This window comes from Bradyrhizobium sp. WSM3983 (assembly GCF_000473045.1).
In the GTDB taxonomy this organism is placed as follows: Bacteria; Pseudomonadota; Alphaproteobacteria; order Rhizobiales; family Xanthobacteraceae; genus Bradyrhizobium.
This window is the reverse complement of record NZ_AXAY01000006.1, coordinates 1-108,392: the sequence shown is the minus strand read 5'-3', so window position 1 is coordinate 108,392 and position 108,392 is coordinate 1. Positions and strand designations below refer to the sequence as shown.

The window sequence follows — 108,392 nt, the reverse complement described above, 5'->3', positions numbered from 1 at the left end:
CTTGCGGCAGCACGACGGGGTGTAGCTGATACCACTAGCGCAAGTCGTCCGGAGGCATTGATGCCAGTTGCATTGCGCCACGGCGGCTTGCGCTACTACTTCTTCTCAAACGAGGGGCGGCCGCCTGAGCCGCCCCATATTCATGTCAAGGGTGGTGGTAGCGACGCCAAGGTCTGGCTGGAACCAACCATATCAATAGCAGACAGTTATGGCTTCAATCCGCGGGAACTTTCGAATATCCTGCGCGTGGTCGAAGACAACCGCGATCTTCTCCTGAAGGCTTGGCATGACCATTTCGGCAATTAGCTCGTAGGATGGGTAGAGCTCTTGCGAAACCCATCATTCCACGACGGTTATTGATGGGTTTCGCTGCGCTCTACCCATCCTACGAACTTTCGAATATCCTGCACGTGGTCGAAGACACCCGCGATCTGCTCCTGAAGGCTTGGCATGACCATTTCGGCAACTAGCGTTCGATTTGACGAACACACGATGTGGGTCGAGTTGTCGGACGGCCGGACCCTCGGTGTCCCCCTCGCCTGGTTTCCGCGGCTGCTGCACGCAACGTCCGCCGAACGCGAACAGGTCGAACTGAGCCGGGTCGGGTTGCATTGGGAAGCGCTTGACGAAGATATCTCCATCGCTGGCCTTCTCGCCGGACGCGGCGACATCACGAGATCCACAGAACACGCTGCCTAGCCGATCTACCTGGGCACGGTCACTCGGAAGCAGGAAGCCAACAACGAGGTCTCGCCGACGGAGAAGCTCTAGGTATCGCGGTGACACCGTCACCGTGATACCTAGCTCGACGAGCGCGCTCGGTCGTGTCTCGCCGAATGAGGGCGGACACCATGCCCCTGTTCAGCCGATCCAGCGTTCTACGTGGTGCTGAATCCTCCAGTCCTCGAGCACCTGAATTTGAGTATCGGACTTCAGTACCCGGACTTTGTGCTCGAGCCGGTGGCTGGCCTTGTGCTTGCGCCGGTGGTTTGACCTGGAGCGTAATTGGACGCGCCGGCGTGGGTCTTCTTCGAGGCTTTCGCGTGGTGCATCGCGTGGTGCATCTTATGTCCGGGAGCGTAGCTGGAAGCGCCCGGCTCGCCTTTCTTGGAACCCGTTTGCTGCATCTCCTGACCCGGCGCCTTGCTCGATACGCCCTGAGCCAGCACGGCCGGTGCCGTGGCCATGGCAACAGCAGCAGAGAGCGCGATGATCGTCATTTTCATGATGTCCTCCTCCGACAAGCCCCGTCAATGCAACGAAATGATGCCGATGTCCGTTCCTCCGAACGAACGTTCATGAGCGTGGGATTCCCAGCCGGGAGCGCCGCAGGGAGGAGGACGGTTGGCCTGTGGAATGAGGCGTAGAGTAACCTGTCCGCCGCAGGCGCCAAGGTGGACCTGTCTCGCCGAAGTTCAGCAAGCGAAGGCGGAAACGAGATCCATCAATCGCTGCGGCGAGAGTGATGGGTTTCGCAAGGCTCAACCCATCCTGCGGCGTTTGGAAGGAGAGGAACCAATCGACCTCCATTGCTTTGGGATGTGCTGCCCTCCATTGCGGGTGGCAGTGGCAGGTTGAGAGGTGAAAATGTTCCTGATGGGACTTGGCGCGCTGCTCATCTTCGGCGGACTCCTCTATATGGTGCGCGCCACGATTTGGCGGGGCCCCCTTAGCGGTCGGGATTCTTCTCGACCCGTTCGCGGCACGCTTGAACCGCCTCGCCGAGGCCTGGGATTCCTTGGGATCGCATCGAACTGGCCAGGAATTGTCCTGATGGCCGCCGGTGCGGTGCTGATGGCGTCAGGCGCGAGCCTCTAGGTCCCGCTTGTCGACTCCCAGCAAGCGCAGCCCGGATGAGCGAAGCGACATCCGGGGAATGCTTGCGGTGTCCAGTGCACTAAATTATTCGCTATCGCTGCCTTCCTGACCTGCCGCTTCGGCTCACGTTTCGTGGACGGCGTCAATCAAATGGCCCCTCCCCGTAATTCGGGACCTGAAACATTTGGTGCCGCCCGCTGCGCCGTCCGACAGCGCGACTCTACTCTCGTGCCCGGCGAACCGCCTCCTCCAGTTTGATCCTCTGCTTGTTCCAGCTCGCTTCCTCCACTCCGGCGCGTTCATCCAGCGCAGCCCGCTCCGCTTCGATCTCGTCCACCCGCACCTGGCGGTCCCGCCTCGCCTTGTCCAGCGCCGCCTGGGCGGCCGCGATCGCCTTCTCCCGCCGCGCGCGCTCCCTGGCGCGGGCGGCCTCTTCCTTGCGGCGCGCGCTTTCGCGTCGCTGCTCCTCCTTCGCAAATGAAGCGGCGGCCCTGCGCGCTTCCTGATCGTCGATCTTGCGGGAGGACTTCGTTGTGGTCTTGGCCGGACGCTTCTTCGGCTTGGACCTTGAGCTTGGCTTGTCCCCGTCCTCGGCGAGATCGGTTGGCAGTTCGGCGTGCTCGGTGAACGCGCCGTCCGATCCGACCGGGCGCCTGAGCACGACACCGGGGGCGGCCATGGTCGCGGCGACGATATCGGCGTCGTCGGTCTCCTTCGCGATCCCCTGATGGAACAGGTTGGACTTGGCGCCCCAGGCGTCCAGCGCCGCCTTCATCGAGGGTGCGGCGACCGCCTGGTCGTAGAAGCCAAGCGAGGTCTGATAGGTCTTCAGTTTTCTTGACGGTTTCCCTGACAGTTTTCTTGGCATGTCGCCTCACGGCTTGGTATTGCGATCTACGGGGCCGCGGATACAGGCGCAGCCTCGAAGCGCTGAACATCATCCCGTCGGGTCATGGGTTCCGCAACGGCTCAACCCATGCTATCCGCTCCCACGAGCCCCATGCCAAGGAAAAGCAGGCGCCTGCTCCCTCGCCTTCGCAGCCTTCGGCGCGGCGCCCGGTGGGCGCAAAAAACGTTCGCGCGCGCACCGCTTATGCTCCGGATCGTGGGCGGCGTGGCGATTCTGCTTGCGGTCGCAACGCTCACGAACATCGTCTATCAAATGATCCGCAAGCCGACCGAGCTGTTCGTCTTCGTCGGCAATTCCCTCGACAAGGAGCCGGCCGAGAACTGGCGGCAATATGGGCCGCTGTTCCGCACCTACTCCACCAAGACGATCACGCCCGAATTGCTGGCAGCACTTGCGCAAGTCGAGAGTTCGGGCAATCCGGTGGCGCGCACCTACTGGCGCTGGCGATGGAGTTTTAATCCGCTCGCGATCTACAAGCCTGCCTCCTCGGCGGTCGGCCTCTACCAGATGACGGATCCGGCCTTCAGCGAGGCCGCACGGTTCTGTGTCCGCGGCAACGTGGTGACGGATACCGGCTGCGGCCTCACTGGCCTTTACAACCGCGCGATCCCGAGCCACGCCATCGAGCTCGCATCGGTATATCTGGATCGACAAGTGGCCGACGTTCTCGCCCGCGCCGGCGATGTGAAGGCAAACCGCGAGCAAAAGCAGGATCTCGCCGCCTTCATCCATCTCTGCGGCGCGGGACCTGCCACGGCCTTTGCGCGCCGCAAGTTTCAGATGATCGCCGGCGAGCGCTGCGGCGATCATCTTGTCGCAAGCTATGTCGCCAGGGTCAACGCGATGAAGCGGCAGTTTTTGCGGCTTGCGGTGGATGACGGAGGTTAGCCCACAGGCTCAACGCTCTGGCTCGGGCTCGGGGATCAGCCTCCGAATCTCGTCGAGGGCCTCCAAGGCAATTTCGCAGGCTCTGTCGATGAATTCCTCGCCCCGCGGAGTCGCGTTGATCAGGCTTCTCATGTCCGATTGATACTGGCCTTTCGCGAGATTCAACCGGTTCAGTGCGGACGACACCACATGATAAGTGATGACACATCGACCTCGTCGAACAACGCCTGCACGTACACGCGCCATTTCTGTTCGGAAATGTCACCCTTCAGACATGCCAGCAGAGTGCCTTCGTCGATGCCAGCAGGCATCGGCGTATTGATCGTCGTCACGGCCGCGGTCAGAGGTCCCATCAGACCGTCGCTTCCGGTTCTGGCACGGAACGTTTTCCCCCGTCCGATGCACCTGGCGTCCGGCTTCGGGCCGAGAAAACGTCGTGAACGAGCCCGAGCTTCCCGAGCCCCAAAATGATCAGGCCATTGATGTCGATCTCGTACCAGGCGTGCGAGATATAGGCGTCGCGCGGAAACCGGTGATGGTTGTTGTGCAGCCCTTCACCGAAGGTGAGGATCGTGGTCACCAGCTCGTTGGTCGTGCCGTCATCGAGATCGAAGCGACGGTAGCCCCAGCGGCCGTCGCTGTGGCAGACCGAGTTGGCCAGCGAGGTGGCCATGGTCATGAGGTAGCTGCGGAACAGGCCGGAGAACAACACGCAGCCGATCATGGAATGCACGCCGCCAAAGGCGTAGCCGAGGCCAGCCGGAATGATCAGCGCCGACAACGCGTACCAGTACCAGCGCGTCCCGGTGAAGAACATGGCGATCGGGTCGGCCAGAATATCCCTGGCGTAGTATTCGGCATCGGTGGTCGCGAGGTCCCACACCCAGCCGCCTTGCGCGTGCCCCATCCCCTTGGCGAAGGAGGCAATGCGGTTGCCGAAGCCGTCATAGTAGGGGCTGTGGACGTCGCCGGGCTTGTCGGAGTGAAGATGGTGCCGCCGGTGGTTGCTCACCCACTTCAGGATCGAGCCCTGCACCGCCATCGTGGCGATCGCGGCGAGGATCGTCCGCATCACCGGACCGCAGCGGTAGCTGCGGTGCACGAAGTAGCGGTGCATGAAACCGATCCCGATCGTGGTCAGCATAAACATGCCGGCGAAAACCACGATCTCCACCCGGCCGATCCCTTGCGTGAAAGCCCAGATCAGCGCGCCGATCGAACTAGCGATCATCAGGATGAACGAAATATAGGAATCGCGAAACTTGGCGTCGACCACCGGGCCCTCGACCAAAACGCCCGGCGGCAATTTTGGCGGCGTTGCCCGGTCGGAGCCTTGCTCCGGAATCACGCCCTCGATTGCAGTCATTGCAGTCATTCCATTGATGGAAAAACAACTCTTCTGCAACGCAGGGTACAGACGCGCGTTATTTTGAGCAACCCGCTGGAAGCGCGGCGCGGCCATCACCTCGTCGAAAGCTATTCCGGGGGTCAACGGGGTGGAGCGGCGGTTTCGGCGGTAAGCTCGCGTGGCCGGTAGAATTGTCGATCGCTACCACCAATACGGCCACCGCCATCCCTCATAACGAACATATGACGGCACCAGCGGCGGACCATAGGGATCGACGCGGTCGTCTTCGGGCCGATAGCGATAGCGCGGAACAACGTTGTAATCCCACGGCGTGGGCCTGAGCACGGGCGCCGTGACGATGAGCCTCTCTTGTGGTGCGCGAACGACGATAGCCTTCCGCGTCCGGGCTTCGGCACCTGACATCCCGAGGTTACACAGCACCACGGCCGTTCCGAGCGCACACGCGACAGTCATGATCTTCATGCGTTGGTCTCCTTCCCGGCAAGAGTGCTGAAGGACGCAAAACAAGGCAAGTAAATTCGCCCAGGACTTGTTGGATGACCGCTTCTTGGTTGGATGACCGCTTCTTGAATGACCGCTGTCGGCCCTGGCAATTTCGGCCGAACTAACCCTTAGGACGGGTAGAGCACTTACGACACCTATCATTCCGCGACGGCACTTGATGGGTTTCGCTTGCGCTCTACCCATCCGCAGCCCGTCTAACTGCCACTAAGCCGCGTGAGTTTGCGGGCCGGCGCTCTGAGAGACGTTGATATCCTTCAAGCACACATCGCTCTGATGGATAGCGAGAATGTTGATGCCGAGACCCATCAACTGGTAGCCGCTGTCGACGAGCCATTGCTCGAGCTGCCGGATATCCGTCTTGATCTTTTCGATCAGCAGGATGGGGCGATACTTTGTGATCGTCTCGCGCGCACCGGCAAGGGCCTCCATCTCCATGCCCTCGATGTCGATCTTGATGAAATCGACCCGCGGCAGATTGAGCTCGTCCAGCGTCATCTTCCGGATCAGGACGGTGTTCTGGGCATAGTCGATCGGCTGGCCGATGAATTCGTTGCTTGGGCGCGGGCGCAGCTCCAGGCTGCCGAAGCTGGACGGCATGAAATAGTTCGGATTTGGCATCTGCATCGTGCCGGATTCCGAGGACACGGCCGCATGCACCGCCAGCGCGTTGAAGCAGTTGTTGATGGCGATGTTGCCGGCCAGCGCATAGTAGATCCGTTCCTGCGCCTCGATCGCGATCACCGAGCCCCAGCCCGTCATCGCCGAGGCCCATTCAACGGTGTGCACGCCGATATTCGCGCCGCAGTCGATGGCGATCACGCCGTCACCGTGGTGCTTCCGCCGCAAGGCCAGCAGTTCGAGCGCGATCTTGACCTCGCCGGGATCGAACGCGGCGGCTTCGAGGATCTGATGCCCCACGCCATAGCCGCGGTCCGGCGCGACCATGCGATAATCGAAGCGGTTGACGATCATCGTTCCATGGCTGGACGAGGCCATGACAAAGGCCAGCTTTTGCCCCGCGATCGGCATTGCAGAATCTCCTCACACTTAGAGTAGAGGCCACTATTCCAGCGCCGGCTTATGCGAGGCTTGTCTCGACGTCAGTTGCAGGCGTAGCCCGGATGGAGCGTAGCGTAATCCGGGATCTTGCCCCAAGCACCGCCGGCCCTGGATTGCGCTTCGCTCCATCCGGGCTACACAGTACGCAGCGAATGTTGCGCGCCATCCAGGCCAAACAGGGATCACCTCATGACCACTCTCCTCCGTATCGCGGCCTTCTCCGACGGCAACAGAGGCGGCAATCCCGCCGGCGTCTGGATCGGCGACGCCCTGCCGGATGCCGCAGCGATGCAGGCGATCGCGGCCGAGGTCGGCTTTTCGGAGACTGCCTTTGCCGCGCCCGCGGGCGAAGCCTGGCGCGTCCGCTACTTTTCGCCGTTGATGGAGGTGCCCTTCTGCGGCCACGCCACCATCGCGCTCGGCGCAGCGCTCGCGCATCGCGACGGTGATCGCAGTTTTGAGCTGCACCTGAACGATGCGGTCATTTCGGTGTCGGGGCAACGCGACGGCAACACTATCGCAGCCGCGCTGCAGTCGCCGCCGACGCGCAGCGCGCCGCTCGATGCCTCGCTCCGGGATGAGCTGCTGGATTTGTTCGGCTACGCGAACGGCGATCTTGACCCGAGCGTACCGCCGGCAAAAATTCACGGCGGCGCCGATCATGCCCTCCTTGGCTTGCGATCCCGCGACGCGCTCGCGCGGATGGCCTATGATTTCGATCGGGGCCGCGCCCTGATGGAGAAAGCGGGCCTGGTCACCATCGCTCTCGCTCAGGTCGAGACGCCGCGTCTGTTCCATGTCCGCAATGCCTTTGCCGCCGGCGGCGTCGTCGAGGATCCCGCAACGGGCGCTGCCGCCGCCGCATTCGCAGGCTATTTGCGCGACATCGGCTGGCCGCATGGCGGCGCCATCGACATCGTCCAGGGCGAAGACATGGGCGCGCGTTCGCTGATCCGCGCGGAGATCGATGAGACCAGAGGGAGTTCGATCCGTGTCTCGGGCACGGCTTGCTTCATGGACGGGGCGTGAGCCGCCGCACCTGCCCACAATGCCATCATGCGCCTGTTTTGCCCGACGGGTCAAACATTATTCGGTATCGACGAAATTCGGAAATCCGTACTGATTTCTACTGTGCATGGGGTTGTTTTCTTGAAAATTGATCTGCATCAAGACCGGCGCCGCGTTCCCCCTCCAAGATCGAGACCAGCATGAACGAATCCACAAATTGCCCCGCCTGCCAGTCCGAGCACGCCTATCAGGATCGCGATCTCTGGATCTGCCCGGAGTGCGGCCATGAATGGAGCACCACTTCTGGCGCAGAAGCGACGGCACCAGCGGAGGCCGGCGTGCGCGATGCCCATGGCAATGCGCTCGCTGACGGCGACAGCGTCATCGTAATGAAGGACCTCAAGGTCAAGGGCTCGTCATCGGTCCTCAAGGGCGGCACCAAGGTCCGCAACATCCGTCTCCAGGACGCCACCGACGGCCACAACATCGCCTGCAAGATCGACGGCATCGGCGCGATGAACCTGAAGTCGGAGTTCGTCAAGAAGGCCTGATCCGGCGCCGTTCTCGGCCGCGGGATTTGGTGCTATGCTCCGGCGGAGCGGCCGTCCGTCTCGCGTCACAAACGTGTGCGAGGCTCAGGGCTCGGCTGACGGAGGAGCGTATGATGAAGCACCGACTTCTGCTCACCCTTGCACCTGTGCTGCTGCTGGGCGCGGTCAGCGCCGCCGACGCCGACGGCCTCTGTGGTCCCGGCTGCCACCCCACCGTGACAGGCGCCTGCGTAGTCGATGGCTGGGGCACCGGTGCGCGGGTCTGGAATGAATGCCCGGCCACGACGCGTCCGCGCCCGCCCTGCGGCGGATCGGACTACGTCTGGAGCCCGCGCAAGCACGCCTGCTTCCCAAGGGTGAAGGACTGGATCTAGAGCGCGACCAAGCGCAATCTAACTCTGCCTCTGCGCGAGGTAGAACCCACACAACACCGTGACGAGGCCGACGGCCTGCAGCGCCGTCGGCGGCTCGCCGAGCAGCAGCCAGCCGGTGAGCACCGTCAGCGCCGGCACACAGGCCGGAAACACCGCCGCGCGGGCGACACCGAGGCGCTGCACCGAGACGGCGAACAGGTAGAGCGCGGCAGGACCTGCGAGCACGCCCTGTGCCAGCGCCTGGATGGCGTTCTCGGTGATGCCGATCGCGGCGACGTGGGCGAGACCGACGGTCGCGATGTAGATCGGCAGCAGCAGCAGCGACAGCACATTGATGACGAGCGCGGCCGACACCGCCGAGACGCGCCAGTGGCGCAGCAGCGCGCCAAAACCTGCGAACATCAAGCCGGTCAGCACGAAGATCAGATCGCCCTGCACGCCGTCGACGCCGATATGGCCGATCGATTCCGCGCCGATCACGCCGAGCCCGCCAACGATGACGATCGCGCCGGCCAATCGCGAGGCGGAGATTTTCTCCTTCAGGAACACCGCGGCAAGCAGCAGGCCGCCGAGCGTCGCGCAGGACGGCTGGATCACGCTGCCATGGCCGAGCGGCACGAACAGGAACCCGGTGTAGGAGATCAGTGACATCACGGGGCCGCCGAGCACCATCAGCGCAAGGCCCCTCGCCCAGCCGATGCCGCAGAGATCGGAGATTCCGGCGCGCAGCACCAGCGGCAGGAAGGCAATGCCCGACCAGACGTAGCGATGCACCAGGAGATCGACCGGCGTGAAGCCGACCTTCAGGCCATGCCGCGTGCCGGCAAAGCCGAGCGCCCAGAACAGCGCAGCCGACAGCCCGCAGACGACGCCAAGAAGCGCCTGGCTTGTATCGTTCGTTCGATTGAGAGCGTCAGCGCCGCTCGTCCGCTGATCCATGGGCCAAGCCTTATGTCAGTGCGCAGATCGGCTCAACCCACGCGGCTGCAGGGCTGGCACGCGATGGGCCAATCATCGTGCCTCCTCGCCAAACACCATGCGCCATCCCTTGCGCGTATCCATGTATTCCCGCACCTCGCGGATGCGGTCGCCGGCCACCGCGAACACAAAGCAATAGTCGTTCTCGTATGGCTTGCCACCAGCCAGCGTCGCACGCATCCGCTCTTCCACGATCACGGTGTCGCCGTCGGCGTAGACCCCGCGAAAGGCGATATCGATCTCGGAAAACATCTTGTGCATCTCCTGCGCGATGAAGCGCGCAATCTGCTTCGCCCCGACCATGTGGTCGGTGTGATCGAGCGCGACCGCCGTGGCGTTGCCTTTCGGCGCGATCCACTCGGCATTGTCCGTGAACAGCGCCGCGATGCGATCCGCATCGCGTGACGAAAAGGTTTTCCAGGCGTCGAGTACGATGTCCTTCGGGCTGGTCACGATGCGCTCCCTCGACTTGCGTTGATGTGAGGGTTGCGTTCTAGGCCGGGACGCGTGATGCGGCTCGCCACAATCGGACTCGGTCATCCCGCGGCTCTTCCACCCGCGCCTGCATGCGCTATCATCCGTCCATGTTGAACTTCGAGACCTGCAACGCCGCGCGGCTGCGCCGCGATCCCCGTTATGACGGCCGCTTCTTCACGGCGGTGAAGACAACGGGGATCTATTGCCGTCCGGTCTGCCCTGCCAAGCACCCGCTAACGCGCAACGTCGCCTATTATCCGACGGCGGCGGCAGCCGAGGCTGCCGGGTTCCGGCCCTGTCTGCGTTGCCGGCCCGAGACCGCGCCGTTCTGCCCGGCCTGGAATGGCACGCGCTCGACGGTCGCGCGCGCGGTGAAGCTCATCAATGAGGGTGCGCTCGACGAGGACTCGGTCGTGATGCTCGCGACGCGGCTCGGCATCTCCTCGCGCCATCTGGCACGGCTGTTCGAGCGCCACGTCGGCGCGACGCCACAGCAGCTTGCCAAGACGCTTCGCGTCCAGCGCGCCAAGCGCCTGCTCGATGCCGGCGATCACACCATGACGGACATCGCTTTCCAGTCTGGCTTCGGCAGCCTGCGCCGCTTCAACGCCGCCTTCGCCGAGCTCTATGGCCGTTCGCCATCGAGCTTGCGCGCAGTGCGGAGAGCGTAATCGCTCAGAAGAAGCCGGGGCTGAGATCAAGCCCGTAAGTCAGGCTCAGCACGAACACGAACATCGCGGCGGCTGCGAACAATGCGAGATGCCGGACGATGAATTCGCGCGGCGACGTGGCGACAACAACGGCTTTCTGCGCAACAGGCATGACGGCTTCCATTATGAAAACGATTCTTGGCCGCCAATATGCGGCGCCCGCATCAAGCGCCGCGATCTGCAAAACAAGTATTAAAGAGATCACACTCGTTTTGAACGGCGGTACACAAGTCCGCGCGTTGCGAGGAATTTTTCTGCCAAAGGATTCTCAGTCAGCGCATCAATACGCCATGCGATCGATCACATCGTCTCGACAGCAGGCAAAAAGAAATGGCCGGGACAAACCCGGCCATGACGTCGTGAAGGTCTTGGCACCAGGCTCCCCGCCCGGCGCAATGTCAGTCTTAGCGGGCAGAGCCCACAGTCGCAGTCTTCAGCTTGCGCGGCGTCAGCACGGCGGTCTGGAGCGCCGTCACGCTGGTGGCGGGCGCCGTCACCTGCTGCTCGACATGCGCGGCGCCGAGCACGCGGACCTGCACGGGCGAGGCCGGAATGCCGTTGGCCTCATAGGCCGGCAACTCGGCGGCGAAGGTGGCAGTCGTGCCTGCGATGGCGAGGACAGCGGCTGCGATCGACAAAGTCTTCTTGTTCATGGTGATGCTCCAAAGAGTAGTTCAGACCCCATGTAAGCCTGATTTGCTGCATTGCGATATGCATTGCTGCAACGCAACATCGCGCGTTGCGCATAGCGATATTTTTAACGCGCCTAGCCCGTCCGCCGGATCAGCCGCGCACGAGGCACGCCCTATTTCAACGCAGTCGCCAGCGACTGCAGCTTTGCAACGAGATTGGTGCCGAGTGCATAGATCACTTCGATAATCGCGAGCGCGATGCCCGCTGCAATTAGGCCGTATTCGATCGCGGTGGCGCCGGATTCATCGGCCACGAACTCAATCAACAGGCATTTCAATTTCACAAGCATGTCCTTCCCAGATCTACCGGACGTTGCCGGCGCGGGAGCAATGCATCATCACAATCCAAGATTGAGTAAATCCGGATTATTCAATTTGATTGGCATTTGGCGCCCATTCTGCGCGATTTTCCCGCTCCACGACTGCAGGAACCGCTCGGGGAACTCACGTTGCATTCGGGCAACACTCGCGTGAAAAGCCCTTTTCAGGGAATTTGCGCCATTGCACCGCCACACCATCCTCCGAACAATTGACGCGCCGCGTGCTTGGCTGTGCAATCTGGTTCGCCTACGAACCTTGGAGGCAGGGATCATGAATGATCGGCGGTCTCTTCTTGTGGCGGTCTCGTGCCCCTCGGCCGTCATGGCCGGCTGGCTGGCGCTCTCCCTCTCCGCATACGCCCCTGCTTTGATCGAGAACAGCGGCGCCAATGCAGCCGCCGTCTCCCGCGCCAAAGATCTCACCCGTATCGAGCTAGCCGATATCCCGCGCGCGGCGACGATCGACGATGGCGTCGCGCTCACGGCCGACATCGCGGCCGCAGCAGCCGCGACGCCGAGCGTGGTAATGATCGAAGCGCCACTGCTTGAGGAACCCGCACCCGCCACCGCCGTCCAGCTCGCCTCGGCCGATCCGACTGACATTGTGGCGGTGGCTTCACCCGCACCCCAGATCGCACCTGAACCTGCTCCCGTCGCCAGCGAGGCCAAGGCTGAGGCTGAGCCCGCACCCGAGCCTACCGTCAAGCTCGCGTCCGCCGATCCCGGCGACGTCGTACCGCAGGACTCGCTGTCGCCCGCGGCGATCGCGAGCGGGTCTGCGGCCGAGAGCAAGGCGTCGCCCCCCGCCGACACCGTGGCCGTGCTCGACGAATGCTTCGCTATGGATGCCTGCATCGACCGCTATCTCTGGGCGCTGTATCAGCGCACGCCGAAGGAAGACTCGATCAAGGTCGAGGACCGCCGCGCCGTCACCATCAAGCGCAAGGGCAAGATGGTCACGGTGATGCGCAGCTTCACGAAACTCGTCGATGAGGATTTTGCCTGGAAGGATCCGAAGGCGGCCGAGCACGCCAACATGGCGCTGATGGATTACGTCATCGGCGGCATGGACAAGAGCTTCAAGCAGAAGCTGTTTCGCATGATGCTCGCGGCCGAAGCCGCTGGCCTCTCGCCGGGCATCACCAGCGCGTTCCGCGACGACTATCGACAGGAGATTGCGAGCGGCCTGAAGGCGGCCTCCAACCGCTCCTATCACGGCGGCAGCCTTCGCGGCGGCTACGGTCATGGCATGGCGGCCGACATCGTCAGCACCAAGGGTGACAACCGCGCGCAGCGCTGGGTCTCCACCGAGGTGCTGTGGAAGTGGGTCGACACCAACGGCAAGGCGCTCGGCATCGGCCGCCCCTATCTCGACCGCGATCCGCCGCATGTCGGCCCGATCGACGGTCAGGAATATATCTCGAAGCGCGGCGGCGCGACCGATCGCAAGGAAGCCGCCAACGTCAAATCGAAGAGGGCGCGCGCTGTAGTCAGGGCCAAACCGCCGAAGTCCCGGGTCGCGCGCGAGCAGAAGAGCCCTGCAAAGCCGCAGAAGTCGGCGCAAACCGCCGCGAAGCGAACGACCTGATCCAGGTCCTACGTGCCTGACGACGGCAACGGCACGAGACGCATCTCGGCCGATCCTGCTTGCTGGGTGCGAACGAGCACGGCAAAGATTGTCTCGACCGCAAGCCGCACCGCCGCTTCGATCGCCGTACTCTTGGCAAGATGCGCCGCGATCAGGCCAGTGAGGAGATCACCAGTGCCATAGGGACGGATCGGCAGGCGCGGCGTCGCTAAGCGCGACAATTGCCCGTCAGCGCACAGGATCGTCTCCACCTGCCCCGCTGCGGTGTCGGTGAGCGTGCAGCCGGTGGCAACGACGTCGATCCGCCGTTGTCCCGCGATCGCCGCCGCTGCTGCACGCAGGCCGTCCGTGTCAGCGATCTTGACGCCCGTGAGCAGCTCGAGCTCGAACTGGTTCGGCGTGATCAGGTGTGCGGCGGGCAACAAGCGGTGCCGGACCACATCCAAAATGCCGTCGGCGACATAGACGCGGCCGTCGTCGCCGATGACGGGATCGCAGAGATAGACGAGCTTCGAATTGCGCGACAGCGCCCGCTCGACAAAATCGGCGATGACGAGCGCGTTGTCGGGCGAGCCGAGATAGCCGGTGACGAGCACGGCCGCCTCATCGACAAGGTCCCGCTCCTCGACACCTCGCAGCAGATCGGCGACCAGCTCAGCGTCGAGCACCCGCCCACGCAAGGTCGGATAGCGCGGATGGTTCGACAGCAGCGTCGTCGGCACCGCAGCGACGTTCACGCCCTCCGCCTGCATCGCGTGGACCGCCGCGCTGTTGCCGACGTGGCCATGGACCACCTGGCTTTGAATCGAGATGACGAGCATGCAGAGGTCCGTAAAAGCAATTGCTCCGCAGTGCAAGCGTAGCCCGAGGATGTCAGGAATGATTTCCGCGGCCTGCAAGCTTGTCGAGATAGGCGCAAAACATGTCGGCCAGCCCGTCGGCATGACGCGCGATCTCCGCCTCGCCGCGCGGCGTTTCCGAGAACCGCTTACCGACCTCGGCCAGCGTCGTCTTGATCAGCTCCCCGGCGAGCTCGCGCGTTGCCTCCGTGGCCTTTGGCAGAGCCTCGCGCATGAAGGCCGCGACGATGCCCACGCCGGCCGCTCGTGCGTCCTGTGCCTCGGGCGCATCGCGATAGAGCGGCGCGGCATCGCTGAGCGCGCCGCGGATCGCAGCCTCCTCGCATTCGGAGCGAATGAAGGCGTGAACCAGCGCGCGCAGCCGTGCCGGGGGCGGCTTCGTCTGGTCCGCGAGAATGCCGCGCAGGAGCTCGCTCGTGCTTCGCCACTCGTCGCTCTGGAGGCGGAACAGGATTGCCGCCTTGTTCGGAAAATATTGGTAGAGCGATCCGACGCTCACCCCGGCCCGCTCCGCCACCCGCGCGGTGGTAAAACGCTGTGCCCCTTCCTTCGCCAGGACCTGAACAGCGGCATTCAGAATGGCTGCCACCAGCTCGTTGGAGCGGGCCTGTTGCGGCTGTTTTCGTGAGGAAACTGAACGACTTCGACGATCGGCCATGGTGCGCTCGGGGGAATGCGAATAGGAAACGCGACGAATTAGTCGTATTTCAGTTCGCACGCAAGCACGCGCTTTTCCGCGAACACTGGAGACACCGAATGACCGCCCCAACCATCACCTCGCTTGCGCCACTGCTGGATCGCCTGTTCGATCAGGACGAAGCCGCACGCGGCGCAACGCAAGCCGTTTTCGCCGACCTGAGCGACACCGATCGCGCCCAGATGATGCAGAGCAAGAGCGATTACCGCGACCTCTACGCACGCCTGAAGGACGCCCCGCTCGCGGTCTCGCGCGAGACCGGTCAGCTGCTCTACATGCTGGTGCGCAGCTCGCGCGCGAAGATGATCGTCGAGTTCGGCACCTCGTTCGGCATCTCGACCCTGCATTTGGCCGCAGGCTTGCGCGACAATGGCGGGGGAAGGCTCATCACCAGCGAGTTCGAGCCATCCAAGGCGGCGCGGGCACGGGAAAATCTTCGGGATGGCGGACTGATCGATCTCGTCGAAATCCGAGAAGGCGATGCGCTGAAGACGCTGAGCAAGGATCTGCCCGATCAGATCGATCTCGTGCTGCTCGATGGCGCCAAGGCGCTCTACCCGGACATCCTCGATCTGGTCGAAGACCGTCTGAAGCCGGGCGCGGTCATCGTCGCCGACAACGCCGACTTCAGCCCCGACTATCTCGCGCGCGTCCGCAAGCCCGGCAACGGCTACATGTCCACGCCCTTTGCCGAGGACGTCGAACTCACCGTGCGGATCAACTAGGGCCGCATCGAACAGCCCGCGTCACCTCGGAGCCGCCGTGCGATTCGTCGCGCGGCGGCTTCGTGTTGTCGGCGACACGTCTGGCAATCTCGCCCCCTGAGGTCGTCAGATTCCGCCTTGTCGCAGGCCCGTCACTCACACGTGATATTTGCTCCCGACAAAAGTCATGTTGCGCTGCTAAACATACCTACCGTGCGGTATCTTTCGCGCGCCACGATCGAGATCGCCATGACGTCCGCCTTCAATGCCTATGCTGCACTTGCCCTCGCCATCGTATGCGAGGTGACGGCGTCCGCCTTCCTGCAGCAGTCCGCGCAATTCACGCGGCCCTGGCCGACGCTGGCGATGGTGCTGTTCTACGTCGCCTCGTTCTACGCGCTGTCGGTCGCGATCCGCGTGATCCCCCTGAGCATCGCCTATGCGATCTGGGGCGGGGTCGGCATCATCCTCACCGCCACCGTCTCCTTCGTGCTGTTCCGCCAGATGCTCGACGCCGCAGCCTTCGTCGGTATCGGGCTGATCGTCTCCGGGGTCGTGGTCATCAACCTGTTCTCGCAGACGACGGCGCATTGATGCCGGTGAGTGCCTATACCCGCGCCAAGCAGCCCGAACAGGTGCGGCGCGCCCTGCTCGACCACGCCGCCTCTATCGCCATGGACCACGGCGTCTCCGGCGTCACGGTGCAAGCGGTGGCAGCGGCGGCAGGCGTCACCAAGGGCGGGCTGTTTCATCATTTCGGAAGCAAGCAGGCGCTGATCGAGGGCCTCTTCGCAGATCTGCTCGCCCGCGTCGATGCCGAGATCGACGCGGCCATCGAAGCGGACCCGAAGCCACGCGGTAGTTTTACACGCGCCTATGTCAATGCGGTGTTCACCGGCAAGGCGTTCGGCTTCGCCACGCCCTGGGCGGCGCTGAGCATGGTGGTCGTCACCGACCCGTCGCTGCGCAAGCTGTGGAACGACTGGATGAAGGCGCGCCTGAAACGTCACCGCGCCACCGATGCGGCGCCAGAGCTCCAGATCGTGCGCCTGGCCGCAGACGGCGCCTGGCTGTCCTTCGTCTCGACGGGACAGACCCGCATGAACGCCGATCTGCGCGCCGTGCACGACCGCCTGATCGCGCAAACCTATCGGCGCGGGTAGCCGGGCGACGACTATTGGCTCTGCGCCGGCTTTAGCGGACGCGGCTTGGACCGGGCTGACTTTGCGCCAGACTTCGCCGGAGCACCTGGGGGCGGCGTATCGACCGACACCAGATAGGCCGCGAGCGCCTTGGCGCTGTCGGAGCTGGTCGCATAATGGTCCGACAGGAACCATGACAGGGTCAGGCTCATGCGCCCCTTCGCAAGCCCCCGCGGACTGCGATGGCAGGCCGTGCAACCGTCGGCGAACAGCTTTTCGGGCGACTTGCCGGCGTCGAGATTTTGCGCGGATGCAAGCGGTGCCGTCAGCACGATCGCGGCCGCGGCAATAGTCCCAAGAATCACTGGAGGCGCGATGAGTTCGCGCCCCGGTCGAATTAACGCTGTCAATGTCGTCCCCTAGCCCGTTCTGCGATCACGCCGCCAGCAACTGATCGAACTCGGGCGGAGTATAGGCCTTGCCGTCCTGATCGGTGATGACGACCCGCCACCCTTCGCTCGCCCAAACCTTCGCCTTCGCCACGATGAGCAACCGGCTCTCGCGGGCAAAACTGCACTTCTCATTATCGCGTTCTGCGATCATTTTATAGGCCAATGCGCATCCCCTAGCGTTGCCCTGCACCCGTTCTCGTCGTGGCAGCGGGCTTTGGCGGCAATTCGCCGGGAGCGTGGCAATTTGGTGCCGTCCGCGGCAGCATTGTGCGCCGGAACCGGTTCCAGCCGAGCGACGGAGGTCAATCACCCGCCGCACCATCGATGCGATTCTGCTTGTCGGGAGCTTGTTCGCCGCCATTGCCCGCAGCCGCCAGCCGGGCGCCGGTCCATCGCCGCCGCGACGGAGCCGATCATGCTTAGCGATCCGCTCAGTGGACACGGATGACGTGTGGACGGCCGAGATCGATCAGGCCCTGCACAGCCGATAGACGGTCGTCCAGAGCAGCAATGGTGAGCAACAAATTGTTGCGGCGCTCGTCGAGCAGACCCATCTCGGCGCCGGAGAGCTTTGTGCTCGTCCGCTCCTTGTGGATGCCGTCAAGGGATTTGCGCAATCCGGCAATCAGTCCGGACAGTTGCTTGGCCTCTTTGGTCATCGATCGCTTCGCGACATTTTGGCGGCGCGACTCCGCCTGACTCTGTTTCATTTCATCCTCCCGTTGCCCCGCTGCCCCGAGTGGATGCTTACAGCTTTGAATACACATATTACGATCGATGAAATCTGCCCGCGAAGAACTTCCTTAAATTGTACGCGCACGGAACTGGCGCAACCCAAGCAAAAGCCCGGCGCGAAGGCCGGGCTTTCGTTGGCAAATGCTAATGCTTCTCGTGACCGCCGCCGGGGCCGCCGCCGTGCGGGGCCGCACTGATATGCGGAGTGCCACCGCCTCCACCGGGATGCGGCATCGCAGGTGCAGGCGCAGCCGCTCGCGGCGCCGGCATCTGCGCATGCGCATTCATCGGCGCACCATGGCTGACATTCGGCTGAGCGACATGTGGCGCTGGCCGGGCCGCCGGCGCAGCCGACACGCGCGGCGCCTCATGCGCGCGTGCCATCGGTTGCGCGCGCACCGCGGTCGGTTGCGTGCGTGCGGCGGCGCGGCTTGCCGCGTGTTCGTGCATCATGCGCGCCTGCGCATCACGGGGATTGCGACCCTGCACCGCGGTCCGCTCGTTGACGAAACGCTGGCTCCGTTCGGTCCGATTCCGATCGACGCCCACCGCAGCGTCGTGCTTGGCGATGGCCGCATCGTGCCGCGCCGTCGCGGCATCCCGGCCGGAGACCGTGACATTGCCCTTGGCATGCGCGTCGCGGCCGAGCGCAACTGCAGCGTCACGCGTCGCCGCACGACCGATCCGGGCGGCGCGCGGGTCGATGGTTAGCCGCGTCGCGAAGCGTTCATGCGAGGTCCAGTAATTATTCCAGTAGGCGTGGCGGCGATACCAGGGGCGACCCTCGTAATAGCTCGACCAGTACGAGCTCAGCACGAAGGGGACGACAGGCACGTCGACCTCGTCGGCATAGTCAGGCAGATAGACGTAGTGATTGCGGTAGAGATATTCGAGATATTGCGACGACACCCAGCCGCGATCGTCGGAGAAGCTCACGTCACACCAGGCATTGCCGCGCAGGCAACCATGGATGTTGACGCGGGCGCCCTCGGGGACGCGATCGACCAGGGGAAAGCCCGCACCCGGCCCGGCGCGCAGACCGGTCGAGACGGTGACGATGCCCGGCGCGGCCAATGCGGCCGTCGGCGCGAGCAGCAATGCGGCAACTAAAGCTGTTCTCAGTCTCATGGCGTAGTCCTCCTTTGAGAGGCGGAACGCGCGAGCGGAATGAAGCGTTCCGCGCGCAGAGGTCGCATCAGCCGAAAGATTGAGAAACACGCCGTACCGAGTTCAATATTCATCCGCCATTCATCGGCCAAAAGGCGCTGGCGGATAAACCTCATCTCACCTGCAACATGAAGCCGTCGAAATACGCAGCGAGCGCAGCAAAATCGCTGAGCGGCAGCACCTGCGCGACGTATTGATCCGGCCGCACCACGACCATGCAACCGGTCTTCCGATCGATGCCGCGCATCGAGAAAACGTCGTGGCCGCCCTTGACGTCCGGACAAAACATCTTTTCGTAGTCGTACAAGCCGTAACGGCCTTTGCCTGGGAGCAACATCGGCGGCATATCCTCGATGGCGAGATCGCGATGATCCTGCTGAAACACCGCGCGCAGATCGATCACGCCGTCGATGTCGGCTCCAACGGGCGTATATCGCCGGGTCGGTGATTTCCGGGACTCGGCGAGGAAATTGCACAAGGCACGAATGGCCGAGCTTGACGCCGCGGGATTCTCAGCGGGAGAAAACGCATAGATGCGGAAGCGGCCATCGGCCTGCGCCGCATGGCCGAGGTGCACGGGCTTGGCGTCGCCAAGTCGGATGACAGGCGCGGAATGGAAGCGCTTGCCGATCACGAAGCCTTGCGCGAGATGCTGATGCGAGGCTTCGCCGGTGAGGATCGACGGCGTGTAATGCGTCGCAGTACCGGCCGTGTAGCGGCCGTGCCTGACGAAATAGTCCTGCGTCTTCGCTGCGTCTGCGCCGCCTGCCTTGGCGGCCGAGGCCAGGATCCCTGCCCATTCACGATCGAAATCGATCAGCTCCTTCGCCACCGCCTGCCGCTCGGCCGAATAGGAATGCAGCAGGCTCGGTGCGCTCTGCTTCCGCAGCACGGCGGCGAGCTTCCAGCCGAGATTGAAGGCATCCTGCATCGAGACGTTCATGCCCTGCCCGGCCTTCGGACTGTGGGTATGGCAGGCATCGCCTGCGATGAAGATACGCGGTAGCCGCGTCGCGATCTCGGCTTCCGGCACGTCGTCGAACTTGTCGGTCAGGCGCTGGCCGATCTCGTAGACCGACCACCAGGCGATCTCCTTCACTTCGAGCTTGTGCGGCGTAAGGATCCGCTGCGCCTTGGCGATCACGTCGTCGGCCGTGATGTTGCGGTTGGCGACGCGCTCGCCGACGTCGAGCTTTGCGAGCTCGACATAGAGGCGGACCATGTAGCCGCCCTCGCGCGGAATGATGAGAAGGCTGCCGTCCTTCGCCGACTGGATCAGGGCCTTGAAGCGGATATCGGGGAAATCGGTCACCGCCAGCACGTCCATCACGCCCCAGGCGTGGTTGGCGGAGTCGCCGTGCAGTTCGCGGCCGATCGATTTGCGCACCGTGCTGCGCGCGCCATCGCAACCGACGACGTAGCGCGCCTTGATCGTCTCGACCTTGCCCGCGTTCGCCGCATCGACGCGTTCGAGCTGCACGGTCACGGCATGGTCGACCGGCCCCGCGGCCGCATCGACCTGGAGGTCGAGCAGACGCCTTCCGTAATAGGGCTCGAGCTTGGCCGGCGACTTGCGCATGACGTCGAGGAAGCCGTCATGGATGCGCGCCTGGTTGAGGATGACGTGCGGGAATTCCGACAGCCCGTCCTCGACGTCCTGCACGCGACCGCTGCGGACGATGTTCTCCGGCGCGCGCTCGTCCGGCTTCCAGAACGTCGTCTCGTTGACCCAATAGGCTTCCTTCAGCACGCGCTCGCTGAAGCCATAGGCATGGAACATCTCCATGGTGCGGCAGGCGACGCCGTCGGCCTGGCCGACCGAGAGCCGGCCCGGCTTCTGCTCGACGATGCAGGTCTTGATATCTGGGAATTGCGCGAGCTGGGCCGCGAGCGTCAGCCCCGCGGGGCCACAGCCGACGATGAGGACATCGACCTCGTCAGGCACGGCGCCGATAGCGCCCGAGGCCTGAACGCGCTCGGCGGGATCGGCGATTTCGGGGTCGCCCGGCTGGAATCCATTGAGATGGAATTGCATGAGCACCTCTCCCGTTGACGTCTTGTTCGATATTGCTCAGTATGCTGACTATCAGTATACTTGTCAACGATTGCCCACCGTCGCCGCCCTCACGGAGAATCCGTTGAAAGACAACAACGACATGCCCGGTCACCTGGCGCGGCGATTCCAGCAGATTGCGGTGGCAGTATTCCTGACCGAAGTCGGCGAAGCCGGCTTCGACCTTACCCCGGTGCAATACGCCGCACTTGCGACCATCAAGGCCAATCCGGGACTCGACCAGGTCACGCTCGCGGGATTGATCGCCTACGACCGGACCACCATCACCGGCGTGGTCGATCGCCTCGTGCAGAAGGGCCTCGCCGAGCGGCGTGCGAGCAGTCGCGACCGCCGCGCCCGCGAGCTCGAAATCACCGACGCGGGCCGCCGCACGCTGCGCAAGATCACGCCGGCCGTCGACTCCGCCCAGCAGATCATGCTACGCGGCCTCAGCGCCAAGGAGAGCGAGGAGCTGATGCGGCTGCTGCACAAGGCCATCGCCGCCTGCAACGAGCTCAGCCGCGCGCCCTTGCGCGAGGGCTAGAGCGTTTTCCAGCGAAGTGGATACCGGCTCGCGTCAAGAAAACGCGTCAACATAAAAGAGCCTACCCCCGTAGTTTTTGCCCGTATCTGTCGCAGTGTCGCGAAACCAGGAACTAACCTTCGGCTGCTACCGTCGCCCCTAATTCTGCGCTTAACGCGCGATTAACTTTGCCGGTTTGGAGCTTCGGATGTTCAGGTTCGTCATTGCCGCCGCAGTCATCGCGCTGTCCGCCGGACATGCGCTCGCGAACGGCCACGGCGGCGGCGAGGCCCCTCCTCCGCCGAAACCCGAGGCCACGACCTCGCCTGCGAAGGTGATCCTGACCAAGCAAGGTCCCAGGCTCGTCGACCTCAAGGGGATGACGCTCTACCATTACGAGCGCGACACCACCGGAAAGACGTCGACCTGCAACGGCAAGTGCGCCGAAAGCTGGGTCCCGCTCGCCGCGACCGCCGAGGCCAAGGCCATTGGCGACTTCACCGTGATCGACCGTGACGACGGCAGCAAGATGTGGGCGTATCGCTATCGCCCGCTCTACACCTCACCGGCCGACAAGGCGCCAGGCGATGCCAACGGCAACGCCACGACGCTGCAATGGCGCATCGCCCGGCCTGACAATTAAGGCGCGAACGGCGCGCGTCCGCCACCGCTTGACGCGCCCGCGAGCTTGGCGTGGGCCGCGGAATCGACCGAGGCGTAATTCACCTCCGGATTCCAATGCAGCGCCGCGTACAGCACCAGTCCGGCCAGGATCGATCCGTAGAAACCGAGCGTGGCCCAACGCCATTTGCGTACAACGCGCCGGTCGTTCTCATTCAAATGATCAATGAAATCTTGCATGATGCCTCCAATGGCAACGAGCCATTGAGACATAGCGCCAATGGCGCCAGGCGCCTGTGAAGCAGCTCACCTTTGCAGCGCCCGCCTCGTCGATCGACGCGGCCCATCATTCAAGCTTTGGTGATGCGACGACAGCAACAGGTCAGATCGGCTGCCTCACCCGCGCCAGCTCGGCCCCGTCTCGACCTGCGCGCTGTGTCCGGGCGGCAGCACCACGACGGTCGCGTTGAGCTTCACCCGATCGAACAGATCGATCACGTCCTCGTTGCGCATCCGGATGCAGCCCGAGGAGATCGCCTGCCCGATATATTCCGGCTGGTTGGTGCCGTGGATGCGGTAGAGCGTGTCCTTGTTGCCGACATAGAGATAGATGCCGCGTGCGCCCAGCGGATTGGCGGGGCCACCGGTCACGCGCGCCGGATACGGCCCGAGCCGCGCCTGGATTTCTGCCGTCGGCACCCAGTCCGGCCATTCCGCCAGACGGCCGACGCGCGCGACGCCCGAGAAGGCCATCGCCTCCTCGCCGACCGCGACGCCGTAGCGGATCGCCTTGCCATCAGGCAACACGTAGTAGAGGTAGCGCGCGTCGGTATCGACAAGGATCGTGCCCGGCTGCTCCTTGCGCGGATAATCAACGATGTGGCGGAGATATTGCTCGGGCACGCTGGCCTGGGCGTACGGCGTATGCGCGAGCAACTGGCGGTCGCGCGCGGTCATGCTCGCATCCGTCGACGGCGAAAGAGTCGTCTGCATGCAGCCGCCGAGCGGCAGCATGGCGACCACGAACAAAGCGAGTAGAGATTTTGGCACCGCCGGCCCCCCGATAGCGGATAGCAGCGCCCCCAGCGCCACAAGATGCTGCCCAAATCGTGCTGAAAACAAGGCAGCCCGGAACACGTGCCCGTGTTCGGCACACCTGGTTCCATCACCACAAACAGCAGAAGACGTCGCAGTGTCTCCATCGCCTCGCCTTGCTTTGGTCAAACCCGGCTGGACTCGTGCGACTTCGGGCTCGAGATGGGCCATTCAATCGATCGGCTCGCGCCAATGCGGACGACCAGCGCTTCATAGGAGTTGCGATGCTCGCAACGTTGAACAGCCGGCAGATCGTCGATGAGATCGTGAAGGACACGATGAAAGACAACGATCCGCACGACGCCGTGCAAATTTCGCCAGACGTGGTGCAGGCTTCGCGCCTGAGCAGCGAGGCGCCAACGCTTGCACCGGAATTCAAGAGGCTTGCACCTGAGTTCACGGCCCGTCCGGAGCCGAAGTTCATGCCGGAGCCCAAAATTCTTCCGGAGCCGAAGGTCACTCCTGTCCTGGAGCCGCAAGCGGCACCGCCCTCGGTCGACACCGCCGTGCGCGTGACGGCCAGCGACGGTCACGGCCGGCCGAAGCGATCGGCCGCCGGCAGATGGCTGCGTGGTGCGTTCGTCACGTTTCTGTTTGCGGGCGGCAGCGCCGCTGCCACTATCGCCTGGGAGAAGCACGGCGACACAGCAAACCAGCTGCTCGCCGAATGGACGCCGGCGCTTGCGTCGTTGCTGCCTTCGACGTCGCAGACAGCGCCGGTCGCAGCCGCGCAGGAGGCCCCGCCCGTAGCACAGGATCAGACCACCGACCAAACCACCGCGGCGCCAGCAGCACCGATTGTGACCGCCGCTGCCGCGCCCGCAGCGACACAACCCGATGCCACGCAAACAGTGGAGTCAATGACGCGCGACATCGCCGCGATGGCGCAGCAGATCGAGCAGCTCAAAGCCAACATCGCCGAGTTGAAGGCTGGTCAGGAGCAGATGGTCCGCGAGATGGCGAAGCCGTCCGCGTCAAAGCCGGTCGCTGAGGTGAAACCGCCGGTCGATCCGCGTGCGCGCGTGTCTGCGTTGCCGCCGCGCGCTCCGGCGCCGATGCCGCCGCCGGTTCGCAAACCGAAGCCGGTCGCATCGCACACCTACGTGCCGTCTTATTCACCGGCGCCGCTTGCACCTCCGCCGCCGCCTTCACAGGCTGCCGCGGTCCCGCCTCCGGTGGCACCACCGGTCGCGACGACGCAAGCTGTTGCCGATGATGACGGACCGATCGTGCGTCCGCCGATGCCGCTGCACTAGGTCTGCATCAAACGACAACGCAAACTGTCCGACTCGATGTGATGATGTGAGTCCGTGCAACTACGGTGATGCGTCGCTGTTCGCAAAGAGAAAAGGCCGTCGGGATCTATGCCGCCGGCCTTCTCTTGCAGCTGCCGGTTCCCGGAGCCCGGTTCTGCTGCAATTCCATACCTTATGATCAGGCCGACATATTTAATAAAATCTTAATGCGCTCGAGCGTTGCACATCATTTCTGCGCCATAAGCACAGAGATTGCGCGCTCCGTTCATCGGATAGATATCGACTCAGTGGTATGATCCAGCATGTTTTGAAGACTTCCGTTGAAGGCTTCGTTTGAGAATTTTGGATCGTCACGCACCGGGGAATTCGGATGCCTTACTATTCCTTCGATCTCGTGGTTGGTGAAGAGTTCAAGAACCAGGGCGGGATCATCCTCGAAGACATCGAGGTTGCTTCCGATCGCGCCGTTCAGCTCGCCACCGAGCTGTCGCAGGTGAAGCCTGAGTTGCAGCGGAAGGGTTGCGCCGTGCGCGTCACCGATCGCGATCACAACGAGGTCTATCGCACGCCACTCGATCCCGTGCCCGCCTGGCGCCGCTAAACACGGCGAGCACCATCGGAACGAGGTCATTGGCCTCGCCAACGGTGCGCTGAACAGGCTCCTGTCGCTCTCCGGGACCAGGGACGGCTCAAGGACGACTCAATCTAGCGCACCTCACGAAGGGGCGACAATCGGCGCCGGCGACCATTGCGGAGCGGCCCGCCCGGCGCTAGCCTCCTAAAAAATGGAGGAGATACCAAGGATGCGCACCCCTTTGCTGATGGCAGGCCTGTTGCTGATTGCGGCTCCAGCCCAAGCGGCTGACGACCATCCGCGCTCGACCTATGTGACACTGGTTTTGCAGGCCTTCGCCGCCAAGGTCCAGTGCCCGGGTACGGATGTCGCCTACCAGGATCTGGTGCAGAAGGCGCAGCAGATGCAGCTTCCCGACGGCACCACCGAGCAGGTGCGCAAGGCCATTGCCTGGATGCACACCGGCGGCAAGATGGGCGAGAAGCAGTCCGACGACATTATGGCGGAGGTCGCAGTTGCGACTCAGACGACCGACCTCGACCAGCGCCGGCTCGGCATGAGCAACTGGTGCGAAAAGCAGAAGACGAATCTCGCCGGCCTGATCCGCAGCAAGGGCGGCTAGGCACTCCCTCAGCGTTAAGCACACCGCGGCGGAACCCTCGCCGCGGCCAACAATCGTCACAATCCTCGCCAGCATGCGGCTTCTTCGAACAGGAGACCCCCATGCGAATTGCCCATCTCGTTTTCGCCGGTGCTCTCGCGGCCAGCGCCGCGCTGACCGCCTCAGCCGTCGCGAAGAATTCCGATGCCCAGAAGGGCGAGGACAAGGCGGCCTCGTCGTCCTGCAGCGCCTATCAGCAGGCTGCGGACGGATCGTGGGAGCAGCTTCCCTGCAAGGAGACCGGCGAGCGCGAACAGCCGCAGACGCGGCACAAGCCGGCTCCGCCTGGCGTCGACCAAGGCGAGCGCTAATCCGGTTCCGGCGAATCAGCTCTGATGCGGACCGCGGATGATCTTCATGGCGTCCTCGATGTGGCGCCATTCCTTGGCCTCGTCGGCCTCGCCACGGCCCTCGCAGGCCTGCGCCTGCTCTGCAGCCTTCGCGATCGCCGCGAAACCGTGCCGTTCCAGCATCTGCCGCGCGACGGTGTGGACCTGAACCTCGGACATCATGGGCGCTCTCCGGCTTGAGGATACCGCGGCGCCCAGCTCGGCGCTCCGCGGGTCCCAGACAACGATTTGCCCGCAAATCCCGTTCCGCCCGCGGCCGATTACATCGGCCGATATTGAGCACCAGCAAAAACAAAGGCGGCCCGCTATGCCCAGCGGACCGCCTTCTCACCCACCCCAAATGGGCCGTCCTCAGTCGCGTCCCCTACGCGACCGCCGCTTTCTTGCGCTCGAAATCGTTGGGCACCTCGATGTCGACCTCGAGGGTCGAGACCTCGTCGCCGCGCTCGAGCCGCACGATCACCTTGGTCGGATCCAGCATGACGTGCTTGGAAACGACGGCGAGAATTTCCTCACGCAGCACGCCGAGCAGATCGGGCTGGCCGCGCAGGCCGCGTTCGTGGGCAAGCAGGATCTGCAACCGTTCGCGAGCGACGGGTGCAGAGGCCTTGTTGCCGCGGAGAAGCCGGAGCAGACCCATGCTCATGCAGCCCTCCGTCGCAGCAGACGATCCATAAAGCCCTTGCGCTCCGTCGGCACCTGCATCGGCACGGTGTCGCCGCACAGCCGCCGCGCTGCGTCGATATAGGCCCGCGCGGGTGCACCTTCCGCGTTCGACAGCGTCACCGGCGTGCCCACATTGGAGGCGCGCAGCACGTCCTGGCTCTCCGGGATGATGCCGAGCAGCGGCGTTGCGAGGATTTCCAGGATGTCGTCGATGGTCAGCATCTCGCCGCGCGCGGCGCGCGAGGGATTATAGCGGGTGATGAGAATGTGCTTCTCGACACGCTCGCCCTTCTCGGCTCGCACGGTCTTGGAATCGAGCATGCCGATGATGCGGTCGGAATCGCGCACCGAAGAAACTTCTGGGTTGGTGACGATCACGGCCTCATCCGCAAAGCGCATCGCCATCGAGGCGCCGCGCTCGATGCCGGCCGGGCTGTCGCAGATCACCCAGTCGAAACGGCTACGCAGGTCGTCGATGACCTTGCCGACGCCCTCTTCCGTCAGCGCGTCCTTGTCGCGGGTTTGCGAAGCCGGCAGCAGCCAGAGGTTCTCCAGCCGCTTGTCCTTGATCAGCGCCTGCGGCAGCTTGGCCACGCCCTGCACCACGTTGATGAGGTCGAACACGACGCGGCGTTCAGCGCCCATCACGAGGTCGAGGTTGCGCAAGCCGACGTCGAAATCGACGACGACGACCTTGTCGCCGCGTTGCGCGAGCGCAGCGCCCAGCGCGGCGGTCGTCGTGGTCTTGCCGACCCCGCCCTTGCCTGATGTCACGACCAGTACCTTACTCATCTGAAATGTCTCCTTTGCTGGTCAGTTCAGTGCTGTAATTCGCATGGTATTCCCCTGCAGCCAGGCCTGCGCCGGCTTGCCGCGCAAGGCCGCATCGATGTCGTCGGCAGTCTGATAAAATCCATCGATCGCAAGCAGTTCGGCCTCGATCTTCTGGCAATAGATGCGCGCGCTCGTGTGACCGTTCACGCCCGCCATGGCGCGGCCGCGGAGCGCGCCATAGATGTGGATGGAACCGCCGGCGACGACTTCGGCACCGGAGCCGACCGAGCCCAGAATGGTGACGTCGCCTTCGGGGAAGATCACGGTCTGGCCGGAGCGCACGGGCGCCTCCAGCAGCAGCGAGGTCGGCTTGGTCTCGACCTTCGCCTCAGGCTTTTTGGGCGCGCTCGGCTCGATCACGCAGCTGCGCCCGCCCGAGAGCAGCGGCGGCATGGAGGGCGTCAGCCGCACTTCCTCCACGCCCTCGATCCCAAGCACGCGGATGTTGCGGTCCTGCAGGCTGGTGAGCAGATGGCCGATGCCGGACTGGCTGAGATCGACCGAGGACAGATCGACCACCACGGGGCGGCCGGCGAAGAAGCCCGGCGAGCGCGCAATGGTGGCGTCGATCTCCAGCAGCCAGTCCTGGATCGGGACCGTCGGCACGAACACGAAGGCCACGTAGGAGCGCCCGCGCAGGCGCACCATTTGGCGTTGGACTTTTGCTGCAGCCTCCATAGCGGCCGACTCGTTCCCCGTTATTGAATGGTTAACGATGCCGCCGATATGGTTAATGGCCGGTTAATATCTCCGTGGGGCTACGACGCGCTCCGAACCTGTAAGGTGGGCAAAGCAAAGCGTGCTCACCGCGACGTGGCGCCGGGGATCGTTCAGGCGTCGGCGACAAAGATCGACAGCGCCCGCTGCAACTCCTTGTAGGCGCGCGGCCCGATCTTGGCTGCGAGCGCCTTGTCGCTCTCTGCGGCCGCCGGCCTCAGCCGGCTCAGCAGCGCCGTGCCGGCCTCGGTCAAATAGAGCACGTAGTAGCGGCGGTTGATTGCCGACGCAGTCCGCCGCACCAGGCCACGGCCTTCCAGATGATCCACCAGCCTGCCGAGCCCGGCCCGCTCGATCGACAGAAGCTGTGCGACGGCGAGCTGGTTGACGCCGGGATTGGCGTCGATCACGCAGAGCACGGAAAACTGGGCAGGACTGATCTCGAAGGCCGCCAATTGCCGGCTGAACTCCCTGAAGATCCAGAGCTGCGCGCGGCGGATGCTGTAGCCCAGCAGTTGCGAGAGGTCCCCGAGGGCGAGCGGCTTAACCTTAGCCGTCTTCGTGCCGGATGCGATACGCGGCGCCGATCGCGATGGCTTTGTCACACGTGGCGCCCGCCGCGGTCGCGCGATCCGTTTCCTCACCCGTGCCTTGCCTGGCTGCATCGACGCGCATCTTTCGCAAAGCCGGCGCAGAAGCACCGGCTGTGTCCTGAGGATTCGAACGGCGAGTCTAACGCAACGCGGTCGAATCGAGAAGTCGAGTGGAATCCCGTCCTCGCGCATGCAGCTTCCACGACAGGTTGCATGGCAATATCGCGCATCGCGTCATGTTGACACAGCAACATCGCTCGCCTAAGGATCGTGAAAGCCTGCCGTACCGCGAGTGGGTTCAAGGGGAGCGAACGTCCGTGCCGTCATCAGGGGTGGACGACGATCCGCGTGCCATAGCGCAGCGCGGCTGGATGGTTTTGTGCGCAGCCGAAACCGCGTGGTGGCTCATCGCCCGCGCGCGCATGCTTCTCAACAGCGTTTCCGAAAAAGTTTCTGACCACTCGACGCCTCGCCGGCCGGCGGCGCGTCGGGCGCTTTCGTTCAATCATCAACGTTGAAACTGGGAGGGCATGACATGAAACGACTTTTCCTCGCCTCGACGATCATCGCCACATGGGCGTCTCTTGGCCCGCAGGCAACGGCCCACGGGCTGCCGCCGAGCGGCGTGGCCCCGCGCTCGTCCTGTATCGCCCTCACCGGCCTCACTTTGCCGAACACGCAGATCCTGAGCGCGACGCAGAAGTCGGGCTATTGCAACGTGATCGGCATCATCAACAAGCGCGTCTCCACGCAGGACCCCGATCACTTCACCTACGGCATCGGCTTTGCGCTCAATCTGCCGAACACCTGGCATGGCCGCTTCGAGATGATTGGCGGCGGCGGCACCGACGGCAGCCTGCAAAGCGATCCCCAGGGCGCCGCCGGCGTCGAGCTCGGCCAGGGCTGGGCGGTCGCGGCCGATGACGGCGGCCACGAGGACAGTGCGACCAATGTGGTCGGCGGCTATCAGGACGACGACGCCAATGCCGGCGGCTCGGCGCATTTCGCGATCGACGCGCAGGCACGCCGCGATTACGGCTATAACGGCATCGAAAAGACCGCGACGACCGCCAAGCAGATCATCTCCTATTTCTACGGCCTCGACACCGTCTATTCCTACATCATGGGCTGCTCGAACGGCGGCCGCGACGCGATGGTCGCGTCGCAGCGATCGCCCTGGCTGTTCGACGGCGTGATCTCGCAAAACCCGGGCTTCAACCTGCCGCAGGCGGGCCTCGCGGAAGCCTGGAATGAGCAGGTGCTCGGCACGCTTTCAACCAGCAAGGACGTCAACGGCCAGCCGTACATTCCCGACACGTTCCCGCAGCAGGACCTTCAGGTGGCATCGGCTGCGATCCTGAGCGCCTGCGACGCGCTCGATGGCCTCGTCGACGGCATCGTCGACAATTACCACGCCTGCACGGCGAAGAAGGTCTATCCGGCACTCGCGAGATACACCTGCGGCACCGGCTCGCACGGCAGCACGCCGCATGGCGGCACCTGCCTCACCAGCCCGCAGGTCGACGTGCTCAAGAAGATCTACGCCGGACCGGTCAATTCAAAAGGCGAGCGGCTCTATTCGAACTGGTTCTGGGATGCCGGCATCTGGACGCCGCCCACCGCGCCGGGCGCAGGCTGGCAATTCTGGAACGTCGTCACGGCCCCAGTGCCCGGTGTCAACACGGCGATCAATTTGACGCTCGGCGCCGGCGCGATCCCGATGATCTTCCAGACGCCGCCTGTCGTCACGCCCGTCAACGGACCGAACGGCCAGGAAGCCTTCGTGTTCAAATTCAATTTCGACACCGACGCGCCGAAAATCTTCACCAAGACGGCAGCCTATCCGGAAAGCGCGATGGACTTCATGGCGGCGGTCGCCACCGATTTGCATCCGTTCAGGTCGCGCGGCGGCAAGCTGATCATCTCGTCCTCGGTCAATGACGGCATCTTCTCGGGCGCCGCGATCGCCCGCTGGTACCGCCACATGAACCAGCGCATGGACAATCACGCGACCGATTTCGCGCGGCTGTTCATGGTGCCCAACATGGCCCATTGCGGCGGCGGCGCAGCCACGACCAGCTTCGCGACCAACGAGCTCAAGGCGATCACGGATTGGGTCGAAAACGGCATCGCGCCGGAACGCATCGTCGCGGCCAACACCAACACCACCTCGCCCTACCCGACCGGCGGCGTGTTCGATCCGCGCATTGCGCAGAACTTCCCGACCGGAGGCACACGGCCGCTCTGCGTCTATCCCAGGATTCCCGCATACAAGGGCAGCGGCCTGACCAGCGATGCGGCGAACTTTGCGTGCGTCGATCCCGGCTTCGGCCGCGGCGGCGACCACGACTTCCACGACGATGACGACGGCCACGGCGGCGACAGGCATTGAGCCGCCGCTTGCTCTCGAGCCCCGGACGTAGCGCATCCGGGGCGCGGGATTGATCAAACCAGCTCGGCCTACGCGGCCTCCTCGTACACGCTCGCGATAAAGTCGCTGAATGTCGGCGCGAGCGGCAGGACGTAGCCCCAAGTGTCGGACATCGCGTCAGCAAGCGTCCACGGCTTCTCGTATTCGGCGATCTCGTGATCGATGAACCAGATTCGGCCGAAATGCGCCTTATCGACCGTCATGCAGATCGGATTGCCGCCGTGATCGCTCATGATCCACAGGAGCTCATCGACGGTCGGCCATTGCGGCGTCTCACGCGTCCGCGCCAGCGAGCATTCGTCGCTCCGCAATCCCAGCACCTCCTGGACCGCACCGGCCCAATGCCCTTGCGGCCAGTTGAACTCGGCCGAGCCCTGGAAATAGCCACCGGCGCAGGCCAGCAGGAACTGACGATAGTCATCCGGCAGGCGGCAACCGAGGACCTTCTCGAACGATGCGAGCGCGGCTTCGGTCGGTGGGTCGCCTGCGGCGCTATCGATGCCCGCGATGAATTTGGCAATGTCCATGCTTCTCTCCTCGGCGCGCGTGCGCGCCATGGCTTCGTCGCGGCAGCCGAGAAGCCGGTTCGAGGAGAAGAATGTTTGCTTAGAGCAGCTTCGCGCTCACGAACAACGCGCGTACCGCGTTGGTCGCCTGGACTGCGAGCATGGCATTGTCGGCGGCGCCCTCCAGCGCGTGGACGGCATCGTCATGCAGCGAGCGGAATTCCATCCACTCGACCGATTTGAAGTTGGTGAGGAATTGATAGGCCTGGCCGACGGTCGCGATCGCCAGCGTGTCACCGTTCAGCTTGATCTTGAACGTGGTGCGCAGCGGGGTCTCGGAGCTTGCTGGATCACTCATGGGCTGCTTCTGGACGACAACGGCTTAACGAAGGGAAAACGGCAGCCCCCGCCGTCCGGCGAAAATCAGGAATCGGTGCTGGCGCGCTGCGAAGCGGTCGCCGATCCGCTCAGGCTCGGCACCACGACCAGGCGATTGAACTCGCCATTGTCGTAGGCCTTCATGAAGCGATCATAGTCCTTGATCGAAACGCAGCCGTTGGAATCGCCGCGCGGTCCGAGCATGTAGGTGTGGGTGAGCAGGCCGACGCGGCCGAGCGCACTCGTACCGTCCGTTGGTGTCAAGCGCAGCGCCCGAACGCCGTGGAACAGTTTCTCGCGCGGCTTGAGGTCGTAGGTCGCAGGCGGGGTCGCGCCAACCATGCGCTGGTCGACATGGTCGGGATCGTCCATCAACGCGCCCATGCCCGAATGGGCTTCCAGCGCGACGCCGCTCGGCAGATAGAGCGCCTTGGCCTTGATGTCATAGACCGCCGTCCGGGAATCGTAGCCGAGCGCGGCGAGATCCGGCGCCTTGCCGAACAGGCCGCTGTCGGGCGTCAGCGAGGCCAGCTTGATCTTGTCGGTGAACTTTTCGAAGAAGTTGCGGTTGTCGACCCGGGGACCGATGTCGGCATAGGCCTGGCTCGAGGCGATCTGCGCGGAGAGGTCCGCCTGAACCGGCCGCGAGCGCGGCATCGGGACGGCGTCGGCGCGCTGCGAGGTCCTTGTTGTCTCTTCGGTCGCCGGCTGGTCGTTGTCGGTCAGGATCGAACGCCAGTCATCGCCCTGGAGCTTTTGGGCGAGCATCGCCTTGGCATCGCGGAGCTTGAGCTGGACCGCACTCATGGCGGAGCGCTCCATCGCCCGCAGACCAAACTCCCGGGCAGGCGGGTTGCCGGACAGCGAGGCGAAACGGTCGTCGAACGACGGAGAATTGGCCGGCGGCAGCGCGGCGGTGACCAGCGGGGTGGAATCGCCGATATCCGCGACCCACGCGGCGGCGCCCAGCGCCAGCGCGATGGCAGCCATAGACAGCAGTATTGTCTCGGCTCGCCCAATTCGGCGGCGCGACAACAGCCCCTCGGCGCTTGCGCGGTCGGAAACCATCAGATCCCCAAAACGACCCCCGGGGGACCCAACCCCCACCCGGAGACTCTATACCAGCTACCACATTGGGAGCCAAAAGTTAGGCATAATCGCGGCCGACAAGTCCCCCCTTAGGTATCCAATGACCGATCCTTTCAATCTAGAGCGCTTCCTCAGGGCCCAAGACCCGGTTTTTCGCGACGTTTTGGGGGAGCTGGCCCACGGCCGGAAGCAGACTCACTGGATGTGGTTCGTCTTCCCGCAGGTCATGGGCCTCGGCTTCAGCGCCATGTCGCAGCGCTATGCCATCGGCTCGCGCGCGGAGGCCGGGGCCTACATCACCCACCCCGTTCTCGGCCCGCGCCTGATCGAATGCACCCGCCTCGTGCTTGCCGTCGAGGGACGAACCATCAACGCGATCCTCGGCGCGCCCGACGATTCCAAATTCCGCTCGTCGATGACGCTGTTCGGCGCGGTCTCCGACGAGCCCGTTTTCGACGAGGCGCTCGCCAAATATTTCGCCGGCGAGCGCGACGGCGCGACGCTGGAGATCCTCGCTTCCCTCGATCGAAAGGCCAAGTGAAGGCCAAGTGAAGACCAAGTGAAGGACAAGCGACTGCGACAACCGCGGGCCGCCAGCGTAAACCCGCAATTAATACGCTCCCCCTATTTTTCGGAGAATATCTTTCTCCCCGCGCCAATTGCCGGACGAACCATGAAAATCGGTACGCTGCTGACCACCGCCATCGTCTCACTCTCGACCGTCGGCGGCGGCCTTGCCGTCTACGTCGCGGTCACGAAATACCAGACGATGGAGCGGATCAGCGAGGCGCAAGGGCGGCTCGCGATCGTCCGCGCCGTCAGCGACATCCCGCGCTATCTCAACCCCGAGCGCGGCTTCGCCACCAACATCCTCTACGGACCCGCGACCGCCGACCCGGCGCAGCTTTCCGAGCACGACAAGCTGCGCAAGCAGACCGACGGTGCCCGCGACAAGATGAACGCGCTGCGCAAGGAGCTGCCCGGCTCCTTCGACGACGGCAACGCCATCGGCAGCCACATCGACGGCATCAATTCGAAATTCAGCGGCTTGCGCGACGCCATCGACAAGGCGATGGCAGGACCGGCGGAGGCGCGCAAGGACGCCGCCAGGAAAATCGTCACCGACAACGCCGTGCTCAACGCCGCCGTGACCGCGCTCCTCAACGAGCAGGTCCGCCGCATGGCCATCCTCAACGGTGATGCCTACCGCCAGGCCAGCTATGCCAACGTCGCGATGACGCTGCGCGACGTCGGCGGCTTCAACTCCAGCCTGCACAAGAATCTCGTCGGCGGCAAGAAACCGGCGACCGACGCGGAGAAGGCCGACATCAGCCGCTCCCAGGGCCGCAACGACCAAATCGTGATGACGCTCCAGGAATTGCGCGGCAATCCGACAACGCCGGCAAACGTCGCCGCGGCGCTGGAGAAGCTCAACTCGATCTATATCGAGGAGTTCGGCCGCGAACTCAAGCTGGTGAAGGACGGCGCGGTCAGCGGCAAATACGAACATGACATGGAGACCTATTACGCCTCGACCCAGCGCGGCCTCAGCACCATCATCGATGTCCGCGACGCCTTCTACGACAACGCCGAGCAGATCCTCTCCGGCGCGTCCGCCGCCGCGCGCACCAGCTTCACGATCGCACTCGTGGGCCTCCTCGCCGTGCTGATCGCCAGCGCCGCCCTCATCGCGATGGTCCGCCGCCGCGTCTGCGCCCCGATCATCAGCCTGACGATGCGGATGTCGCGGCTCGCCGACGGCGACGTCGCGCAAGAGATACCCGGCGCCGAGCGCTCCGACGAGATCGGGGCGATGGCCTCCGCCGTCCAGGTGTTCAAGGACAACATGATCCGGGCCGACAGGCTCGCCGCCGAGAAGCAGGCCGAGAGCGACGGCAAGATGCGCCGCGCCCAGGCGCTCGACGGGCTCACGCGTGCGTTCGAAGCCAAGGTCACCGAATTGATCGGCGGCCTGTCCCGCGCCTCCTCCACCATGGAGAGCACGGCGCAGTCGATGACCTCGACGGCGTCCCAGACCAACAGCCAGGCTGCGGTCGTAGCCGCCGCCTCCGAGCAGACCTCGACCAACGTGCAGACGGTCGCAAGCGCGACCGAAGAGCTGACCTCGTCGATCGCCGAGATCGGCCGTCAGGTCGCGCAATCGACCGAGATCGCGGCCCGCGCCGTCGACAATGCCCGCCGCACCGGCGACACTGCCCGCGCGCTCGCCGAGGGCGCGCAGAAGATCGGCGACGTCGTCACGCTGATCCAGAGCATCGCCGAGCAGACCAACCTGCTGGCGCTCAACGCCACCATCGAGGCCGCCCGTGCTGGCGATGCCGGCCGCGGCTTTGCCGTCGTCGCGTCCGAGGTAAAGTCGCTGGCCGGCCAGACCGCCAAGGCGACCACCGAAATCTCCGAGCAGATCACGGCGATCCAGTCCGCGAGCGACGAGACCGTCACCGCGATCCGCAACGTCGCCGACGTCATCGCCGAGATCGACCAGATCGGCACCGCGATTGCGGCCGCAATCGAGCAGCAGGGTTCGGCGACCAGGGAAATCTCCCGCAGCGTCCAGGAAGCTGCCCGCGGCACCCAGGAGGTCAACACCAACATATCGGGCGTGCAGCGCGCCGCCGACGACACCGGTGCGGCGGCGCAGGAGGTGCTGGGCGCGGCCGAGCAGCTCTCGACCCAGTCGCGCGACCTCGCCGGCCAGTTCGATCGCTTCCTCGGCGAAGTCAGGGCGGCTTAAAGCAACTGGCGACGCCAGGCGCCTTTGGTCACCATCCGCCTGCGCCCCAGCCCGATGAAGGGCATTTCGACGAAGCGCCACATCAGCCAGGCCGCCGGCGTCGTGATCAGCAACGCCGCCAGGAACAGGATCGCTGCGCGGATGACCGGCTGCTGGTCCAACGGCAGCAGACGGGCCGCAATCGTGAGCCCGATCAAGTGCAGAAGGTAGAAGCTGTACGAAATCCGCCCGTAGAACCTGGCGATCTCCAGGTCGAGCGGCCGCAGCACGGCAAGCTTGCCCGGGTCGAAGGCCGCAAGCCAAATGAGCGCCGACGCGCACAGCGTTTCGAACGCGATCGTGACGGCGGTCTGCTTGCGGACCGCGACAATGACCATCACGACGAAAGCGGCGGAGGCGACGAACGTCGCCCAAGGCGATTGCAATAGCGATTGCGATGGCGATGCCCTGCCGAGCGCGATCCCGCCCGATTGCAGGAGCAGGCCGACGACGAAGGCATAGAGCGGCGCGAGGTTGGTGAAACCGCCCAGCAAGTGAACATAGGGCCCCCAGAGCGAGAGCGCGACGAGAACCACGACCAGGAACCACACCGGCATCGTTCCATGACGGCTCAGGAGAGCGTGCGAGATCAGGATCACCGGAACTGCGACGCACTCCACGGTCAGGGACCACATCGCGCCGTTGATGTCGCTCTTGATGAGAAGCGCATTGAGCACAATGTTGACCGGGTCGAACGAAGGCAGGAAGCCTAGGTAGAAGCCGAAGCTTTGATAAGCCAGCGTCAGCAGCAGCACTGTCGCGATCGCGGCCGGCAGCAGCCTGAACAGGCGGTGACGCACGAACGTGACCGGATCGGGATCTCGATCCAGCGATCGGGCGAGAAGGAAGCCGCTGAGGACGAAGAAGACGATGACCGGCGCCATTCCGGTGGCAATAATCTCCCAGGACAGCATGCAGGCGTGGAAAGCGAGCACCGATACGGCCGCATACCCGCGCATAGCCTCAAGTCGCGGCAGAAATGCCGAATTCCGATAGCCATTGCGCGGAACGATTAGCTCAGCGGATCGCTGACGGCAACCGCGCCCGGTGCCGCCGCGTGCGTTCAATAGGGCGGCGCCTTGCGCGCGCGTTGCGCCTTGGCCGCCTCGATCCACCAATTGAGATCATCGGCAAAGCGCGGGAACGAGCGTTCCAGCGCCTTGCCGCCCTCGCCGATCGGCTCGCTCTCGGCTGACAGCGTCTGCGCGATCGGCCCGACGCCGAGGGTGCTCGAGATCACCACCATGCCCATTTCCGACAGCGTGCCGTGCCACGCGGTCGAGGCGCGCGCGCCGGACAGGCGGCCGGCGGAATAGCTCACGATCGCGGCCGGCCGCCAGAACCACTCTTCCAGGAAGTGGTCGGTGAGGTTCTTCAGGCCGGGCTGAATGCCCCAATTATATTCGCCGCTGACGAAGACAAAGCCGTCGGCGCCACGGATCTGGCCGGCGAGTTTCTCCAGCGCCTCGGGCGCACTGCCCTTGGGGTATTCCTTGTACATGCGGTCGAGCATCGGCAGGCCGATCGCCTTGGCGTCGATGAACTCGACCTCCTCGCCGCGACTGCGCAGGCGATCGATGACGAAATTCGCAAGGCGGATGCCCATGCGGTCGGACCGGTACGAGCCGTAGAGGACGAGGATGCGGTTGCTCATGGCCGGCAGGCTAGCACGAAACCGGCGGACGGCCCCAATCCCTTTATCGCCTGCGGCCGCGCTCCAGCGTTTCCGACGGCGTCTCGCCGAACTGGTCGCGATAGCTGCGGGAGAAATCGCTGAGATGCCAGAATCCGAACGCGAGCGCGACGGCCTTGACGCTGTCGGCGCCGGCGAGCAGCCGCTGGCGCACCAGCCACAGCCGGCGCAGCCGCAAATAACGGTGCAGGCTCATGCCGCGATAGCGGCGGACGACGTCGTGCATGGTGCGGACGGACAGCCCGAGCTTGCGCGCGATCTCCTCGCTGTAGATCGGTTGCGAGAGGTCGTCGGACAACAGCGAGCGGATATCCTGGAAGATCTTGAACTGCCGCCCGTCATTGGGCCGCACCGTCCAGCGCGCGGGAACGAGATTGGCAAAGGCGGCATCGACCGCGCCGAACAGGGTCTCCTTCATCGCCGCCCCCTTCAGCACCACCTCGGCTGGATCGATGGGCTCGGACGCAGCCGCGACCACCTCCCGCACCACCTTCCGCAACTGCTGCAGCGCCGAGACGCTCGTCTCGAATATCTTGAAGCTGGAATCCGTCCCGGGCCAGCCGCGATCCTTCACCTCGGGCCGGAACACGATCGAGGCAATTTGCCGCTGTACCTCTTCAATGGTGTTGTAGGCCGCCCCGCTGCTTCCGATGACGATGACCGCGCGGTTCCGCTGCGCGCCGTTGAATCGGATGGGCACGTCGAGGTCGTCCATTGCAAAGCCGATCGCCGTGCAATCCGCGACGAGCTGCGCATCCACCACGCGCGGAAACGCGCGCGTCAGATTTACGTCGCAGCCGGGCAATTGCAGAATGATCTGTTCGGTCGCAATCGCTCGAACGAGCGGCGTGAACTCGAAATCCAGGCCGCGGATCGCGTTGCGAAACGCGTCAACATCTGCAAAACGAAATATCTTTGGCGCCAGCGTTGGCGCATCATCATTGTTGTTCATGACAAATGAAAAACGGCGCCAGGAAACGACGCGTGTCCGGCAATACGCCGATCTGAATTCCCCCCTTTCGGCTCTCCCTTAGACCACAAGACTCATCCGAGCCTAGCTCGATCAGTTGGCGAGCGTCCGACGCAAAGGACAAGCCGGGCGTTCGCCTCCTGCCAAATTTCGATAGCGTTTCCAGAGAGCCAGGCGGTGCACTGATACCCGGAGGGCTGAAGTCTAAAATCCAAATTAACGCCTCTAGGGCGCAATGAAGGGCGTCGGATAGTCGGAATTTATTTTTGAGTACAGGCCCCTGCCATGATGGCAAATTCGCCTGCTGATATTCTTGTTGAACTGGAAAAGGCGGTCGCGGCGTGTCCATTGGACCGCTGCGCCCGTATCCTCTCCGGTATTGTGCAGTTGCTCACGTGCAGCCGTGACCGCTCTCAGGAGTTGCTCGCCGGTGTGGTCGATGGCGTCTTGCTGCGCCTGACGGAGCGGGTCGAGGCCGCCGCGCTGATCCAACTCAGCACGGCGCTAGCCGAATTGAACGTTGCGCCGCCGGAGACGCTGCGGCGTCTCGCCTCACACAACGACCCCGACGTGGCATGTCCGGCGCTGCTCAAATCACAGGCACTCTGCCCGGCCGATCTCGCGGCGATCGCGACATCGTGCGGCGAGCGGCATCAGCGCGCGATCGCCGCTCGCAACGAGATCGAGCCGGTCGTGACCGAGGCGTTGATCAAGCGCGGTGGTCCGATCTGCCTTGCGCTGATCAAGAACCCGGGAACCCAATTCTCCAGCGCAGCCTATGACGCGCTGATCGCCAGGGCCGATGAGGACGGTGAGATCGCGAAGGCGCTGGCACTGCGGCCCGGCACACCCGACCTGGTCGTGCGGAAGCTGCTCTCCGTCTCGCCGAGCCCGAAGGCACCGGCGAAGCCCAACGCATCCGCCGTTGCGCCCGCACAACAAGCCGTGCCGGCTCCGCCAAAGCGGCTTTGCTCGGCCGACTATGCGAGCGCCAGACCCGAGATCGTTGCGCTCAACCGCGTCGGCAAGCTCAACGATTCCGCGGTGAACCGCTTCGCGATCCGCGGCGAGACCGCCAATCTGTTCACTGCCTTGTCGGTGCTGTCAGGCGCGCCAGTCGAGATCGTTGAGCATGTCATGATCGACGATGATTGCGAGGGCCTGGTGATGGCCTGTCGGGCTTCGCGCCTGAACTGGGCGACCACGCTTGCGATCCTGAGCAACCGCAGCGGCGCCCGGCTCTCTTTCGCGCAGCGCGAGCGCGCGCAGCTGATTTTCGAAACGCTCCTTTTGTCGACCAGCCAATGGACAGTGCGCTGGGGGGAAATCGCAGCAAGCGCCAACACAATAGATCCGGGAAATCGCGGCGCGAAAACGGGGGTTAGCCGATGAGGTTCGACGGTCGCAAGGCGCTTCGCGTACGGATGGACCACAAGCAGGCCGTGAACCTGATGGGCTCGGACGGCACCTGGCGGCGCAGCTGCGTGCTGCTCGACGTGTCGCAGACGGGCGCCAAGATCGAGGTCGAAGGCACTCTCGACGTGCTGCAAGCCAAGGAATTCTTCATGCTGCTGTCGTCGACGGGCCTCGCCTATCGGCGCTGCGAGCTGGTCTGGATCGACGGCACCATGGCCGGCATTCACTTCATCAACGCTGACAGGAAGAAGCCGACGACCGCACAGGCGGCCGCTGCACCGAACTCCCGTCAGAGCAAATAGACTCAAGACTTCATCAAGGCTCAGTGAACTCCAGAATAGTCCAGGTCACCCCTGCAGAACGCGCGAACCATCACCTGCCCCGTCAAACGTGACGACGGCATCCGAAAGGCGCAATCGGCCCGCCCCTTTGTGCATGTGCTGGCCGATTCCTCCGACAAATTGTCGGGCATCTGCTCGGCCCTCGAACAGCAGTTCACCGTCGCGGGCGAGCGGCTCGACGCGGAAGCCAAGCTGTCGCAAGTTCCGTATGCCATCGTCATCCGCGCGGAGCTGCGTGACGTCGGCAACATCGCGGCCATCAAGAAGCGCGCGGCCAAGCTGGCGAAGGCGACCAAGCGCATCTTCCTTGTCGAGCATTCTTCGCACGTCTGCATCTCGCAAGCCTATGCGCTCGGCGCAACGCTCGTCCTTGCCGGCCCGCTCAACAAGATCAAGCTGCTGGCCGCGCTGGCTGATCCGGCCGAGCCGGCATTGGATTCGTCGGGCAGGTCGACCCAGCCGGACAACGCCGTCGAGACCGCGGCAACCGCTATCGCGTCGATGTTCACGGCCGTCACCATGGGCGAGCCGCTCGATGTCGACGGCACCAAGGACGCCGGCCGCCAGATTGCCGAACGCATCACCGAGCACGGCCTGTCCGAATGGCTCGCGACCGTGCGGCGGCACCACGAAGGAACCTACCAGCATTGTCTGCTCGTGACCGGTCTGGCGATCGACTTCGGATTGAGCCTCGGCGTCGGCCGAACCGATCTGGAGCGGCTGTATTCGGCCGCCATGTTCCATGACATCGGCAAGGCGCAGATCCCGCTTGCAATCCTGGACAAGCCCGGCCGGCTCGATGCTGACGAGCGCGCCATGATCGAGACGCACCCGGCGGCGGGTTACGACTTTCTCAAGGACCACGAAAAAATCTCGCCGGAGATCCTCGATGCCGTGCGGCACCACCACGAATATCTCGATGGCAGCGGGTATCCGGATGCGCTGGCCGGCGAAAGCATCAACGACATCGTGCGTCTTCTCACGATATCGGACATCTTCGCCGCGCTGATCGAGCACCGGCACTACAAGCCGACGATGTCACGCACCGAGGCCTATAATATTCTCTGCGGGATGACCGGAAAACTGGAGAAGGCCCTGGTCATATCCTTCAAGGAGGTCGCACTCTCACGCTGAGCGCGCGCCAAACCAGCGGGCGGACAAAGACATCAAGACATCACGGCTGCGGCCTAATGCGTCGCCCGGTATTTGATGCGGCGCGGGACCGAGCGACAAGCCAGCCCTTCGGCAAGCAGCTTCATGTCCTCGCGCCGGCCACTGCGGACCAGCCTGCCGAACTCTTCAGGAGTAAAAGGAAGACTGGGATCATCATCGATCGGACGCCGCATCCGCGGGCCGAAGAACCATCGAACCAGGCTAGCCAGCCGCCGCATGTCAATTCCCTCGCGCCAGCAACAAACCTTTGAGTCCGCATATTGTTCCTCCTGCACGGTGGAGATTGCAAGGGGACGTAACGAGTCCGCACGAAAAAATTCGTGAGGGCATAACCTCCTCCGGCCTCTCTAATTCAGTCGGCAAAGCCGACGTATCGCACGATCTCGTCGTTGCCCTCGCGCTCCGAACGAACGGCATTCGCGGCAAAGTTGTCGTCGGGATATCCCATCGCAACGCAGGTCATGATGACCTCGTCCTCGGGAATCCCGGCGACATCGCGCACGATGTCGGAGCGCATGATGCCCTGCCCGTTGATCACCGAACCGGCACCGGCCTGTTCTTGAAACCGCGCACGCTGCGGCGCGACTGGATCAGCGTTTCGAATTCCACCTCAAGGCCTCCCTGCCGGTTCGTTCGGTTGCACGGCACCTGCAACACGTCGCCGGTTGCCGATGCGGCGCGCGAAATCTATGCTAACCCGCAAGCAAGACCAAGAACCCTGCGAGGACCAAAAATGGCGGCACCGCTCGATCCCGTCATCGCCCAGATCATTCCGCTGCTGCCGCTGCGCGATCCGACCACGATGACCCGAGAATGCCGAAGGCTACTTCCTCTCGCGTGCAGTCATGGAATGGTTCGCCGGCCATTATCTCGCTGACGCCAGGTACGCCACCGACTGGCGGGTCTCGCCGCTGCGTGCCGCCTCGCTCGCAGGCCTCGCGCCCACGATCGTCACCACCGCTTGGTTCGATCCGCTGCGCGATGAAGGCGCAGCCTATGCACGGGCGCTCGAGACCGCCGGCGTACGTGTGAAGCATCACGAAGGCGCCGGCCTCATCCACGGCTATTTCGGCCTCGGGGACGCCTCCGAGGTCGCCCGTGCCGAGGCGCAGCGTGCACGCGCCGACTTCAAGGCGTTGCTGGCGCGCGGGGTCTAGAGACCTGGGCGGACAAAAATCCGTAATGTCGGTCGTGCCCCGGCCCCGATCCTGCTTGATTGCGCCATGATTCCGGGCTCCAATCCGCACGCCAATTTTTGGTTTAGGGAGACACCCATGACGAAGCGGATTTTCCTGGCGGCAATCGTTGCCACTTTTGCGGCGGGCTCGGCGCTGGCCGACGACACCTGCGAGAGCAAGGCGGTCGGCAAGGACGGCAAGGCGCTCGCCGGCGCGGCCAAGACCTCGTTCATGAAGAAGTGCAAGGAAGACGCCTGCACGCCCAAGGCCGTCGGCTCCGACGGCAAGCCGCTCGCCGGCGCCGCCAAGAACAGTTTTATGAAGAAGTGCGAGATGGGCGCCTGATCGCAGCGAATTCGCTGCTTCTTTAGCCAGCAATCAGCAAACGAACTCCGTCATGGCCGGGCAGAAGCGCGAAGCGCGTCTTCGCGCTAGATGTCCCGGCCATTCACGTTCTCTGCACTCGGAGCCAAGATCGGGGATACCCGGGACAAGCTCGGGCATGACGACATAGACGCCTCCCCCTCGCGCGCCGAGCGCCCAAACCAAATCATCTGATGACATCACAACCCTAGACAGAAAGCCTCGGCCGACGGATCATGGAGTGCTGAGCGAATTGGGGCGCACCGGCCTTCCAGGAAAGGGACGTCAAGATGTGGCAACTTCGAGTGCGTAATCAGATATTGGCAACGGTGAGCTTGCTCTTTGCGCTGCTCATCAGTCTTGAAGCCGCGAATGCAAGGGGCGCCGGTCTGCCCAACGTCATGGTACTGGCAACCGGTGGCACGATCGCCGGTACCGGGGCGAGCAGCACCACCGTGGTCGGTTACACCGCAGCCACGGTGGGCATCGAGACCCTCCTGAACGCCGTGCCCGAACTGAAGGCCGTGGCCAACGTCAAGGGCGAGCAGGTTTTCCAGATCGCCAGCGAGAACATGAACAATGACTACTGGCTGAAGCTTGCCAAGCGCGTCAACACGCTCCTCGCGCAGGACGACGTCGACGGGATCGTCATCACGCACGGAACCGATACGATCGAGGAAACCAGCTATTTCCTGGACCTGGTGGTCAAGAGCCGGAAGCCAGTCGTCATCGTCGGCGCGATGCGGCCATCGACCGCGATCAGCGCGGACGGCCCGATCAATCTCTTCAATGCCGTGATCCTCGCAGGCAGTGAAGAAGCCGTCGGCAAAGGCGTGCTCGTCGCTCTCAACGATCAGATCAACGCGGCGCGCGAGGTCACGAAGAACAACACCTCGACGGCAGACACTTTCCGTACGCCCGAACTCGGCTTTCTCGGTTACATGCAGGGCAACAAACCGTACTTCTATCGTCAATCGACGCGCCGGCATACGGCGGACTCTGAATTCGACGTGTCTAACCTCGATGCCCTGCCGCAAGTCGATATCGTTTACGGCTACGCCAACATGAACCGTGTCGCGGTCGACGCTTTTGTCGCCGCCGGGGCCAAGGGGATCGTGCATGCAGGCGTGGGTGACGGCAGCCTTGCCCGGCCCGCGGTTGAGCCGGCCCTCGACGAGGCCCACAAAAAGGGTGTCGCGATCGTTCGGAGCAGCCGTGTCGGAAACGGCATCGTCGCGCGCAATGGCGAAGCAAAGGACGACGAACATGACTTCATCGTCTCGGATACGCTCAATCCTCAAAAGGCGCGTATCTTGCTGATGCTGGCGCTGACCAAGACGACCGACAGCAAGGAAATCCAGCGGATGTTCTACACTTATTAGGGCGTCGCAGTCTCGGTGAGCGCGGAGATTGATCCCGGATCGCGCTTGCGCGCCATCCGGGCCATCGCTCATCCCTACGACCGCAACCCCGGCGCTTCCTGCCCGGTGCGCGCGACATACTCTGTGTAGCCACCGCCATACTGGTGGATTCCTTCCGGCGTCAGCTCGAGCACGCGGTTCGACAGCACGCTGAGGAAATGGCGATCATGCGAAACGAACAGCATGGTGCCCTCGAAATCCGACAGCGCCGTGATCAGCATTTCCTTGGTGGCGAGGTCGAGATGGTTGGTCGGCTCGTCCAGCACCAGGAAGTTCGGCGGATCGAACAGCATCTTGGCCATCACCAGCCGCGCCTTCTCGCCGCCCGACAGAACGCGGCAGCGCTTCTCGACGTCGTCGCCGGAGAAGCCAAAGCAGCCGGCGAGCGCGCGCAAGGAGCCCTGCCCCGCGGTCGGAAACTGATCTTCCAGCGACTGGAACACGGTGCGCTCGCCATCGAGCAGATCCATCGCGTGCTGGGCAAAGTAACCCATCTTGACGCTGCCGCCGATCGCCACGCTGCCCTCGTCCGGCTCGCTCGCGCCCGCGACGAGCTTGAGCAGCGTCGACTTGCCGGCGCCGTTGACGCCCATCACGCACCAGCGCTCCCGGCGGCGGATCATGAAATCCAGCCCGTCATAGATGCGCTTGGCTCCATAGCCCTTGAACACCTTCTTCAAGGCGACGACGTCTTCGCCGGAGCGCGGCGCCGGCAGGAAGTCGAACGCCACGGTCTGGCGGCGGCGCGGCGGCTCGACCCGCTCGATCTTGTCCAGCTTCTTCACGCGACTTTGCACTTGAGCAGCGTGAGACGCGCGCGCCTTGAAACGCTCGATGAACTTGATCTCCTTGGCGAGCATCGCCTGCTGGCGCTCGAACTGCGCCTGCTGCTGCTTCTCGTTCAGCGCGCGCTGCTGCTCGTAGAATTCGTAGTTGCCGGTATAGGTCGTCAGCGAGCCGGAATCGATCTCGACCACCTTCGAGATCACGCGGTTGATGAACTCGCGGTCATGCGAGGTCATCAGCAGCGTGCCTTCGTAATCGTGCAAGAACTTCTCGAGCCAGATCAGGCTTTCCAAATCAAGATGGTTGCTCGGCTCGTCGAGCAGCATGACATCGGGGCGCATCAAAAGAATGCGGGCCAGCGCCACGCGCATCTTCCAGCCGCCTGAGAGCTTGCCGACGTCGCCGTCCATCATCTCCTGGCTGAAGCCGAGGCCGGACAGGGCTTCGCGCGCACGGCCGTCGAGCGCGTAACCATCGAGCTCTTCGAAGGCGTGCTGCACCTCGCCGTAGCGCGCGATGATCTCGTCCATCTGGTCGGCCTTGTCGGGGTCGGCCATGGCGGCTTCGAGCTCGCGCAACTCGGCCGCGACCTCGCTGACGGGGCCTGCGCCATTCATCACCTCAGCCACGGCGCTGCGGCCGGACATCTCGCCGACGTCCTGGTTGAAATAGCCGATGGTGATGCCACGATCGGTCGAGACCTGCCCCTCGTCGGGCAGTTCCTCGCCGGCGATCATCCGGAACAGGGTGGTCTTTCCGGCGCCGTTCGGCCCGACGAGGCCGATCTTCTCGCCCTTGTTGAGGGCGGCGGAGGCTTCGATGAACAGGATCTGGTGGCCGGCTTGCTTGCTGACGTTGTCGAGGCGGATCATGGCTGTCTTTTGGGGGAATGTTGCGTTGCGGCGTAATAGGCCATGCGGGCCGCCAGGGGAAGCCCGGCCGGGCCCGGGTTTCGTCCCCCTCCTGACAAATCCTTAGCAATTTTCGGCCAGAAACGCGGGTGGCGCCGTTAGACGCACGTCCGTCGACCTGACGCCTGCTGAGAATGCTCCCGGGGGGACTACCGATGAAAACTCGCTTTGGCACGGCCATAGCTGCCGCACTGATGCTCGGCGGCAGCGCCGCAACGGCTCAGACTCTACCCGACTACATGGCGCCGATCTCCGGCAAGACCAATGCCGCGCCGGGCGATGTCGCCACCAAGGACGTGCTTGCGCTGAACACGGCCATGTTCGAGCTCTATGGCGACGCTGCAAAAGTGTTCCAGAAGAACATCCTCGACAAGCACCCCGTGATCCTGGGCCTGTTCTCCGGCGCCGGCGGACGCCTGATCCTCTACCGGCCGGGCCAGCCGCCGCTCGACGCGCCGCAGGTGCCAGTGGTCTATCAGCTGCTGAAATCGATCGGCCACAGCACCATGGCGCTGGCCGAGGTGGTCGGCCCCTATGTCGACAATCCCGACAACAAATCCTGGCGTGGCGCGATGCTGGCCTTTCGCAGCCGGATGCAATCAGCGCTGGACAGCCTCGACGCCACGCCGATGCAGGCCGACTGGCGCGACAACAACCGCACCATCCTGAAGAACAACATCGCCTTCATGGACGAATGCCTCGCCGGCGGCGTCATTCCGTTCGCCAAGTTGGAGGCTTTCGGCAAACGGCAGGCCCCATTCCTCGCCAGGAACGTCGCGTGGGCGGCCCAGACCCAGGTCGCGCACTGGATGGGCGTGCTGGCCGACTGGAAGGCCCAGCTCGGTCCCGACTGGGAGAAGACCTATGCCGCCAGCAACACCATCTACGTCGCACGGCAGAACAACGTGATCTTCAGCGTGCTCGCGCAGTTCTTCGGCGCCGACGCCATCAACACGCGCCTGCTGCTGATCGAAACGGTCTCGTTCACCACGACGCCATCAGACATGCTGGAATCGCTGACGCGGATCATCGCAGATCGCTCGGTCGGCGCGCTGTTTTTCGGCAATTATCACCTGATGGATTACGAGCTGATGGGAGGCGACGCGCGCGCCGCGATCATCGCCGAGACGGCGAAGCGCGGCATGACGCCGTTCCTGCCCCCGCTGGTCCCGTTCGGCTCCAAGCAATGGCCGACCCTGGTCACGCCAGGCCCCGGTCCCGCGACCATCGCCGACCTCAAGTGAAGGCTTGAAGTGAAAGGCTTGGGCCCGACGAAAGGCGGCCGCGTTCGCGCGCGCCGCCTTCACCTCTCGTAAACGGCCGCCCTGTTCTATTCCCGCATGGGCGAATCATGACAGCTTCGGACCAGCGTTGGCGCGTATCCAAGAGACCTTGTACAAGGATGAGATCATGCGGCCTTCGCGACGCGAGTTCGTGAAGTGGTTGTCGGCGGGCGGCATTTCGGTCAGCCTGTCGCACCTTGCTTCGGCCGCAAACGCGCCCTTCGCGGCACACGAGACGCTGCCCGGACGCGGCAATTTCAATCCCGCGACAAAGGGCGCCGGCCGCGTCGACGGCGTCGCCAAGGTCACCGGCGCAAAGCTCTACGCCTCCGACTTCCGCGCCAACGACCTGCCGGGCTGGCCGCAAACCACCTCGCACGCGATCCTGGTTCGCGCCAATGATGCCACGCATGTCTACACCGGCATGGACCTCGCCCGGCTCGCGGGACCACTCAAGCCTTCGGTCGTCGTCACGGCCAGCGATCTCGGCCGCATCGGCACGCAAGTGCCGGAATTCTATGCCGGCGATTTGTTCTGCCCCCTCGGCAAGACGCCGCTCTATCTGGGACAGCCGGTCGCGCTACTGATCTTCGAGACATTCGACGCCTTCGACCAGGCGCGGCTCGTGCTGCGCGACGGCACCTTCGTCAAATTCGGCGAAGAGACTGGCCCTGTGATCGCGCCCGATTACGGCTCCTACCGCTTCACCCGTGTTGCAGGCCCCTCGCCCGACAAGCCCGACCTCTATTCGCCGATCCAGGCTGGCTGGGTCTCGCCCAAGAAGGTGCAGAACGCAGCGTTGCCGGTGTGGTCGCCGCTCGCCAGGGAGATGCCGGCCGACTACGTCAAGGCGGCCAAGCTTGGCGATCAGATCCGCACTGAGTTGGCCGCGGACAATGCCTCTCTCCTCGTGCTCGACCGCGAGTTCGAGACGCAATCGGTCGACCCGATGTTCCTGGAGCCGGAATGCGGCCTTGCCTGGTACAGCGGCAAGGGCGGCAATCTCGAGCTGGTGCTCGGCGTGCAGTCGCCCTATGAGGCCGCGGAGTCGCTCGCGCATCTGCTCGGCAAGGCCCACGCGCCCTACAAACCCTCGCACATCAATGCGCAGTTCGCCCATGTCGGCGGCGGCTTTGGCGGCCGCGACCACACGCCATTCATTCTCTATGTCGCGCTCGCCGCGATTCTCTTCCCGGGCAAGCCGGTGCGGCTGGCGCATGATCGCTATCAGCAATTCCAGGGCGGCATCAAACGTCACCCGATCAAGATGCGCTCGCGCATCGGCATTGATCGCGCGACCGGCCTGATCAAGGCGTTCGCCGCCGATCACGTCCTCGACGGCGGCGGGCTGCAGAACTTCTCCACCAACGTCGCGGTGGTCGCCGCAACAGGCGCGATCGGTATCTACGACATCCCCAAGGTCGACGTCACCACGATCGCGCTGCATTCGCGCGGCGTCACTGCCGGCTCGATGCGCGGCTACGGCACGCTGCAGACCATGACCGCGCTCGAGGCGCTGATCGACGAAGCGGCCTCCGAGCTCAAGCTCGACCCGATCGAATTCCGCCGCCGCAATGCATTGAAGCAGAACGGCCGGACCATGACCGGCAATCCCTACATCGTCTCGGTGCGGACGCCCGAAATCCTCGACAGACTGGAAAAACATCCGATCTGGCAGCAGCGCGCGCAGCTCAGGCAGACCTCCGGCGACCGGCTGGTCGGCACCGGTGTGGCCTGCGTCACCAAGGACTACGGCTCCGGCGCGGACTGCTCGCTCGGCCGCGTCGAGCTCGGCGCCGACGGCAGAATCGCGATCTTCTGCGACCATGTCGAGATGGGCAACGGCATCGGCACGGCGCTGGCGAACCGCGTCGCGAGCCATCTCGGCGCCATCGCCGATGAGGTCTCGGTCGCCCGCGTCGACAGCTACGACGTGCTCGGCCTCGTGACCTCCGGCGATCCCTACACGATGGACCAGAGGACCCAGGACGCAGCGGAACGCAATCCACGCTGGGTGCCCTCGATCTCGTCTGCGACATCGGCCTCGATCGGCGCCCATGTCGGAACGCACTCGTCATCCGAAGCCGCCCGCGTCATCTTCCGCTTCGGCCTGTGGCCGGCGGCATTGGAGCTGTGGCGCATTCCCAAGACCGATCCGCGCGCCAGACAATGGGCGAATGCGAGCTGGCAGAACGGCCAGCTCACGATGCCTGGTCTCGCGCCGCTGGCGCTGCCGGCGCTCGCCGCAACGGCGCATGCGCGCGGCTTCGTCACCGGCGCGGTCGCGCACAGTTTTTCACGCTGGGCCTGGTCGCGCGCACGCTTTCCGATGTTCGGCGAGCAATATCGCGCCGACATCGACGCGCTTGCGATCCGCCGCGGCAACACCAGGTTTGAACGGATCAACCGCACGAGCGTCAAATTTCCGCCGACCGACAACAATCGCATCGGCACCGCCTATACCTCGATGTGCGGCACCCTGGTCCGCGTCGAGATTGACCGCGCAAGCGGCGCGCTTCGCATCGCCAAGGCCTACAGCGTGTTCGAATGCGGCACCGCGCTGGTGCCTGAGGTGGTGATGGGCCAGTCCCATGGCGGCTTCGCCATGGGCGTCGGCTACGCGCTTTTGGAAACGCTGCCGCCGTTCGAGGGCGGCCCCGGCAACGGCGAGTGGAATCTCGGCCGCTATCTGGTCGCGCGCGGCTCCGACCTGCCCTTGCGCGATCTCGAGATCGAGATGCTGAAGCCGCTGACCCCTGACGAAGCGCCAAAGGGCATGGCGGAGGTCGTCATGATCCCGATCGTGCCCGCGCTGATCAACGCCATCCATGACGCCACCGGTCATCGTTTTCGCGCCCTGCCGGTCACGGCCAATCTCCTGAAGGGAGTGCTCGCGTGACGACCCTCAGCCTCACCATCAATGGCCGTAAGCATGGTCCGATGGACGTCCGCGACGATCTCTCGATGAACGATTTTTTGCGCGAGATGCTCGGCATGACCGGCACCAAGTTCGGCTGCGGCGCCGCGCAATGCCTGAGCTGCGCCATCATCGTCGACGCGCCCGATGGCACGAGCTACACCAGCCCGACCTGTGTCGCGCCTGCTGTGAATTTCGACGGCAAGTCGATCCGCACCGTCGAGGGCCACGCCAAGGACGGCCAGCTCTCGGCCCTGCAACAGGCCTTCATCGATCACTTCGCGTTTCAATGCGGCTACTGCACCGCCGGCTTCCTCAATGAGGGCCAGGTGCTGCTCGAACGTCTCTCGCGCGCGCCGGTCGCCCGCGAGGCGCTGGAGCAGACGATTGCGGATGCGCTTGACGGACATCTCTGCCGCTGCACCGGCTACATCAGATATCACGAGGCGGTGCGCGACGTGATCCTCGCCGATTCCAGCCGTTATCTCGTCGCCACCAAATGAGTGCGGCAAGGATGATCACCGCGCGCCTCAAGATCATGGCCGTGATGGCGACGCTGACGAGCAGTCTGTGCGCCGGTTACGCCGCGTCGGACACGACGAGCCACGCCCTCGCTTCGCCCGAAAGTTTTGCTGACATCGCCGACACCGACAAGCGCTCGGCCGCGATCTTCACCGAGCTCGGACGAGTGCTGACGCATCCACGCTGCACCAACTGCCATCCGGCCGGCGACAGCCCGCGCCAGGGCGACACTCCCCGCATTCATCAGCCGCCGGTCACGCGCGGCGCCGACGGTCACGGCATGGAAGCGATGCGCTGCCACACCTGCCACCAGAATGCCAATTTCGAGCCCGGCCGCATTCCCGGCCATCCCGAATGGCACCTCGCCCCGCGCGAGATGGCCTGGGAAGGCAAGACGATCGGCGATATCTGCGAGCAGATCCGCGATCCGGTGCGCAACGGCGGCCGCAAGGTGGAAGCGCTGATCGACCACATCGGCAAGGACACCCTGGTCGGCTGGGCCTGGAAGCCCGGCTTCGGCCGCGCGCCCGCCCCGGGCACGCAGGAGCAGGCCGGTGCGCTGGTGGAGGCCTGGGTGAAGACGGGGGCGGCGTGCCCGGCGCCGTGATGAGGCGTTGGGGCGAGTGCTTAATCGACGCCGGCTTCTAAAGATAAACCGAAAGTCGCGCCATTTGATCGCCGTCGACGGCTTATGATCCAAAAGCGACTCGCCGGATGAAAGTGCTGTACGCGTTCTAACCAACGTCAGGATGCGCAATTTACAGTGAAGCTTGTCCAGCCGCATTGCCCGCCGCCAACACTAAAGTTATGGCGAACGTTCTTCTTTGGATCCCCGTTTCCCTGGCAAAAGCGTCGATTGAAAGTATCGTATGTGAGATCTGATCCACCTCCGATCGTCGCATAGTCGGCACAAGAATAGACGACCGCTCCTGGAAACAAACACGCGGCATCGCCACCATTTCCCACGCAGATATGGACTGGCCCGAGGCGCCCTAGCGTCGGCGGGATCAAGGCGTTGGTGGGGTCCTTTGCGCTTCTCAAATCGTCCTCAGCCATCTCCTTCAGTTGATCTGCTTTGAGACCGTTGAGGACGCCGGCACGGACTAGAAAAAGAAGAACAGTCGCTCGCGCTCGAATGTCAGTGCTTTTTGCTAACTCGCTTTGGATGATTGTGTAGGCGAATTGACGGTCATCCTTAGAAGCTGCTCGAGCAGCCTCTGCATTGGCTGCAGATTCCTGGAGGTCGCTCTTTAGCTGCGCTATTTGAGCCTCACGCTTGGTATCTGACTCCTTTTGGGCCTCGTTGATCACACCCTTAACTTGTTCGATTGTGACTGAATTTGCGGTCGCTTGCTTACTCTGAAAATATGAAACAACCGAGTTTGCGCCGATCGTAATCAGCCCAACGAGCGCGACAACAAGAGGAGTGTTGTGCCGCAGCTTGAGCTTTTCGAGGCTATCCGCGGCGCGCTTGTCGATCGCTTGTTGCGACGCGAGCTCTTTCCGAGCTCTTTCCTCGAATTGCCTTTCTAGAAGGATTTTTTTAAATTCAGGTTCAACCGACGGGTCCTTTAGAAAGGGAAATTCGTCAGCGATATTGTTCATGGGTGCCCCCGGGGGTTCAATACGGAGCCTCCTCAAATCTTCAGCCATATTAATTGGTTCGGGGCGACTTGCGAAGTGCCTTTCAATCGGGATGCACGGGGGAATTGTGCTTGCCGGACGCGCTGCGTCGCAACAAATTGCGCTGCTCGCTCTCAGATATCTCTTGATGCCTCCCAACCAGCATACCCTTGCCCGAGGCGGCCGTGCACACATATCGACTTCAACATCGGTTTCCATCAGCAGTATACGCTACGAACTATGCGTAGACGCCCGACGCCCTTCGCATCAGCTTGAGCGAGGCCGCCAGCCGAAGGCTGCGCCTCGCTGCGAGCGCACCGCCTTCGAGCTTGCCACTGCCGAAGTTGTGGATGCCGGAGAATACATCCGGCCCGTGAAGCAACTCGCCACTCTAGCCAATCCAATCGGAACTAGAGAAAATGACCGTCCTATAGGATGATGGATGAGACCGTGATGGATTCGCCACAAGCAGGCCCCTTTGCACCGTTCGAGTGGATGCTCTCGGCGCGCTATCTGCGGGCCCGCCGCAAGGAAGGGTTCGTCTCGGTCATCGCCGGGTTTTCGTTTCTGGGCATCATGCTCGGGGTCGCCACGCTGATCATCGTCATGGCGGTGATGAACGGCTTTCGCACAGAACTTCTCGGCAAGATGCTCGGCTTCAACGGACATATTGTGGCGCAGCCGCTGGAAAGTCCTTTGACTGATTGGAAGGATGTCGCCGACCGCATCAGTCAGGTGCAGGGCGTTCGGTTGGCGATACCGGTCGTTGACGGCCCGGCCCTGGCCTCGTCGTCGAATGCCTCCGGCGTCCTGGTGCGCGGCATTCGGGCCGTTGATCTCAATCAGCTTCCCTCGATCGCCAATAACATCAAGCACGGGTCACTCGAACATTTTGACGAAGGCCAGGGCGTCGCCATCGGCCAGGGCCTTGCCGATCAACTCTCCGTCCATGCCGGTGACGCTATCACGCTCGTTGCGCAGCGCGGCGCAGTCACGCCGATGGGCATGATGCCGCGCGTCAAGAAATATCAAGTCGCCGCCGTGTTCGAGATCGGGATGTCCGAATACGATTCGGGCGTCATCTTCATGCCGATCGCGGAGGCGCAGGCCTTTTTCAACCGCAATCTGGACGTCACCGCGATCGAGGTGTTCACTGCCGATCCCGATCGCATCGACCTGTTTCGCAAGACGGTGGCGGAAGCGGCAGGTCGACCGATCTTCCTGGTCGACTGGCGGCAGCGCAATGCGACCTTCTTTGGCGCGCTAGAGGTCGAGCGCAATGTGATGTTTCTCATCCTGAGCCTGATCATACTGGTGGCCGCACTGAACATTGTGTCCGGCCTGATCATGCTGGTGAAGGACAAGGGCAGCGACATCGCGATCCTCAGGACCATGGGAGCTTCACAGGGTGCGATCATGCGAACGTTCATGATCACCGGCGCCTCGATCGGCGTTGCGGGGACGCTGGCCGGCTTCGTCGTCGGGCTTCTCGTCTGCGTCAACATCGAATCGATCCGACAATTCATGTCCTGGCTGACCCGCACCGACTTGTTCCCGCCCAAACTCTACTTTCTGTCCAAGCTGCCAGCGGAAATCGATCTCGTCGAAACCGCTGGGGTCGTGACCATGGCCCTGACCCTATCGTTCCTCGCGACGCTCTACCCATCATGGCGCGCTGCGCGGCTCGATCCCATCGAAGCTCTGCGACAGGGAGGCTAGTTGCGGCGGTGACCTGCAGAGGCGAAATGGTGTCAAGGCTGGCGCAATGCACCGCAAGTAAAAGGCCGCCCGAGAGGCGGCCTTGCTGAACTTTCGTCGTCGTGTCATCAAACCACGCGCAGCGTGCTCTTCTTGCGGAACGCCATCAACCCTGTGCCAAAAAAGCCGAGGATCATCATGGCCCATGTCGAGGATTCGGGGACGGCTCCGATGTTGGAGCTGAAAATGAGGTTCAGCTCACCGGGGTCGAACGTCGCAGGATCGATAGCGAATGTCGGATCAACGAACGACGATATCGAGGCGCTGCTGCCAACGTAAACATTTGCCGATACGTAGGTGTACAGGGTTACCGTGTAGATTTCGTTGGTTGAGACCGTAAATGGTCTATCGGTCTCGGACCAGGTTGCCGAGGTCAGGGGCACCCCTATCGTACCCACGCTTTCATTGAGTCCCAGCTGAAGGCCGTAGCCGAAAGCCTGCGTCGCGTATCCGCGATCAATGAGCAGCATGGAAATTGCGGAGTCATCTATGATGTCCAGCATGCTGCCAGAAGCCGAGATCCGGCCCGCCGCGGTGACATCCAGGGTGAGGTGTCGGTTTTGAGAGCTCAGAACTTCGAAATAATAAGTTACAGCTCCGCTCGCAGCTCCACCCATGTAGCCACTGCCGGGAGCGTTACCGGGGCCAGCCTGCAAATGAAGGGTGGCCAGGGCTGAGGGAGAGGTGCTCGCGGTAAAAGAAGCTTGCCCAGACCCTCCGTTCGCTGACGTTGCGGAGACGGATGTCGTTCCAAATTGGCTTGAGATCGCACTCGAACCTTCGCCAATGCAACACCCGGTGATGCCGTTGGATCCTGCTCCAGCGGTGACAATCGCATCTGGCAAAAGCGTATTGGCCAAGGCCGACGTGGAGCAAAGAGCACTGATTGTGGCGAGAGCAAATTTAAGTCGCATTCCGAGCCCCTTTAAGTAGCGTTTTAAGGCCAAATTAAATTCGTTAAACCACCCAGAGATTAAGGTTCCCCGGAACTCTTGCAAGCGGTACTTGTCAATATTTCTGTCGATTCGTCCTGCGACCCAAACTGCGTGGCGCGCTCCACCCATCCTACGTACCGGATCCCCCCGGAGCGTATTTATTAATGCCCCGCTGCCACTCGGGAATTTGTCGGCGGATCTGCTAGGGCCCATTGAAGCACTCCTTGAGCCACCATTCGCGATTGTCAAAGTCCGCGCGCTTAACACAGAATTGCTCGGTACTCATACCGTTGATGTCAAGCCAACAGTCCACCAGGTTCTTCTGGATCTCGACTCCCAATGGAACGATGTTGCTCCCTTCAATCGCGTGAGGCTCGAGATCTGCTAATGCCTGACAAACCCCCGCCAAGACCAATGCGCGGGTAAGAGCAATCTCACTTTCCTCCTCCCATTCGTGCTCGCGATCGAAATTGATCGGAAAACCCCCGTTCAGAATGTTGTGCAATCCACCCGCTCTGATCGTTACATCTTCGAATGGGTTCTGGCTCTCAGTTGGGATGGCGTAGCGGAAGAGGGACTGAAATTCGACGTCCCTCGAAGAACAGCTCGCGAAGATTTGGGGCGCCGCCATCGCTTCCAGAGCGTTCCCGCAGCCTTCGAATATGTCTTTTCCCACGCAACCAAATATGACTTCGGCTTTACGTAGCAGCTGGTCCAACGAGGCCGCATTTTCGTATCGATGCGAGCGAACGTCCCGACTCTTGTCATACACGACAATATCGGCGCCATGAGCAGACATGGCGTCGGCGAGCGCCTTGCCAACGGCGCCGTATCCTACAACGCCGATTTTCCGGCGCTCCAGCTCGCTGATCCGTGCAAAGACCTTACGGGTGATGCCCTTTGCAATGATCTTCGACTCGAACCACCTCTTTGCAGCGGAGCCCGCGACATTGACCTTGAGGATGCGTCGATCGTGAAACGGTGGTCGAAACAGGCCCGAAGTGGTTTGCTGCACCGAGACCGTTTCAAATCGAGAAGCCAGCCCATAATTAAACCAGCGTTCGGTAAGCGTGCCACCATCGTCAAGCAAGACGACCCTTGGAGGCTTTCGTTCGTACTTTCCAAATTCATCCGCGATTTCACATGCCCTGTTGAGGGAAACGGCGGCGTATTCATCGTAAAGTCCACGCCGCAATTCCCCCTCCGAAAGCAACACCCGAAATCCCATCTGTCGCTTCAACTCTTGGAGTGAATTTGGGATTGTAGAATAGGCTTTTGGGATGACGATGATTTTCGACGGATCGAAGCCGACTTTCTCGATCAAAAAGGAAAGGAGCTCCACAGAAGAAGGCAGGCAATGAATGTGGGCGAAAATGACGGCTTCAGAAATTGCAGATTTTGGAGCGAAGCCGTCGCGCATCAAAAAGTCTGGACGGACCTGCCCAAGAAGCTGAGTCAGTGGAGTTCCGTTCGACCGATCGTCCGCCATTGAGCAGATCCACAGCGTCGTCGAAATGGTTGGCGAAAGGATCCGGCCACGCCTTGTCAGGCCGCGATCAAATGGTTTTGTCGATGTGCGCCGATCTCCCGTTATTTTTAGCAATTATTCTCGAGTTGGGATGTGAACGACGTCACAACTCGACGTATTTATTCTCACGCTAACAACTAATGATAGGCGCAATGGGAGCTTGGCGGCTTTGTCGGCGACCCCAAGGCCGAGCGCAGACGTGTCGACTTCAACCCACCTTTCACCAGCAGACCGGACCCTGCCCAACGCCCTTCGCATCAGCTTGAGCGATGCCGCCAGCCGCAAGGAATTACGGTGACAGTGCTGGAATCTCCGTAATCTCGGTGCCACCCTGCGGGCTGCAGCGTCCGTCAACGCTAGGCTACACCGACGGTTGAGTGCACTGTCACCGTAATCCTCGTAATCCTATGGCGGACAGCACGCACCTCGGCGTGATGTCTGCACCTCATCGGTCGATCTCACGCGGCTTGCAGTATCAACTCGCTCACACGGTCTGGTGCATCGAGCATGGCCATGTGCCCCACGTCCGGCAATTCGAATGTGGCCCAAGACTTGTCGCTCTTGCAGTCTGCAAGTGCCTTGTCAAAGAGCGACTGTGGAAATTTTGGGAGGCGGATGTATGTCTTCTTCGCCATCTTTTGGAGCGCCCCGGAAACCTTGATCTGCTGGAGATAGGTGCCGACTGGATGCGCAGTAGCTTTGGATTCGACGAATGCCCGATCGCGTTCGGCAACAATAGCGTCGGTCGAAATCTTCACTAATCCCCGAACGCCTGGCTCGCCCTTGTCAATGGCCGCTTGTATGGCTTTGCGAACCGTCTCGACTGCAAGGTCCGACACCCTTTGCCCGTCGGCCGGAATGTAGGCATCAAGCCATACAACCGATGAGACGCGATCGCCGATGCGTTCGAGCGCGCCCGAGCCTACAAAGCCTGCATAGGACCACGCCACAAGGCAGACGTTCTCGAGACTTTCCCATTCGATCAGGTTGACGACGTCGGCGATGTGGGTGTCCAGATTGACGTCCTTGCTCAGCAAATGCGAGCGCTCGCCTAAGCCCGTGAGTGACGGAGCGAACACTTTGTGGCCGCCCTGTTCGAGCCGGTCAGCGACCCGGCGCCATATCCAACCGCCGCAAAAAGCGCCGCTAACAAGGACGAAGGTCCTTCGCGCCGATTGCGCGCCGGCGGTATTGATCGCGCCGGAGCCCGCTGCTGCCACGAGACCGCCAGTTGCAGCACTGCAAAGCATGCGGCGACGTGTAATTCCACTCTTCGTCATGACAAAATTCCTATTGTCCATCGGACACTACGCCGTTACACAACCTCTAGCATTTCAGACGTTTGAGGACTGGTCATCCCCTAAACGGGTGACGAAATGCCCCACGGTGACCCAGCCCCTGCCGTCCTTGCGGACCACGGAAGTACGGTGGCAGTGCATTAAATAACTAGCTATCGCCATCCTGCGGGCTGCAGCATCGGCAGAATAATTCAGTGCCGCGAGAGATCCTTTGCCATAAGAACCAAGTCGTAGTAGCGGCCAGCTTGCTTCAGAGCGTTCTTCTCCACGCCGTACTCCAGGAAGCCCAATCTCGCGTAAAGACGCCGCGCCTGTTCATTGTCCACCACCACGCTGAGCTGGATCAGCTCAACCTGCTGACGGGCGTGATTGCATACCGCTTCGACCAACCGTCGACCGACCTTGGCATTCCTTGCGGCGGGTCGAACGTACATTCCCCAAAGCGCGCCCTTGTGAGCTTCTTTCTGGCCCTGCTGGACAGCAAAGCCGACAATGCCAACGAGCTCTGTGTCGCGGAACGCGCCGAGCACTGTAGAGCTGCCGAGCCGATCCAAGAACAAACTCAGCGGCTGAGCATCTTCAACCTCGAAGGTGCTACCGAACGCTTCCGGGTTGGCTTGGAGAGCCTCCAATCGTATGTCTCGATAGAGGGCTGCGTCCTCCCGTGCGAGGCGACGTATCTCAATGTCGTCGGTCATCCTTCGTCCTCACCAGCAGGCAGGGAATATTCCTAGTGAGTTGCACAACATAGCGACCAAGTTTGTGCGGCAGCGCCGTGTGTCGCGATGGGCCAGAAGGTGACATTGGAATGCTTTCATCCTCGAACGCGCTCTCGATAGTGTTCGAGCACCGGCGCGGCCCCTTGGGATGAGAGCGCGCCATTAAGGCCTGCGGCGGCTCCTTCGGCGGCAGGCATGGCGCGCTTCATGATCTCGGTCTCGCAGGCTGCGATCGCTTCCCAACGATCGGCCGAAGCCAAGGCGTCAGCGAGGTCGACGGCGTCCGCAAGAGCGAGATTCACGCCCTCGCCGCTGAAGGGCGACATCAAATGCGCGGCATCGCCAAGCAAGGTGACGCCCGGATGGTTGCGCCAGGCGTGCCCGATTGGCATTGCGTAAAGAGGTCTGACGCCGATGAAATCGCCGATCTCGATCATATCGATGAGTTCGGACGCCCAGCCCGCGAAGGCTTCGACCAGCATCGCCCGGATACGCTCGGGTTGTTTCGCTGCCAATGCCTGCGCCTCGGACTCTGTGATCCGCAGACCTGCGTAACCGCGGATATGGCCGCTTCCGTTACGCTGGGCGATCAATACCCGATTGTCACCCACAGCAAACATCTTACCTCTACCGACCAGCGCGTCGACATTCAGATGGCGTAGACTGTCGAAGCCCAACTCGACCAGTGTCACGCCTTCGTATCGCGGCACGTCCTCCGTGAGGAGCGGCCGCACTTGCGACCAGGCACCGTCAGCTCCGATGACAACGTCAAAACGTTGGCCTGCACCGGCAACGACCAGGTCGTACCCACCCTCCGTCCGCGGCACAACCGCTTCGACCCTGCTTCCCCATTGTACGACGCCGGTGGGCAACGACTCCAGCAGGATCCGACGCAGTTCTATCCGATCGATTTCGGGACGGCTATCGCCCGCACCATCGCGATCGAACAGCAGCGTGCCGTGCTGGTCGTACAGCCGATCACCCTGATCCTCTGGTCTCGCAGCGGCGGCAAACTCCTTCGCGAGACCGGCGAGAGACATGGCACGCAGACCCGTCTCCTCGTGGAGATCAAGCGACCCACCCTGCGGCCGCTCGCCAGAATGTTGATCGCGCTCGAACACGACCGGTTCGAATCCGCGCAGCAAAAGCAGGCGAGCCAGCATCAGTCCGCCGGGGCCGCCGCCCACGATCGCGAGCCTTGATATGGTTGTCATATGAGAAATCTCCTGCTACATAGGTGCCTATATAACATAAATATAGGCGCCTATGCAATGGCCTCTGAAGATTGGGATCCGATGGCCCATCCCGGACACTATTTCAGCCGCATCGCGCGGGGCTTGGCCCGCGTTGGAGACGCCAGGCTACGCGACTTGGGCTTTGCAACGGCTCATCTTCCGGTCCTGGCCGCGCTCAAGGACGGCGCGCGCATGTCCCAAACCGAACTTGCGCGTTGGGCGAAGGTCGAGCAGCCCACCATGGCGCAGATGCTGACCCGCATGGAGCGTGACGGGATCATCCGACGCGAGCCCGATCCGGATGATCGACGCGGCAGCCTCGTCTCACTGACCAGGCAGGCAGCGTCCCGACTGCCCGCCGGTCGCGCCGTCCTCAAGCAGGGTAACGCCGACATGACCCGAGGTCTGTCGAAACAGGAGGTCGATACCCTGACTAGTCTGCTGCGGCGCGTTCTCGGAAACGTTGAGGCGATGGAAACAGAAGCGCAAGCGCAGGCACGGGCGCAGGACGTTTCGCCCGTCCAGCGCACGTCCAAGTCCCGCCGTCCGCGTGTTTGACCTGTATGCGATGATGAACCATGTCGCTGTCAGCTACTCGCCGCTTCCAGCGGCGATCCGCCGACGAATAGGAGCCGCGATAGTAGAGGAAACGCATCGCCGCCGAGGATGCGGCTTGATCGCGGTGACATCGTCACCCTTCGGCCATCCGGCCTTATCCGCGCAGGGCCGCTTGCGGAGCCTTTTCTGCCATGATGCCAGCATGCCCCTGTTTTGCCCGACGGGTCAAGCTTATTTCGTAAAATCCGCAACGAGCCGTTTGCTTCGGCCAATCGGCTGTTTTGTCAGCCACTTGGCTACTGTGCATGGGGTTGTTTTCGAGCGTTTGGTTTGCCGGCCTGCCCAGCGCGACCTGCCTCAGGTGTCAGTGACGCTTGAAATACTGCACGTCGCGCTCGTGCTTCTCGGCCGCCGCGCGGCTCTTGAAGGTGCCGAGGTTGCGCCGCTTGCCGGTCTTGGGATTGACCTTGCGTGAATAGAGCCGGTATTCGCCGGATGCGAGTTTGCGGATCATGGTTGCGCCTCCTCTCGTGCCTTCGGGGTCAACCCGCTTCGCATGCGGTCCGTTCCGTCACGGCTTGGCCTGCGGCGCGAACTGCTGATTGGCGAACGGCTGCGGATCGGAGGGGACCTTCATCACGACGAAGCTGCGTCCCAGCGACCGGTGGCAGGCATTGCAACCCTCGGTCAGATCACCCAGGGCCTTCGCGAATTTGCGGCCGTCCTTTGCAGCGATCGCGTCGGACGTCGACTGCAGCGACGGCTCCAGTGTCGTGACATTGCTGACGGGGATGCCGGAATAGAGCACTGCGGCCTCGACCAGGCTCGCTTTGAGCTGGCGCATCTCGAAAGCCGCAAGCTCCCAGTTCTGCGCCTTGCCCGCCAGCCAGACCTTCTGATGGCGCGTCTGCGCGGCGCTCATGATATCGCCGAGCCGGGGCACGTACTGGTCCGCCGACGGCGATTTGAGGTCCTGCGCCGCCACGGCCGTAGCCGCACCCAAGCCGGCCAGCGCCAGCGTCCACGCCCGAAGCTTCATCGCAAGTCTCCATTCCTGTGAAGACGCAATGTAGGCCGACGCGGTGGCCCCCGGCCTTGCGCTCGATCAAGGCCGGCTTCGAACCCAGCGGTGCGCACGCGCGACAAAGCGGCATGGACCAGATCGAACCATCAGCCGAGGCGCAGATCGGAGCCTTCGTCGCCAGCGCGGCGAAGCAGCCGCTGCTGGATGCCGCGTTCGAACTCTGGCGCTGGCGCTACCGGCTGGATTCGATCGAGGGCCGCCCGACCGCCGAACAGGTGCGCATCAATCGCACGCTGACTCCGGAGCAGATCGGCGCGAAATATCGCCATGACCGCGACCACGCCCATGAAGGGCCGATGTTCGGTTATCTCAAGCGCGCCCATCCGCGCGCCAGCGACGATGCGATCCGACAGGCCATCATCACCGCCGTCAAATTCGAGGGCGCGGCCGAGGCGCATTTCAAGTGGGATGGCGATTTCTGGCAATGCGTCGTGCGTGCAGTGGCGCAGGCGGCTACGCAGTATCCCGACTTTCTCGAGACCACCTATCGCGACGCCCGCAACAATCTCGCTTACTACATGAAGTGAGCTGATTGCTTGCGCATGATCTTTCGGAAAACCGCTTCACACTTTTCCGGATCATGCTCTAGAAGCACAGCGTGGTGACGAGCCTGCCCTGCTTGTCCTTGATCGCGTAGGGACAGCGCAGCCGCTCCAGCGCCTTCTTGGCGTCCTCGTCACCGAGCGCGGCGGCACGCTCGTAATAGGCCTTTGCGGCATCCTTGTCCTTTGGACCGCCGCGGCCTTCCTGGGCGAAGGCCCCCATCCGCTCCAGCGCGCCCGGATGGTTTTGCGCGGCCGCTTTCTCGAACAGCGCGCGCGCCGCGACGTCGTCCTTCTCGCCGCCATTGCCGCTCGCCAGCATCAGGCCGAGCTGGTACTGGGCCTCCGCATTGGTCTCGGCGGCCTTGCCGAGCAGCGTGCGGGCCTGCGCCGGATCGGCAGGCGTCCCACCGCCGGCGCTGCCGAGCGCGGCGAGGTTGGAGACGCCGCGGGGGTTGCCGGCCTGCGCCGCCTTCTCGAACAGTTTTCGCGCTTGCGCCTCGTCCTTCGCTATCCCGGAGCCGGTGCCGTAGGCGACGCCGAGCTCGACCATGGCGGCACTGGAGCCCTTGTCGGCTGCTTTGCGCCAGGCGGCGATCGCTTCGCCCGTCTGCCGGTTGGCCGCATAGGCGCGGCCGAGCGCGAACGTTGCGCGGCGCACCGATGCTGCCGCCTGCTTGCAGAATTTGATGGCCGTCGCGACGTCGGAGGCCGCGATCTCGCTCACGCCCTTCACGTCAGTCGGCTTGTCGGGGTCGCTTGGATCAGCGGCGACACGGTCGCACAGGACGAGGTCGGCCGATTGCGCATGCGCGGCGACGGGCGCGGCGAGCGTGATGAGGATAGCAAGAAGACAAGTCCGCATGGCCATCACGTTGCGTCCGCGCGCCGGCGATTTCAAGGCGCGAGTCCTGATAGCCGCAGGACGGGCACGACCTCCGGCGATGCCAGATAGCGCAGCAACCGGTCGGCACCTTCGGCCTGCTTCGCATCCACCATGCGGCCGGCGGAGAATACGGCCGGCGTCTGCAAATCATGCGGCACCGGGCCGATCACCTCGATGCCCTCGACCTGCTTCAGCTCGCTGATCTGCTGCACGGCCAGATCAGCCTCGCCGCTGATGAGCCGCTCCGCGGTAAAACCCTGCTCGACGATGGTCGCCTTGGCGTTGCGCATCGCGCCCATCAGGCCGAGCGTCGAGAGCATGCGAACTTTTTCCATGTGCAATTCCCGTGACCGATCAGGCGCGATGCATGAGCTTCAGCGCAGCCGTCAGGCGCAGGCTGCGCTTGCCGGCCAGCGCGGTGGCTTCCAGCACCGCCTCCTCGCCGTCATAGCTGCCGGAGAAGCCGATGCCGACCTCGTGGCCGCCAAAGATCGGATCGTCCTTGGCCGGTGTGTGCTCCTGGTTGAGGATCTGCCCCTTCCAGCGGCCGTTCGCGGCGGTGTAGCTGCCGAGATAATAGAACGAGGCATCGCCGCCGAGGATGCGCCCCCGATTGAGCAGCATCACGCCGGTGAGCCCGCCATCGACGCCGTCGAGCATGCGCAGGTGAACCGAGTAGAGGCCGTTGACGATGCCAGCCTCGCTGACGCCGCCGGCAATCGGCACTTCGTCTTCCGAGATCGGCGTCATCAGCGACTGGAAGGGCACGCCGGGCAGCTCTTTCAGCTCACCCTTGAAGCGGTAGAGATCGCCGTCGGAAAAACCCTTCGCGATCAGCGTCGCATCATCGGTGCCGGCCATGGCGCGGTAGTTCGGATCGGGGTTGTGGCGGACGGTCTTGATGACGGTGTCGATGCCGTCTGCGGTCTTCTCATAGGTGCCGATATGGGCGAACGCCGAATTGCCGCCGAGCATCTTGCCGTTGCCGGCATGCATCACGCTCCGGCCGACGCTGTCGCCGAGCTGAAATCGCACCTTGTAGAATCCTTCAAACACCAGCCGTGTCCCCGGCCCCGCGCGCATCGTGCCGGCACTCTATCCCGGTTCGGGCGGCAATGGACAGGCTCCAGGCCGGCATGGCCGGCAGACCCACAACAAGGACTGTCATCGGAATGCAAAAATCCGCCGTAGCTTTTCAGCTCCGGCGGATTGAAAGCCAACCCGGGCCAGCCCCCCAGCCCGGGCCGGGAGGATCTTAGGCCGCGGCCTTCTTGTCAGCCGGGACGGACGCGATCGTCTTCAGGATCTGCGAAGCGATCTGGTATGGGTCGCCCTGCGAGTTCGGACGGCGGTCTTCCAGATAGCCCTTGTAACCGTTGTTGACGAAGGAGTGCGGAACGCGGATCGACGCACCGCGATCGGCCACGCCGTAGCTGAACTTGTTCCACGGCGCGGTCTCGTGCTTGCCGGTCAGACGCTTGTCGTTGTCCGGGCCGTAGACGGCGATGTGGTCCATCAGGTTCTTGTCAAAGGCCGCCATCAGCGCCTCGAAGTACTCCTTGCCGCCGACCGTACGCATGTACTCGGTGGAGAAGTTGGCGTGCATGCCGGAGCCGTTCCAGTCGGTGTCGCCGAGCGGCTTGCAGTGGAATTCGATGTCGACGCCGTACTTTTCGGTCAGGCGCAGCATCAGGTAGCGGGCCATCCACATTTCGTCAGCGGCCTTCTTGGAGCCCTTGCCGAAGATCTGGAATTCCCACTGGCCCTTCGCGACTTCCGCGTTGATGCCTTCATGGTTGATGCCGGCAGCCAGGCAGAGGTCGAGATGCTCTTCGACCATCTTGCGGGCGATGTCGCCGACGTTCGAGTAGCCGACGCCGGTGTAGTACGGGCCTTGCGGCGCCGGATAGCCGGAGGCGGGGAAGCCGAGCGGACGGCCGTCCTTGTAGAAGAAGTATTCCTGCTCGAAGCCGAACCACGCGCCCTCGTCGTCGAGGATGGTGGCGCGCTTGTTGGTCGAGTGCGGCGTCCTGCCATCGGGCATCATGACTTCGCACATCACCAGCACGCCGTTGGTGCGGCCGCCGTCCGGGAACACCGCGACCGGCTTCAGCACGCAATCGGAGCTGTGGCCCTCGGCCTGCTGGGTGGAGGAGCCATCGAAGCCCCAGAGCGGAAGCTGCTCGAGCGTCGGGAACGACGCGAATTCCTTGATCTGAGTTTTGCCGCGCAAGTTCGGAGTCGGCGTATATCCGTCGAGCCAGATGTACTCGAGCTTATACTTGGTCATTGAGCCTCTCTGTAGATGATGCGAAAGGTGGGGTTGAGAGCCCCGCACGTTTGTACCCGGCCATCATCGGCCAGCCCTCTATAAGCATTTTGCGTGCCAAAAAGCCGCAGCGCGGGAGGTTTTCCACCGCGACCGGAACCGGCCCGCCGACGGCAAACGTCCACGGCGGTGTGCGTCATAGACGCGCACCTTCACGTGAAGCTGCGCTGCAAAAATCCCGCGGAAAACGCCTGATTCTGCAGCACGCAGACCCCCGCCCCGGATTGCCGATGAATCGCGCATCAACGTCCGGCAATTTTCGCAAAGTGCCCGGCCCTGCCCAGCAACCTTTGGAATGGCCCAGACGTTAGCCACCAACGCAGTGCCTTAGGGGGTGCAGACAGTTGCCTGCCCAAGAATTGGGCGGAGACTGATTTCCTTTTCAGCACTTCCCAATTCGGGATGCGCGGCCGATATGGGAATTCCAGTAACCACAATCGAACGAGTCGGGCGCACCATGGAGGCCAAGGCGCTTCGACCAAGGAGCAATCGCAATGATGAACAATGGTCTGAGTCACGGATCTGCGAAGATCTACCAATTCCCCGTCGGGGGCCGCGCGGCTCTCGCCGGGCGCCGCTATGGTGAGACCCGCCTTCCTGCCGATCACGCTTCGCTTCCCGCGAACGCATCGATCTGCAGCGATAGCTGGTACCACCAGGACGCGGTCGACGAAGCAAAGCCCAAATGGGAACGCTAATGCCAGTGTCTGGTCTGAGACCGCTGCGCCCTTTCAAGCGCTCAGCGGAAGTTTGAAAAGGGGTCGAAACAACGAAGTTTCGACCCTTTTTGATTCCGGACCTGCGCTGGTTGATTCCGGACCTGCGCTGGCGGAAACCGCGCTTGTCGTAGTCATAAAACCCCACGATGAACCGGGTACCATCTGGCAGGTCCGAATGATCGCCCCCTGTAATAGACCTCAAGGACGCCCGTCGTGCGCCCAATGGAACCATAACCCAAGCTAAGCCCATGTCAGATTCCCCTGCCCGCCATCTCAGCCTGAAAGGCGCCAGCAATTTTCGCGACCTTGGCGGCTACGCCACGACTGATGGCCGCACTACGCGCTGGCGGCACATCTTCCGCTCCAACCATCTCGGCCAGCTCACCGCTGAAGACATCGAGATCGTCCGGGCGCTCGGCGTCAAAAGCGCGTTCGACTTCCGCGGCGTCGAGGAGCGTGCGGCGGGCGTCTGTGTCGTGGACGAGATCACCGTGCATTCGCTGCCGATCGAGCCGACGGTGGTGGCTTCACTGCGCGCCGAACTCGCCAGGGGCGCGCTGACTGCGCCGGTCGCGCTTGAGCTCATGCGCGAGTCCTATCGCAACTATGTCCGCCACAACACGCACAGCTTCCGCATGCTGTTCGGCCATCTGCTGGAGGACCGCGCCCCGCTCGTGATCCACTGCACCGCCGGCAAGGACCGCACCGGCTTTGCCAGTGCCTTGATTCTGCATGCGCTCGGCGTGCCCGGTGACGTCATTGCGGAGGATTATCTGCTGACCAATCGTCACTACAAGCGCGACGTGTCGAGCGTCTCCGATCTGCCCGCCGACGTCCTCGACGCCATCGGCTCGGTCCAGGCTTCCTATCTCGATGCCGCTTTCGACGCCGTCGGCCACGACTTTGGCGATGTCGAAACTTACTTGCGCGACGGTCTCAAGCTCGGAGTGGCCGAGCGGACCGCGCTGAAGGAACGCTATCTGCAAGCGTGACCGGCAATGGCCACGTCACGCTGTCGGTGTTGCCGCCTTGATGATGGTGTTCTTGAGGGCAAGCGAGACCTGCATGGTGCTCCAGTCGCTCTGGTGCAACTGATCCGGATCGGTTGTATCCACCAATTGCTCGAACGACACGTTGTTCTGGACGTGCCAATGCCGCATCAGCGCCCAGCGCTGAAACAAACTGACCTGAGCCTCCTCCGCGGCATCGCCGATCAACCGAACCATCTTGTCCGAGAGTTCGGCGCGGTCATCCCAGAGCATCTTCGTTGTATATTGCGGATCGATCAGCAGAACCTCGAAGCCGCGAGCACGCAGTTGCGCCAGCCCCTTCCTGACATTCCCGGCAACCACATCGATGTTGTATCGATCATTGTGAAAGACCGCGTTGGTCCCGACCTGCCAGATGACCAGCGTGGGATCATCCTGAAAGATGTCCGTCTCGAAGCGCTTGAGTTCGTCGTCGGCTTCCTCGTTGCCCCTGCCCCGGTTGAGGACATCGATCCGGATGTTCGGACGCGGATCTTCGTCCCTGTAGTGCCGCCGCAGATACATTTCGAGCCTATAGGGATAAGGAACGACGTCGGCTCGCCCGGCCGTCGAGGAGGATCCCATCGCCACGATCCGCACCGCGCCCTTTCCCTCCAGCGCCTGTCGGAGACGCATCAGTGGGTATTTCAGGTCGACGATCGCAGCGGGAAATTCGATGGTCGGCAAATGGTCGGGCATGAAACGACCTCCTCAACGATCTAAAGTTGCATCTATAGCCCAACCTTGACGCCGCCGCCATTGCAAGTCCAATTCGCCTCACGCAATAGTTGGCGCGAACTGAGACCACGGGGAATATCATGCAGGGAAAAATCATTGTCGTGACCGGCGCGCACGGCGCCCTTGGCAAGGTGGTTGCAGACGTCGCGCTGTCACGCGGCGCGCGGATCGCCGGCATCGATCACGCGCCCTCCCAAATGCCACCGACGACCGGGCGCATCGAGATCGGCGGCGTCGACCTGTCCGACACGGCGCAGGCTAAGATGGCGGTCGAGGCTGCCGCGAAACATTTCGGCCGGCTGGATGCCTTGATCAACATCGCCGGCGGCTTTGCCTTCGAGACCGTCGGCGACGGCGACATCAAGACATGGCACCGCATGCATGCGCTGAATGTGCTGACGGCCCTCAATACCTCGCACGCGGCGCTGCCGCATCTGGCCGCCTCGAAGGCTGGCCGCATCGTCAATATCGGCGCCATGGGCGCGCTGCAGGCCGGCGCCGGCATGGGCCCCTATGCGGCGTCAAAGGCAGGCGTGCACCGCCTCACCGAGGCGCTGGCGAACGAATGGAAGGGCAAGGTCACCGTGAACGCCGTGCTACCGTCGATCATCGACACCAAGGCCAACCGCGCCGACATGCCCAAAGCGGACTTCTCAAAATGGGTGACGCCGCAAGAGCTTGCCGAGGTGATCCTGTTCCTCGTCAGCGACGCCGCCAGTGGCGTCACCGGCGCGCTAATTCCGGTGAGCGGGCGGGTGTAGCCTTTTCGTCGAACCGGCGGATTGCTATATTAGAGCCATGACGACCGAAGATATCGAGCGAGCGATTGAGCAACTGACGCCTGAGGAACTGGCGCGATTTCGCGCGTGGTTTGCGCAGTTCGATGCTGAGCAATTTGATAAGGCCGTGGCGCAAGATGCTCAATCGGGCAAGCTCGACGCCTTCGCCGAAGAGGCGCTAAATGCTTATCGCGCTCGCCATACGCGCGACTTGTGAGACACACGGCTTCATCGAGGTTCTGGAAGGCGTATGACGCTTTGCCCGTCAACGTTCGAAACTTGGCCGACGCGAATTTCAAACTGTTGAAGAATGATCCCAATCATCCCTCGCTTCAATTCAAGCGAGTCGGACGATTCTGGTCTGCGCGTGTGGGACTGCGCTATCGAGCCCTGGCGGTCGAAACCGAAGGTGCTTACGTCTGGTTCTGGATTGGCTCTCACGCGGACTACGATCGCCTAGTGAGCTGACGTCAATCCGGCACCAGCAGCCGCAGATTGCCTTTGAAACGGATGCTCTGCTTGCCGGCGAGCGCCATGCCTTCGCCATAGGCGGTCTCGTCGGTGTAGGTGCCGCTGAAGCCGATGGTGACAACCTTGCGGCCCCACACCGGGCGCTCGTCGAACGAGGGCGAATGTTCCTCGTTGGTCAGCGCGCCCTTCCATTTGCCGTCGGCGGACGTGTAGCTGCCATGGGCAAAGAAAAAGGAATCACCGCCGCGCATGGTGCCGTCGCGCAGCACCATGACGCCCTGGTTGCCGCCCTGCACGCCGTCCAGCATCTCGATCCGGATGTGATAAAGCCCGTTCCTGATCGTCATATCCGCAAGCGCCCGCCTGTTCCCCGATCGAGGATATAGCTGGCTTGACGACGTCCGGGCAAATGCCCGTCAGCCCGAGTCGGGCTAGACTGGCGGCAACTGATTCTCCGATCGGGAACTCGCTTTGGAAACCGCGCTCTATCTCCCCGTCAAACGCTTCCTCGAAGAGCTCGGCTTCTCCGTGAAAGGCGAGATCGGCGGCTGCGATCTCGTGGGCCTCAGCGCCGGCGATCCGCCGGTGGTGGTGATTGGCGAGCTCAAGCTTGCCTTCAACCTCGAGCTGATCCTGCAGGCGGTCGATCGCGCGCCGGCGGGCGACGAGGTCTGGATCGCCGCAAAAATGTCGATCCGCGGCAAGGGGCGCGAGAGCGACGCACGCTATCGCAATCTCTGCCGTCGCCTCGGCTTCGGTATGCTCGGCGTGACCGACAACGGCCAGGTCGAGGTGCTGGTGAAGCCGCCGACGGCAGCACCCCGCCGTGAGCCGAAGACGCGCTCCCGGCTCGTCGCCGAACACCAGCGCCGCCAGGGCGATCCCGTGCTCGGCGGCAGCACCCGCGCACCGATCATGACGGCCTACCGCCAGCAGGCACTGGCCTGCGCATCACAACTTGCAGGGGGCCCGCGCCCCGTGCGCGAATTGCGCGAACGCTGTCCCGATGCCGGCAAGATCTTGCTTAACAATGTGTATGGCTGGTTCGAGCGCGCCGACCGGGGAATCTACGGGCTTACGGAGGCGGGACATGCGGCGCTGAAACGCTGGCCGCAGCAACGGGTTAAGATCGACGCCGGTGTCGCGTCACCGCCATGACACCCGACCGGTGCATAGCTGAGATGCCACACCAAATTCATATTGCAATGCAACATATACCGCATTAGGTATCGCGGCATCAAGACGAGGCCGTTATGAGCGCAGACTGGAATACCAAATATGGCACGCGGCGCGTGCGCCACGATCCGCCCACCCTGGACGAGGCAATCTTCGCAGCCGTCGGCATCACCGACGACCAGGAGCAGCAGGCCGAGATCGCCGCAGCGCTGATGGGGATGCCGTTCGACGTCGTTCAGGCCGAGGTCAAGAAGCAGGCTCGCACCAACAGCCGCATCACTGCGACGCGCGTGATCGCCGGCGAACAGGGCGCGCAGCGTTCGGTCGTGGTCGAACGCCGCGTCATCCGCCGCTTCGGCAACGACAAGCGCACTGGCACCTGAGCACTCATTCCATTGCTCCAATAAAAAAGCGGACCGGCCTGGCCGGTCCGCTTTTTGATTCGGGCCTTTGAATTTCAGGCCGCGCGATTGCCATACATGCTGGAGATCAACTTCCAGCAAGTCGAGTTGAAATTGAGAATCGCGCGGCCGGCCTTGAACGGCGCGGCTGCGAGATCAACAAGCTCGTCCTCGGGCGTCTTCGCAAGATCGATCGTGCCGGTGGATTCGCCATGGCGGAACTGCAGATACGCGCCAAACTTCCTGGCGAGCGCGCGCATGGCGTGATTCTCAGCCCCCGTAGTGATGCGCAGGCTCTTGTAGCCCTTCCAGCGCGCCTCCGCGATCAGGCGGCTGAACAGCACGGTGCCGACGTTCTGGCGGCGGGCGGAGGCTTCCACGCTGAAGGCGACCTCAGGCAACGAATCGCCCTCCGGCGGATGCAGCTCGGCCGCACCACGAACCACGCCATCGACGATATAGGCGACGATCACGGTGCCATCCTCGGCGCAGCGGGCGGCGTAACGCTCGATGAAGCTGTCGTCGAGAAAACCGTTGAAACGGTCGTGCCGGCTTGCGGCATCGAGCCTCAGCAGGTGATCGCGCAACAGCGGCAATTCTTCCAGCTGGATCAGGGTCCGCACATAGCCCGGAGCGGTGCGGACGGTGTTTTCAAGTACCACGTCAAAACTCCTCTTGGTGTCCCTCGAGGAGGCGTTCGAATCCCTAGGCCCCCAATATTGTGCAACGCAACAAACTTTTCAAGACGGGAACCTGCTCAAGTTTGAGGCAACGGGAGCGACTAATTCGTTAACAAAATCAAGGCCCCGTAGTCTTACAGGACCAGCTGCGTCTGGGTCACGACGGCGACCAGCTTGCCATCCTCGGTCTCCAGCCGGGTGGTCCAGATTTGGGTCCGGCGACCTCGATGGACCGGGGTGGCGGTGGCGATAACGGTGGTTCCCTCCTTGGCGCCGCCGATGAAATTGGTCTTGCTCTCCAGCGTCGTCGTGCCCTTGGCGTCCTCCGGCAGGTTGATCACGGTCGCCGCCGCACCAACGGAATCAGCGAACGCCATCAACGCACCGCCATGGATCGTGTGGTGCAGCGTGCAGAGATCGGGCCGCACCGTCATCCGCGCCACCACGCGATCCTTCCCAGCCTCGACGAATTCGACGCCCTTGAGCTCGGCGAACGGCATCTTCATCGCTTTAAGCTTCTCGAGCGGTGTCATCAGATCTCCTCCCCAATTCCTTGTTGTCGCAGCGTGAATGGCTTCGCGCGGCAAAGCAATGACGTCGGAGGTAATGGCTGCGCCGACGTCGCTTGCGTGTCGCGCGGCGCCCACCGTTCCTTGCCGCCGACCCGAGGCGGCGCCTGCACGCTCCTTTGCCGCGAACGCTAGCGATGCTCTTTCGTGCGCGAGCATTGATATTCGCTGGGCGACATGTCGAACCGCCTCCGGAACGAGCGATTGAAATACGAAATATCGTTAAAGCCGCAGGAGAGCGCGATCGTCGATATCGGCCGACGCGGCGCACGGGGGAGTTCGGAAGCGCACCGTTCCAGTCGTCTGTTCCGAACCAGTTCTCCGAAGGTCGTGTCCGTACTCTCGAAGAGGCGATGCAGATAACGAGGCGATATCCCAAATTTGTGGCAGACCGTCTCGACCGACAATTCTGGATCGTGAACATTCTCCTCAACGTGTTTCTGGATCGAATTCAGAAATGCACATCGCGCCGCGCCTGCAGCGACCTCCATCACCTCGCCGCTTCCGCCGAGGGACAAGGCGACCAGTTCAACAATCATGTTCGCGATTGATCGATGGGCGGCCCCCGGAATCGCGTGCGGCTGCGTGAGGACCGACTGCAAGAAATCGACCGCCAGCAGCCCCAGGGGCGTTTCTCTCGAAACACGCCTCGCCGTCAATCTGGACGCGTCCTTGAGCAAGGGATCGAACAGTCGCTTTGGGACCCTGAAAGAATAGATCTCAAGATCCGAGCGATAGTCCAGATCGTACGGCTCCGTCGAGTCCACGATGTAAAACTCGTTGGGCCGGATCAAGACCTCGCGTCCCCGCTGCTTGGCAAGAACATCGCCTTTTACCTGCATATTGACGAAATAATATTCGAGCGGCGTCTTTCTGATCTCCGGAGCACCTCTGATGACTCGATGCTCCTCCGTCAGCAGCCTCGTAACGTTGACGTCGGAAATCAGATTTGCCGTAACGCTGCCGGAAAATCCGCCGGCGCCTTTCCGGGATGGATTGAGGGTGATGAAGGCCTCGCACAGAACCTCGCGCCAGAAGCCAAATTGCTGATCGGCGGGAAAGTCCTGAGTTGTCCAGAATGGCACGTCCAACTCCGTTGCTATGGCATCAGCCTCACGAAGTCACCTGCAGAGACCCAAATGGCTAAATCCGCTTCGGTTCCGGATCAAGCTCAAAGATTAGGAGCTCCCGCCCTCGCTGCAGGCTGACCGGCTCGCTTAGGCTTGAACCTCCCGACGGGAGTGCACGATCAGACAAGTTTTTTGTCACCCTCGTCCAAGACAGATGATCGGTTGCAGTGGTGCCATTCGGTCCTGGATCAACCTGACAAGGGGATAGAAATGGCTGTCGACTTCACACTGAGCCCGGAGCAGATGGCCCTTCGGGCCGGCGCACGCGAATTCGCGAACACGGTCCTGAAGGACGTTCGCAAGACCATCCGCCAATACGGCAAGCCTGATGAGCGCTTCTACGCAACGCGGCCGTTTCACAAGAAGGCGGTCGAGGCGGGTTTTGTCAAAGGGCTGCTTCCGAAGGAGGTCGGAGGAACTGATGTCCCGGCGCTCGATTTTGCGATCGCCGCCGAAGAGCTGGCCGCCGTCGACGTCAACGTTCCCAGCACGCTGCTCGGCACCGGCCTCTGCGTCAAGCCCATCATCTTCTTCGGCAATGACGAGCAGAAGAAGCGCTTCCTGCCCGATTTCATCGAGGATGGAACGCGGCTCGGCGCGCTGGCATTTACCGAGGTGACCGGCGGCGCGAAGTTCGATGCCGCCGATCCCCGGTTCGGCGTAAAGACCTTTGCTATTCGTGAAGGCGACGAGTGGGTGATCAACGGCGAGAAGCACTACACCACCAATGGAACGGGCTGGGACGGCAAGAACTGCCACCTCTATGCGGTGGTCTGTCGAACCGATCCGAACAAGGGTGCGCAGGACTCTCTGGCGGTTATCATGGTGCCCGGCAACCTGCCCGGCATCAAGGTGACGGGACTGCTGGACACGGTCGGGCATCGCGCATCGATATCGCCGCGGATGAAGTTCGAGAATGTCCGCGTTCCCGCCGGCAACATCATCGGCAAGCCGGGTGACGGAATCAAGATCGTCTCGACCAATTTTGCCTGGACCGCCGCGCTGATCGGCGCCGCCTGCGTCGGCGTCATGCGAGCCGCGTTCGACCATGCCCTCGATTTTGCCAGGACGGATGCCCGCTCGGGACCCCATCCTATCATCGACTATCCGACTGTCGGCTACATGCTGGCCGACATCAAGATGAAGATCGAGGCCTGCCGCTACCTGACCTGGAAATCCTGCCAGCAGTACGATCTGTCCGGCGGCAAGGAGCAAGAGCTCGCGGTGATGACGAAGGTCTTCTGCTCTGAAACCTGCGTGGATGTCGTCTACGACTGTATGCGTCTGGTCGGCGTCGGCAGCTATACCGACATGCACCCGCTGGCGGAGCTCATGAACGATGCGATGTGCTTCCCGCTCTATGACGGCGGCAACATGGGCGCCCGTCGCCGGCAATTGCACAGCATCATCAGGAGCCCTTCCTACGACCCGCACTTTGCGCCTTACGGCACGTTCAGCGCGTGATCGCCTGGTTGCGCGGGACCGGCTCGCGATGCCGGTCCCGCGCCGCTCAGGTCACCGCATTCACCACCTGATATTCCGGCCGCCGCCACACCTCACCCGCGATCACTTCTTCGATGATCTCGGCCGCCCGCACGATCTCGCTCTCGCCGATATAAAGCGGCGTGATGCCGAACCGCATGATGTCAGGCGCACGGAAATCGCCGATGAGGCCGCGGGCGATCACGGCCTGCATGGCGGCGTAGCCGCCCTCGAAGGCGAACGAGATTTGCGACCCACGGCGCTCGTGCGCACGCGGCGTCACGAGCTTCAGAGATGGGCAGCGGCGTTCGACTTCCGCAATCAGGAGATCGCCGAGCGCCAGCGAGCGCGCGCGGACCTCCTTGATGTCAACGCGATCCCAGATATCGAGCGAAGCCTCCAGCGCCGCCATCGCCAGCACGGGCGGCGTCCCGACGCGCATGCGCTCGACGCCGACGGCGGCCGCATAGCCAAGCTCGAACGCGAACGGTTTTGCGTGGCCCATCCATCCGGACAGCGCAGCGCGCGCGTCATCGGAATGGCGCGGTGAGACGTAGAGGAACGCCGGCGCGCCCGGGCCGGCATTGATGTATTTGTAGGTGCAGCCGGCGGCGAAATCGACGCTACAGCCGGCGAGATCGACCGGCAGCGCGCCGGCTGAATGCGCGAGATCCCAGACTGTGACGATGCCGCGCGCATGCGCATATGCGGTCAGCTTCGCCATGTCGTGGCGGCGGCCGGTGCGGTAGTCGACCTCGGTGATGTACAGCACCGCAATCTCTTCCGACAGCGCGGCCTCGACCTCTTCGGGCGCCACCAGGCGCAATTGATGGCCGCGGCCGAGCGTCGCGATCAGGCCCTCGGCCATGTAGAGATCGGTCGGGAAATTGCCGGTGTCCGACAGGACGACCTTGCGCGATGCGTTCATGTCAAGCGCGGCGGCGAGCGCCTGATAGACCTTGAGCGACAGCGTGTCGCCGACCATCACGGAGCCGGCTTCCGCGCCAATCAGCCGCGCGATGCGGTCGCCGACGTGACGCGGCTGGGCATACCAGCCGGCCGTGTTCCAGGCGCGGATCAGCTCGTTGCCCCACTCCGCCGTGATCACGCGGTTAACCCGCTCTGCAACGCCAAGCGGCAATGCACCGAGCGAATTGCCGTCAAGATAGATTACGCCGTCAGGGAGATGAAACAGCGCCTTGGTGTCGTCGTAGACGCGAAGCCTGGCCATGCGAGTAGACATTTTGGTCATCTCTACAAAATCGTGCGCACGCGCCAGAGCTCGGGAAACAGCTCGATCTCCAGCATGCGCTTGAGATAGCTGACGCCACCGGTGCCGCCGGTGCCACGCTTGAAGCCGATGACGCGCTCGACCGTCGTGACGTGGTTGAAGCGCCAGCGCCGGAAATAATCCTCGAAATCGACCAGCTTTTCGGCGAGCTCGTAAAGCATCCAGTGCGTCTCCGGCGCCTCGTAGACGATACGCCAGGCTTGCAGCACGCCCTCGCTAAAACCGTGGGTCTCGCGGACATCACGCGCGAGCACTGCGGCCGGCATCTTCAGTCCGTTGCGATCCGCAAGCCGCAACACCTCGTCATAGAGGCTCGGCGTCGCAAGCTCCGCTTCGAGCAGCTTCGTCGTCTCCGCATCGTGTGCGTGCGGCTTCAGCATGGCGTGGTTGCGGTTACCGAGCAGATATTCGATCAACCGGTACTGGCGCGACTGGAAGCCCGAGGACTGGCCGAGCTGGGAGCGGAAGCGCGTATATTCGCTCGGCGTCATCGTGCGCAGCACGTCCCAGGCGTTGTTGAGCTGCTCGAAGATGCGTGACATCCGCGCCAGCATCTTCATGGCCGGAGCCACCTCATCCCTGGCTATGGCGCGGCGCGCGGCGCTGAGCTCGTGGATGGCAAGCCGCATCCACAGCTCGGTGGTCTGATGCTGGATGATGAATAGCATCTCGTCATGGGCTTCCGACAGCGGATGCTGTGCACCGAGGATCGCATCCAGCGCAAGATAGTCGCCATAGGACATGCGCCGGACGAAATCGGTCTCGGCGCCTTCGCTTGAGGGATCGTAATCGTTGGACGTCATGACAGGCCCTCTCGATCGATTATCCCTGCCCTCGTCAGTCGAGGCCGATCAGCCGCGCGGTGATCGGCGACGACGGATCCTTGAGCGCGTCGATTACCGTGAAATGGTTCAGCCCGGGATCGATGACGAGACGCGTCGGCACGTCAAAGCCGGTCCAGACATTGGCGAACAGGTCGGACTGGCGGATGAATTCGGGCCGCTCACTGCCGCCAACCCAGGCGGTCAGAGGCGAATGCCCGCGCGGCAGATGCAGCGCCGCGCTTTCGAGCGTGGCCTCCTCCATCGTCATGCGCAGCGTCTCGTTCATCCTGGTCTTCAGCAGCGGCCGCAGATCGTGCAGGCCGCTGATTGAAATGGTGCCGGCGATGCGATTGAAGACGGCGGCATCGAGCCGGCTGTCGTCGCAGAGCATGCGCGTGACGAGATGGCCGCCGGCGGAATGGCCGGCGAGCCGGATTGGTCCTGCGACGAGAGATGCCGACTTCGCGATGGAGGCGGTGATTTCTGCGGTGATGTCGGAAATGCGCGCGGCCGGAGTCAGCGTGTAGCTCGGCAGCGCCACCGCCCAGCCGTGGTGCCGCGCGCCTTCGGCGAGATCGGTCCAGGTCGACTTGTCGAATCGCATCCAGTAGCCGCCGTGCACGAACACGACGAGGCCCTTGCTGTCGCGGTCGGGCAGGATCAGGTCGAGACGCTGGCGCTCACCGGAGCCGTAGGCAATGTCGGGACGAAAACCCTTCAGCCCGGCGCGGTAAGCCGCCGCCCGCTCCGCCCATTGCGCCGGCATTTTGTCCGAGCCCGGGATATGGGCCGAATTGGCGTAAGCATCATCCCAATCGCGCATCGTGACTCCCGGGGACTCGTCCAGCGAACCGGACGTCAGTCTGCCACCGGCGCGGCCGGCATCCTAGTCTTTATTTTAAGCTTAAAGGAGTTGGCGGAGCCCCCTGTTTCGGGCAGCCGCCGCCGCAACCGAGCTACTGTAGAGTGGGCAAAGCGACAGCGTGCCCACCATTTCGTTGATCGAGGAAAGATGGTGGGCACGGCGCAAGTGCGCCTTTGCCCACCCTACGAAATCTCGCCCGCTACGCCTTCTCCACCCCGCACCATTCCGCGATGAACAGCGCCGTCGCCTTGGTGGTCTTCTTCAGCGAGTCCAGATCGACATATTCGTTGAAGCCGTGCATCTCACCGCCGCTGGCGCCGAAGCAGAGGCTGGGGATACCGTAGTTGAGACCATAGAAGCGGGTGTCGGTGAGCGCGGTAAAGACGAGGTCCTCGACGGCGCCGCCGTAGACGGCGTTGAAGGCCTTGCCGAACGCGGCCTCCGGCGCGACGGCGTCGGTCAGCTCGTAGCCTTCCGACAGGAAGCCCGACCATTCGACCTCCGGCGGATTGTTGGCGAGGAAGCGGTGGTTGCGCGAGGCAGCCGCAACGCACGCCAAAATCTCCTTCTGGTGATCGGCGACCGACCAGCCCGGCAGGATGGCGATACGGCAATCAACGTCGCACCAGGCCGGCACGCTGGAGGCCCAATCGCCGCCCTTGATGATGCCGGGGTTGAAGTTGATGGGATGGTTGAGCGTCTTGAAGTGACGATCGGCCTTGGCTCGCTCGTTCCACTCGATCTCGAGCTTCTGTATCGCGTGGACAAGGTGATACGCCGCCATGATCGCATTCGATCCTGAGCCGGCAAAGGCCACATGGGTCGGATGGCCCTTCACCCGCAGCCGAAACCAGATCACGCCGACTTGCGAGCGCACCATCTTGCCGGCGGTGGGCTCGGGGATGAAGCAGGCATCGGCCCGGTAGCCGCGCTGAAGCGTCGAGAGTGCGCCGACGCCGGTGCTCTCCTCTTCGATCACCGACTGAAAGTGAATCCGCGCCGTCGGCTTGAGGCCGGCCGCCTTGATCGCATCCAGCGCATAGAGCGCGCCGATGGTGCCCGACTTCATGTCGCAGGCGCCGCGGCCGAACATCTTGCCGTCCTTGATGACAGGCGAGAACGGCGGCGTGTCCCACAATTCCAGCGGCCCCGCAGGCACCACGTCGCAGTGGCCCTGGAGGATCAGCGATTTGCCGGCCTCGGTGTTTGGACGATAGGTGCCGACCACCGAGCGTGCCTTGGAGAAGTCATGCTCGATCGGGCCGAAGCCGCGCAGGTCCTTGAGATCGTCGACATTGATGTGCCAGTCGTCGACCTCGTAGCCACGCGCGCGCAGGAGGTCGCCGATCATGTCCTGGCACGGCCCCTCCGCCCCGCGGGTCGAAGGGATCGCGACGAAATCGCGGGTGGTCGCAAGCTGGGCTTCGAAGCCGGCATCGACGGCGTCAAGAATCCTCTGCTGCGTTTCGGCATTCATCAGGCAACTCCGGGCATCCAGTTGGTCAAGGGGTGCGCGCAAGCTAGCCGATTTCAGCCGTTCGGGTACTCCACAAAATAAGCATCCCGCAATGCATCTTCGAGCAGTCGGCCTTCGGAATAGCCATTCAGCGTCGCCGGCCGGCTCACGCCGTCGAGCAGCCGTGGGCACGGCTCCGGCGCGCCGAGAACGGTGCGAACCGGAATGCGCTCGGCATAGATCGGCAATTCGTAGTCGTCATCGTCGTCGGCGACACCCTTGGCGCGGACCTTTGCGGAAGCTTCCTCGATCTCCATCGCGATGAAGGAGGTCGCCTTGATCTCCTGGGTGTTGCTCGCCCGCAGGCTCGCGGTGCGATCTGGAAAGAAGCGGTCGACCATCGCGACCACGGCGCGCTCTTTCTCTTGCGCGTCGGTGACGAGGTAGGCGGTGCCGAACGCCATCACCGCACGGTAGTCGGCGGAGTGATTGAAGCCACAGCGCGCCAGCACGAGGCTGTCGAGATGGGCGACCGTCAGGCAAACGCGCTCGCCTTTGGTCTGGTTGCGCAGCATGCGGCTCGCACTCGAGCCATGCCAGTAGAGCTTGGTCCCCTCACGCCAGAAGAAGGTCGGCGTGCAATAGGGCTGGCCATCGATCATGTAGGAGACGTGGCACAGCATCGAAGAGTCGAGGATGCGATGAACAGTCTCGTGGTCGTAGAAGCCGCGGTCGTGACGGCGCTTCACCTGGTTGCGCGCTGACGTCGGATAAGAATCTTGGCTTCCATTCTGGCTCACGGCCGCTCCTGTCGGGATTGGAACAATTCCAGAGCAGTTGTAGCGGCGCATTTGGTCTGCGATAGTGCCAATTCCATGCAAAAGATTCCGACCAATTCCCCGACCAAGCCTGAGCTGCCGCTGGATCTCACCGGCCCGCACATCACCGCCGGCGCCTCTTCTGCGCACAGGCTGTACCAGGCGCTGTGCGAGGTGATCGTCTCAGGCTTGGTCAAACCGGGCGAGCCGCTGCCGCCCTCGCGCACGCTGGCAAAGCAGACCGGCTTTCGGCGCAACGCCGTCGTCACCGCCTATGAGCGCCTGATCGCCGACGGGTTTGCGGAAGCCGCCGTCGGCTCCGGCACGTTCGTCGCCGCGCGCATTCCGGCCCGGACCGCCGCACCGAAGAAGCCGAAGGTGATGGTCGAAACGCCGCGGCAAGGCGCGCTCTCGCTCGGGTGCACCCATATCGATGAGCGTGCGGTGCAGCGCTTTCGCGCGTTCATTGGCCGACGCATGCGCGCCTTTGGTAGCGAGCATCTGCATTACGGCGACCCGCGCGGCAGCCGCGAGTTGCGCGTCGCAATCGCCGATCATCTGTTGTCGGCGCGGGGGCTGCGCTGCGACCCCGACCAGATCATGCTCACGTCGGGCACGCTGCACACGCTGCGCATCGTTCTCGGCGCGATTCTGAAAGCCGACGATCAGGTCTGGTGCGAGGACCCCGGCTATCCCATCGCACGCAGGACCATCACGCAATGCGGCTATCGCACCGTGCCGATTCCCGTCGACGCGCACGGCCTGCAAATCGCCAGAGGCCGCACCGCTGCGCCGTCCGCGCGCGCTGCTTACGTGACGCCGTCGCATCAGTTTCCGCTCGGCGTGCAGATGTCGATGCCGCGGCGGCTCGAGCTACTCGACTGGGCCAGGCAGGCCGGCGCCTTCGTGTTCGAGGACGATTACGACAGCGAGTTCCGCTATGACGGCGCGCCATTGATGTCGCTCGCCGGCATCGATCACCTCCAGCGCGTGATCTACATGGGCACGTTCGCCAAGACGCTGTTTCCGGGCCTGCGCATCGGCTATTGCGCGTTGCCCGAACGCCTGATCGGCGACGTCACGGCTGCGCGCGCCGCGCTTGACCGTTTTCCCGGAACGCTGATGGAAGGCGCGGTTGCCGACATGCTCAATTCCGGGGCGTTCGCCGCAAATCTGAAGCGCGTCCGAAAACTCTATCGTGAGGCCCGCGATGCGCTGGCCGAAACGCTTGAAGCGGCATCGGATGGCACGCTTTCGGTTCCGGTGCCGTCGCAGGGCTTGCACCTCGTAGCACAGTTCAATCCGACGGTTGCGCCGGCGGTTGCGGCCGAAGCGAAGGAGGCGGCGGGCGCGGAAGGCTGGCTGCTGGCTGACACCTATGCGCGGGCGCGTCCTCTGCCCGGTTTCGTGCTGGGATTTTCAGGGCACGCGGTTCCACATCTCGTCGCCTCCGCCGAACGGCTGGCGCGGGAGGCGCGCGCTGCCTTGCGCAGCAAAGGCAAATCGGCCCGGCGCGCGTGACAAAGGTTGACTACCAGAATCGCCAGTTGCTCCTTAACATCGCGGCATCAATTCCGGGATCTCTCATCATGTCACTTGTCACTACACTGGGCCGCGCAACATTTGGCTGCGCAGCCTGCCTCGCGCTCCTGATCTCCACCGCGCTCGCTACGACGGCGCGCGCCGGCACCTTGGGACGCGAACAGGACATCGTCGACCTCAAGCTTGGCCAACGCGTGCAGGTGGATGACGGAACTTGCCCCGCCGGGCAAATCAAGGAAGTCCGCGGCGCGAAGATGACCGACAAAGGTGTCTCGCGAACAGCCACCTGCGTGGCGCGGTTCGGTCCGAAGTCGAGATAGCTGCTAGGACTTCGCCGGGTCGAACATGCACTGCAGGGTCGGCTTCGCGATCTTGGTGAAGGTGGCGCCGATTTCGCTTTGCTTTGCCGCCGGCACCCAATCGGTCTCGATCGTGGGAACGCCGGTTTCGCTGATCCCGCGCAGCAGCGCCTCGCGCAGGTCTCGATCCTCGACCACGGCCGCCGCATGATCGTGCAGACAGCCGCAGACCTCCTCCGGATGTTCCCAGCGCCCGAGCATGCGCGGAGCACATTGCCGCACGAATTCAGTGCGCGGATCCGGCAATCGGCTCGGTGCGCGCACCTGCGCCTGGACGGAACCGATCGTCAGAAGGGTCAGGAACGCTGCGGCGCAGAGACGAAGATACATGATGGCCTTTGCCGGCTGATTTTTCTTGTTGCTGATCAGATACGCGCTGCGAGAATGATCGGCTGCGGCGCCGTAGTCGTGACCGGCGAGCCGCTGTACTGGAAGGTGCCGATGCCAGGCAAATTGCCGTCCGGCGCACCGGCGAACGAGGAACCGGCGAGCACAAAGCCGAAAGCAAGGATGAAGCTGAGCGCGCGCATGGATCTGTCCCCGAATTGCGTGGCCGGCGGTTTGCCGTCGTCGTTGTGACGCTGATAACCATCCGTGGTTTCTCCCGTGATGCGCCTAAAGCCCAAAATGGTTTCGTGCCGGGTGAGAATTGTTTCGTCGCCCGCGAGTTGACGAAACAATTCCCGGAAAACATCAATCATTTCAGATGGGGCGCGCGACGGTTTGAGCCCGCATGGGACCAACCATCCACACAGGTTGAAGTGGTGCGGTCACATCCACGACGTCGGCGCTTCACATTCGTTTTACGGTTTTCTGCTGAACAGAACCGCAAACAAAGGCCGCACCCCGATGAACCCGGAGCTCGTCGGGCGCGACCGAAGCCTTCGAAAAGCGAAAGGCCCTCAACCGGGCACATCCGAGGAATGGCCATCATGATGGCGCAAGATCGCGCAACGGCGCGCGACGCGGCCGAACCGAACGACCGCGCCGATCAACGCACCGGTTCGGCCGGCGCCATGGCCCTGCAAACGGGACGCGGCTACGAGGCCACGCCGCAGGCGTTCGTGCGGCTGAGCGGCTCGCACCTTGCGAAACCGCGCGCGAGCCGCGATCACATCACTGAGTGAAGAAGTCGCCGCATTTCTGGACATTCGCGTCGACCGGTCCCCACGGCATGATCGGCACCGTCGAGGTCGAGTTCTTTGGCGATCCCTCGATCAGCTTGTCCGAATAGACCATGTAGACCAGCACATTGCGCTTGGTGTCGCAGCCGCGCACGATCTGCATCTTCTTGAAGAACAGCGAACGGCGCTTGCGGAACATGTCGTCGCCCTGCTCCATCTTGTCCTTGAACTTGATAGGACCAATCTGGCGGCAGGCGAGCGAGACGTCAGAAACCTCTTCGGCAAGACCGAGCCAGCCCTTGAAGCCGCCCTTCTCCGGCACCGTGAAATGGCAGGCCACGCCCTCGACCTCGGGGTCGTCGAGGCCGTAGGTCGCGAGCTTGTCATTCGGGCTCATCCATTTGAACACGGTGGAACGGCGGAAGATCAGATCAGGCTCATCGGCAGCCTGCGCGGACGCCGAGGGCATGGACAGAGCAACAAGAAATAAAGCGAGGCCTTTCAAACGGATGCCGGAAAGACCGGGGAAACGAGATGACATGAAGTTCTCCGGTAACAAGTCCCGGCAATGTAGGCATGGGGTGGTCGTTCAGGAAGACGATGACAGCCAGGCGGGACCGCCGTTTACCGCTCTGTGAGGCTTTTTTGCTACGTCTTGGACAAAACTAGCTGATGGCAGAACCCGTTTGCTGGTGAACGCGTATCCCCTCTGCGAGACTAATGTCTGATTTGGATTGTGGATTCGAGGAATGACTAGCGTGAACGGGTCCCGTTTTGCTGCCGCGCCGGCACGGCTGTGGCAGTTCGCCATTTTGACGGCCGCGGGTGCGATCGGTACGACCAGCCAGGCAGAAGCAGCGTTCTATTACACGCCGGATTATTCGGACGGGTCCTACTATTCGCGGCAGGTGCGGCATCCCGACGAGCCGCGACTGAAGCCGCAGAAGCGCGGCTCGGCAGCCGCCAAGAAGGGGACCGTCGTCGAGAAGGAGACCGGCGCGAAGCCGCAGGGTCCGCTCGTCATCGTGGTCTCGATCGACCGCCAGAAGGTGACGGTCTACGATTCCAACGGCGTGTTCGCGGAGTCGCCGGTATCGACCGGCATGAAGGGCCATTCGACGCCGATGGGCGTGTTCAGCGTCATCCAGAAGCACAAATTCCACCACTCCAACATCTATAGCGGCGCGCCGATGCCGTACATGCAGCGGATCACCTGGTCCGGCGTTGCCATGCATGCCGGCGTGCTGCCGGGCTATCCCGCCTCGCACGGCTGCATCCGCATGCCGATGGCGTTCGCGGTGAAGATGTGGAACTGGACCAAGATGGGCGCGCGTGTGATCGTCTCGCCCGGCCAGATGACGCCGCAAAACTTCTCCCATCCGATGCTCGCCTCGCTGCGCGTCCCGCCGCAGCCGGCCGCAAGCCTCGAGCCGGCGACGAGCGTCGGCGACAAGGCGGACAAGGACGCGCCTGAGACGAAGGTCATGGACGCCAAGCCCGTCGAGACCAAGTCGCTTGAGACCAAGACCGCCAGCGCTGACGGCGTGCTCGAGCTGCGCGCCAGCGTCGGCCACACCGTGATGTCGGATGTGACCACGGGCAATGCGCCGGTCCGCGAGGAAGCCGCCAAGGCCGAGAGCAAGACCGACACCAAATCGGCCGAGGCCTCCGAGCCGGCCAAGCAGCCCGACGCGGCGGCGAAGACGGACGAAGTTGCCAAGGCGAGCTCGGACGAGAAGCCGGCTGACAAGGTCGAAGCCGCGAAGTCCGAGCCGACTGATGCTCCGAAGGCAGACGCACCGAAGGCGGAAGCCGCTTCCGAACCGGTCAAGGCTGCTGCGGCAACGACCGAGAAGAGGCCCGACGCGGCGGTGACGACAATTGCGCCGACGCAAGCCGCTTTGCCGGTCGCGAAGAAAGACCAGGCCGGCGCCGCCGATCCCGCACCGGCCGTGAAGCCGGACCTGCCGAAGCGAACCGGTCAGATTGCGGTGTTCATCAGCCGCAAGGATTCCAAGCTCTATGTGCGGCAGAACTTTGCGGCGCTGTTCGAGGTACCCGTGACGATCGCTGCAAGCGACCGGCCGCTCGGTACTCACGTTTTCACCGCCGAGATCGATAAGACCGATTCCAATGCACTGCATTGGTCGGTGGTGTCGCTGCCCGTCGCCGTTCGTGCCGCCGCGCGCGAGGACGACGGTCACGTCACGCGCCGCCAGCGCGGCGCCGCCGTGATCCCAGTTGCCGCAAAGCCGGTGATCATGCCGGACAGCCCGGCCGAGGCGCTCGATCGCATCACGATCCCCGCCGACGCCATGGCGAAGATCAACGAGATGCTCACCACCGGCGGCTCGGTCATCGTGTCCGACCAGGGCATCAACCAGGGCGAAACCGGCGAAGGCACCGACTTTATCGTCCGCCTGTACTAAGCTTGGCACCGCGATAACGCGGTGTTGAGCGGGCCGGTCATCTCGTCGGAGTAAGCTGCGGTCCGGATTCACATCGGGGGACGCCGCCATGTTGAACCGCAGAACCGTACTCACCACAGCGCTGCTCGCAGCAGCCACATCGGCAACGCGCGCGCGGGCCGATGGCGGCATGAGCCGGATGTCCGCTTACGCATTCTCGTTCCCCGCTTTGTCCGGCGACGACATTCGCTTGGCCTCCTTCACCGGCAAGCCGATGCTGATCGTGAACACCGCTTCGCTGTGCGGTTACACCCCGCAATATGCGGGGCTGGAGGAGCTCTGGAGCGAGTTTCGCGAGCGCGGCCTCACCGTGATCGGCGTGCCCTCCAACGATTTCGGCGGCCAGGAGCCCGGCGGCACCAGCGAGATCTCGGAGACCGCGCACCACCAATACGGCGTTACCTTCCCTATAACCGCCAAGGCCGTCGTGGTCGGGGCGAAGGCGCATCCGTTCTACAAATGGGCGGCCGAGGCGCGCCCGCGCGATGTTCCGCGCTGGAACTTCCACAAATACCTGATCGGCCGCGACGGCTACATCGCCGAGGTGTTTTCGTCCGCCGTGGAACCTGTCGACACGCGCATCAAGACCGCGATTGCCCGGGCCTTGGCCGACAGCTGACCCGCCTCGCTCGAACAGGCTTCTCAAACAGGCCTGGGCACAATTGTGGCGAAGCGCCAAACAGCCGTTGCAATGGCGATGGAGCACCATCTAGGCTAGGATGATCAGGGGCAGGATAGGTTTTGCCGGAGGCGAAAAGCCGCGGCGGAACAACGGGATCAAATCTCGAGGACAACACCATGCGTGTGGCGGCAGGACTGATTTTGGCAAGCGCGATCTCTGTTGCGCTGACAGGCGCGGCATGGTCGCAGACCCCGGCTGCGAAACCCCCAGCCGCCACCCAGGCTGCCCCCGTGGCAGCACCGGCCGCTGCTCCGGCGCCTGCTGCAGCGCCCGCGCCGCAAGCCGCCGCCTTCCCGCCGCCGCCGAAACAGGCGCCGCAGCCGGCCCGCGCCGCCTGCAACAATCCGAACGCGCTGGGCGTCGCCCGCACCGTGGAGATCGACACGACAGGCGGTCCCGGCTTCGGCTTCGAGCATTTCAAGGAGCTCGACTTCCTGCGCGACAAGGAGGTCGTGCTGACCTTCGACGACGGTCCCTGGCCGCACAACACACCCGCCGTGCTGAAGGCGCTCGCCGACCAGTGCACCACCGGCATCTTCTTCTCGATCGGCAAGCACGCCACCTACGAGCCGGAGATCCTGAAGCAGGTCTACGCGGCCGGTCACATCATCGGCACCCACACATGGTCGCACGCCAACCTCAACAACAAGAAGCTGACCGAAGCGCAGCGCAAGGAAGAGATCGAGAAGGGCATCAGCGCCGTGAAATGGGCTCTTGGCGGCATCTCGCCCGCGGCGTTCTTCCGCTTCCCGGCGCTGCAACACCCGCCGGAGATGGTCACCTATCTCGGCAACCGCAACGTCGCGATCTTCTCCTGCGACATCGACTCCTTCGACTTCAAGGCCTCGAAGCCCGAGAAGGTGATCGAGACCGTGATGAAGGGGCTCGACAAGAAGGGCAAGGGCATCATCCTGATGCACGACTTCCAGAAGCACACGGCGGAAGCCCTGCCCGAGCTTCTGAACCGTCTCAAGGCCGGAGGCTACAAAGTGGTGGCGATGCGCGCCAAGGCGCCGGTCGCCTCGCTCCCCGAATACGACCAGGAGCTGATGAAGGACGTCAAGCTGCCGACGGTGAGCACGCGCCCGGTCAATTCCGTGGTGACGACCGTTTCCGAATAGCCGTCGCTTGTCTTTCCATTTCGAGGGCTACGTCATCGTCTCGGCGGACGGCATGCTGGCCGACGCCAGCCGCGTCATGCCCGACAGCCTGAAGTTCGAAGGCGACAAGCTGTTCTTCGAGCAGGCGCTCGAAGGCGCGGCGCTGATCGTGCACGGCCGCAACTCGCATGAGCAGCAGCAAAACTCGCCCAAGCGCAAGCGGCTGATCACCACCCGCAAGATCAAGGTCCTCACCGTCGATCCGGAGATGCCGAACGCGACGCTGTGGAATCCGGATCATGCAAGCTTCGAGGAGGCCTGCGCCTTTGCCGATGTCGCCTCGGGGCGAGTCGCGATCATCGGCGGCCCCGCCGTGTTCGACATGTTCATGGACCGCTACGACACGTTCTGGCTGTCGGAAGCTCCTCACGTTCGGCTGCCCGGCGGCGAAGGCTGCTTCGTCGACGTGCCCAAGCGGACGCCGCATGAGGTGCTGACGTCACACGGGATGAAGCCGGGCATGCCGTATTTGCTCGACGCGGCGCATGGCGTGACCGTGACCCCGTGGCGGCCGGCGAGAGCCTCCAACTAAAACCCGAAAACAACCCCATGCACAGTACCGGTGTTTTAATACCTGCGTACAAACGCGTGAGCTTGTCACGCATAGCGCTTACTGGCCGGTGGACCGGGGCAACGTGGATTTCTCGAGTTCAGCGCGCACGTCCTGAAGGACGCTGCTCCAATCGCCGGGCTGAATTTGCCGGAATTGCCGCAAGCCCGGATACCAGGGGCTGTCGTCGCGGTTCAGCAACCACCGCCAGCAGCGATCGAAGCGATTGAGCAGCCAGACCGGGCGGCCAAGCGCGCCTGCAAGATGCGCCACCCCTGTATCGACACTGATGACCAGATCCAGGGCCTCGATCAGCGCTGCGGTTTCACCGAAGTCGTGGAGGTCTCCCGTCCAGTCGTGCAGGGACAGACCAGACGGCGGCGTCTGGCTGGCCCCGGGTCCCTTCTGTAGAGAGACGAAACTCACTCCCGGCAGGTCCGCCAGCTCCGAAAATCGTTCGAGCGGAATCGACCTGCGCCGGTCGCCGCTCATGGTCTGATTGCCTGCCCAGACGAGGCCGACCCGCAGGCCATCGAGCTGGCCGACGCGCTCGCGCCAGGCCGCCACGAGTCGCGGATCAGCGCGGAGATAGGATGCCTCTCGCGGGATGGTTTCGAGAGTAGTGCCAAGGACCCGCGGCAGGCTCAACAGCGGACATTGCAGATCGAATGGCGGCAGCGGATCACCACGCGCGACGATGCTCTCGATTCCCGGCAGCCCCGTCAGAAGCGGCATCAGCGGCCGCTGAACCTCGAGAACGACCCGCCGCCCTGCCGCAATTGCCGGCACGAAGCGACAAAACTGGAGCGTGTCGCCCAGGCCCTGCTCCGCATGCAGCAGCAGGACCCGATCACCGATATCTCCGCCATCCCAGAGAGGCTGGCTGAAGCCGCGGAGATGCGGCCTCTTGGTTTCCTGCTTCCACCGCCACTCATATTCCCGCCAGCCTTCCTCGAACTGGCCGGCCAGCAACAGCGTGATCCCAAGGTTGAAATGCGCGTCGGCGTAATCCGGCTTTTGCGACACCGCCGTTCGCAGACTCTGAATGGATTCATCAGTCCGCCCGAGATCGTACAGCAGGGTGCCGAGATTGTTGAGCGCCTCCGGCCAGACCGGATTGCGATCGAGAGCTGCCCGATAGCAAGGCTCCGCTTCGTGGAAACGGCCGGACTCGCGAAGGGCGTTGCCGAGGATCAGTTGCGCCGGAACATAGTCCGGCTTCAGACGCAAGGCTTCCCTGCAACATGCTTCCGCCTCCTCCGGCCGCCCGCGGAGGCGCAGCAAGTCACCGAGATTGTTCAAGGCCTCGGGGAAATTTGGCCTGAGTTTGCAGGCTTCGCGAAGGTTGACCTCGGCGTCGTCGAGGCGCCCCAGTTTGACGAGAAGACCACCAAGATTGTTATGGGCCTCCGCAAATCCCGGGTTGAGGCGCAGCGCCTCGCGATAGCAACGCTCGCATTCCTCGAAGGCGGCGAGATCGAACAGCACGGCCCCCAGGTTGCAATGGGCCTCCGCAAAATCCGGCCTTTGCCGCAGCACCTGCCGAAACTCGCTGATCGCATCATCGAACTGCTTCCGTCTCACCAGCAGATTGGCAAGATGGAAATGGGCATCGACCTGAGCGCGCGCTGCACCGAGGTCGAGGCCGAGAGGATGTCGCAGCACGAGCCGGTACTGGGCCTCCTCACCGGCGAAATCCCCGCATTCACCCAGCAGGAGACCAAGCTGAATGTGCGTATCCAGGTTGTCGGGCTGATGCAGCAGCGCTTCCCGGTAGCTCGCGATGGCTTCGCCCGTGCGTCCGAGAGCGCGCAGAGCGACCGCCACGTTGCTGTGATAGACGCTGTTGCGAGGCTGAAGCTTGACGGCGCGCATGAAGAGATCGAGCGCCCCGTCGGGGTGACCCGTCTGGAGCGCAGCAACCCCCAGGAGGAAAATAGCGTCCGCATGATCCGGCTCGGATGCCAGGATCCGCCGATAGATCGCCTCCGCCTGCGGCAAGCGGCCTGCGCGATGGTGCGCAAGACCGGCCTCGAGCGATACGGAAACTGACGACGCTTCAGCAAACATTCCGATGGGCCCTATCATCGATGCGATGACTTGCTCCCGATCATTCTGCAGCAACGACCTTGCGCGAAGCTGGGCAACACGAGCGTCCACGCGTCAGGCCGTAGGGTGGGCAAAGCGAAGCGTGCCCACCACCGGCCTTGCAAGTCCTGGAAAGATGGTGGGCACTGCGCAAGAGCGCCTTTGTCCACCCTACAAGACCCTACACGTCCCCGTAGGCGGTCTCGGCCGAGCGTGTGGCGCGGCCATAGCCCATGATCATGAAGAGCGCGCCGATGATCGAGAGATTCTTCAGCGCGTCGACCAGCATCTTGGCGTTGTCAGGCGCCGGCTGATTCCAGAAGTCGTAGAAGAAGAAGGTCGAGACCGCGATGTAGATGATCAGCAGCATCGCGAAGAAGCGCGCGCCGAAGTTCAGCGCGATCATCAGGCCCGCAATGATCTCGAGCCCACCGACCGCGATCGCCAGGAGCTGCGGCATGGTCATCGCGGTCGCCGTCTCGACCTGCTTGGCATAAGGCGCGATCACATCGGGCAGCTCGACCTTGGTGGCGATGAAATCGGCGGTGGCCTGGACGGCAAAGAGCTTGGTCGCGCCCGTGTAGATGAACAGCACTGCGAACAGGATTCGCCCGAAAGTCACGAACGCTGGCATGGTCGGCCTCTTGGCAAAACGCTAAGCACGGGACGCCTGCGGATTATGAAGAGTCATTCGCCGGTTTACAAACGGGGAAATCGGAAACTGCAGCTAATTCAAAGTTGGCCGCGCCGGCGACTTCCCCTCTCCCCTTGTGGGAGGGTGGCTCGCCGCATAGCGGCGAGACGGGTGAGGGGTTCTTTCCGCGAGCCGAACTCTACCGGGTTCGCGGAGAGAACCCCTCATCCGGCGCCGTAGCCGAAGCTCCGCTTCTGCGTTCTTAAGAACGGCGGCCGAAGGCCGCCTATGCCACCTTCTTCCACAAGGAAGAAGGCTCGATGGCTATTTCTTCAACAGTATTCCCATCGTTCGCGCCATTCGCTTCACTGAACCAGCGTAGCGGCCCAATTCGGCGGCAATCTTCGATGCGCCAACTCCCTGCCGGGCCAGCCTGACCAATCGACGGACCTCCTGCTCGGCCCATTGCTTTGGCTTCGGTGTTTTCATAATGCGGCGCTCAACCTGCACCAGTTAACCAGTGCGCCTAGCTGCCATCACTTGGGAAATTTACGGGTGGTCCGCCCGCGTAAAAGAATGCTGCACGCGCGCAATCGAACGTCGGCGCGGTGCCGGACGTGCAGTCGCCCGGGTTCGATCCCGGATAGAAGCTGCCGCGCCATTGCCGCGATTCGCTCCCGATCGGATTGCCGCTGCGCAACCCGATGCTGCCGACATGGACATCGCCGTAATGGATCAGCCAACCTTTCTGGCGGGCATTGGGATCGCGGCGGCGGGTAAGCGTGGACATGGCTCGATGAAAGCGCCGGGCAATCCCGCTGGCAAGTTGTCAACGTATTGGGGATCAGCTCGCCGCGGGGCTACTGGGCCTCGTGGGTATGGACAGGTCTGCTGTTTAGGAGAAGACCGGACATCGGTCTGCACCTGCCCGACTGGTGCTTTTGACCCTGAACGGACGTTGGGTCGCAGCGTGTGCCCTCGTCAGAGTGCGACTGTTTCCTCGACAACATGATTCAGCGGCGTCCCCTCAGCGGACAGGGTCATTCGCAGTTTGAGCTCGCCACCTTTCACCGCCCCGCTACGCACCAGGTTCTCGATTTCACGCTGCGATGTAACTCCGACATGCTTCAGAAACTTACGGATAGCCATATTGAAGCGGTCTTCATCGAACTCGGCGGTCATGGCTTTTCTCCCTGATCGGCTGGGCAAAGTCTAACACGTTGGCGATCCCGTGTTTACAGCCCCCAAGTCCCGGACTAGGGATCAATGATCGGGACGTTCATCGGCGGCTTGCTTCTGGGCATCGTGCCGAGTTCAATTATGTTGCCGGGACTGGCTGCGATCTTGGTCATCTCAGGGGTCAAGGTTTGACGACACGAGTAAGCCGCCTCGCTTCGCGGCGTCGCTCGTCAGAATGAGCCTGTTGGCCCTTCGCGTCAGTTGGCAAGGTGCTGCGACATGTCCCTAGCCGGGGGTGAACCGGAAGTCTCCTGATCAGGTGCAGACGGGCGCGATTGAGACGAGGTGGTCCGTTCGAACGCCTTGCGCGGAACGGACGCATAATCTGTTCGTTACTGCCTCAAGGGCGGCGTATCCGGAAGGATGCAAGGCCATGAGAGTTCCCATTACCATCGTCGCGCTCGCGATCATCCTCGGCGGTGCCGCGATTTCGCTGGCACAACCTAATACGCGAGGCGCGGTTGAACTGAGCGACGGCACAAAGGTGCGGCAGAGCCGATCGCTGCCGAATCTCAACCTCACAAACATGCAGCGCGAGCAAATTCGCAAGGCGGTGCTGACTGAGCACAACGAGGTTGAGTTCCGGCTAAAGGCCACCAAGTCCGCAAAGGACTTTACTCCTGCTGTGGGCGCGAAACTTCCAAAAGGCGTCAAGGCCCAATCACTACCAACACCGGTTCTGTCGCAAATACCGGAACTGCGTGACTACATGTACGTGAAAATCAAGGATCAGGTGCTGATCGTGAACGGCATGACCAACAAGATTGTTGACATGTTCTCGGAGACGCAGCCGGTCTCTTGAACCACATTGGATTTGCTCGCCGGCGCGGCCAGCGTGAATGATGCGGTGAGCCAAGATCGCGTGTTGGCCCATCGCGACAAAATTCGGTCCGGCCCTTTGATGTCCGCAATTTGGGGCACAGCAGACCTGATTTGCTCATTCTGAGTTCTTCGCTGCTTGACCCAAAGCGGAAATCACCGAGCTAGGCGCTTTCACCAATTGGAGACTGCTGGCTTGCGGTGCAAAATTATAGCGCCGAAAGCTTAGATCGTGAGAACCAAATGGGCCGAACAACGTATTTGATGGCGCCTGTGAGAAGCCCACTCGGTTATCGCTCGGACCTTTCTCTGCTCGAGCGTTCCGAGTTTAAGCGCTTTTCAAACCTAAAATTGAAGACATTGCCTGCGTAGCCGAAAAGTGTAACTCCGTTTTGCCGATCTTGAACTCGCAACTTGCTATCGTCGTTGGGACTTTCTGGCGCAAGTGTCGCAGTCAGCCTTGCTAATGCACACTTGCTGAGGTCGGTGGACTGTTTTCCGCAAATCGCCCCCGATTGAAGTTTCCAATGCAGGACAGATATCGTCCAGAGCCGACCCGGCGGAGGCTGACAAGTAAACGAGATAATGTCGCCGTCCGGAGAATAATACGTACCGTGCTCACGGCAGGCGGCGTCCCCTTGTTCTTTGGATGGGGCTGCCACATCGTGAGAGAGAAAAGTATTTCCTACGAGAAACGAAATACCGCGTGATCCGGAGATTGAAATAACTCCGTCCTGGGTGTGTGCGTTTGCATCTCTTATCTCTTTGCTGGGTTTTACTCTGTCGAGTTCGATCAAGCGGCCAGCGAAGCGATCGTCGAACAGTGGTGCCCCGGCCTGATTGCCTTTGGTAATATCGTAGACCTCGTAAGGGGGCTCGCCCTGGTCGTATATCATCAGGCCCAGCTTATCGCTGTTTGAGCGCGGGGCCTTCAAAATCATCGGTGCGTCATCACATGGATCGACAGAAAAGCAAATGTCACCGTTTTCAACATCCCACGATTGAATGTCGCAGCCCGAGCCGAACGATCCTCGGCAGGTGTACCACACACGGTTGTTTGGATAATAATTGATTTGAGGCCTCTTGGTGCCAGTTTGCCCTTTACCTAGTTGATCGTCACGCTTTACGGCAGAATTGCCCACGAGAAAGTCAACCGCCTCGGCACCACGCAGTTCGACGTATCCGGCGTTCTTCAACTCTTTGATTTTATCCTCGTCGAACGACGTGCCAGCGGCCACGGCCAATGTCGTCATCGCGAGTATCGCTAATGTGAGTAAACCAAGAAACCCGCGGCCCATGTCCGACCGACTCCTTCGTTACAGCCCTAACGGTCGATCGCCGGCTGACATGTCTACGCTATATCTTTGAACAAGCGACTTTATTATACTGAATATTTGGCATTGCCACCATGTCCGCTACTGGCCCCATCGCGTCCATACCCGGCCGTCTGGTTATGGTCTGCTTCTTGGGGCCAAGCGGATTGGTCATGCCGCTGCTCGATCCTTCTTCTCCGCCCCTGCGCATCACGATCTTGAGCACATCATCAGGCAATGGCCGCTGTAACGCTTTGGCTTGATTCCACGGTGCGCGCATCCAGACATCGCGCCGTTAAGGAACTGGTTACTGGTCACTGTCACCATTTACATATTAGGTCGCCATGTGCGGCAGCGCATTTTGAGAACAGTTTAATATTCGACACGCCCGGTTGGCGGTCTCTTTCGAAAGGAGAGGCCCAATGTTTAAGGGCTTCGCGGTGGCAGTTGTGGCGCTGATTAGCACAGCGCAGGTGGATCAATACCTAACTCACGGTCGGTACACCGACGCGGCTCTGGTTATGCTGCGGCAAATCGGTAACGCGTTTGGATTTTAGATAATTCCTTTGGCGCGGAGGCGCGTGATGGACATCTCATGGGCTGATCTCGATAGCGATGAACGACGCGCCATTGCGATATTGGGAGCCGGACTTTCGATTGAACTGTGCGCCCCTCTTGCTCTCCAGACGTTGAGACGGCTCGGTCTGATCATAGGGTCCCATTTGACGGCTGCTGGACACAATCTGCGAAGAGATGCCGTGGTGAAGAGTGTCGCGCGCTAAGCGTTGCGGGTGGGTGATTAGGACTGAGGCCGGGAATGCCAAACGCACTCGAGCTTATTGTGGGCGGTTACGTTAGCCTGAATGACAGGAGGGCTCTCGACGATTTGCGCATGCAACGCCGGAAGCTGGCCGTGGACCTAAAGGCACGCACCGGTTTTGATTGCCGAACAACCATTCAGCAGATCGAGGAAGATATCAATGTGATCGAGGCGGGGCTTGCGCAGTTGGATGGCGCGGCTATGACCTAACCTCCCCACAGCCGTTCGCGTTCAAGCTGCTCGGCTTATCTGCCTCCTTCTCCACCCGGCCGTTACGCGGAATAGCGCGAGGATGGAGGGTTGGTTTGTGGTGATGCTGCAGAGAAGGCACATGGAGAAGCCGCCGACCTGCTCGACCTAGATCGTCCGCTCCTTGGTGACCCGCAAGCTGCGAACGTAGTAGCCCTGCGCCTGAACGGCTGACTTGATCTCGTCGCTGACTTTGAGAACTCTTTTTCTGCTCTTGCGCCACTTATTCGGAGAGCAAACGACGGGTATTGCAGAGCCATTGCTTAGAACAAGCAACTCGCGCTTCCCATTGCGATAGACATCAAACACTTTTTGTCCCCGCTGTTCGTATGAAGTAAACATGAAATATGTTTCGGTCGTCTCAATGGACGAGCTTAATATCTCGAATGGCTATGCGGGTTGTAAATCTGCAACGCCCGCGACTTTTGCTTCACCGCGTTCCGGATTTGGAACGAACTGATGCAACCCCTGACCTCCAAACTGACGAGCCTAGTGCAGTTACTTCAGCGATGCCGTGAACGGCGCGAGGCATCGGTTCTCCGGCTTCAGCCAGCCGAGCCGGTGCGGCGATGATGTGTTGCGGATGTTGGTGAACAGTGGGCGCGCCTGTGCGTGGCGGTGGTGGTATGCCTTAGCGCATCATCGCCAGTCCGGTGCCGGTGTCGGTGTTGCGGACCACCGGGGCCGGACAATCCGCGGCGAGAGCTCGCCCTCACGTAAACAATGTCGGCTGCTGCCGCGCCGCGCGCTCCTGCGCTTCCACCACGGCCACCGCTGTCATGTTGAGGATGCCGCGCGCGGTCACCGAGGGGGTGAGGATGTGGGCGGGCCGCGCCGGGCCGATCAGGATCGGGCCGACCGGCAGCGCGTCCGCCAGCGACTTGATCATCTGATAGGCGACGTTGGCGGTGTCCAGCGTCGGCATGATCATGATGTTGGCCTCGCCCTCCAGCTTGGAGTGCGGCAACACCATTTTGCGCGCGGCAGCGGAGAGCGCCGTGTCGCCCTGCATCTCGCCGTCGGCCTCGATCTCCGGATGCTTTTCCTTCAGCAGCTGGGTCGCCCGTCGCATCTTGCGCGAGGAGTCGGTGTCGTAGCTGCCGAAATCCGAATGCGAGACGAAGGCGATCCTGGGCTTAAGCGCAAAGCGCTGGACATGGACCGCCGCGAGCGAGGCGATCTCGGCGAGCTCTTCGGCGCTCGGATTGGGGCGAACTTGCGTGTCGGCGATGAAGAAGGCACCCTTGCTGGTGATCAGCAGCGCCAGCGCGGCATAGTCGCTGACCCCCGGCGCAAAGCCGATGATCTCGCGGACATGACGCAGATGATGCATGTAGCGGCCCTCGACGCCGCAGAGCATGGCATCCGCCTCCCCGCGTGTCACCGCGAGCGCCGCGATCACCGTGTTGTTGGTGCGCACCACCGTGCGGGCCGCATCCGGCGTCACGCCGCGGCGGCCGGCGACCTCGACATAGGACTGCACGTAGGAGCGGTAGCGCGGATCGTCTTCGGGGTTGACGAGGTCAAAATCCTTGCCGGCGCGAATCTGCAGGCCGAAGCGCTTGATGCGGGCTTCCACCACCGAGGGACGGCCGACCAGGATCGGCCGCGCCAGCTTCTCCTCGAGCACCACCTGCGTGGCACGCAGCACGCGCTCGTCCTCGCCTTCTGCGTAGATCAAACGCACCGGCTGGGTCTTGGCCTTGGCGAACATCGGCTTCATGACGAGGCCGGAGCGGAAGGCGAAGCGCTCGAGCAGCGCGGTGTATTCGTCAAAATTGGTGATGGGCCGCGTTGCGACGCCGGATTCCATCGCGGCCTTCGCCACGGCCGGTGCGATGCGGAGGATTAGCCGCGGATCAAACGGGCTCGGGATCAGCGAGCCCGGACCGAAGCCTTGCGTCTCGCCAGTGTCAAAGCCTTGCGCGACCGCATCCGACGGCGCCTCGCGCGCGAGCTGCGCGATGGCCTCGACGGCGGCATGTTTCATCTCCTCGTTGATGGCGCTGGCGCCGACATCGAGCGCGCCACGAAAGATGAAGGGAAAGCAGAGGACGTTGTTGACCTGGTTCGGATAGTCGGAGCGACCGGTGCAGATCATCGCGTCGGGGCGCACCTTGCGTGCCTCCTCCGGCATGATCTCCGGCGTGGGGTTGGCGAGCGCCATGATGAGGGGTTTGTCGCCCATCGCCTTGGCCATCTCGGGCTTGAGCACGCCCGGGGCCGACAGGCCGATGAAGATGTCGGCGCCGCCGATGACGTCGCCAAGCGTGCGCTTGTCGGTCTTCTGCGCATAGACCGCCTTCCAGCGATCCATGGTGGTGTTGCGGCCCTCATGCACAAGGCCATCGATGTCGCAGACCCAGATGTTCTTGCGCTGCGCGCCCATCGAGACCAGCAGGTTGAGCGTCGCAATCGCCGCAGCCCCTGCCCCCGACGCCACGATCTTGACGTCCGAGAGCTTCTTGCCGTTCAGGCGCAGGCCATTGGTGATGGCGGCGGCGACGATGATCGCGGTGCCATGCTGATCGTCATGGAAGACCGGAATCTTCATGCGCTCCTTCAGCTGCGCCTCGATCTCGAAACATTCCGGACCGCGGATGTCTTCCAGATTGATGCCGCCGAAGGTCGGCTCGAGCGCCGCCACGGTCTCGACCACGCGCTCGATGGTGTCGGCGGCGATCTCGATGTCGAACACGTCGATGCCGGCGAATTTCTTGAACAGAACCGCCTTGCCTTCCATCACCGGCTTGGACGCCAGCGGGCCGATATTGCCGAGGCCGAGCACCGCGGTGCCGTTCGAGACCACGGCGACCAGATTGGCGCGGGTGGTCAGGGTCGCAGCTTCCGCCGGGTTCTTGGCGATCTCGGTGCAGGCGGCCGCAACGCCCGGAGAATAGGCAAGCGCGAGGTCGCGCTGGTTGGCGAGCGGCTTGCTCGCCTGAATCTCGAGCTTTCCGGGGCGCGGCAGACGGTGATAGGCGAGCGCCGCCTGGTGAAGATCATCAGAATAAGATGACATGCAGTGTCTCGCCTCGCGTTACCGGCCTCAAAGATGCGTTGTCCCGACCGGTCTGCCGCAGTGCACACGGTATTCCGGCTCATGGAAACCGGGATGAAGCACGGCCAACGCCTCGGTGGCAACATCCGATTGCAGTCCAATTAACAGATCGCATGGTCAAATATTTGACAGAGCTAGCTTTCCCTGGACCGCACGACGTTTCCCGAATATGGCAGGTTGCGCAGTGCATAACGAGCAACTGGAGCTGGGAATGAAGCGGATCCTGATCGGCCTGATCGCAGTCGCCATGCTTGCTGCGGGCGGCTGGTTCGGCTTCAGCCTCTACGCAAAACATCGCGTCACTGCCGAGATCGAGACGGCCTTCGAGCAGATCCGCAGCAATGGCGGCAAGGCGAGCCACGGCAAGATCGGGTTCGATTTGCCGAGCCGTACCCTCACGATCGAGGACATCGCCATCGATCCCGGCCAGCAGTCACAGACGCAGATCAAGATTGCCAGGGTCAGGGCGACCGGTGTGCGCCAAGCGGACGAGGGACAGTTTTCTGCCGATACAATCGAGGTCTCGGGCATCGCGTTTGCGATCGACAGTAACGTCGGCCCCTCGCCAATGAAGGCCGGCTACAAGATCGCGCAGGCCACGATACGGGATTTCACCGGGGCGATCAGGGCTCGGGCCTTGCCGCCATCAAACGCCGTCATCGATCTCTATCGCTTCGGTCTCGAACAGTTCAGCAGCGTCTCGGCGTCCTCCATTGAAGTGCCGACCATTGCCATCACCCTCGTCACCAAGCCCGATACCGCCAAGCCCGAAGGTGGCGATTTGGCCTACTCGGGTCTGGTGATGAAAAATCTCAGGCACGGCAAGGTCGAGGCGACCAAGGCGGACCGGCTCACCTTCACGTTCAAGACCGCGCAGCCGGGCAAGCCCGGCTTGCTGACGGGAGAACTGTCGAACCTGGCGATGAGCGATTTCGATTCCACCGGCATGCTCGCCGCGCTCGATCCGCAAAAGGCGAATGACGACGGCATCCATCAGCTCTACAGGCAAATTTCGACGGGACCGTACACGGTGACGTCCGGGGACGTTCGCCTCCGGGTCGACGGCATCGCCGTCGACGATATCGGGGTGCAGCCCTCGAAATTCCGGATGGCCGAGATGCTCGCCATGCTGCCCCAGAATCCGTCGGCGCCGCCAACGCCGGCGCAGGCTCGCGACATGATGGAGAAGCTCGCCAACTTTTACGAAGGCCTCCGCGTCGGCAAGATCGAGATCGGCAAGACGTCGATTGCGACGCCGCAGGGGACGGGCAGCATCAACGCGGTCAGGTACAAGGATGGTGAATTCGCGGTCGAAGGCCTCGATACGCCGTCGCCGCAGGGCCAGTTCAAAATGGAGCGCTTCGCGCTGAGGTCGTTCAGCGCGCCGAACCTGATGCGCTGGGCAGCAGGCCTCACAACTCCCGGGCGGGCGCCCTCGCCGGATCAAATGCTCGGGCTGTTCGGTGTGCTCGCAGGCGCGGAGATCAAGGGCGTGGCTGCGCCCTTCAAGAACACCAAGAAGCTGGTCACGATCGACACGCTGAGTCTCGACTGGGGACAACTGATCGGCTCGATCCCGAGCAAGGCGCATGTGGTGGCAAAATTTGTCACGCCCACCGATCCATCCGATCCAAAGCAGCTTCAATTGGTTCTCAGCGGGGTCGACAAGCTTGCGATCGACCTCGATCTCGGCGCGGGCTGGACGGAGTCCTCCAACAGCTTCGCTCTGACACCAGCAACCCTCGACATCGGAGGAATCGCAAAAGCGCAATTGCGCATCGCGCTCAGCAACGTGCCGCGCGAGGTGTTTTCGGCCGATCCAGCCGAGTTCATGGGTCAGGCCGCCAGAATTGAGACCGGCGCGCTTGAGTTTTCACTGAGCGACAGCGGCATCGTCGATCTCGTCGTGGCGCAGTTCGCACGGATGCAGAATGTCAGCCGCGACGCCGCACGCCAGGCGCTGGTCGAGAGCATCAAGGCTAAACGCGAGCAAGTTGCTTCCGCCAATCCGGATGCGGACGCGGCCGCGGACGCGATCGCCCGCTTCGTCGAGACGCCGGGCCAGACGCTTTCCATCAAGCTCTCCCCGCGCGCCAAGGCGCCGCTGACGCAATTGATGCAGCTCTTGCAATCCGACCCACAGAGCGCGCTGGCGCAGTTCAGGATCGAGGCGTCGACGGGGCTTTAGGTCTCGTGTCCCGGACGCGCTGCGGCACGCAGTGACGCTGCGCAGAGCCGGGACCCAGAAGAGACTGCTGTTTCGCCGAGACGTGGGCCCCGGCTCTGCAGCGCACCGCTGAAGCAGCGCTGCGCTGCGTCCGGGGCACGAGCCCTTACTTTTGTGGCAGATTCACCTTCACATGCAGCTCGCGGAGCTGCTTGGTGGTGGCGTCCGAGGGCGCGCCCATCAGCAGGTCCATGGCCTGCTGGTTCATCGGGAACAGCGAGATCTCGCGTAGATTGTTGGTGCCACAGAGCAGCATGACGATGCGGTCGACACCCGCGGCCATGCCGCCATGCGGCGGGGCGCCGTACTGGAAGGCGCGGTACATGCCGCCGAAGCGATCGACCACTTCCTGCTCGCCATAACCTGCAATCTCGAACGCCTTCACCATGGCTTCCGGCACGTGGTTGCGGATGCCGCCGGAGGCGATCTCGTAGCCGTTGCAAGTGATGTCGTACTGGAACGCCTTGATGGTCAGCGGATCCTGATCTTTCAGCGCGTCAAGGCCGCCCTGCGGCATCGAGAACGGGTTGTGCGAGAAGTCGACCTTCTTGTCGTCCTCGTTGTACTCGTACATCGGGAAGTCGACGATCCAGGCGAGCTCGAACCGCTCCTTGTCGGTGAGGTTCAATTCCTCGGCGACCTTGTTGCGGGCCAGCCCCGAGAACTTCCAGAACTTGTCCGGATCGCCGGCGACGAAGAAGGCGGCATCGCCTTCCTTGACGCCGATCTGCGCGCGGATCGCAGCGGTGCGCTCCGGCCCGATGTTGTTCGCCAGGGGACCAGCGCCCTCGCCGCCCTCGCGCCACATGATGTAGCCAAGACCAGGCTGGCCTTCGCCTTGCGCCCACGAATTCATGCGGTCGCAGAACGCGCGGCTGCCGCCGCTAGGTGCCGGGATCGCCCAGACCTGGTTCTTGGGGTCTTCGAGCATGCGCGCGAACACCTTGAAGCCGGAGCCGCGGAAATGCTCGGAGACGTCCTGCATCTCGATCGGGTTGCGCAAATCCGGCTTGTCGCTGCCGTATTTGCGCAGCGCCTCGGCGAACGGAATCCGGCGCCACCCCTTCGTCACCGGCTTGCCCTTGGCGAACTCCTCGAACACGCCGGTGATGACCGGCTCCATCGCCGCGAAGACGTCGTCCTGCGTGACAAAGCTCATCTCGACGTCGAGCTGATAGAACTCGCCCGGCAAACGATCGGCGCGCGGGTCCTCGTCGCGGAAGCAGGGCGCGATCTGGAAGTAGCGGTCGAAGCCCGACATCATCAAGAGCTGCTTGTACTGCTGCGGCGCCTGCGGCAGCGCATAGAACTTGCCGGGATGGATGCGCGACGGCACCAGGAAGTCGCGCGCGCCTTCCGGCGAGGACGCGGTCAGGATTGGGGTGTTGAACTCGAAGAAGCCCTGCCCCTCCATGCGCCGACGCATCGACTTGATGATTTCGACGCGCGTCATGATGTTCTGGTGCAGTTTTTCGCGACGCAGATCCAAGAAGCGATATTTGAGCCTGATATCTTCGGGATATTCCTGGTCGCCGAACACCGGCAGCGGCAGATCGCCGGCAGGCCCCAGCACTTCGATCTCACTGACATAGATCTCGATCTTGCCGGTCGGCAGATCGTCATTGTCGGTGCCTTCGGGGCGGCGGCGGGCCTTACCGTCCATCCGCACCACGAATTCCGAACGCAGCTTCTCGGCCTGCGCGAATGCCGGCGAGTCCGGATCGACCACGCACTGGGTCAGGCCGTAATGGTCGCGCAAATCGATGAACAGCACGCCGCCATGGTCGCGGACGCGATGGACCCAGCCTGACAGGCGGACCGCCTCGCCGATGTTGCTCTCGCGGAGCGCGCCGCATGTATGTGACCGGTAGCGATGCATGGTCGTCCCAAAATGATGTCTGAGGAAGCGAATCGGACGGCCTGAAACGACCGGTCCGACGTTGCGGCAGGGTTTACCCGACGAGGCCGGGGGCGGCAACCGAGGGAACGGCCTGTTTTTGGGCCCGAAGCCCCCAATTTTGGCCTATCGAGCCGCCGGCCTTTTCCATCGGGTGTTCCAGCCCTATCTTGAGCCCATGACGGTCCATTTCCCCTTCCAGAACTCGTATTCGGCGCTGCCGGACAGCTTCTTTGCCCGCGTCGCGCCGACCCCCGTGGCCGCGCCCCGGCTGATCAAGCTGAACCGGCCCTTGGCGGTCCAGCTCGGGCTCGATCCTGATATCCTGGAGACCCCGGAGGGCGCCGAAATCCTGGCCGGAAAGACGGTTCCTGATGGAGCCGACCCAATCGCCATGGCCTATGCCGGCCACCAGTTCGGGCAGTTCGTGCCCCAGCTCGGCGACGGCCGCGCGATCCTGCTCGGCGAGGTCATCGACAACGATGGCGTCCGCCGCGATATCCAGCTCAAGGGCTCGGGACCAACGCCCTTCTCCCGCCGCGGCGACGGCCGCGCGGCGCTCGGGCCGGTGCTGCGCGAATACATCGTCAGCGAGGCGATGTTTGCGCTCGGCATCCCGACCACGCGCTCGCTTGCCGCCGTCGTCACCGGCGAGCACGTGATCCGCGAGACCGCGCTGCCCGGCGCCGTGCTGACGCGCGTCGCCGCGAGCCACATCCGGGTTGGCACCTTCCAGTTCTTCGCCGTCCGTCGCGACACCGACGCCATCCGCCGGCTCGCCGACCACGTCATCGTCAGGCACTATCCGGACCTGCTTCACGCCGAGCAGCCCTATCACGCGCTGCTCGCGAGCGTCGTCGCGCGCCAGGCCGAGCTCATCGCGCGCTGGCTGCTGGTCGGCTTCATCCACGGCGTGATGAACACCGACAACTGTTCCATCTCCGGCGAGACCATCGATTACGGCCCCTGCGCCTTCATGGACGCCTACAACCCTGCGCAGGTGTTTTCGTCGATCGACGAGATGGGCCGCTACGCCTACGCCAACCAGCCGCGCATCGCGCTGTGGAATCTGACGCGACTCGCAGAATGCCTGCTGCCGCTGTTCTCCGACGACCAGGAGAAGGCGGTCGCGGAAGCGCAGGACATTCTCGGCGCGTTCAGCGAGACATTCAGCGACGCCTATCAGGCGGGCCTGCGCAAGAAGATCGGCCTGTTCACGGAACGTGACGGCGACGAGGCCCTGATCCAGGACCTGCTGGATGCCATGGCCAAGAACCAGGCCGACTTCACCCTCACCTTCCGCAGGCTCGGCGATGCCGCAGGCGATCCCGCTGCGGACGACGCGCGTGCCCAGTTCATGGACCCCACCGCCTTTGATGAGTGGGCCAGGCGCTGGCGCGAACGCACCGCATTGGAGCCGCAGACCGCAACCGAGCGGCAAGCCGCCATGCACGCCGTCAATCCAATGTTCATCCCGCGCAACCACCGCGTCGAAGCCGTGATCCAGGCTGCCGTCAACGATGACAACTACGCGCCGTTCGAGGAATTGGTGAAGGTGCTGGCGAAGCCGTATCAGGACCAGCCGGAGTACGCCGCGTACGCCGACCCGCCGCTGCCGGATCAGCGGGTGTTGCAGACGTTTTGCGGGACGTGAGGCTGAACTTGACTCGCCACTACCTCTAATCGGCTTACTCGGTGGACTACGCCTTTGGCTGATCCACGCTACGACTTTGGCGCTGTGGACGCGTCCCGCCGCCGGTAACCGCTGTCATCAAATTGATACACATGCGCTCTAACGGCCTGTCAGGGCCGTCTTGCCGGAGGCGCCCATCCTCCAACAGTCCTGACGCGCCATGCCGTTCAAATTCATCCACATCACCGACACGCATCTCGCGAATCCGGGGCTGAAGCTCTATGGCCTCGACCCGCGCGCGCGGCTGGATGCTGCGATCGCCGACATCAACACGCACCACACCGACGCCGCCTTCGCGGTCGTGACCGGTGACCTCACCCATTGGGGCGAGCCGGAATCCTACGGCAATTTCGCGGAGGCGATGTCTGCGCTGAAAATGCCGTACATCGCCATGGTCGGCAATCACGACAAACGCGTCGCCTGCCTCGACGGGCTGAAGGCCGCGCCGCGCGATCCCAATGGCTTTGTGCAGGGCACCCGCACCACCGAGCACGGCCTGTTCGTGTTCCTCGATACGCTGGACGAGACCAGCCATGCCGGCGAGATGTGCGCCAGGCGATTTGACTGGCTGGCGAAGACGCTGGCCGCTGCGCCCGCAGACCAGCCGTTCGTCGTGTTCATGCATCATCCGCCGTTCCCGGTCGGCGTGCACGCGATGGACGAGATCGCGCTGAAGCAGAGCGCGGAGTTCGCCGAGGTGATCGCACCCTATCGTTCGCGCATCCGCCATCTCTTCTTCGGCCATGTGCACCGGCCGATCTTCGGCAGCTACGGCAAGATCCCGTTCTCGACGCTGCGCGGCACCAACCACCAGGTCTGGTTCGAGCTCGATGCCGACGCGCCGCATCTGGCGAGCCACGAGCCGCCGGCCTATGGCGTCGTGCTGATCGACGATGAGAACCTGGTCGTGCACAGCCACGACTTCCTCGACACCAGTCTGCGCTTTCCCTTCGAGCCACCTGCGGGAGTGGACGGCCGCGACTATGCGCTCAATTTCCCCGGGCGGTGACATGAGCCTCGCTGAACCCGCGGCTCTCCCGGTCGCGGCATCAGTACCGCCGCGCCTGCACATCGTGGCGCGGTTCACCACCCGCTTCAAAGCCTCGCTGCCGGCTTATCTGCTGTTGCTGCCCTCGCTCGTCTTCCTCGCGCTGTTCACCTATGGCGCGATGGGGCGCGTGCTGATCGATGCGCTCTATCAGCGCGCCACGCCGAAGGCACCGCTCCGCTTCGTCGGCCTCGACAATATCGCCGCGGTGCTGGCCGATCCCGCCTTCACCGGCGCTGTCATCAACAACCTCATCTACGCAATCGGCACCGCGATCCCGAGCATCGGCCTCGCGCTGCTGTTCGCGCTGGCGCTGGCGCGCACCAACGCCGTGACCAGCGCGCTGCGGGCTGCGCTGTTCCTGCCGGTGCTGATCCCGATGGTCGCGGCCTCCGCGCTGTTTCTCTTTATCTTCCTGCCCAATGTCGGCCTGCTCGACTATTACATCGGCCGCCTGCTGCCGGTGCTGCCGAACTGGCTCGGCGACCCCGACATCGCGCTTTATGCGATCATGATCATCACGATCTGGAAGAACGCCGGCTACTACATGCTGTTCTTCCTCACCGGCCTCCAGGCTGTGCCGGAGGACGTGATGGAAGCCGCGCATCTCGATGGCGCCGGTCCGTTGATGCGGCTGCGCTACATCATCCTGCCGGAGCTCAAGCCCACCTTCCTGTTCGTCGTCGTGATCGCGACGCTCAACGCAGTCACGCAGGTCGACCACGTCTTCGTCATGACCAAGGGCGGACCGTCGAACGCCACCAATCTCGTGCTGTTCTACATCTACCAGCAGGCGGTCGAGCACTACGACATCGGCATGGCTTCGGCAGCAACGCTGCTGACGCTCGCCGCCCTGATGGCCCTCACCGCGCTGTCGTTCCGCACCATGGCGAACCGCGAGGGCGGGGCATGAAGCTGATCGATGCGCTCTACAAGGACGCCCCGCTCGCCACCCGCAACGAGATCACGCCAAAGCTCGGCTTCTTGCTGACCGTGCTGCTCGCGCTCGCCTGGCTGATCCCGTTCCTGTGGATGGGCGTGGCGACGCTGCGTCCGGCCTCCGACGGCATCAGCCTCATGGCAGAACTGATGCCGAGCCTCAAACCCACGCTCGACAATGTCAGGGACGCCTGGGAGATCGGCGATTTCCCGCGCTACTTCCTCAACACCACCATCATCTGCACCGGCATCCTGCTGGTGCAATTCGTCACCATCACGCTCGCGGGTTTTGCGTTCGCGCGGCTCGACTTCGCCGGCAAGACGCTGCTCTTCTATTTGTTCCTGATGCAGCTGATGCTGGTGCCGGTGCTGCTGATCGTTCCCAATTTGAGGATCATCGCGCAATTCGGCCTCTATGACACGCTTGCCGGCGTGATGATGCCGTTCTTCGCGTCCGCGTTCGGCACCTTCCTGATGCGCCAGGCGTTCGAGGCCATTCCGACCGAGCTCGAGGACGCCGCCCTGATCGACGGCGCGAGCCTGATCCAGCGCATCCGTCACATCTATGTGCCGCTGTCGTTGCCGAGCTTCTCGGCGTTTGCAATCATCTCGGTCACCAGCCACTGGAACGACTTCCTGTGGCCGCTGATGGTGATCAATTCGCCGGACAAGCGACCGCTCACCGTTGGCCTCTCCGTCTTCACCACAACCGCAGAAGGCACGCAGGCCTGGGGCACCATTGCCGCAGGCACGCTGATGGTGATCGCACCACTGCTCATCACCTTCCTGATCTTCCAGAAGCGTTTCATCAGCTCTTTCGTCACCTCAGGCATCAAATAGGAGATTTGTCGATGCTGTTCTCCCGCAGGCTTATGCTCGGCCTCGCCATGGCCGGCTCCATGGCAGGCGCCCTCGCCTTCCCGGCGATGGCCGAAGGTCCGACCGAGATCGATCTGTTCTTCCCCGTGCCCGTCGACGGCAAGCTCGCCCGCGACATGGGCACCTTGATCAAGGAGTTCAACGAGGGTCACCCCGGCATCAAGGCGACCGCGGTCTACACCGGCTCCTATGACGACACGCTGATCAAGACGCGCGCCTCGATCAAGGCCGGCAAGCCGCCGTCGGCCGTGATCATGTCGGCCAACTTCCTGCTCGACATGCAGATCGAGAACGAGCTCACCAATCTCGACAGCCTGATTGCCGCCGACGGCAGCACCAAAGAAAAGTTCTTGGGCCAGTTCTTCCCGGCGCTGCAGGGCAACGCGGTGATCGACCGCTCGGTCTACGGCGTGCCCTTCCACAATTCGACGCCGCTGCTCTATATCAACGCCGACAAGGCCAAGGAAGCCGGCCTCGATCCGAACAAGCCGCCGCAGACCTGGGCCGAGCTCACAGACTGGGCCAAGAAGCTCACCAAGCGCGAAGGCGACAAGGTGACCCAATGGGGCATCGCCATCCCCTGCGCCTACGACTATTGCGGCTGGATGATGGAAACGCTCACCATGAGCAATGGCGGGCGCTACTACAACGAGGAGTTCGGCGGCGAGGTCTATTACGACACGCCCTCGATGCTCGGCGCGCTGACCTGGTGGAGCGATCTCGTCTACAAGCACAAGGTTCACACGCCTGGCGCCACGCCGGGACCTGCCGTCAGCACCTCCTTCATCTCCGGCAACGCCGCGATGATGATGCTGTCGACGGGCTCGCTGACCTATGTGCGCGAGAACGCCAAGTTCAACTACAAGGTCGCTTTCATCCCGCGCAACGTCCGCAACGCCGTGCCGATCGGCGGCGCCTCTCTGATCATTCCGGCGGGCGTGGAAGCCGAAAAGCAGAAGGCCGCCTGGACGCTGATCAAGTGGATGACCTCGCCCGAGAAGAGCGCCTGGTGGAGCCGCGCCACCGGCTATTTCGCGCCCAACATGGCCGCCTACAAGACACCCGACATGGTCGACTTCCTCAACAAGAACCCGGACGCCAAGACCGCCGTCGAGCAGCTCGACGTCGCCAAGGCGTGGTTCGCGACCTACAAGACCGTGCCGGTGCGCAAGACGCTGGAGGACGAAGTGATGCTGGTCCTCAACGGCAAGAAGCAGCCGAAGGAAGCCCTTGTCGCCGCCCAGAAGGCCGCCGACGAGACGCTGAAGCCGTTCAACGCCGAGACGTCGCTGAAGCTGCCGTAAGCGGCTTCGTAGGGTGGATTAGTCTTACTGAGTCATTCGGTCGCGGCCGCGGTGGGCGGAGAATCAAATATTTGAGGAGATTCAATATTTGGCATGCGGAGGGCCAGATGGATCTCAATCAGGGTGAAAGCAGCGGGGCACGGTTTGCGGCCTATGTAGCTGGGCTTGGAAGTGTGATCGGTCAGGCAGTGCGGATGAGGCCGCTGCGTGACTATTGCACCGGCTTGATATTGCCGGGCGAACGTAAGAGCGTCGAG

Annotated in this window: 124 protein-coding genes and 3 pseudogenes (1 of these 127 running past the window's edge); 59 read left to right on the top strand and 68 right to left on the bottom strand. The window is 63.0% G+C overall.

What is annotated here, in order from left to right; translation table 11 throughout:
• From YUA_RS0111780 to YUA_RS0111765, 3 genes are all read left to right on the top strand, one after another.
• Positions 1–29: the 3' end of a vitamin B12-dependent ribonucleotide reductase gene (locus YUA_RS0111780; protein WP_027530877.1), read on the top strand. The gene continues 3,745 nt to the left of window position 1, outside the view; only the last 29 of its 3,774 coding nucleotides appear in the window; its start codon lies beyond the left edge, outside the window; the stop codon is at positions 27–29.
• A 31-nt stretch (positions 30–60) separates the two neighbouring features.
• Complete coding sequence (locus tag YUA_RS0111775; RefSeq protein ID WP_027530876.1) at positions 61–306, top strand: DUF4160 domain-containing protein; 246 nt, start codon at positions 61–63, stop codon at positions 304–306.
• A gap of 144 nt (positions 307–450) precedes the next feature.
• Entirely contained in the window at positions 451–699 is a 249-nt protein-coding gene (locus tag YUA_RS0111765) for a DUF2442 domain-containing protein (protein ID WP_027530875.1), read from the top strand.
• Between the two features lie 233 nt (positions 700–932).
• Here the strand turns inward: YUA_RS0111765 and YUA_RS0111760 are convergent, their stop codons facing one another.
• Positions 933–1,226, bottom strand: a complete 294-nt coding sequence (locus tag YUA_RS0111760) for a hypothetical protein (protein ID WP_156947097.1) — start codon at positions 1,224–1,226, stop codon at positions 933–935.
• An 812-nt stretch (positions 1,227–2,038) separates the two neighbouring features.
• The gene (locus YUA_RS0111750) at positions 2,039–2,686 is read right to left on the bottom strand and encodes a hypothetical protein (protein ID WP_027530872.1); all 648 of its coding nucleotides are present in this window, start codon (positions 2,684–2,686) and stop codon (positions 2,039–2,041) included.
• Positions 2,687–2,818: 132 nt separating this feature from the next.
• Here YUA_RS0111750 and YUA_RS0111745 point away from each other — a divergent pair, with 132 nt between their 5' ends.
• Positions 2,819–3,616: a transglycosylase SLT domain-containing protein gene (locus YUA_RS0111745; protein WP_027530871.1), complete on the top strand. Its 798-nt coding sequence runs from the start codon at positions 2,819–2,821 to the stop codon at positions 3,614–3,616.
• 170 nt (positions 3,617–3,786) lie between these two features.
• On the opposite strand, the gene YUA_RS0111735 is transcribed toward YUA_RS0111745, so the two are convergent.
• The 4 genes from YUA_RS0111735 to YUA_RS0111720 all read right to left on the bottom strand — a co-directional run bounded on the left by YUA_RS0111735 (position 3,787) and on the right by YUA_RS0111720 (position 6,518).
• Positions 3,787–3,969 carry a hypothetical protein gene (locus YUA_RS0111735; RefSeq protein WP_027530870.1) on the bottom strand — a complete coding sequence of 61 codons (183 nt, stop codon included), beginning with the start codon at positions 3,967–3,969 and terminating at the stop codon, positions 3,787–3,789.
• Positions 3,969–4,982, bottom strand: a complete 1,014-nt coding sequence (locus YUA_RS0111730; protein WP_027530869.1) for an acyl-CoA desaturase — start codon at positions 4,980–4,982, stop codon at positions 3,969–3,971. The genes YUA_RS0111735 and YUA_RS0111730 overlap by 1 nt, the downstream gene beginning before the upstream one ends.
• Before the next feature lie 183 nt (positions 4,983–5,165).
• Positions 5,166–5,447, bottom strand: a complete 282-nt coding sequence (locus YUA_RS0111725; RefSeq protein WP_027530868.1) for a hypothetical protein — start codon at positions 5,445–5,447, stop codon at positions 5,166–5,168.
• Positions 5,448–5,693: 246 nt separating this feature from the next.
• On the bottom strand, positions 5,694–6,518 hold the full coding sequence (locus tag YUA_RS0111720; RefSeq protein WP_027530867.1) for an FkbM family methyltransferase: 825 nt from the start codon (positions 6,516–6,518) through the stop codon (positions 5,694–5,696).
• A gap of 219 nt (positions 6,519–6,737) precedes the next feature.
• Between YUA_RS0111720 and YUA_RS0111715 the strand changes: the two genes are divergently transcribed.
• From YUA_RS0111715 to YUA_RS0111705, 3 genes are all read left to right on the top strand, one after another.
• Complete coding sequence (locus tag YUA_RS0111715) at positions 6,738–7,577, top strand: PhzF family phenazine biosynthesis protein (protein ID WP_027530866.1); 840 nt, start codon at positions 6,738–6,740, stop codon at positions 7,575–7,577.
• A gap of 179 nt (positions 7,578–7,756) precedes the next feature.
• Positions 7,757–8,107: a zinc ribbon domain-containing protein YjdM gene (locus YUA_RS0111710; RefSeq protein WP_027530865.1), complete on the top strand. Its 351-nt coding sequence runs from the start codon at positions 7,757–7,759 to the stop codon at positions 8,105–8,107.
• Positions 8,108–8,220: 113 nt separating this feature from the next.
• A complete protein-coding gene (locus YUA_RS0111705; RefSeq protein WP_027530864.1) occupies positions 8,221–8,481 on the top strand; it encodes a hypothetical protein in 261 nt (86 codons plus the stop codon).
• An 18-nt stretch (positions 8,482–8,499) separates the two neighbouring features.
• On the opposite strand, the gene YUA_RS0111700 is transcribed toward YUA_RS0111705, so the two are convergent.
• Both YUA_RS0111700 and YUA_RS0111695 read right to left on the bottom strand, forming a co-directional pair.
• The gene (locus YUA_RS0111700) at positions 8,500–9,420 is read right to left on the bottom strand and encodes a DMT family transporter (RefSeq protein WP_027530863.1); all 921 of its coding nucleotides are present in this window, start codon (positions 9,418–9,420) and stop codon (positions 8,500–8,502) included.
• Positions 9,421–9,492: 72 nt separating this feature from the next.
• On the bottom strand, positions 9,493–9,912 hold the full coding sequence (locus YUA_RS0111695; protein WP_051383149.1) for a nuclear transport factor 2 family protein: 420 nt from the start codon (positions 9,910–9,912) through the stop codon (positions 9,493–9,495).
• Between the two features lie 131 nt (positions 9,913–10,043).
• On the opposite strand from YUA_RS0111695, the gene YUA_RS0111690 reads away from it, so the two are divergent.
• Positions 10,044–10,607 carry a bifunctional transcriptional activator/DNA repair enzyme AdaA gene (locus YUA_RS0111690; RefSeq protein WP_027530861.1) on the top strand — a complete coding sequence of 188 codons (564 nt, stop codon included), beginning with the start codon at positions 10,044–10,046 and terminating at the stop codon, positions 10,605–10,607.
• 4 nt (positions 10,608–10,611) lie between these two features.
• On the opposite strand, the gene YUA_RS50965 is transcribed toward YUA_RS0111690, so the two are convergent.
• The 3 genes from YUA_RS50965 to YUA_RS0111675 form a co-directional block, all read right to left on the bottom strand.
• Complete coding sequence (locus tag YUA_RS50965) at positions 10,612–10,758, bottom strand: hypothetical protein (RefSeq protein WP_198029403.1); 147 nt, start codon at positions 10,756–10,758, stop codon at positions 10,612–10,614.
• 292 nt (positions 10,759–11,050) lie between these two features.
• Positions 11,051–11,299, bottom strand: coding sequence for a hypothetical protein (locus tag YUA_RS0111680; protein WP_027530860.1), 249 nt, complete (start codon positions 11,297–11,299; stop codon positions 11,051–11,053).
• Between the two features lie 152 nt (positions 11,300–11,451).
• A complete protein-coding gene (locus YUA_RS0111675) occupies positions 11,452–11,616 on the bottom strand; it encodes a Flp family type IVb pilin (protein WP_027530859.1) in 165 nt (54 codons plus the stop codon).
• Between the two features lie 313 nt (positions 11,617–11,929).
• On the opposite strand from YUA_RS0111675, the gene YUA_RS0111670 reads away from it, so the two are divergent.
• On the top strand, positions 11,930–13,246 hold the full coding sequence (locus YUA_RS0111670) for a hypothetical protein (protein ID WP_027530858.1): 1,317 nt from the start codon (positions 11,930–11,932) through the stop codon (positions 13,244–13,246).
• Positions 13,247–13,254: 8 nt separating this feature from the next.
• Here the strand turns inward: YUA_RS0111670 and pdxY are convergent, their stop codons facing one another.
• Positions 13,255–14,067 (bottom strand): pyridoxal kinase, encoded by an 813-nt coding sequence (gene pdxY, locus YUA_RS0111665; RefSeq protein WP_027530857.1) that lies wholly within the window; start codon positions 14,065–14,067, stop codon positions 13,255–13,257.
• Positions 14,068–14,119: 52 nt separating this feature from the next.
• Positions 14,120–14,764 carry a TetR family transcriptional regulator gene (locus YUA_RS0111660; protein ID WP_027530856.1) on the bottom strand — a complete coding sequence of 215 codons (645 nt, stop codon included), beginning with the start codon at positions 14,762–14,764 and terminating at the stop codon, positions 14,120–14,122.
• A gap of 98 nt (positions 14,765–14,862) precedes the next feature.
• On the opposite strand from YUA_RS0111660, the gene YUA_RS0111655 reads away from it, so the two are divergent.
• From YUA_RS0111655 to YUA_RS0111645, 3 genes are all read left to right on the top strand, one after another.
• Positions 14,863–15,528 carry an O-methyltransferase gene (locus tag YUA_RS0111655; RefSeq protein ID WP_027530855.1) on the top strand — a complete coding sequence of 222 codons (666 nt, stop codon included), beginning with the start codon at positions 14,863–14,865 and terminating at the stop codon, positions 15,526–15,528.
• Positions 15,529–15,756: 228 nt separating this feature from the next.
• Positions 15,757–16,101 carry a multidrug efflux SMR transporter gene (locus YUA_RS0111650; protein WP_027530854.1) on the top strand — a complete coding sequence of 115 codons (345 nt, stop codon included), beginning with the start codon at positions 15,757–15,759 and terminating at the stop codon, positions 16,099–16,101.
• Complete coding sequence (locus YUA_RS0111645; protein WP_027530853.1) at positions 16,101–16,670, top strand: TetR/AcrR family transcriptional regulator; 570 nt, start codon at positions 16,101–16,103, stop codon at positions 16,668–16,670. The genes YUA_RS0111650 and YUA_RS0111645 overlap by 1 nt, the downstream gene beginning before the upstream one ends.
• 11 nt (positions 16,671–16,681) lie before the next feature.
• Here YUA_RS0111645 and YUA_RS0111640 read toward each other — a convergent pair whose 3' ends face one another.
• From YUA_RS0111640 to YUA_RS0111620, 5 genes are all read right to left on the bottom strand, one after another.
• Positions 16,682–17,014 carry a hypothetical protein gene (locus YUA_RS0111640; protein WP_371259877.1) on the bottom strand — a complete coding sequence of 111 codons (333 nt, stop codon included), beginning with the start codon at positions 17,012–17,014 and terminating at the stop codon, positions 16,682–16,684.
• Between the two features lie 70 nt (positions 17,015–17,084).
• A complete protein-coding gene (locus YUA_RS50960) occupies positions 17,085–17,291 on the bottom strand; it encodes a hypothetical protein (protein ID WP_027530851.1) in 207 nt (68 codons plus the stop codon).
• Between the two features lie 241 nt (positions 17,292–17,532).
• Positions 17,533–17,811, bottom strand: a complete 279-nt coding sequence (locus tag YUA_RS0111630; protein WP_027530850.1) for a hypothetical protein — start codon at positions 17,809–17,811, stop codon at positions 17,533–17,535.
• Positions 17,812–17,980: 169 nt separating this feature from the next.
• Positions 17,981–18,964, bottom strand: coding sequence for an SH3 domain-containing protein (locus YUA_RS0111625; RefSeq protein ID WP_027530849.1), 984 nt, complete (start codon positions 18,962–18,964; stop codon positions 17,981–17,983).
• Between the two features lie 151 nt (positions 18,965–19,115).
• Complete coding sequence (locus tag YUA_RS0111620) at positions 19,116–21,038, bottom strand: FAD-binding monooxygenase (RefSeq protein ID WP_027530848.1); 1,923 nt, start codon at positions 21,036–21,038, stop codon at positions 19,116–19,118.
• A 103-nt stretch (positions 21,039–21,141) separates the two neighbouring features.
• Here YUA_RS0111620 and YUA_RS0111615 point away from each other — a divergent pair, with 103 nt between their 5' ends.
• Together YUA_RS0111615 and YUA_RS0111610 are read left to right on the top strand one after the other, a co-directional pair.
• Positions 21,142–21,600, top strand: a complete 459-nt coding sequence (locus YUA_RS0111615; protein ID WP_027530847.1) for a MarR family winged helix-turn-helix transcriptional regulator — start codon at positions 21,142–21,144, stop codon at positions 21,598–21,600.
• A gap of 187 nt (positions 21,601–21,787) precedes the next feature.
• Positions 21,788–22,222, top strand: coding sequence for a hypothetical protein (locus tag YUA_RS0111610; protein ID WP_027530846.1), 435 nt, complete (start codon positions 21,788–21,790; stop codon positions 22,220–22,222).
• Here YUA_RS0111610 and YUA_RS0111605 read toward each other — a convergent pair.
• Both YUA_RS0111605 and YUA_RS0111600 read right to left on the bottom strand, forming a co-directional pair.
• Positions 22,219–22,440 carry a hypothetical protein gene (locus YUA_RS0111605; RefSeq protein ID WP_156947096.1) on the bottom strand — a complete coding sequence of 74 codons (222 nt, stop codon included), beginning with the start codon at positions 22,438–22,440 and terminating at the stop codon, positions 22,219–22,221. The genes YUA_RS0111610 and YUA_RS0111605 overlap by 4 nt on opposite strands.
• Before the next feature lie 156 nt (positions 22,441–22,596).
• Positions 22,597–23,214 carry a L,D-transpeptidase gene (locus YUA_RS0111600; RefSeq protein WP_371259880.1) on the bottom strand — a complete coding sequence of 206 codons (618 nt, stop codon included), beginning with the start codon at positions 23,212–23,214 and terminating at the stop codon, positions 22,597–22,599.
• A gap of 305 nt (positions 23,215–23,519) precedes the next feature.
• Between YUA_RS0111600 and YUA_RS0111595 the strand changes: the two genes are divergently transcribed.
• The 4 genes from YUA_RS0111595 (at position 23,520) to YUA_RS0111580 (ending at position 26,097) form a co-directional block, all read left to right on the top strand.
• Positions 23,520–24,551 (top strand): hypothetical protein, encoded by a 1,032-nt coding sequence (locus YUA_RS0111595; protein ID WP_027530843.1) that lies wholly within the window; start codon positions 23,520–23,522, stop codon positions 24,549–24,551.
• A 370-nt stretch (positions 24,552–24,921) separates the two neighbouring features.
• Complete coding sequence (locus tag YUA_RS0111590) at positions 24,922–25,152, top strand: hypothetical protein (protein ID WP_027530842.1); 231 nt, start codon at positions 24,922–24,924, stop codon at positions 25,150–25,152.
• 202 nt (positions 25,153–25,354) lie between these two features.
• On the top strand, positions 25,355–25,747 hold the full coding sequence (locus tag YUA_RS0111585) for a hypothetical protein (protein WP_027530841.1): 393 nt from the start codon (positions 25,355–25,357) through the stop codon (positions 25,745–25,747).
• 101 nt (positions 25,748–25,848) lie between these two features.
• Positions 25,849–26,097, top strand: coding sequence for a hypothetical protein (locus tag YUA_RS0111580; RefSeq protein WP_027530840.1), 249 nt, complete (start codon positions 25,849–25,851; stop codon positions 26,095–26,097).
• A gap of 15 nt (positions 26,098–26,112) precedes the next feature.
• Here the strand turns inward: YUA_RS0111580 and YUA_RS0111575 are convergent, their stop codons facing one another.
• The 5 genes from YUA_RS0111575 to YUA_RS0111555 all read right to left on the bottom strand — a co-directional run bounded on the left by YUA_RS0111575 (position 26,113) and on the right by YUA_RS0111555 (position 28,958).
• Positions 26,113–26,298 carry a hypothetical protein gene (locus tag YUA_RS0111575; protein WP_027530839.1) on the bottom strand — a complete coding sequence of 62 codons (186 nt, stop codon included), beginning with the start codon at positions 26,296–26,298 and terminating at the stop codon, positions 26,113–26,115.
• A 202-nt stretch (positions 26,299–26,500) separates the two neighbouring features.
• The gene (gene minE, locus YUA_RS0111570; protein ID WP_027530838.1) at positions 26,501–26,782 is read right to left on the bottom strand and encodes a cell division topological specificity factor MinE; all 282 of its coding nucleotides are present in this window, start codon (positions 26,780–26,782) and stop codon (positions 26,501–26,503) included.
• On the bottom strand, positions 26,779–27,594 hold the full coding sequence (gene minD, locus YUA_RS0111565) for a septum site-determining protein MinD (RefSeq protein ID WP_027530837.1): 816 nt from the start codon (positions 27,592–27,594) through the stop codon (positions 26,779–26,781). Before minD ends, minE begins: the two co-directional genes overlap by 4 nt.
• Before the next feature lie 21 nt (positions 27,595–27,615).
• Positions 27,616–28,314: a septum site-determining protein MinC gene (gene minC, locus YUA_RS0111560; protein WP_027530836.1), complete on the bottom strand. Its 699-nt coding sequence runs from the start codon at positions 28,312–28,314 to the stop codon at positions 27,616–27,618.
• Positions 28,315–28,466: 152 nt separating this feature from the next.
• Entirely contained in the window at positions 28,467–28,958 is a 492-nt protein-coding gene (locus YUA_RS0111555) for a MarR family winged helix-turn-helix transcriptional regulator (RefSeq protein ID WP_245285143.1), read from the bottom strand.
• Positions 28,959–29,116: 158 nt separating this feature from the next.
• On the opposite strand from YUA_RS0111555, the gene YUA_RS49905 reads away from it, so the two are divergent.
• Together YUA_RS49905 and YUA_RS0111550 are read left to right on the top strand one after the other, a co-directional pair.
• The gene (locus YUA_RS49905; protein WP_156947095.1) at positions 29,117–29,464 is read left to right on the top strand and encodes a hypothetical protein; all 348 of its coding nucleotides are present in this window, start codon (positions 29,117–29,119) and stop codon (positions 29,462–29,464) included.
• A 17-nt stretch (positions 29,465–29,481) separates the two neighbouring features.
• The gene (locus YUA_RS0111550; RefSeq protein WP_027530834.1) at positions 29,482–31,338 is read left to right on the top strand and encodes a tannase/feruloyl esterase family alpha/beta hydrolase; all 1,857 of its coding nucleotides are present in this window, start codon (positions 29,482–29,484) and stop codon (positions 31,336–31,338) included.
• A gap of 68 nt (positions 31,339–31,406) precedes the next feature.
• Here the strand turns inward: YUA_RS0111550 and YUA_RS0111545 are convergent, their stop codons facing one another.
• The 3 genes from YUA_RS0111545 to YUA_RS0111535 form a co-directional block, all read right to left on the bottom strand.
• The gene (locus tag YUA_RS0111545) at positions 31,407–31,904 is read right to left on the bottom strand and encodes an SMI1/KNR4 family protein (RefSeq protein WP_198029402.1); all 498 of its coding nucleotides are present in this window, start codon (positions 31,902–31,904) and stop codon (positions 31,407–31,409) included.
• Positions 31,905–31,983: 79 nt separating this feature from the next.
• Positions 31,984–32,241, bottom strand: a complete 258-nt coding sequence (locus YUA_RS0111540) for a hypothetical protein (RefSeq protein ID WP_027530832.1) — start codon at positions 32,239–32,241, stop codon at positions 31,984–31,986.
• 65 nt (positions 32,242–32,306) lie between these two features.
• Positions 32,307–33,260, bottom strand: coding sequence for a DUF2778 domain-containing protein (locus YUA_RS0111535; protein WP_035970908.1), 954 nt, complete (start codon positions 33,258–33,260; stop codon positions 32,307–32,309).
• A 190-nt stretch (positions 33,261–33,450) separates the two neighbouring features.
• On the opposite strand from YUA_RS0111535, the gene YUA_RS0111530 reads away from it, so the two are divergent.
• Together YUA_RS0111530 and YUA_RS0111525 are read left to right on the top strand one after the other, a co-directional pair.
• Positions 33,451–33,891, top strand: coding sequence for a DUF1810 domain-containing protein (locus YUA_RS0111530; RefSeq protein WP_027530830.1), 441 nt, complete (start codon positions 33,451–33,453; stop codon positions 33,889–33,891).
• Positions 33,892–34,023: 132 nt separating this feature from the next.
• Positions 34,024–36,105 carry a methyl-accepting chemotaxis protein gene (locus tag YUA_RS0111525; protein ID WP_027530829.1) on the top strand — a complete coding sequence of 694 codons (2,082 nt, stop codon included), beginning with the start codon at positions 34,024–34,026 and terminating at the stop codon, positions 36,103–36,105.
• Here YUA_RS0111525 and YUA_RS0111520 read toward each other — a convergent pair.
• From YUA_RS0111520 to YUA_RS0111510, 3 genes are all read right to left on the bottom strand, one after another.
• Positions 36,102–37,103, bottom strand: coding sequence for an acyltransferase (locus tag YUA_RS0111520; RefSeq protein WP_027530828.1), 1,002 nt, complete (start codon positions 37,101–37,103; stop codon positions 36,102–36,104). The two genes, YUA_RS0111525 and YUA_RS0111520, sit on opposite strands and share 4 nt — an antisense overlap.
• A gap of 104 nt (positions 37,104–37,207) precedes the next feature.
• Positions 37,208–37,798, bottom strand: a complete 591-nt coding sequence (locus tag YUA_RS0111515; RefSeq protein WP_027530827.1) for an NADPH-dependent FMN reductase — start codon at positions 37,796–37,798, stop codon at positions 37,208–37,210.
• A 43-nt stretch (positions 37,799–37,841) separates the two neighbouring features.
• On the bottom strand, positions 37,842–38,789 hold the full coding sequence (locus YUA_RS0111510) for an AraC family transcriptional regulator (protein ID WP_027530826.1): 948 nt from the start codon (positions 38,787–38,789) through the stop codon (positions 37,842–37,844).
• Between the two features lie 303 nt (positions 38,790–39,092).
• Here YUA_RS0111510 and YUA_RS0111505 point away from each other — a divergent pair, with 303 nt between their 5' ends.
• The 3 genes from YUA_RS0111505 to YUA_RS0111495 are packed head-to-tail and all read left to right on the top strand — an operon-like array spanning position 39,093 to position 41,698.
• Positions 39,093–40,199: a DUF2336 domain-containing protein gene (locus YUA_RS0111505; protein ID WP_027530825.1), complete on the top strand. Its 1,107-nt coding sequence runs from the start codon at positions 39,093–39,095 to the stop codon at positions 40,197–40,199.
• Positions 40,196–40,525: a PilZ domain-containing protein gene (locus YUA_RS0111500; protein ID WP_027530824.1), complete on the top strand. Its 330-nt coding sequence runs from the start codon at positions 40,196–40,198 to the stop codon at positions 40,523–40,525. Before YUA_RS0111505 ends, YUA_RS0111500 begins: the two co-directional genes overlap by 4 nt.
• Positions 40,526–40,576: 51 nt before the next feature.
• A complete protein-coding gene (locus YUA_RS0111495; protein ID WP_027530823.1) occupies positions 40,577–41,698 on the top strand; it encodes an HD-GYP domain-containing protein in 1,122 nt (373 codons plus the stop codon).
• 53 nt (positions 41,699–41,751) lie between these two features.
• Here the strand turns inward: YUA_RS0111495 and YUA_RS0111490 are convergent, their stop codons facing one another.
• A complete protein-coding gene (locus tag YUA_RS0111490) occupies positions 41,752–41,955 on the bottom strand; it encodes a hypothetical protein (protein ID WP_027530822.1) in 204 nt (67 codons plus the stop codon).
• A gap of 134 nt (positions 41,956–42,089) precedes the next feature.
• Positions 42,090–42,254 (bottom strand): hypothetical protein, encoded by a 165-nt coding sequence (locus YUA_RS0111485; RefSeq protein WP_245285142.1) that lies wholly within the window; start codon positions 42,252–42,254, stop codon positions 42,090–42,092.
• Between the two features lie 292 nt (positions 42,255–42,546).
• Between YUA_RS0111485 and YUA_RS0111475 the strand changes: the two are divergent.
• The 3 genes and pseudogenes from YUA_RS0111475 to YUA_RS0111465 form a co-directional block, all read left to right on the top strand.
• Positions 42,547–42,894 (top strand): annotated as a pseudogene (locus YUA_RS0111475) (alpha/beta hydrolase fold domain-containing protein); the annotation flags it as partial.
• 117 nt (positions 42,895–43,011) lie between these two features.
• Positions 43,012–43,260 (top strand): hypothetical protein, encoded by a 249-nt coding sequence (locus tag YUA_RS0111470; RefSeq protein ID WP_027530819.1) that lies wholly within the window; start codon positions 43,012–43,014, stop codon positions 43,258–43,260.
• Between the two features lie 347 nt (positions 43,261–43,607).
• Complete coding sequence (locus tag YUA_RS0111465; protein WP_245285141.1) at positions 43,608–44,660, top strand: type II asparaginase; 1,053 nt, start codon at positions 43,608–43,610, stop codon at positions 44,658–44,660.
• 74 nt (positions 44,661–44,734) lie between these two features.
• On the opposite strand, the gene YUA_RS0111460 is transcribed toward YUA_RS0111465, so the two are convergent.
• Positions 44,735–46,357, bottom strand: coding sequence for an ABC-F family ATP-binding cassette domain-containing protein (locus YUA_RS0111460; protein WP_027530817.1), 1,623 nt, complete (start codon positions 46,355–46,357; stop codon positions 44,735–44,737).
• Between the two features lie 194 nt (positions 46,358–46,551).
• Here YUA_RS0111460 and YUA_RS0111455 point away from each other — a divergent pair, with 194 nt between their 5' ends.
• From YUA_RS0111455 to YUA_RS0111440, 4 genes are all read left to right on the top strand, one after another.
• On the top strand, positions 46,552–47,640 hold the full coding sequence (locus tag YUA_RS0111455; RefSeq protein WP_027530816.1) for a hypothetical protein: 1,089 nt from the start codon (positions 46,552–46,554) through the stop codon (positions 47,638–47,640).
• A 166-nt stretch (positions 47,641–47,806) separates the two neighbouring features.
• Positions 47,807–50,578 (top strand): xanthine dehydrogenase family protein molybdopterin-binding subunit, encoded by a 2,772-nt coding sequence (locus tag YUA_RS0111450; RefSeq protein WP_027530815.1) that lies wholly within the window; start codon positions 47,807–47,809, stop codon positions 50,576–50,578.
• Complete coding sequence (locus tag YUA_RS0111445) at positions 50,575–51,099, top strand: (2Fe-2S)-binding protein (RefSeq protein ID WP_027530814.1); 525 nt, start codon at positions 50,575–50,577, stop codon at positions 51,097–51,099. The genes YUA_RS0111450 and YUA_RS0111445 overlap by 4 nt, the downstream gene beginning before the upstream one ends.
• Before the next feature lie 11 nt (positions 51,100–51,110).
• Positions 51,111–51,725: a hypothetical protein gene (locus YUA_RS0111440; protein ID WP_027530813.1), complete on the top strand. Its 615-nt coding sequence runs from the start codon at positions 51,111–51,113 to the stop codon at positions 51,723–51,725.
• Positions 51,726–51,862: 137 nt separating this feature from the next.
• Here the strand turns inward: YUA_RS0111440 and YUA_RS0111435 are convergent, their stop codons facing one another.
• Positions 51,863–52,723, bottom strand: coding sequence for a hypothetical protein (locus YUA_RS0111435; RefSeq protein WP_027530812.1), 861 nt, complete (start codon positions 52,721–52,723; stop codon positions 51,863–51,865).
• A gap of 456 nt (positions 52,724–53,179) precedes the next feature.
• Here YUA_RS0111435 and YUA_RS0111425 point away from each other — a divergent pair, with 456 nt between their 5' ends.
• A complete protein-coding gene (locus YUA_RS0111425; protein WP_027530811.1) occupies positions 53,180–54,460 on the top strand; it encodes a lipoprotein-releasing ABC transporter permease subunit in 1,281 nt (426 codons plus the stop codon).
• A 107-nt stretch (positions 54,461–54,567) separates the two neighbouring features.
• On the opposite strand, the gene YUA_RS49895 is transcribed toward YUA_RS0111425, so the two are convergent.
• The 5 genes from YUA_RS49895 to YUA_RS0111400 all read right to left on the bottom strand — a co-directional run bounded on the left by YUA_RS49895 (position 54,568) and on the right by YUA_RS0111400 (position 60,193).
• Positions 54,568–55,563 (bottom strand): PEP-CTERM sorting domain-containing protein, encoded by a 996-nt coding sequence (locus YUA_RS49895; RefSeq protein WP_198029401.1) that lies wholly within the window; start codon positions 55,561–55,563, stop codon positions 54,568–54,570.
• A gap of 73 nt (positions 55,564–55,636) precedes the next feature.
• A complete protein-coding gene (locus YUA_RS0111415; protein ID WP_027530809.1) occupies positions 55,637–56,923 on the bottom strand; it encodes an NAD(P)-dependent oxidoreductase in 1,287 nt (428 codons plus the stop codon).
• A 497-nt stretch (positions 56,924–57,420) separates the two neighbouring features.
• Complete coding sequence (locus tag YUA_RS0111410; protein ID WP_198029400.1) at positions 57,421–58,242, bottom strand: alpha/beta fold hydrolase; 822 nt, start codon at positions 58,240–58,242, stop codon at positions 57,421–57,423.
• A 209-nt stretch (positions 58,243–58,451) separates the two neighbouring features.
• Complete coding sequence (locus YUA_RS0111405) at positions 58,452–58,958, bottom strand: GNAT family N-acetyltransferase (protein WP_027530807.1); 507 nt, start codon at positions 58,956–58,958, stop codon at positions 58,452–58,454.
• Between the two features lie 116 nt (positions 58,959–59,074).
• Positions 59,075–60,193 carry an NAD(P)/FAD-dependent oxidoreductase gene (locus tag YUA_RS0111400; protein WP_027530806.1) on the bottom strand — a complete coding sequence of 373 codons (1,119 nt, stop codon included), beginning with the start codon at positions 60,191–60,193 and terminating at the stop codon, positions 59,075–59,077.
• Positions 60,194–60,349: 156 nt separating this feature from the next.
• Between YUA_RS0111400 and YUA_RS43820 the strand changes: the two genes are divergently transcribed.
• A complete protein-coding gene (locus YUA_RS43820; RefSeq protein ID WP_245285139.1) occupies positions 60,350–60,772 on the top strand; it encodes a MarR family winged helix-turn-helix transcriptional regulator in 423 nt (140 codons plus the stop codon).
• A 364-nt stretch (positions 60,773–61,136) separates the two neighbouring features.
• Here the strand turns inward: YUA_RS43820 and YUA_RS48065 are convergent, their stop codons facing one another.
• A complete protein-coding gene (locus YUA_RS48065) occupies positions 61,137–61,286 on the bottom strand; it encodes a hypothetical protein (RefSeq protein ID WP_084292415.1) in 150 nt (49 codons plus the stop codon).
• Between the two features lie 57 nt (positions 61,287–61,343).
• Positions 61,344–61,811 (bottom strand): hypothetical protein, encoded by a 468-nt coding sequence (locus YUA_RS0111385; protein WP_027530805.1) that lies wholly within the window; start codon positions 61,809–61,811, stop codon positions 61,344–61,346.
• 113 nt (positions 61,812–61,924) lie between these two features.
• On the opposite strand from YUA_RS0111385, the gene YUA_RS0111380 reads away from it, so the two are divergent.
• On the top strand, positions 61,925–62,383 hold the full coding sequence (locus YUA_RS0111380) for a hypothetical protein (RefSeq protein WP_027530804.1): 459 nt from the start codon (positions 61,925–61,927) through the stop codon (positions 62,381–62,383).
• Between the two features lie 58 nt (positions 62,384–62,441).
• Here YUA_RS0111380 and YUA_RS0111375 read toward each other — a convergent pair whose 3' ends face one another.
• The 4 genes and pseudogenes from YUA_RS0111375 to YUA_RS0111360 all read right to left on the bottom strand — a co-directional run bounded on the left by YUA_RS0111375 (position 62,442) and on the right by YUA_RS0111360 (position 65,574).
• Positions 62,442–63,263: a tetratricopeptide repeat protein gene (locus YUA_RS0111375; RefSeq protein ID WP_027530803.1), complete on the bottom strand. Its 822-nt coding sequence runs from the start codon at positions 63,261–63,263 to the stop codon at positions 62,442–62,444.
• A gap of 32 nt (positions 63,264–63,295) precedes the next feature.
• Positions 63,296–63,607: pseudogene (locus YUA_RS43815) on the bottom strand (molybdate ABC transporter substrate-binding protein); the annotation flags it as partial.
• Positions 63,608–63,638: 31 nt separating this feature from the next.
• A complete protein-coding gene (locus YUA_RS0111365) occupies positions 63,639–64,340 on the bottom strand; it encodes a GrlR family regulatory protein (protein ID WP_027530802.1) in 702 nt (233 codons plus the stop codon).
• 199 nt (positions 64,341–64,539) lie between these two features.
• Complete coding sequence (locus YUA_RS0111360; RefSeq protein WP_027530801.1) at positions 64,540–65,574, bottom strand: glutamine synthetase beta-grasp domain-containing protein; 1,035 nt, start codon at positions 65,572–65,574, stop codon at positions 64,540–64,542.
• A 533-nt stretch (positions 65,575–66,107) separates the two neighbouring features.
• Here YUA_RS0111360 and YUA_RS0111355 point away from each other — a divergent pair.
• Together YUA_RS0111355 and YUA_RS0111350 are read left to right on the top strand one after the other, a co-directional pair.
• Positions 66,108–66,311, top strand: a complete 204-nt coding sequence (locus YUA_RS0111355; RefSeq protein ID WP_027530800.1) for a DUF2735 domain-containing protein — start codon at positions 66,108–66,110, stop codon at positions 66,309–66,311.
• Positions 66,312–66,580: 269 nt separating this feature from the next.
• Complete coding sequence (locus tag YUA_RS0111350) at positions 66,581–67,324, top strand: tyrosine-protein phosphatase (RefSeq protein WP_027530799.1); 744 nt, start codon at positions 66,581–66,583, stop codon at positions 67,322–67,324.
• Between the two features lie 15 nt (positions 67,325–67,339).
• Here the strand turns inward: YUA_RS0111350 and YUA_RS0111345 are convergent, their stop codons facing one another.
• Positions 67,340–68,059, bottom strand: coding sequence for an SGNH/GDSL hydrolase family protein (locus YUA_RS0111345; protein ID WP_027530798.1), 720 nt, complete (start codon positions 68,057–68,059; stop codon positions 67,340–67,342).
• A gap of 119 nt (positions 68,060–68,178) precedes the next feature.
• On the opposite strand from YUA_RS0111345, the gene YUA_RS0111340 reads away from it, so the two are divergent.
• The 3 genes from YUA_RS0111340 to YUA_RS51600 are packed head-to-tail and all read left to right on the top strand — an operon-like array spanning position 68,179 to position 69,345.
• Positions 68,179–68,859, top strand: coding sequence for an SDR family oxidoreductase (locus tag YUA_RS0111340; RefSeq protein WP_027530797.1), 681 nt, complete (start codon positions 68,179–68,181; stop codon positions 68,857–68,859).
• Positions 68,860–68,896: 37 nt separating this feature from the next.
• Positions 68,897–69,094: a hypothetical protein gene (locus YUA_RS0111335; protein WP_027530796.1), complete on the top strand. Its 198-nt coding sequence runs from the start codon at positions 68,897–68,899 to the stop codon at positions 69,092–69,094.
• A complete protein-coding gene (locus YUA_RS51600) occupies positions 69,091–69,345 on the top strand; it encodes a hypothetical protein (RefSeq protein ID WP_027530795.1) in 255 nt (84 codons plus the stop codon). Before YUA_RS0111335 ends, YUA_RS51600 begins: the two co-directional genes overlap by 4 nt.
• A gap of 2 nt (positions 69,346–69,347) precedes the next feature.
• Here the strand turns inward: YUA_RS51600 and YUA_RS0111325 are convergent, their stop codons facing one another.
• Complete coding sequence (locus YUA_RS0111325) at positions 69,348–69,695, bottom strand: GrlR family regulatory protein (protein ID WP_027530794.1); 348 nt, start codon at positions 69,693–69,695, stop codon at positions 69,348–69,350.
• 124 nt (positions 69,696–69,819) lie between these two features.
• On the opposite strand from YUA_RS0111325, the gene YUA_RS0111320 reads away from it, so the two are divergent.
• Together YUA_RS0111320 and YUA_RS0111315 are read left to right on the top strand one after the other, a co-directional pair.
• Positions 69,820–70,506, top strand: coding sequence for a DUF2161 domain-containing phosphodiesterase (locus YUA_RS0111320; RefSeq protein WP_027530793.1), 687 nt, complete (start codon positions 69,820–69,822; stop codon positions 70,504–70,506).
• Between the two features lie 95 nt (positions 70,507–70,601).
• Positions 70,602–70,907 carry a hypothetical protein gene (locus YUA_RS0111315; RefSeq protein ID WP_027530792.1) on the top strand — a complete coding sequence of 102 codons (306 nt, stop codon included), beginning with the start codon at positions 70,602–70,604 and terminating at the stop codon, positions 70,905–70,907.
• Positions 70,908–70,981: 74 nt separating this feature from the next.
• Here YUA_RS0111315 and YUA_RS0111310 read toward each other — a convergent pair whose 3' ends face one another.
• From YUA_RS0111310 to YUA_RS0111300, 3 genes are all read right to left on the bottom strand, one after another.
• Positions 70,982–71,587, bottom strand: a complete 606-nt coding sequence (locus YUA_RS0111310) for a GNAT family N-acetyltransferase (protein WP_027530791.1) — start codon at positions 71,585–71,587, stop codon at positions 70,982–70,984.
• A 152-nt stretch (positions 71,588–71,739) separates the two neighbouring features.
• Positions 71,740–72,138: a PaaI family thioesterase gene (locus tag YUA_RS0111305; protein ID WP_027530790.1), complete on the bottom strand. Its 399-nt coding sequence runs from the start codon at positions 72,136–72,138 to the stop codon at positions 71,740–71,742.
• Between the two features lie 167 nt (positions 72,139–72,305).
• Positions 72,306–73,259, bottom strand: coding sequence for a helix-turn-helix domain-containing protein (locus YUA_RS0111300; protein WP_035970899.1), 954 nt, complete (start codon positions 73,257–73,259; stop codon positions 72,306–72,308).
• A gap of 255 nt (positions 73,260–73,514) precedes the next feature.
• On the opposite strand from YUA_RS0111300, the gene YUA_RS0111295 reads away from it, so the two are divergent.
• A complete protein-coding gene (locus tag YUA_RS0111295; protein WP_027530788.1) occupies positions 73,515–74,768 on the top strand; it encodes an acyl-CoA dehydrogenase family protein in 1,254 nt (417 codons plus the stop codon).
• A gap of 46 nt (positions 74,769–74,814) precedes the next feature.
• On the opposite strand, the gene kynU is transcribed toward YUA_RS0111295, so the two are convergent.
• The 5 genes from kynU to YUA_RS43810 form a co-directional block, all read right to left on the bottom strand.
• Positions 74,815–76,017, bottom strand: coding sequence for a kynureninase (gene kynU / locus YUA_RS0111290; protein ID WP_027530787.1), 1,203 nt, complete (start codon positions 76,015–76,017; stop codon positions 74,815–74,817).
• A 23-nt stretch (positions 76,018–76,040) separates the two neighbouring features.
• Positions 76,041–76,880 carry a tryptophan 2,3-dioxygenase gene (gene kynA / locus YUA_RS0111285; protein ID WP_027530786.1) on the bottom strand — a complete coding sequence of 280 codons (840 nt, stop codon included), beginning with the start codon at positions 76,878–76,880 and terminating at the stop codon, positions 76,041–76,043.
• Between the two features lie 34 nt (positions 76,881–76,914).
• On the bottom strand, positions 76,915–77,724 hold the full coding sequence (locus YUA_RS0111280) for an alpha/beta hydrolase (protein WP_027530785.1): 810 nt from the start codon (positions 77,722–77,724) through the stop codon (positions 76,915–76,917).
• A 241-nt stretch (positions 77,725–77,965) separates the two neighbouring features.
• Complete coding sequence (locus tag YUA_RS0111275) at positions 77,966–79,243, bottom strand: ArgE/DapE family deacylase (protein ID WP_027531070.1); 1,278 nt, start codon at positions 79,241–79,243, stop codon at positions 77,966–77,968.
• Positions 79,244–79,296: 53 nt separating this feature from the next.
• The gene (locus YUA_RS43810; RefSeq protein WP_035970851.1) at positions 79,297–80,022 is read right to left on the bottom strand and encodes a pyridoxamine 5'-phosphate oxidase family protein; all 726 of its coding nucleotides are present in this window, start codon (positions 80,020–80,022) and stop codon (positions 79,297–79,299) included.
• Between the two features lie 75 nt (positions 80,023–80,097).
• On the opposite strand from YUA_RS43810, the gene YUA_RS0111255 reads away from it, so the two are divergent.
• Entirely contained in the window at positions 80,098–81,561 is a 1,464-nt protein-coding gene (locus YUA_RS0111255) for a PLP-dependent aminotransferase family protein (RefSeq protein WP_027530783.1), read from the top strand.
• A 68-nt stretch (positions 81,562–81,629) separates the two neighbouring features.
• A complete protein-coding gene (locus YUA_RS0111250) occupies positions 81,630–81,902 on the top strand; it encodes a DUF6719 family protein (protein WP_035970897.1) in 273 nt (90 codons plus the stop codon).
• Positions 81,903–81,905: 3 nt separating this feature from the next.
• On the opposite strand, the gene YUA_RS0111245 is transcribed toward YUA_RS0111250, so the two are convergent.
• Both YUA_RS0111245 and YUA_RS50955 read right to left on the bottom strand, forming a co-directional pair.
• Positions 81,906–82,271 carry a hypothetical protein gene (locus YUA_RS0111245; protein ID WP_027530781.1) on the bottom strand — a complete coding sequence of 122 codons (366 nt, stop codon included), beginning with the start codon at positions 82,269–82,271 and terminating at the stop codon, positions 81,906–81,908.
• 35 nt (positions 82,272–82,306) lie between these two features.
• The gene (locus YUA_RS50955; RefSeq protein ID WP_198029399.1) at positions 82,307–82,471 is read right to left on the bottom strand and encodes a hypothetical protein; all 165 of its coding nucleotides are present in this window, start codon (positions 82,469–82,471) and stop codon (positions 82,307–82,309) included.
• Between the two features lie 402 nt (positions 82,472–82,873).
• Here YUA_RS50955 and YUA_RS0111235 point away from each other — a divergent pair, with 402 nt between their 5' ends.
• On the top strand, positions 82,874–83,068 hold the full coding sequence (locus YUA_RS0111235) for a hypothetical protein (RefSeq protein ID WP_027530780.1): 195 nt from the start codon (positions 82,874–82,876) through the stop codon (positions 83,066–83,068).
• Here the strand turns inward: YUA_RS0111235 and YUA_RS0111230 are convergent.
• On the bottom strand, positions 83,058–83,606 hold the full coding sequence (locus YUA_RS0111230; RefSeq protein WP_027530779.1) for a CreA family protein: 549 nt from the start codon (positions 83,604–83,606) through the stop codon (positions 83,058–83,060). The two genes, YUA_RS0111235 and YUA_RS0111230, sit on opposite strands and share 11 nt — an antisense overlap.
• A 208-nt stretch (positions 83,607–83,814) precedes the next feature.
• On the opposite strand from YUA_RS0111230, the gene YUA_RS0111225 reads away from it, so the two are divergent.
• From YUA_RS0111225 to YUA_RS0111210, 4 genes are all read left to right on the top strand, one after another.
• Positions 83,815–85,494, top strand: a complete 1,680-nt coding sequence (locus YUA_RS0111225; protein ID WP_027530778.1) for a L,D-transpeptidase — start codon at positions 83,815–83,817, stop codon at positions 85,492–85,494.
• A gap of 88 nt (positions 85,495–85,582) precedes the next feature.
• The gene (locus YUA_RS0111220) at positions 85,583–86,152 is read left to right on the top strand and encodes a glutathione peroxidase (RefSeq protein WP_027530777.1); all 570 of its coding nucleotides are present in this window, start codon (positions 85,583–85,585) and stop codon (positions 86,150–86,152) included.
• Positions 86,153–86,331: 179 nt separating this feature from the next.
• Positions 86,332–87,336, top strand: coding sequence for a polysaccharide deacetylase family protein (locus YUA_RS0111215; protein WP_027530776.1), 1,005 nt, complete (start codon positions 86,332–86,334; stop codon positions 87,334–87,336).
• A 7-nt stretch (positions 87,337–87,343) separates the two neighbouring features.
• The gene (locus tag YUA_RS0111210; RefSeq protein WP_027530775.1) at positions 87,344–87,907 is read left to right on the top strand and encodes a dihydrofolate reductase; all 564 of its coding nucleotides are present in this window, start codon (positions 87,344–87,346) and stop codon (positions 87,905–87,907) included.
• Between the two features lie 78 nt (positions 87,908–87,985).
• Here YUA_RS0111210 and YUA_RS43800 read toward each other — a convergent pair whose 3' ends face one another.
• The 4 genes from YUA_RS43800 to YUA_RS0111185 all read right to left on the bottom strand — a co-directional run bounded on the left by YUA_RS43800 (position 87,986) and on the right by YUA_RS0111185 (position 91,829).
• Positions 87,986–89,995, bottom strand: a complete 2,010-nt coding sequence (locus YUA_RS43800) for a tetratricopeptide repeat protein (RefSeq protein WP_051383146.1) — start codon at positions 89,993–89,995, stop codon at positions 87,986–87,988.
• 199 nt (positions 89,996–90,194) lie between these two features.
• The gene (locus tag YUA_RS0111200) at positions 90,195–90,647 is read right to left on the bottom strand and encodes a DoxX family protein (protein ID WP_027530774.1); all 453 of its coding nucleotides are present in this window, start codon (positions 90,645–90,647) and stop codon (positions 90,195–90,197) included.
• Between the two features lie 526 nt (positions 90,648–91,173).
• Positions 91,174–91,437, bottom strand: coding sequence for a hypothetical protein (locus YUA_RS50950; protein ID WP_051383145.1), 264 nt, complete (start codon positions 91,435–91,437; stop codon positions 91,174–91,176).
• A 191-nt stretch (positions 91,438–91,628) separates the two neighbouring features.
• Positions 91,629–91,829: a DUF6494 family protein gene (locus tag YUA_RS0111185; protein WP_027530772.1), complete on the bottom strand. Its 201-nt coding sequence runs from the start codon at positions 91,827–91,829 to the stop codon at positions 91,629–91,631.
• Positions 91,830–91,907: 78 nt separating this feature from the next.
• Here YUA_RS0111185 and YUA_RS51595 point away from each other — a divergent pair.
• Positions 91,908–92,018 (top strand): annotated as a pseudogene (locus YUA_RS51595) (sulfite exporter TauE/SafE family protein); the annotation flags it as partial.
• Positions 92,019–92,259: 241 nt separating this feature from the next.
• A complete protein-coding gene (locus YUA_RS0111175) occupies positions 92,260–92,688 on the top strand; it encodes a hypothetical protein (protein WP_027530771.1) in 429 nt (142 codons plus the stop codon).
• Positions 92,689–92,995: 307 nt separating this feature from the next.
• On the opposite strand, the gene YUA_RS0111170 is transcribed toward YUA_RS0111175, so the two are convergent.
• Together YUA_RS0111170 and YUA_RS50945 are read right to left on the bottom strand one after the other, a co-directional pair.
• Positions 92,996–93,958, bottom strand: a complete 963-nt coding sequence (locus YUA_RS0111170; RefSeq protein WP_156947092.1) for a hypothetical protein — start codon at positions 93,956–93,958, stop codon at positions 92,996–92,998.
• Positions 93,959–94,061: 103 nt separating this feature from the next.
• Positions 94,062–94,298 (bottom strand): hypothetical protein, encoded by a 237-nt coding sequence (locus YUA_RS50945; protein WP_084292409.1) that lies wholly within the window; start codon positions 94,296–94,298, stop codon positions 94,062–94,064.
• Positions 94,299–94,835: 537 nt separating this feature from the next.
• Here YUA_RS50945 and YUA_RS0111160 point away from each other — a divergent pair.
• Positions 94,836–95,048, top strand: a complete 213-nt coding sequence (locus YUA_RS0111160; protein WP_027530769.1) for a hypothetical protein — start codon at positions 94,836–94,838, stop codon at positions 95,046–95,048.
• Between the two features lie 147 nt (positions 95,049–95,195).
• Here YUA_RS0111160 and YUA_RS0111155 read toward each other — a convergent pair whose 3' ends face one another.
• Positions 95,196–95,396 carry a hypothetical protein gene (locus YUA_RS0111155; protein WP_027530768.1) on the bottom strand — a complete coding sequence of 67 codons (201 nt, stop codon included), beginning with the start codon at positions 95,394–95,396 and terminating at the stop codon, positions 95,196–95,198.
• 403 nt (positions 95,397–95,799) lie between these two features.
• Positions 95,800–98,109, bottom strand: a complete 2,310-nt coding sequence (locus tag YUA_RS0111150) for an NADP-dependent malic enzyme (RefSeq protein WP_027530767.1) — start codon at positions 98,107–98,109, stop codon at positions 95,800–95,802.
• Between the two features lie 250 nt (positions 98,110–98,359).
• Between YUA_RS0111150 and YUA_RS0111145 the strand changes: the two genes are divergently transcribed.
• Complete coding sequence (locus YUA_RS0111145; protein WP_027530766.1) at positions 98,360–100,336, top strand: hypothetical protein; 1,977 nt, start codon at positions 98,360–98,362, stop codon at positions 100,334–100,336.
• A 145-nt stretch (positions 100,337–100,481) separates the two neighbouring features.
• On the opposite strand, the gene aspS is transcribed toward YUA_RS0111145, so the two are convergent.
• The gene (gene aspS / locus YUA_RS0111140; RefSeq protein ID WP_027530765.1) at positions 100,482–102,254 is read right to left on the bottom strand and encodes an aspartate--tRNA ligase; all 1,773 of its coding nucleotides are present in this window, start codon (positions 102,252–102,254) and stop codon (positions 100,482–100,484) included.
• 196 nt (positions 102,255–102,450) lie between these two features.
• On the opposite strand from aspS, the gene YUA_RS0111135 reads away from it, so the two are divergent.
• The 5 genes from YUA_RS0111135 (at position 102,451) to YUA_RS0111115 (ending at position 108,135) form a co-directional block, all read left to right on the top strand.
• On the top strand, positions 102,451–103,926 hold the full coding sequence (locus YUA_RS0111135) for a YdiU family protein (RefSeq protein ID WP_027530764.1): 1,476 nt from the start codon (positions 102,451–102,453) through the stop codon (positions 103,924–103,926).
• A 199-nt stretch (positions 103,927–104,125) separates the two neighbouring features.
• Complete coding sequence (locus YUA_RS0111130; protein ID WP_027530763.1) at positions 104,126–104,974, top strand: phosphodiesterase; 849 nt, start codon at positions 104,126–104,128, stop codon at positions 104,972–104,974.
• A 1-nt stretch (position 104,975) separates the two neighbouring features.
• Positions 104,976–105,926, top strand: a complete 951-nt coding sequence (locus YUA_RS0111125) for a carbohydrate ABC transporter permease (protein WP_027530762.1) — start codon at positions 104,976–104,978, stop codon at positions 105,924–105,926.
• Positions 105,923–106,792: a carbohydrate ABC transporter permease gene (locus YUA_RS0111120; RefSeq protein ID WP_027530761.1), complete on the top strand. Its 870-nt coding sequence runs from the start codon at positions 105,923–105,925 to the stop codon at positions 106,790–106,792. Before YUA_RS0111125 ends, YUA_RS0111120 begins: the two co-directional genes overlap by 4 nt.
• A gap of 11 nt (positions 106,793–106,803) precedes the next feature.
• On the top strand, positions 106,804–108,135 hold the full coding sequence (locus YUA_RS0111115; RefSeq protein WP_027530760.1) for an ABC transporter substrate-binding protein: 1,332 nt from the start codon (positions 106,804–106,806) through the stop codon (positions 108,133–108,135).
• Positions 108,136–108,392 lie beyond the last annotated feature (257 nt).

Coding starts and splice junctions, on each gene's coding strand:
- YUA_RS0111775 (WP_027530876.1), top strand. CDS start 61: ATGCCAGTTGCATTGCGCCACGGCGGCTTGCGCTACTACTTCTTCTCA.
- YUA_RS0111255 (WP_027530783.1), top strand. CDS start 80,098: ATGCAAAAGATTCCGACCAATTCCCCGACCAAGCCTGAGCTGCCGCTG.
- kynA (WP_027530786.1), bottom strand. CDS start 76,880: ATGACGTCCAACGATTACGATCCCTCAAGCGAAGGCGCCGAGACCGAT.
- YUA_RS0111305 (WP_027530790.1), bottom strand. CDS start 72,138: ATGACACCGCTCGAGAAGCTTAAAGCGATGAAGATGCCGTTCGCCGAG.
- YUA_RS0111220 (WP_027530777.1), top strand. CDS start 85,583: ATGTTGAACCGCAGAACCGTACTCACCACAGCGCTGCTCGCAGCAGCC.
- YUA_RS50955 (WP_198029399.1), bottom strand. CDS start 82,471: ATGCGCGCGCTCAGCTTCATCCTTGCTTTCGGCTTTGTGCTCGCCGGT.
- YUA_RS0111415 (WP_027530809.1), bottom strand. CDS start 56,923: ATGGCGGACGATCGGTCGAACGGAACTCCACTGACTCAGCTTCTTGGG.
- YUA_RS0111510 (WP_027530826.1), bottom strand. CDS start 38,789: ATGAACAACAATGATGATGCGCCAACGCTGGCGCCAAAGATATTTCGT.
- YUA_RS0111550 (WP_027530834.1), top strand. CDS start 29,482: ATGAAACGACTTTTCCTCGCCTCGACGATCATCGCCACATGGGCGTCT.
- YUA_RS0111540 (WP_027530832.1), bottom strand. CDS start 32,241: ATGAGTGATCCAGCAAGCTCCGAGACCCCGCTGCGCACCACGTTCAAG.
- YUA_RS0111765 (WP_027530875.1), top strand. CDS start 451: ATGACCATTTCGGCAACTAGCGTTCGATTTGACGAACACACGATGTGG.
- YUA_RS0111650 (WP_027530854.1), top strand. CDS start 15,757: ATGACGTCCGCCTTCAATGCCTATGCTGCACTTGCCCTCGCCATCGTA.
- YUA_RS0111375 (WP_027530803.1), bottom strand. CDS start 63,263: ATGCGGACTTGTCTTCTTGCTATCCTCATCACGCTCGCCGCGCCCGTC.
- YUA_RS0111730 (WP_027530869.1), bottom strand. CDS start 4,982: ATGACTGCAATCGAGGGCGTGATTCCGGAGCAAGGCTCCGACCGGGCA.
- YUA_RS0111360 (WP_027530801.1), bottom strand. CDS start 65,574: ATGACCAAGTATAAGCTCGAGTACATCTGGCTCGACGGATATACGCCG.
- YUA_RS0111230 (WP_027530779.1), bottom strand. CDS start 83,606: ATGTCATCTCGTTTCCCCGGTCTTTCCGGCATCCGTTTGAAAGGCCTC.
- YUA_RS0111485 (WP_245285142.1), bottom strand. CDS start 42,254: ATGCGCTCCGACATCGTGCGCGATGTCGCCGGGATTCCCGAGGACGAG.
- YUA_RS0111120 (WP_027530761.1), top strand. CDS start 105,923: ATGAAGCTGATCGATGCGCTCTACAAGGACGCCCCGCTCGCCACCCGC.
- YUA_RS0111150 (WP_027530767.1), bottom strand. CDS start 98,109: ATGTCATCTTATTCTGATGATCTTCACCAGGCGGCGCTCGCCTATCAC.
- aspS (WP_027530765.1), bottom strand. CDS start 102,254: ATGCATCGCTACCGGTCACATACATGCGGCGCGCTCCGCGAGAGCAAC.
- YUA_RS0111425 (WP_027530811.1), top strand. CDS start 53,180: ATGGATGAGACCGTGATGGATTCGCCACAAGCAGGCCCCTTTGCACCG.
- pdxY (WP_027530857.1), bottom strand. CDS start 14,067: ATGCTCGTCATCTCGATTCAAAGCCAGGTGGTCCATGGCCACGTCGGC.
- YUA_RS0111335 (WP_027530796.1), top strand. CDS start 68,897: ATGACGACCGAAGATATCGAGCGAGCGATTGAGCAACTGACGCCTGAG.
- YUA_RS0111245 (WP_027530781.1), bottom strand. CDS start 82,271: ATGTATCTTCGTCTCTGCGCCGCAGCGTTCCTGACCCTTCTGACGATC.
- YUA_RS0111580 (WP_027530840.1), top strand. CDS start 25,849: ATGCGAATTGCCCATCTCGTTTTCGCCGGTGCTCTCGCGGCCAGCGCC.
- YUA_RS0111660 (WP_027530856.1), bottom strand. CDS start 14,764: ATGGCCGATCGTCGAAGTCGTTCAGTTTCCTCACGAAAACAGCCGCAA.
- minE (WP_027530838.1), bottom strand. CDS start 26,782: ATGAGCATGGGTCTGCTCCGGCTTCTCCGCGGCAACAAGGCCTCTGCA.
- YUA_RS50945 (WP_084292409.1), bottom strand. CDS start 94,298: ATGCGCGCACCGTGGAATCAAGCCAAAGCGTTACAGCGGCCATTGCCT.
- YUA_RS0111175 (WP_027530771.1), top strand. CDS start 92,260: ATGAGAGTTCCCATTACCATCGTCGCGCTCGCGATCATCCTCGGCGGT.
- YUA_RS0111575 (WP_027530839.1), bottom strand. CDS start 26,298: ATGATGTCCGAGGTTCAGGTCCACACCGTCGCGCGGCAGATGCTGGAA.
- YUA_RS0111185 (WP_027530772.1), bottom strand. CDS start 91,829: ATGACCGCCGAGTTCGATGAAGACCGCTTCAATATGGCTATCCGTAAG.
- YUA_RS0111710 (WP_027530865.1), top strand. CDS start 7,757: ATGAACGAATCCACAAATTGCCCCGCCTGCCAGTCCGAGCACGCCTAT.
- YUA_RS0111705 (WP_027530864.1), top strand. CDS start 8,221: ATGAAGCACCGACTTCTGCTCACCCTTGCACCTGTGCTGCTGCTGGGC.
- YUA_RS0111625 (WP_027530849.1), bottom strand. CDS start 18,964: ATGAGACTGAGAACAGCTTTAGTTGCCGCATTGCTGCTCGCGCCGACG.
- YUA_RS0111620 (WP_027530848.1), bottom strand. CDS start 21,038: ATGCAATTCCATCTCAATGGATTCCAGCCGGGCGACCCCGAAATCGCC.
- YUA_RS0111115 (WP_027530760.1), top strand. CDS start 106,804: ATGCTGTTCTCCCGCAGGCTTATGCTCGGCCTCGCCATGGCCGGCTCC.
- YUA_RS0111655 (WP_027530855.1), top strand. CDS start 14,863: ATGACCGCCCCAACCATCACCTCGCTTGCGCCACTGCTGGATCGCCTG.
- YUA_RS0111235 (WP_027530780.1), top strand. CDS start 82,874: ATGATGGCGCAAGATCGCGCAACGGCGCGCGACGCGGCCGAACCGAAC.
- YUA_RS0111760 (WP_156947097.1), bottom strand. CDS start 1,226: ATGAAAATGACGATCATCGCGCTCTCTGCTGCTGTTGCCATGGCCACG.
- YUA_RS0111525 (WP_027530829.1), top strand. CDS start 34,024: ATGAAAATCGGTACGCTGCTGACCACCGCCATCGTCTCACTCTCGACC.
- kynU (WP_027530787.1), bottom strand. CDS start 76,017: ATGGCCAGGCTTCGCGTCTACGACGACACCAAGGCGCTGTTTCATCTC.
- YUA_RS0111530 (WP_027530830.1), top strand. CDS start 33,451: ATGACCGATCCTTTCAATCTAGAGCGCTTCCTCAGGGCCCAAGACCCG.
- minD (WP_027530837.1), bottom strand. CDS start 27,594: ATGAGTAAGGTACTGGTCGTGACATCAGGCAAGGGCGGGGTCGGCAAG.
- YUA_RS0111295 (WP_027530788.1), top strand. CDS start 73,515: ATGGCTGTCGACTTCACACTGAGCCCGGAGCAGATGGCCCTTCGGGCC.
- YUA_RS43800 (WP_051383146.1), bottom strand. CDS start 89,995: ATGTTTGCTGAAGCGTCGTCAGTTTCCGTATCGCTCGAGGCCGGTCTT.
- YUA_RS0111275 (WP_027531070.1), bottom strand. CDS start 79,243: ATGAATGCCGAAACGCAGCAGAGGATTCTTGACGCCGTCGATGCCGGC.
- YUA_RS0111435 (WP_027530812.1), bottom strand. CDS start 52,723: ATGAACAATATCGCTGACGAATTTCCCTTTCTAAAGGACCCGTCGGTT.
- YUA_RS0111225 (WP_027530778.1), top strand. CDS start 83,815: ATGACTAGCGTGAACGGGTCCCGTTTTGCTGCCGCGCCGGCACGGCTG.
- YUA_RS0111680 (WP_027530860.1), bottom strand. CDS start 11,299: ATGAACAAGAAGACTTTGTCGATCGCAGCCGCTGTCCTCGCCATCGCA.
- YUA_RS0111145 (WP_027530766.1), top strand. CDS start 98,360: ATGAAGCGGATCCTGATCGGCCTGATCGCAGTCGCCATGCTTGCTGCG.
- YUA_RS0111440 (WP_027530813.1), top strand. CDS start 51,111: ATGATCACCGCGCGCCTCAAGATCATGGCCGTGATGGCGACGCTGACG.
- YUA_RS0111455 (WP_027530816.1), top strand. CDS start 46,552: ATGAAAACTCGCTTTGGCACGGCCATAGCTGCCGCACTGATGCTCGGC.
- YUA_RS0111585 (WP_027530841.1), top strand. CDS start 25,355: ATGCGCACCCCTTTGCTGATGGCAGGCCTGTTGCTGATTGCGGCTCCA.
- YUA_RS0111160 (WP_027530769.1), top strand. CDS start 94,836: ATGCCAAACGCACTCGAGCTTATTGTGGGCGGTTACGTTAGCCTGAAT.
- YUA_RS0111400 (WP_027530806.1), bottom strand. CDS start 60,193: ATGACAACCATATCAAGGCTCGCGATCGTGGGCGGCGGCCCCGGCGGA.
- YUA_RS0111315 (WP_027530792.1), top strand. CDS start 70,602: ATGAGCGCAGACTGGAATACCAAATATGGCACGCGGCGCGTGCGCCAC.
- YUA_RS0111460 (WP_027530817.1), bottom strand. CDS start 46,357: ATGATCCGCCTCGACAACGTCAGCAAGCAAGCCGGCCACCAGATCCTG.
- YUA_RS0111250 (WP_035970897.1), top strand. CDS start 81,630: ATGTCACTTGTCACTACACTGGGCCGCGCAACATTTGGCTGCGCAGCC.
- YUA_RS0111470 (WP_027530819.1), top strand. CDS start 43,012: ATGACGAAGCGGATTTTCCTGGCGGCAATCGTTGCCACTTTTGCGGCG.
- YUA_RS0111505 (WP_027530825.1), top strand. CDS start 39,093: ATGATGGCAAATTCGCCTGCTGATATTCTTGTTGAACTGGAAAAGGCG.
- YUA_RS48065 (WP_084292415.1), bottom strand. CDS start 61,286: ATGATCCGCAAACTCGCATCCGGCGAATACCGGCTCTATTCACGCAAG.
- YUA_RS0111325 (WP_027530794.1), bottom strand. CDS start 69,695: ATGACGATCAGGAACGGGCTTTATCACATCCGGATCGAGATGCTGGAC.
- YUA_RS0111345 (WP_027530798.1), bottom strand. CDS start 68,059: ATGCCCGACCATTTGCCGACCATCGAATTTCCCGCTGCGATCGTCGAC.
- YUA_RS0111735 (WP_027530870.1), bottom strand. CDS start 3,969: ATGGGACCTCTGACCGCGGCCGTGACGACGATCAATACGCCGATGCCT.
- YUA_RS0111720 (WP_027530867.1), bottom strand. CDS start 6,518: ATGCCGATCGCGGGGCAAAAGCTGGCCTTTGTCATGGCCTCGTCCAGC.
- YUA_RS0111200 (WP_027530774.1), bottom strand. CDS start 90,647: ATGCCAGCGTTCGTGACTTTCGGGCGAATCCTGTTCGCAGTGCTGTTC.
- YUA_RS0111385 (WP_027530805.1), bottom strand. CDS start 61,811: ATGAAGCTTCGGGCGTGGACGCTGGCGCTGGCCGGCTTGGGTGCGGCT.
- YUA_RS0111125 (WP_027530762.1), top strand. CDS start 104,976: ATGAGCCTCGCTGAACCCGCGGCTCTCCCGGTCGCGGCATCAGTACCG.
- YUA_RS0111715 (WP_027530866.1), top strand. CDS start 6,738: ATGACCACTCTCCTCCGTATCGCGGCCTTCTCCGACGGCAACAGAGGC.
- YUA_RS0111670 (WP_027530858.1), top strand. CDS start 11,930: ATGAATGATCGGCGGTCTCTTCTTGTGGCGGTCTCGTGCCCCTCGGCC.
- YUA_RS0111170 (WP_156947092.1), bottom strand. CDS start 93,958: ATGACGACATTGGCCGTGGCCGCTGGCACGTCGTTCGACGAGGATAAA.
- YUA_RS0111630 (WP_027530850.1), bottom strand. CDS start 17,811: ATGAAACAGAGTCAGGCGGAGTCGCGCCGCCAAAATGTCGCGAAGCGA.
- YUA_RS0111515 (WP_027530827.1), bottom strand. CDS start 37,798: ATGAGCAACCGCATCCTCGTCCTCTACGGCTCGTACCGGTCCGACCGC.
- YUA_RS0111490 (WP_027530822.1), bottom strand. CDS start 41,955: ATGCGGCGGCTGGCTAGCCTGGTTCGATGGTTCTTCGGCCCGCGGATG.
- YUA_RS0111450 (WP_027530815.1), top strand. CDS start 47,807: ATGCGGCCTTCGCGACGCGAGTTCGTGAAGTGGTTGTCGGCGGGCGGC.
- YUA_RS0111605 (WP_156947096.1), bottom strand. CDS start 22,440: ATGCAAGATTTCATTGATCATTTGAATGAGAACGACCGGCGCGTTGTA.
- YUA_RS0111545 (WP_198029402.1), bottom strand. CDS start 31,904: ATGGACATTGCCAAATTCATCGCGGGCATCGATAGCGCCGCAGGCGAC.
- YUA_RS0111600 (WP_371259880.1), bottom strand. CDS start 23,214: ATGCTGCCGCTCGGCGGCTGCATGCAGACGACTCTTTCGCCGTCGACG.
- YUA_RS50950 (WP_051383145.1), bottom strand. CDS start 91,437: ATGTCCACGCTTACCCGCCGCCGCGATCCCAATGCCCGCCAGAAAGGT.
- YUA_RS0111750 (WP_027530872.1), bottom strand. CDS start 2,686: ATGCCAAGAAAACTGTCAGGGAAACCGTCAAGAAAACTGAAGACCTAT.
- YUA_RS0111590 (WP_027530842.1), top strand. CDS start 24,922: ATGCCTTACTATTCCTTCGATCTCGTGGTTGGTGAAGAGTTCAAGAAC.
- YUA_RS0111610 (WP_027530846.1), top strand. CDS start 21,788: ATGTTCAGGTTCGTCATTGCCGCCGCAGTCATCGCGCTGTCCGCCGGA.
- YUA_RS0111520 (WP_027530828.1), bottom strand. CDS start 37,103: ATGCGCGGGTATGCGGCCGTATCGGTGCTCGCTTTCCACGCCTGCATG.
- YUA_RS50965 (WP_198029403.1), bottom strand. CDS start 10,758: ATGCCTGTTGCGCAGAAAGCCGTTGTTGTCGCCACGTCGCCGCGCGAA.
- YUA_RS0111500 (WP_027530824.1), top strand. CDS start 40,196: ATGAGGTTCGACGGTCGCAAGGCGCTTCGCGTACGGATGGACCACAAG.
- minC (WP_027530836.1), bottom strand. CDS start 28,314: ATGGAGGCTGCAGCAAAAGTCCAACGCCAAATGGTGCGCCTGCGCGGG.
- YUA_RS0111410 (WP_198029400.1), bottom strand. CDS start 58,242: ATGACGAAGAGTGGAATTACACGTCGCCGCATGCTTTGCAGTGCTGCA.
- YUA_RS0111215 (WP_027530776.1), top strand. CDS start 86,332: ATGCGTGTGGCGGCAGGACTGATTTTGGCAAGCGCGATCTCTGTTGCG.
- YUA_RS0111725 (WP_027530868.1), bottom strand. CDS start 5,447: ATGAAGATCATGACTGTCGCGTGTGCGCTCGGAACGGCCGTGGTGCTG.
- YUA_RS0111340 (WP_027530797.1), top strand. CDS start 68,179: ATGCAGGGAAAAATCATTGTCGTGACCGGCGCGCACGGCGCCCTTGGC.
- YUA_RS0111135 (WP_027530764.1), top strand. CDS start 102,451: ATGACGGTCCATTTCCCCTTCCAGAACTCGTATTCGGCGCTGCCGGAC.
- YUA_RS0111595 (WP_027530843.1), top strand. CDS start 23,520: ATGCTCGCAACGTTGAACAGCCGGCAGATCGTCGATGAGATCGTGAAG.
- YUA_RS0111350 (WP_027530799.1), top strand. CDS start 66,581: ATGTCAGATTCCCCTGCCCGCCATCTCAGCCTGAAAGGCGCCAGCAAT.
- YUA_RS0111355 (WP_027530800.1), top strand. CDS start 66,108: ATGATGAACAATGGTCTGAGTCACGGATCTGCGAAGATCTACCAATTC.
- YUA_RS0111745 (WP_027530871.1), top strand. CDS start 2,819: ATGCCAAGGAAAAGCAGGCGCCTGCTCCCTCGCCTTCGCAGCCTTCGG.
- YUA_RS0111280 (WP_027530785.1), bottom strand. CDS start 77,724: ATGCGCGATTGGGATGATGCTTACGCCAATTCGGCCCATATCCCGGGC.
- YUA_RS0111690 (WP_027530861.1), top strand. CDS start 10,044: ATGTTGAACTTCGAGACCTGCAACGCCGCGCGGCTGCGCCGCGATCCC.
- YUA_RS0111380 (WP_027530804.1), top strand. CDS start 61,925: ATGGACCAGATCGAACCATCAGCCGAGGCGCAGATCGGAGCCTTCGTC.
- YUA_RS0111700 (WP_027530863.1), bottom strand. CDS start 9,420: ATGGATCAGCGGACGAGCGGCGCTGACGCTCTCAATCGAACGAACGAT.
- YUA_RS0111645 (WP_027530853.1), top strand. CDS start 16,101: ATGCCGGTGAGTGCCTATACCCGCGCCAAGCAGCCCGAACAGGTGCGG.
- YUA_RS49895 (WP_198029401.1), bottom strand. CDS start 55,563: ATGGGTGGAGCGCGCCACGCAGTTTGGGTCGCAGGACGAATCGACAGA.
- YUA_RS0111130 (WP_027530763.1), top strand. CDS start 104,126: ATGCCGTTCAAATTCATCCACATCACCGACACGCATCTCGCGAATCCG.
- YUA_RS0111405 (WP_027530807.1), bottom strand. CDS start 58,958: ATGACCGACGACATTGAGATACGTCGCCTCGCACGGGAGGACGCAGCC.